Origin of the sequence: Nesterenkonia sp. NBAIMH1 (assembly GCF_007922635.1) — a bacterium.
GTDB lineage: Bacteria > Actinomycetota > Actinomycetes > Actinomycetales > Micrococcaceae > Nesterenkonia > Nesterenkonia pannonica.
This window is the reverse complement of the sequence record NZ_CP042335.1, coordinates 1,534,303-1,647,106: the sequence shown is the minus strand read 5'-3', so window position 1 is coordinate 1,647,106 and position 112,804 is coordinate 1,534,303. Positions and strand designations below refer to the sequence as shown.

At 67.1% G+C, this 112,804-nt stretch carries 110 protein-coding genes and 1 tRNA gene (2 of these 111 running past the window's edge); 31 read left to right on the top strand and 80 right to left on the bottom strand.

Features of this window, described 5'->3' with window-relative positions:
* A protein-coding gene (locus FS388_RS07790; RefSeq protein WP_146340906.1) for an o-succinylbenzoate synthase crosses the window boundary here: on the bottom strand, positions 1-964 show its 5' portion. It extends 83 nt beyond the left edge of the window; 964 of the gene's 1,047 nt are visible here — the first part of the coding sequence; its start codon is at positions 962-964; its stop codon lies beyond the left edge, outside the window.
* A 53-nt stretch (positions 965-1,017) separates the two neighbouring features.
* Between FS388_RS07790 and FS388_RS07785 the strand changes: the two genes are divergently transcribed.
* Together FS388_RS07785 and FS388_RS07780 are read left to right on the top strand one after the other, a co-directional pair.
* Positions 1,018-2,010, top strand: a complete 993-nt coding sequence (locus FS388_RS07785) for a phosphatase PAP2 family protein (protein ID WP_146340905.1) — start codon at positions 1,018-1,020, stop codon at positions 2,008-2,010.
* A 75-nt stretch (positions 2,011-2,085) separates the two neighbouring features.
* A complete protein-coding gene (locus FS388_RS07780) occupies positions 2,086-2,631 on the top strand; it encodes a YceI family protein (RefSeq protein WP_146340904.1) in 546 nt (181 codons plus the stop codon).
* A gap of 25 nt (positions 2,632-2,656) precedes the next feature.
* Here FS388_RS07780 and FS388_RS07775 read toward each other — a convergent pair whose 3' ends face one another.
* The gene (locus FS388_RS07775) at positions 2,657-3,808 is read right to left on the bottom strand and encodes an aromatic acid exporter family protein (protein ID WP_246836150.1); all 1,152 of its coding nucleotides are present in this window, start codon (positions 3,806-3,808) and stop codon (positions 2,657-2,659) included.
* Positions 3,809-3,818: 10 nt separating this feature from the next.
* Positions 3,819-5,201: a DNA repair protein RadA gene (gene radA, locus FS388_RS07770; RefSeq protein WP_146340903.1), complete on the bottom strand. Its 1,383-nt coding sequence runs from the start codon at positions 5,199-5,201 to the stop codon at positions 3,819-3,821.
* A gap of 74 nt (positions 5,202-5,275) precedes the next feature.
* On the opposite strand from radA, the gene FS388_RS07765 reads away from it, so the two are divergent.
* The gene (locus FS388_RS07765) at positions 5,276-6,574 is read left to right on the top strand and encodes a hypothetical protein (RefSeq protein ID WP_146340902.1); all 1,299 of its coding nucleotides are present in this window, start codon (positions 5,276-5,278) and stop codon (positions 6,572-6,574) included.
* A 10-nt stretch (positions 6,575-6,584) separates the two neighbouring features.
* Positions 6,585-7,565 (top strand): A/G-specific adenine glycosylase, encoded by a 981-nt coding sequence (locus FS388_RS07760; protein WP_146340901.1) that lies wholly within the window; start codon positions 6,585-6,587, stop codon positions 7,563-7,565.
* A gap of 12 nt (positions 7,566-7,577) precedes the next feature.
* On the opposite strand, the gene FS388_RS07755 is transcribed toward FS388_RS07760, so the two are convergent.
* The 20 genes from FS388_RS07755 to FS388_RS07665 form a co-directional block, all read right to left on the bottom strand.
* Positions 7,578-10,097, bottom strand: coding sequence for an ATP-dependent Clp protease ATP-binding subunit (locus FS388_RS07755; RefSeq protein WP_146340900.1), 2,520 nt, complete (start codon positions 10,095-10,097; stop codon positions 7,578-7,580).
* A 143-nt stretch (positions 10,098-10,240) separates the two neighbouring features.
* Positions 10,241-10,543, bottom strand: a complete 303-nt coding sequence (locus FS388_RS07750; protein WP_146340899.1) for an Lsr2 family protein — start codon at positions 10,541-10,543, stop codon at positions 10,241-10,243.
* Positions 10,544-10,745: 202 nt separating this feature from the next.
* Entirely contained in the window at positions 10,746-10,916 is a 171-nt protein-coding gene (locus tag FS388_RS13060; RefSeq protein WP_168198655.1) for a hypothetical protein, read from the bottom strand.
* Between the two features lie 9 nt (positions 10,917-10,925).
* On the bottom strand, positions 10,926-12,461 hold the full coding sequence (gene lysS, locus FS388_RS07745; RefSeq protein ID WP_146340898.1) for a lysine--tRNA ligase: 1,536 nt from the start codon (positions 12,459-12,461) through the stop codon (positions 10,926-10,928).
* A 10-nt stretch (positions 12,462-12,471) separates the two neighbouring features.
* Positions 12,472-14,454: a M13 family metallopeptidase gene (locus FS388_RS07740; RefSeq protein WP_146340897.1), complete on the bottom strand. Its 1,983-nt coding sequence runs from the start codon at positions 14,452-14,454 to the stop codon at positions 12,472-12,474.
* Positions 14,455-14,463: 9 nt separating this feature from the next.
* The gene (gene panC, locus FS388_RS07735; protein WP_146340896.1) at positions 14,464-15,378 is read right to left on the bottom strand and encodes a pantoate--beta-alanine ligase; all 915 of its coding nucleotides are present in this window, start codon (positions 15,376-15,378) and stop codon (positions 14,464-14,466) included.
* A 78-nt stretch (positions 15,379-15,456) separates the two neighbouring features.
* Positions 15,457-16,374: a Rossmann-like and DUF2520 domain-containing protein gene (locus FS388_RS07730; protein ID WP_246836149.1), complete on the bottom strand. Its 918-nt coding sequence runs from the start codon at positions 16,372-16,374 to the stop codon at positions 15,457-15,459.
* Positions 16,364-18,025: a PH domain-containing protein gene (locus tag FS388_RS07725; RefSeq protein WP_146340895.1), complete on the bottom strand. Its 1,662-nt coding sequence runs from the start codon at positions 18,023-18,025 to the stop codon at positions 16,364-16,366. The genes FS388_RS07730 and FS388_RS07725 overlap by 11 nt, the downstream gene beginning before the upstream one ends.
* Positions 18,025-18,534: a PH domain-containing protein gene (locus tag FS388_RS07720; protein ID WP_146340894.1), complete on the bottom strand. Its 510-nt coding sequence runs from the start codon at positions 18,532-18,534 to the stop codon at positions 18,025-18,027. Before FS388_RS07720 ends, FS388_RS07725 begins: the two co-directional genes overlap by 1 nt.
* Positions 18,524-19,078: a DUF3180 family protein gene (locus FS388_RS07715; protein ID WP_146340893.1), complete on the bottom strand. Its 555-nt coding sequence runs from the start codon at positions 19,076-19,078 to the stop codon at positions 18,524-18,526. The genes FS388_RS07720 and FS388_RS07715 overlap by 11 nt, the downstream gene beginning before the upstream one ends.
* Entirely contained in the window at positions 19,075-20,127 is a 1,053-nt protein-coding gene (gene folK, locus FS388_RS07710; protein WP_146340892.1) for a 2-amino-4-hydroxy-6-hydroxymethyldihydropteridine diphosphokinase, read from the bottom strand. Before folK ends, FS388_RS07715 begins: the two co-directional genes overlap by 4 nt.
* A gap of 37 nt (positions 20,128-20,164) precedes the next feature.
* Positions 20,165-20,998 carry a dihydropteroate synthase gene (folP, locus tag FS388_RS07705; protein WP_146341925.1) on the bottom strand — a complete coding sequence of 278 codons (834 nt, stop codon included), beginning with the start codon at positions 20,996-20,998 and terminating at the stop codon, positions 20,165-20,167.
* A gap of 2 nt (positions 20,999-21,000) precedes the next feature.
* The gene (gene folE, locus FS388_RS07700) at positions 21,001-21,597 is read right to left on the bottom strand and encodes a GTP cyclohydrolase I FolE (protein ID WP_246836148.1); all 597 of its coding nucleotides are present in this window, start codon (positions 21,595-21,597) and stop codon (positions 21,001-21,003) included.
* On the bottom strand, positions 21,590-23,554 hold the full coding sequence (gene ftsH, locus FS388_RS07695) for an ATP-dependent zinc metalloprotease FtsH (protein ID WP_146340891.1): 1,965 nt from the start codon (positions 23,552-23,554) through the stop codon (positions 21,590-21,592). The genes folE and ftsH overlap by 8 nt, the downstream gene beginning before the upstream one ends.
* A 104-nt stretch (positions 23,555-23,658) precedes the next feature.
* On the bottom strand, positions 23,659-24,879 hold the full coding sequence (locus tag FS388_RS07690) for an MFS transporter (protein ID WP_168198654.1): 1,221 nt from the start codon (positions 24,877-24,879) through the stop codon (positions 23,659-23,661).
* A 55-nt stretch (positions 24,880-24,934) separates the two neighbouring features.
* Entirely contained in the window at positions 24,935-26,353 is a 1,419-nt protein-coding gene (locus FS388_RS07685) for a 2-hydroxycarboxylate transporter family protein (RefSeq protein ID WP_168198653.1), read from the bottom strand.
* 87 nt (positions 26,354-26,440) lie between these two features.
* Complete coding sequence (locus FS388_RS07680; protein ID WP_146340888.1) at positions 26,441-27,085, bottom strand: GntR family transcriptional regulator; 645 nt, start codon at positions 27,083-27,085, stop codon at positions 26,441-26,443.
* A 58-nt stretch (positions 27,086-27,143) separates the two neighbouring features.
* Complete coding sequence (gene hpt, locus FS388_RS07675) at positions 27,144-27,695, bottom strand: hypoxanthine phosphoribosyltransferase (protein WP_146340887.1); 552 nt, start codon at positions 27,693-27,695, stop codon at positions 27,144-27,146.
* A 57-nt stretch (positions 27,696-27,752) separates the two neighbouring features.
* Positions 27,753-28,772, bottom strand: coding sequence for a tRNA lysidine(34) synthetase TilS (tilS, locus tag FS388_RS07670; protein ID WP_146340886.1), 1,020 nt, complete (start codon positions 28,770-28,772; stop codon positions 27,753-27,755).
* A 3-nt stretch (positions 28,773-28,775) separates the two neighbouring features.
* The gene (locus tag FS388_RS07665; protein WP_146340885.1) at positions 28,776-29,939 is read right to left on the bottom strand and encodes a zinc-dependent metalloprotease; all 1,164 of its coding nucleotides are present in this window, start codon (positions 29,937-29,939) and stop codon (positions 28,776-28,778) included.
* Positions 29,940-29,977: 38 nt separating this feature from the next.
* On the opposite strand from FS388_RS07665, the gene FS388_RS07660 reads away from it, so the two are divergent.
* Positions 29,978-30,931: a 1,4-dihydroxy-2-naphthoyl-CoA synthase gene (locus FS388_RS07660; RefSeq protein ID WP_146340884.1), complete on the top strand. Its 954-nt coding sequence runs from the start codon at positions 29,978-29,980 to the stop codon at positions 30,929-30,931.
* Between the two features lie 40 nt (positions 30,932-30,971).
* On the opposite strand, the gene FS388_RS07655 is transcribed toward FS388_RS07660, so the two are convergent.
* Complete coding sequence (locus FS388_RS07655; RefSeq protein ID WP_146340883.1) at positions 30,972-31,547, bottom strand: DNA-3-methyladenine glycosylase I; 576 nt, start codon at positions 31,545-31,547, stop codon at positions 30,972-30,974.
* A 191-nt stretch (positions 31,548-31,738) separates the two neighbouring features.
* On the opposite strand from FS388_RS07655, the gene FS388_RS07650 reads away from it, so the two are divergent.
* From FS388_RS07650 to FS388_RS07635, 4 genes are all read left to right on the top strand, one after another.
* Positions 31,739-32,560 (top strand): DUF4397 domain-containing protein, encoded by an 822-nt coding sequence (locus FS388_RS07650; protein ID WP_146340882.1) that lies wholly within the window; start codon positions 31,739-31,741, stop codon positions 32,558-32,560.
* A gap of 1 nt (position 32,561) precedes the next feature.
* Complete coding sequence (locus tag FS388_RS07645; protein WP_146340881.1) at positions 32,562-33,257, top strand: class F sortase; 696 nt, start codon at positions 32,562-32,564, stop codon at positions 33,255-33,257.
* A 116-nt stretch (positions 33,258-33,373) separates the two neighbouring features.
* Positions 33,374-33,856, top strand: a complete 483-nt coding sequence (locus tag FS388_RS07640) for an RNA polymerase sigma factor (protein ID WP_146340880.1) — start codon at positions 33,374-33,376, stop codon at positions 33,854-33,856.
* Positions 33,849-34,715, top strand: coding sequence for an anti-sigma factor domain-containing protein (locus tag FS388_RS07635; RefSeq protein WP_146340879.1), 867 nt, complete (start codon positions 33,849-33,851; stop codon positions 34,713-34,715). Before FS388_RS07640 ends, FS388_RS07635 begins: the two co-directional genes overlap by 8 nt.
* Positions 34,716-34,731: 16 nt before the next feature.
* Here FS388_RS07635 and FS388_RS07630 read toward each other — a convergent pair whose 3' ends face one another.
* The 3 genes from FS388_RS07630 to FS388_RS07620 all read right to left on the bottom strand — a co-directional run bounded on the left by FS388_RS07630 (position 34,732) and on the right by FS388_RS07620 (position 38,358).
* A complete protein-coding gene (locus FS388_RS07630) occupies positions 34,732-35,778 on the bottom strand; it encodes a Gfo/Idh/MocA family oxidoreductase (protein ID WP_146340878.1) in 1,047 nt (348 codons plus the stop codon).
* 166 nt (positions 35,779-35,944) lie between these two features.
* Positions 35,945-36,985, bottom strand: coding sequence for a CNNM domain-containing protein (locus FS388_RS07625; protein WP_146340877.1), 1,041 nt, complete (start codon positions 36,983-36,985; stop codon positions 35,945-35,947).
* Complete coding sequence (locus FS388_RS07620; protein ID WP_146340876.1) at positions 36,982-38,358, bottom strand: hemolysin family protein; 1,377 nt, start codon at positions 38,356-38,358, stop codon at positions 36,982-36,984. The genes FS388_RS07625 and FS388_RS07620 overlap by 4 nt, the downstream gene beginning before the upstream one ends.
* A gap of 195 nt (positions 38,359-38,553) precedes the next feature.
* Here FS388_RS07620 and FS388_RS07615 point away from each other — a divergent pair, with 195 nt between their 5' ends.
* The gene (locus FS388_RS07615; RefSeq protein WP_146340875.1) at positions 38,554-39,729 is read left to right on the top strand and encodes an AMP-binding protein; all 1,176 of its coding nucleotides are present in this window, start codon (positions 38,554-38,556) and stop codon (positions 39,727-39,729) included.
* A gap of 103 nt (positions 39,730-39,832) precedes the next feature.
* A complete protein-coding gene (locus FS388_RS07610; RefSeq protein WP_146340874.1) occupies positions 39,833-40,813 on the top strand; it encodes a 1,4-dihydroxy-2-naphthoate polyprenyltransferase in 981 nt (326 codons plus the stop codon).
* Between the two features lie 102 nt (positions 40,814-40,915).
* On the opposite strand, the gene FS388_RS07605 is transcribed toward FS388_RS07610, so the two are convergent.
* The 7 genes from FS388_RS07605 to FS388_RS07575 all read right to left on the bottom strand — a co-directional run bounded on the left by FS388_RS07605 (position 40,916) and on the right by FS388_RS07575 (position 46,307).
* The gene (locus FS388_RS07605; RefSeq protein WP_146340873.1) at positions 40,916-41,140 is read right to left on the bottom strand and encodes a hypothetical protein; all 225 of its coding nucleotides are present in this window, start codon (positions 41,138-41,140) and stop codon (positions 40,916-40,918) included.
* A 106-nt stretch (positions 41,141-41,246) separates the two neighbouring features.
* Positions 41,247-41,699: a PLD nuclease N-terminal domain-containing protein gene (locus FS388_RS07600; protein ID WP_146340872.1), complete on the bottom strand. Its 453-nt coding sequence runs from the start codon at positions 41,697-41,699 to the stop codon at positions 41,247-41,249.
* Between the two features lie 59 nt (positions 41,700-41,758).
* The gene (locus tag FS388_RS07595; protein ID WP_146340871.1) at positions 41,759-42,073 is read right to left on the bottom strand and encodes a DUF4229 domain-containing protein; all 315 of its coding nucleotides are present in this window, start codon (positions 42,071-42,073) and stop codon (positions 41,759-41,761) included.
* A gap of 4 nt (positions 42,074-42,077) precedes the next feature.
* Positions 42,078-43,181, bottom strand: a complete 1,104-nt coding sequence (gene ccsB / locus FS388_RS07590; RefSeq protein WP_146340870.1) for a c-type cytochrome biogenesis protein CcsB — start codon at positions 43,179-43,181, stop codon at positions 42,078-42,080.
* Positions 43,182-43,183: 2 nt separating this feature from the next.
* Positions 43,184-44,926, bottom strand: a complete 1,743-nt coding sequence (locus tag FS388_RS07585; RefSeq protein ID WP_146340869.1) for a cytochrome c biogenesis protein ResB — start codon at positions 44,924-44,926, stop codon at positions 43,184-43,186.
* Positions 44,926-45,705: a cytochrome c biogenesis CcdA family protein gene (locus FS388_RS07580; RefSeq protein ID WP_146340868.1), complete on the bottom strand. Its 780-nt coding sequence runs from the start codon at positions 45,703-45,705 to the stop codon at positions 44,926-44,928. The genes FS388_RS07585 and FS388_RS07580 overlap by 1 nt, the downstream gene beginning before the upstream one ends.
* Positions 45,702-46,307: a TlpA disulfide reductase family protein gene (locus FS388_RS07575; protein ID WP_146341923.1), complete on the bottom strand. Its 606-nt coding sequence runs from the start codon at positions 46,305-46,307 to the stop codon at positions 45,702-45,704. The genes FS388_RS07580 and FS388_RS07575 overlap by 4 nt, the downstream gene beginning before the upstream one ends.
* Before the next feature lie 257 nt (positions 46,308-46,564).
* Between FS388_RS07575 and FS388_RS07570 the strand changes: the two genes are divergently transcribed.
* Positions 46,565-47,902 carry an APC family permease gene (locus FS388_RS07570; protein ID WP_146340867.1) on the top strand — a complete coding sequence of 446 codons (1,338 nt, stop codon included), beginning with the start codon at positions 46,565-46,567 and terminating at the stop codon, positions 47,900-47,902.
* 40 nt (positions 47,903-47,942) lie between these two features.
* Positions 47,943-48,413: an Lrp/AsnC family transcriptional regulator gene (locus FS388_RS07565; protein ID WP_146340866.1), complete on the top strand. Its 471-nt coding sequence runs from the start codon at positions 47,943-47,945 to the stop codon at positions 48,411-48,413.
* Positions 48,414-48,428: 15 nt separating this feature from the next.
* On the opposite strand, the gene FS388_RS07560 is transcribed toward FS388_RS07565, so the two are convergent.
* From FS388_RS07560 to FS388_RS07550, 3 genes are read right to left on the bottom strand one after another with little or no spacing between them, the layout of a single operon-like run.
* On the bottom strand, positions 48,429-49,223 hold the full coding sequence (locus FS388_RS07560) for an amino acid ABC transporter ATP-binding protein (RefSeq protein ID WP_146340865.1): 795 nt from the start codon (positions 49,221-49,223) through the stop codon (positions 48,429-48,431).
* Positions 49,224-49,234: 11 nt separating this feature from the next.
* Positions 49,235-50,041, bottom strand: coding sequence for an amino acid ABC transporter permease (locus tag FS388_RS07555; protein WP_146340864.1), 807 nt, complete (start codon positions 50,039-50,041; stop codon positions 49,235-49,237).
* Positions 50,038-50,889 carry an ABC transporter substrate-binding protein gene (locus tag FS388_RS07550; protein WP_168198652.1) on the bottom strand — a complete coding sequence of 284 codons (852 nt, stop codon included), beginning with the start codon at positions 50,887-50,889 and terminating at the stop codon, positions 50,038-50,040. The genes FS388_RS07555 and FS388_RS07550 overlap by 4 nt, the downstream gene beginning before the upstream one ends.
* A 157-nt stretch (positions 50,890-51,046) precedes the next feature.
* Here FS388_RS07550 and FS388_RS07545 point away from each other — a divergent pair, with 157 nt between their 5' ends.
* Positions 51,047-52,597, top strand: a complete 1,551-nt coding sequence (locus FS388_RS07545; protein ID WP_146340862.1) for a gamma-glutamyltransferase family protein — start codon at positions 51,047-51,049, stop codon at positions 52,595-52,597.
* A 28-nt stretch (positions 52,598-52,625) separates the two neighbouring features.
* Here the strand turns inward: FS388_RS07545 and FS388_RS07540 are convergent, their stop codons facing one another.
* The 5 genes from FS388_RS07540 to FS388_RS07520 are packed head-to-tail and all read right to left on the bottom strand — an operon-like array spanning position 52,626 to position 59,834.
* Positions 52,626-54,002 (bottom strand): NAD-dependent succinate-semialdehyde dehydrogenase, encoded by a 1,377-nt coding sequence (locus tag FS388_RS07540; RefSeq protein WP_146340861.1) that lies wholly within the window; start codon positions 54,000-54,002, stop codon positions 52,626-52,628.
* Positions 53,999-55,630: an amidohydrolase gene (locus tag FS388_RS07535; protein WP_146340860.1), complete on the bottom strand. Its 1,632-nt coding sequence runs from the start codon at positions 55,628-55,630 to the stop codon at positions 53,999-54,001. Before FS388_RS07535 ends, FS388_RS07540 begins: the two co-directional genes overlap by 4 nt.
* Positions 55,623-57,374, bottom strand: coding sequence for an amidase (locus FS388_RS07530; protein WP_146340859.1), 1,752 nt, complete (start codon positions 57,372-57,374; stop codon positions 55,623-55,625). Before FS388_RS07530 ends, FS388_RS07535 begins: the two co-directional genes overlap by 8 nt.
* A gap of 10 nt (positions 57,375-57,384) precedes the next feature.
* Positions 57,385-58,440, bottom strand: a complete 1,056-nt coding sequence (locus FS388_RS07525; protein WP_371708104.1) for an agmatine/peptidylarginine deiminase — start codon at positions 58,438-58,440, stop codon at positions 57,385-57,387.
* Complete coding sequence (locus FS388_RS07520) at positions 58,437-59,834, bottom strand: NAD(P)/FAD-dependent oxidoreductase (protein WP_146341921.1); 1,398 nt, start codon at positions 59,832-59,834, stop codon at positions 58,437-58,439. The genes FS388_RS07525 and FS388_RS07520 overlap by 4 nt, the downstream gene beginning before the upstream one ends.
* A gap of 113 nt (positions 59,835-59,947) precedes the next feature.
* On the opposite strand from FS388_RS07520, the gene FS388_RS07515 reads away from it, so the two are divergent.
* Positions 59,948-60,646, top strand: coding sequence for a TetR/AcrR family transcriptional regulator (locus tag FS388_RS07515; protein WP_210410166.1), 699 nt, complete (start codon positions 59,948-59,950; stop codon positions 60,644-60,646).
* Here the strand turns inward: FS388_RS07515 and FS388_RS07510 are convergent.
* From FS388_RS07510 to FS388_RS07500, 3 genes are read right to left on the bottom strand one after another with little or no spacing between them, the layout of a single operon-like run.
* Positions 60,612-61,319 (bottom strand): histidine phosphatase family protein, encoded by a 708-nt coding sequence (locus FS388_RS07510; RefSeq protein ID WP_146340858.1) that lies wholly within the window; start codon positions 61,317-61,319, stop codon positions 60,612-60,614. The two genes, FS388_RS07515 and FS388_RS07510, sit on opposite strands and share 35 nt — an antisense overlap.
* A 32-nt stretch (positions 61,320-61,351) precedes the next feature.
* The gene (purN, locus tag FS388_RS07505; RefSeq protein ID WP_146340857.1) at positions 61,352-61,957 is read right to left on the bottom strand and encodes a phosphoribosylglycinamide formyltransferase; all 606 of its coding nucleotides are present in this window, start codon (positions 61,955-61,957) and stop codon (positions 61,352-61,354) included.
* Between the two features lie 39 nt (positions 61,958-61,996).
* A complete protein-coding gene (locus tag FS388_RS07500) occupies positions 61,997-62,899 on the bottom strand; it encodes a hypothetical protein (RefSeq protein WP_146340856.1) in 903 nt (300 codons plus the stop codon).
* Positions 62,900-62,983: 84 nt separating this feature from the next.
* On the opposite strand from FS388_RS07500, the gene FS388_RS07495 reads away from it, so the two are divergent.
* On the top strand, positions 62,984-63,454 hold the full coding sequence (locus FS388_RS07495) for a hypothetical protein (RefSeq protein WP_146340855.1): 471 nt from the start codon (positions 62,984-62,986) through the stop codon (positions 63,452-63,454).
* A 1-nt stretch (position 63,455) separates the two neighbouring features.
* Here FS388_RS07495 and FS388_RS07490 read toward each other — a convergent pair whose 3' ends face one another.
* Positions 63,456-64,781, bottom strand: a complete 1,326-nt coding sequence (locus FS388_RS07490) for a DUF6350 family protein (protein WP_146340854.1) — start codon at positions 64,779-64,781, stop codon at positions 63,456-63,458.
* Between the two features lie 70 nt (positions 64,782-64,851).
* Between FS388_RS07490 and FS388_RS07485 the strand changes: the two genes are divergently transcribed.
* A complete protein-coding gene (locus FS388_RS07485) occupies positions 64,852-66,033 on the top strand; it encodes an App1 family protein (protein WP_246836147.1) in 1,182 nt (393 codons plus the stop codon).
* A 36-nt stretch (positions 66,034-66,069) separates the two neighbouring features.
* Here the strand turns inward: FS388_RS07485 and FS388_RS07480 are convergent, their stop codons facing one another.
* On the bottom strand, positions 66,070-67,290 hold the full coding sequence (locus FS388_RS07480; protein WP_146340853.1) for a glycosyltransferase family 1 protein: 1,221 nt from the start codon (positions 67,288-67,290) through the stop codon (positions 66,070-66,072).
* Between the two features lie 118 nt (positions 67,291-67,408).
* Here FS388_RS07480 and FS388_RS07475 point away from each other — a divergent pair, with 118 nt between their 5' ends.
* Positions 67,409-68,269 carry an inositol monophosphatase gene (locus FS388_RS07475; RefSeq protein ID WP_168198650.1) on the top strand — a complete coding sequence of 287 codons (861 nt, stop codon included), beginning with the start codon at positions 67,409-67,411 and terminating at the stop codon, positions 68,267-68,269.
* A gap of 355 nt (positions 68,270-68,624) precedes the next feature.
* Positions 68,625-69,734, top strand: a complete 1,110-nt coding sequence (locus tag FS388_RS07470) for a VIT1/CCC1 transporter family protein (RefSeq protein ID WP_246836146.1) — start codon at positions 68,625-68,627, stop codon at positions 69,732-69,734.
* A 46-nt stretch (positions 69,735-69,780) separates the two neighbouring features.
* Here FS388_RS07470 and FS388_RS07465 read toward each other — a convergent pair whose 3' ends face one another.
* Positions 69,781-70,449, bottom strand: a complete 669-nt coding sequence (locus tag FS388_RS07465; protein ID WP_146340851.1) for a response regulator transcription factor — start codon at positions 70,447-70,449, stop codon at positions 69,781-69,783.
* Between the two features lie 261 nt (positions 70,450-70,710).
* On the opposite strand from FS388_RS07465, the gene FS388_RS07460 reads away from it, so the two are divergent.
* Positions 70,711-71,898, top strand: a complete 1,188-nt coding sequence (locus tag FS388_RS07460; protein WP_146340850.1) for a sensor histidine kinase — start codon at positions 70,711-70,713, stop codon at positions 71,896-71,898.
* On the opposite strand, the gene FS388_RS07455 is transcribed toward FS388_RS07460, so the two are convergent.
* The 4 genes from FS388_RS07455 to pcrA form a co-directional block, all read right to left on the bottom strand.
* Positions 71,867-74,563 carry an HAD-IC family P-type ATPase gene (locus FS388_RS07455; RefSeq protein ID WP_146340849.1) on the bottom strand — a complete coding sequence of 899 codons (2,697 nt, stop codon included), beginning with the start codon at positions 74,561-74,563 and terminating at the stop codon, positions 71,867-71,869. The genes FS388_RS07460 and FS388_RS07455 overlap by 32 nt on opposite strands.
* Positions 74,564-74,757: 194 nt before the next feature.
* Positions 74,758-75,672, bottom strand: coding sequence for a succinate--CoA ligase subunit alpha (sucD, locus tag FS388_RS07450; protein ID WP_146340848.1), 915 nt, complete (start codon positions 75,670-75,672; stop codon positions 74,758-74,760).
* Positions 75,673-75,688: 16 nt separating this feature from the next.
* Positions 75,689-76,852: an ADP-forming succinate--CoA ligase subunit beta gene (gene sucC / locus FS388_RS07445; protein WP_146340847.1), complete on the bottom strand. Its 1,164-nt coding sequence runs from the start codon at positions 76,850-76,852 to the stop codon at positions 75,689-75,691.
* 75 nt (positions 76,853-76,927) lie between these two features.
* A complete protein-coding gene (gene pcrA / locus FS388_RS07440) occupies positions 76,928-79,369 on the bottom strand; it encodes a DNA helicase PcrA (RefSeq protein WP_146340846.1) in 2,442 nt (813 codons plus the stop codon).
* Positions 79,370-79,499: 130 nt separating this feature from the next.
* Here pcrA and FS388_RS07435 point away from each other — a divergent pair, with 130 nt between their 5' ends.
* Positions 79,500-80,363: a DMT family transporter gene (locus FS388_RS07435; RefSeq protein WP_146340845.1), complete on the top strand. Its 864-nt coding sequence runs from the start codon at positions 79,500-79,502 to the stop codon at positions 80,361-80,363.
* A gap of 138 nt (positions 80,364-80,501) precedes the next feature.
* On the opposite strand, the gene FS388_RS07430 is transcribed toward FS388_RS07435, so the two are convergent.
* From FS388_RS07430 to FS388_RS07375, 12 genes are all read right to left on the bottom strand, one after another.
* Positions 80,502-81,581, bottom strand: a complete 1,080-nt coding sequence (locus FS388_RS07430) for an alkene reductase (RefSeq protein ID WP_146340844.1) — start codon at positions 81,579-81,581, stop codon at positions 80,502-80,504.
* A gap of 127 nt (positions 81,582-81,708) precedes the next feature.
* Positions 81,709-83,355, bottom strand: a complete 1,647-nt coding sequence (locus FS388_RS07425; protein WP_146340843.1) for a threonine/serine exporter ThrE family protein — start codon at positions 83,353-83,355, stop codon at positions 81,709-81,711.
* 199 nt (positions 83,356-83,554) lie between these two features.
* On the bottom strand, positions 83,555-84,355 hold the full coding sequence (locus tag FS388_RS07420; protein ID WP_146340842.1) for a GvpL/GvpF family gas vesicle protein: 801 nt from the start codon (positions 84,353-84,355) through the stop codon (positions 83,555-83,557).
* 2 nt (positions 84,356-84,357) lie between these two features.
* On the bottom strand, positions 84,358-84,681 hold the full coding sequence (locus tag FS388_RS07415) for a gas vesicle protein K (RefSeq protein WP_146340841.1): 324 nt from the start codon (positions 84,679-84,681) through the stop codon (positions 84,358-84,360).
* Positions 84,665-85,639, bottom strand: coding sequence for a gas vesicle protein (locus FS388_RS07410; RefSeq protein ID WP_210410165.1), 975 nt, complete (start codon positions 85,637-85,639; stop codon positions 84,665-84,667). Before FS388_RS07410 ends, FS388_RS07415 begins: the two co-directional genes overlap by 17 nt.
* An 8-nt stretch (positions 85,640-85,647) precedes the next feature.
* A complete protein-coding gene (gene gvpJ, locus FS388_RS13380) occupies positions 85,648-86,115 on the bottom strand; it encodes a gas vesicle protein GvpJ (protein ID WP_305778812.1) in 468 nt (155 codons plus the stop codon).
* Between the two features lie 55 nt (positions 86,116-86,170).
* Complete coding sequence (locus FS388_RS07400; RefSeq protein ID WP_146340840.1) at positions 86,171-86,707, bottom strand: gas vesicle protein; 537 nt, start codon at positions 86,705-86,707, stop codon at positions 86,171-86,173.
* A complete protein-coding gene (locus FS388_RS07395) occupies positions 86,700-86,960 on the bottom strand; it encodes a gas vesicle protein GvpG (RefSeq protein WP_146340839.1) in 261 nt (86 codons plus the stop codon). Before FS388_RS07395 ends, FS388_RS07400 begins: the two co-directional genes overlap by 8 nt.
* 2 nt (positions 86,961-86,962) lie before the next feature.
* Entirely contained in the window at positions 86,963-87,718 is a 756-nt protein-coding gene (locus FS388_RS07390; protein WP_146340838.1) for a GvpL/GvpF family gas vesicle protein, read from the bottom strand.
* Positions 87,715-88,107, bottom strand: coding sequence for a gas vesicle protein GvpJ (gene gvpJ / locus FS388_RS07385; protein WP_146340837.1), 393 nt, complete (start codon positions 88,105-88,107; stop codon positions 87,715-87,717). The genes FS388_RS07390 and gvpJ (FS388_RS07385) overlap by 4 nt, the downstream gene beginning before the upstream one ends.
* A gap of 64 nt (positions 88,108-88,171) precedes the next feature.
* Positions 88,172-89,320, bottom strand: coding sequence for an SRPBCC family protein (locus FS388_RS07380; protein ID WP_146340836.1), 1,149 nt, complete (start codon positions 89,318-89,320; stop codon positions 88,172-88,174).
* Between the two features lie 3 nt (positions 89,321-89,323).
* Positions 89,324-89,992, bottom strand: coding sequence for a hypothetical protein (locus tag FS388_RS07375; RefSeq protein ID WP_146340835.1), 669 nt, complete (start codon positions 89,990-89,992; stop codon positions 89,324-89,326).
* Positions 89,993-90,231: 239 nt separating this feature from the next.
* Between FS388_RS07375 and FS388_RS07370 the strand changes: the two genes are divergently transcribed.
* From FS388_RS07370 to FS388_RS07360, 3 genes are all read left to right on the top strand, one after another.
* The gene (locus FS388_RS07370; protein WP_146340834.1) at positions 90,232-90,813 is read left to right on the top strand and encodes a rhodanese-like domain-containing protein; all 582 of its coding nucleotides are present in this window, start codon (positions 90,232-90,234) and stop codon (positions 90,811-90,813) included.
* Positions 90,814-90,954: 141 nt separating this feature from the next.
* Positions 90,955-91,233, top strand: coding sequence for a metal-sensitive transcriptional regulator (locus tag FS388_RS07365; protein ID WP_146340833.1), 279 nt, complete (start codon positions 90,955-90,957; stop codon positions 91,231-91,233).
* A 183-nt stretch (positions 91,234-91,416) separates the two neighbouring features.
* The gene (locus FS388_RS07360) at positions 91,417-92,496 is read left to right on the top strand and encodes a DUF418 domain-containing protein (RefSeq protein ID WP_146340832.1); all 1,080 of its coding nucleotides are present in this window, start codon (positions 91,417-91,419) and stop codon (positions 92,494-92,496) included.
* Between the two features lie 704 nt (positions 92,497-93,200).
* Here the strand turns inward: FS388_RS07360 and FS388_RS07355 are convergent.
* Positions 93,201-93,617 carry a MerR family transcriptional regulator gene (locus FS388_RS07355; protein WP_210410164.1) on the bottom strand — a complete coding sequence of 139 codons (417 nt, stop codon included), beginning with the start codon at positions 93,615-93,617 and terminating at the stop codon, positions 93,201-93,203.
* Between FS388_RS07355 and FS388_RS07350 the strand changes: the two genes are divergently transcribed.
* Positions 93,598-94,530, top strand: a complete 933-nt coding sequence (locus tag FS388_RS07350) for an SDR family NAD(P)-dependent oxidoreductase (RefSeq protein WP_168198649.1) — start codon at positions 93,598-93,600, stop codon at positions 94,528-94,530. The genes FS388_RS07355 and FS388_RS07350 overlap by 20 nt on opposite strands.
* 386 nt (positions 94,531-94,916) lie before the next feature.
* Here FS388_RS07350 and FS388_RS07345 read toward each other — a convergent pair.
* Positions 94,917-94,992, bottom strand: a tRNA-Arg gene (locus FS388_RS07345).
* Positions 94,993-95,082: 90 nt separating this feature from the next.
* Between FS388_RS07345 and cobA the strand changes: the two genes are divergently transcribed.
* Entirely contained in the window at positions 95,083-95,895 is an 813-nt protein-coding gene (gene cobA, locus FS388_RS07340; protein WP_146340829.1) for a uroporphyrinogen-III C-methyltransferase, read from the top strand.
* A 111-nt stretch (positions 95,896-96,006) separates the two neighbouring features.
* Here the strand turns inward: cobA and FS388_RS07335 are convergent, their stop codons facing one another.
* The 5 genes from FS388_RS07335 to FS388_RS07315 all read right to left on the bottom strand — a co-directional run bounded on the left by FS388_RS07335 (position 96,007) and on the right by FS388_RS07315 (position 101,334).
* Complete coding sequence (locus FS388_RS07335; RefSeq protein WP_146340828.1) at positions 96,007-96,210, bottom strand: cold-shock protein; 204 nt, start codon at positions 96,208-96,210, stop codon at positions 96,007-96,009.
* Between the two features lie 199 nt (positions 96,211-96,409).
* Positions 96,410-98,791, bottom strand: coding sequence for an FdhF/YdeP family oxidoreductase (locus tag FS388_RS07330; protein WP_146340827.1), 2,382 nt, complete (start codon positions 98,789-98,791; stop codon positions 96,410-96,412).
* A 69-nt stretch (positions 98,792-98,860) separates the two neighbouring features.
* Positions 98,861-99,796: a formate dehydrogenase accessory sulfurtransferase FdhD gene (fdhD, locus tag FS388_RS07325; RefSeq protein WP_146340826.1), complete on the bottom strand. Its 936-nt coding sequence runs from the start codon at positions 99,794-99,796 to the stop codon at positions 98,861-98,863.
* Entirely contained in the window at positions 99,796-101,001 is a 1,206-nt protein-coding gene (locus FS388_RS07320) for a molybdopterin molybdotransferase MoeA (protein ID WP_146340825.1), read from the bottom strand. The genes fdhD and FS388_RS07320 overlap by 1 nt, the downstream gene beginning before the upstream one ends.
* 12 nt (positions 101,002-101,013) lie before the next feature.
* Entirely contained in the window at positions 101,014-101,334 is a 321-nt protein-coding gene (locus FS388_RS07315) for a DUF6457 domain-containing protein (RefSeq protein WP_146340824.1), read from the bottom strand.
* A 191-nt stretch (positions 101,335-101,525) separates the two neighbouring features.
* On the opposite strand from FS388_RS07315, the gene FS388_RS07310 reads away from it, so the two are divergent.
* Positions 101,526-103,259 (top strand): OFA family MFS transporter, encoded by a 1,734-nt coding sequence (locus FS388_RS07310; RefSeq protein WP_146340823.1) that lies wholly within the window; start codon positions 101,526-101,528, stop codon positions 103,257-103,259.
* A 57-nt stretch (positions 103,260-103,316) separates the two neighbouring features.
* On the opposite strand, the gene FS388_RS07305 is transcribed toward FS388_RS07310, so the two are convergent.
* From FS388_RS07305 to FS388_RS07285, 5 genes are all read right to left on the bottom strand, one after another.
* Entirely contained in the window at positions 103,317-103,931 is a 615-nt protein-coding gene (locus tag FS388_RS07305; protein ID WP_146340822.1) for a molybdenum cofactor guanylyltransferase, read from the bottom strand.
* 15 nt (positions 103,932-103,946) lie between these two features.
* On the bottom strand, positions 103,947-104,444 hold the full coding sequence (locus FS388_RS07300; RefSeq protein ID WP_146340821.1) for an HNH endonuclease: 498 nt from the start codon (positions 104,442-104,444) through the stop codon (positions 103,947-103,949).
* A 175-nt stretch (positions 104,445-104,619) separates the two neighbouring features.
* Complete coding sequence (locus FS388_RS07295; protein WP_146340820.1) at positions 104,620-105,513, bottom strand: C40 family peptidase; 894 nt, start codon at positions 105,511-105,513, stop codon at positions 104,620-104,622.
* 169 nt (positions 105,514-105,682) lie between these two features.
* Positions 105,683-106,714: a C40 family peptidase gene (locus FS388_RS07290; RefSeq protein WP_146340819.1), complete on the bottom strand. Its 1,032-nt coding sequence runs from the start codon at positions 106,712-106,714 to the stop codon at positions 105,683-105,685.
* A gap of 342 nt (positions 106,715-107,056) precedes the next feature.
* Positions 107,057-107,776, bottom strand: coding sequence for a metal-dependent transcriptional regulator (locus FS388_RS07285; RefSeq protein WP_146340818.1), 720 nt, complete (start codon positions 107,774-107,776; stop codon positions 107,057-107,059).
* Positions 107,777-107,847: 71 nt separating this feature from the next.
* Between FS388_RS07285 and serC the strand changes: the two genes are divergently transcribed.
* On the top strand, positions 107,848-108,966 hold the full coding sequence (serC, locus tag FS388_RS07280; protein ID WP_246836145.1) for a phosphoserine transaminase: 1,119 nt from the start codon (positions 107,848-107,850) through the stop codon (positions 108,964-108,966).
* 74 nt (positions 108,967-109,040) lie between these two features.
* Here serC and FS388_RS07275 read toward each other — a convergent pair whose 3' ends face one another.
* Positions 109,041-109,772, bottom strand: a complete 732-nt coding sequence (locus tag FS388_RS07275) for a response regulator transcription factor (protein WP_146340816.1) — start codon at positions 109,770-109,772, stop codon at positions 109,041-109,043.
* 89 nt (positions 109,773-109,861) lie between these two features.
* Positions 109,862-110,131, bottom strand: a complete 270-nt coding sequence (locus tag FS388_RS07270) for a hypothetical protein (RefSeq protein WP_146340815.1) — start codon at positions 110,129-110,131, stop codon at positions 109,862-109,864.
* Positions 110,132-110,188: 57 nt separating this feature from the next.
* Between FS388_RS07270 and FS388_RS07265 the strand changes: the two genes are divergently transcribed.
* Together FS388_RS07265 and FS388_RS07260 are read left to right on the top strand one after the other, a co-directional pair.
* Complete coding sequence (locus tag FS388_RS07265) at positions 110,189-110,569, top strand: cold-shock protein (RefSeq protein ID WP_146340814.1); 381 nt, start codon at positions 110,189-110,191, stop codon at positions 110,567-110,569.
* Between the two features lie 10 nt (positions 110,570-110,579).
* On the top strand, positions 110,580-110,903 hold the full coding sequence (locus FS388_RS07260) for a DUF3027 domain-containing protein (RefSeq protein ID WP_146340813.1): 324 nt from the start codon (positions 110,580-110,582) through the stop codon (positions 110,901-110,903).
* 4 nt (positions 110,904-110,907) lie between these two features.
* Here the strand turns inward: FS388_RS07260 and FS388_RS07255 are convergent, their stop codons facing one another.
* Together FS388_RS07255 and FS388_RS07250 are read right to left on the bottom strand one after the other, a co-directional pair.
* Positions 110,908-111,735, bottom strand: a complete 828-nt coding sequence (locus tag FS388_RS07255; RefSeq protein WP_168198648.1) for a serine hydrolase — start codon at positions 111,733-111,735, stop codon at positions 110,908-110,910.
* Positions 111,677-111,874 carry a hypothetical protein gene (locus FS388_RS07250; protein WP_146340811.1) on the bottom strand — a complete coding sequence of 66 codons (198 nt, stop codon included), beginning with the start codon at positions 111,872-111,874 and terminating at the stop codon, positions 111,677-111,679. Before FS388_RS07250 ends, FS388_RS07255 begins: the two co-directional genes overlap by 59 nt.
* A gap of 92 nt (positions 111,875-111,966) precedes the next feature.
* Here FS388_RS07250 and FS388_RS07245 point away from each other — a divergent pair, with 92 nt between their 5' ends.
* A protein-coding gene (locus FS388_RS07245; protein WP_146340810.1) for a cell wall metabolism sensor histidine kinase WalK crosses the window boundary here: on the top strand, positions 111,967-112,804 show its 5' portion. It continues 749 nt past the right edge of the window; the window shows 838 of its 1,587 coding nt (coding positions 1-838); it begins with the start codon at positions 111,967-111,969; the stop codon falls past the right edge of the window.

Genomic DNA, 112,804 nt, shown 5'->3' with positions numbered 1-112,804 from the left:
TCACCTGATCGATGAGCTCCGGGTCAGGGGCGGGGGCGGTGATGACTCCGTCGCGGACGGGAACGGCCAGTCGGCCCGCGGAGGGCAGCAGGGGCGCGCTGACCGCATCGCGGGCGAAGAGAGCAGCGGTCCCGAGGCCGCACGCGTAGGGAAGCCGCGGCAGGCGCGCCGCAAGCGCCAGCCCGGCGGCCAGGCCGACGCTGGTGTCCAGGGCGGAGGAGACCACAGCGTCCAGGCCCGCCTGCTCCACCAGGTCGAGAACCCGGCTGACTCCGCCCAGCGGGGGGACCTTCAGCACCAGAAGGTCAGCTGCGCCGAGGCGTGCCACCCGCAGCGGGTCCTCCTCCTTGCGCACAGCCTCGTCAGCGGCGAGCCGCACGGCGACGCCGTCTGCGCTGAGCAGCTCCCGCAGACGAGCGAGCCCCTCCACACCCGGGACGGGCTGCTCGGCGTATTCGAGCCTGCCCTGGGCGGCCTCCGCGATCCGCGGCAGAGCCGCCGCCGCCTCCGCCAGCGTCCAGCCCGCGTTGGCGTCGACCCTGACGGCCGCACGGGGAAGCTGCCTGACCACAGCCGAGACCCGCGCCACGTCGTCCTGGAGGCTCTGGCCCTGTTCGGCGACTTTGATCTTGACCGCAGTGATCCCGTCGCCGTAGCGGGCGAGCACCGCCGGGACATCCTCGTGCTCCACGGCCGGAAGCGTGGCGTTGACCGGCACGGACTCCCTCAGCGGCGCCCCCAGTCCGCGCCAGCCTGCCTCCACGGCCGCCCCGAGCCAGGCCGCAGACTCCTCCGGCTGGTACTCGGCGAAGGGCGCGAACTCTGCCCATCCCTTCGGGCCCCGGATCAGCAGCGCTTCCCGGACCGTCTGACCCCTGAAGCGGGTGCGCATAGGCAGTCCGACGGCGACGGCGTCGCGCAGAAGATCGGAGACGGGGGGCAGCTCGGCGACACGGTCCTGCATGGTCCTCACCCTATGTTGCTCCGTGGGGTCCGGAAGCTGGGATACTTCTGTGCATGTCAAGCACGCTGCGCCCGCCTGCCCGCCGAACAGGCCTGTGGATCGCCGGAGTACTGGTCTGCTGCGCACTGCTCATCGGCAGCTATGAGATTTTCGTGCGGACCACGCTCGGGCAGGTCATCGATACGGTGCCGCGGCTCGCGGCGGTGCACTTCGAGCACCCGCTGCCCTACCTGCCGCGCGAGGACGGCGAGAGCTTCTGGACGGCGCTGTGGATGGTCATCCCGCCTGCAGTCGTGTTCGGACTGCTGGTGCTGATGCGTCAGAAGCTCGTCACGGGCCTCATCGTTCTGGCGGGCGTCGTCGGCGCCAATGTCACCACCCAGATCATGAAGTACAGCTGGCTCGAGCGTGAGGTGGTCGAGGACGACCGCAGCGTGGGCCTCTTCCTCACCCAGGCCGACCTTCCCAACTCGCTGCCCAGCGGGCACACCACCCTGGCCGCGTCCGCCGCCGTCGCCGTGTTCCTGGCCGCGGGTCCGCGCCAGCGTCCCTTCATGGGATTCGTGGCCGCGCTCTGGGCAGGAGGCTGGGGCACCTACATCTTCATCGAGGACTGGCACAGAGCCTCGGACATGATCGCGGCCTACCTCGTCGTCGCCGTCTGGGGGCTGATCGCAGGATGGGCCATCATGCGGGCGGAGCCTCAGCACAATACGGTGCTGTTCGACAACCCTCCGAGCGCGGCTCCCGCAGCCGTCCTCTGCTGGATCATCGGGATCGTGTCCGTCGTCGCCGCCGGGCTCTGCTTCCTCTTCGGGGGCGGCTGGTCGGGACTCTTCGCCAGCGCGGAGGACCCGAGCCTGTGGCACTGGCTGGCGGGGGCGCTGCTCTCCGGGGGGCCTGCGTTCATGATCGGCGGCGCGGGGATCAGTCTCTTCGCCGCAGAGGCAGGACGCCGCCAGCGAGGCATCGCTGCCCCCAGCACCCAGGCCGAGCCGATCCGCTACCCGATCCCGGAGAACTTCGCGCACCTCTACCGAGTCTGAGGCGCCTCGAGGCGCTCCTGCCCGTGGCCTACGATGCTCCCGAACGGAACATTCAACAGGAACGGAGGAGCCCTCATGTCTGATGATCATCAGCTTGCAGGCACATGGACCATCGACCCCTCTCACTCACGGGTCGGGTTCTCCACCCGGCACGCAATGGTGACCCGAGTGACAGGTGCGTTCACCGACGTCGCCGGTGAGGCGGTCTTCGACCCGAAGGACTGGAGCGCCTCCACAGTGAACGTCGCCGTGCAGGTCTCCAGCGTCGACACCCGCAGCGCGGACCGTGACCAGCATCTGCTCTCCGAGGACTTCTTCGACGTGGTGAGCTACCCCGAGATCACGTTCGTCTCCACCGGGGTGGACGAGGTGGGCGAGAGCAGCTTCATCATCACCGGCGACCTGACCATCCGCGGCACCACGAAGAGTGTGGCGATCCCGCTGGAGCTGCTCGGCATCACCAGGGACCCCGCAGGGACGCTCCGGGCCGGTTTTGAGGGGTCACGCAGGATCGACCGCCGCGACTGGGACGTCCGGTGGAACACTCCCCTGGACTCCGGAGGCGTCCTGGTCAGCGACCGCATCACCCTGGAGTTCGAGCTCTCCCTCACCAGGAGCTGACTCTTCGACCTGCTGAGGCCGGCGCTCACCCGAGGACGGGAAGGTGGGCGTCGGCCTCGTCGTGCTCCATGCCGGTGGCCTCCAGGAGGTCTACGACCATGGTGCGGATCAGCAGGACGATCGTGTCGCCCTCGAGGTCATGGATGCCCATGCGCTTGGGGTGAAGCTGCGCAGCTACGGCTGTGAGCGACTTCTCGGCGGCCTGCATGCCGCGGTCGAACCCGGGGCCGGCCTCGGCGACCGCACGCGTGAGGAGGGCTGAGCTGTCAGCCAGCTCGTCGAGGACGCGCGCCAAGTTCTCCGCCCCGTCGGTGTCCAGAGCCGCGTGGTCGATGCTGCTGATGGATCGGCGTATGACCACGCGCAGGGACCGCACGGCGAGGTCCAGCTTGTCGGTGGCGCGGCTGATGCGCTGTATGTAGTGCCGGTGACGGCGGTGCGGGGGCGAGTAGCGGGTGAGCTCTTCGGCGGTCGTGATGGATTTGACGCACTCATCGATCTTCGGCTGGGTGCCGCGGGCACGGATCAGGGCGTGCCAGCCTTCGCGCGAATCGCCGTCCCGGACAGCCGCCGCGGTCTCCCGCAGCGACAGGGTGAGGTCACCGGTGACACCCTTGAGCTCACGCACGGGCTCGGAGCGGGGGTCGCGCGGGGTCAGCAGTGCGATGGTCATGGCGGTGATGCCGCCGACCATGGCGTCCGCGCTGCGGCTGAATACGCCGAGGGCAGTGTCCTCCGGTGCGGGAAGCATGACGACCAGCAGCGCCTGCAGGCCCATCTGCATGGCGAAGGTGGCGCCTGAGTCCAGGAACCTGGCCACCATGACGGCCAGGAAGACGACCACGACGGCCACCATCCACCCTTGGCCGAAGAAGTGGACGACGATGTCTGCGATGAGCACGCCCAGGGTGCAGCCGATGGCGACCTCCAGGACCTTCCGGCCTCTGGGCTCCTTGGTGAACCCCATGGCGACCAGGGCGGCCACGGCGGCGAAGATCGGCTGGTGGTGTCCGAGCAGCTGCTCGGCGATCAGGTAGGCGCCGACGCCTGCTGCCGTCATCTGAGCCGCCGGGATCAGCGAGTTCTTCGCCCGGGTGAAGCCCGCCCGGCTTCGGGTCAGGAGGAAGCGGCCGCCTCCGCGGCCCGCGTGCTTGAAGGAATCGGCGGCGCTGCTCACAGGGACGAGTCTATGACGAGGAGTCGAAGAGCAGATTCATCGCTTCCGGCAGGGATCCCACCTCACGGACGGTGAGGCTCTCGGGCGCGTTCTCGCCGCCTCCGCGCGGAACCAGTGCGTGGGTGAAGCCGAGGCGGGCCGCCTCCTGGAGCCGGCGCTGCAGCCCCGTCACGGGACGGACTTCGCCGGCCAGTCCCACTTCGCCCAGTGCCAGGAACCTGTTGGGCAGCGACCTCTCCAGGGCCGCCGACGCCACGGCCAGGGCGACGGCCAGGTCCGCAGCCGGCTCCGTGATCTTTGCTCCCCCCACTGTGGCCACGTACGTCTCGGACTTCATGAGAGCGGCGAGCTTGGCGCGGCGCTGCAGCACCGCCAGCAGCATGGACACTCGCGGTGAGTCGAGTCCGGACACGGCCCGGCGAGGCTGGGCGGCTTGGGATTCGGCGACGAGCGCCTGCACTTCTGCGGTGAGGGGCCGCCGCCCTTCCAGCGAGATGGTGATGCAGGTTCCGGGCACACGCTCCGCCATGGCGGAGACGAAGAGCCCGGAGGGGTCGGCGAGAGATTCGAGGCCGTTCTCGCCGAGGTCGAAGCAGCCGACGTCGTCGGTGGGGCCGTACCGGTTCTTCACCGCACGCAGAAGACGCAGCCTGGAGTGCCGGTCGCCCTCGAACTGACAGACGACGTCCACCAGATGCTCGAGCATCCGAGGGCCGGCGATGTTCCCGTCCTTGGTGACGTGGCCGACGAGGATGGTGGTCATGCCGCGACGTTTGGCCGCCTCGATCATCGCGGCGGTGACTTCGCGGATCTGGGTGACGCCGCCGGGCGAACCTTCGACCTCCGCGGAGGAGAGGGTCTGGACCGAGTCCATGATGGTCAGCTGCGGGTCGGCCTTCTCGATCTGCCCGAGCGCCTGGCCGAGGTCGGATTCGGCGGCAAGGTACAGGTGCTCCGAGAGCCCGTTGATGCGCTCGGCCCGCTTCTTCACCTGCGCGGCGGACTCCTCGCCGGTGAGGTAGAGCACCGGCTGCGAGCGGCCGTGGCGCTCCGCGACGGCGGCGGCGGCCTGCAGCAGCAGGGTGGATTTGCCGACGCCGGGCTCACCCGCCATGAGGATCACCGCACCGGGCACCAGCCCGCCTCCGAGGACCCGATCCAGCTCCCCCACCCCGGTGGGACGGAACTCGGCGAGCGAGGAGTCGACCTCACCGATCGTCGTCGCGGGTCTGGCCACAGTGGTCGCCGCCGCGGTGCGGACCGCCGCGGCCCCGTCCTTCTCATGGACGCTGCCCCAGGCCTGGCACTCCGGGCAGCGGCCCACCCATTTCACGGTCTGCCAGCCGCACTCAGCGCACTCAAACGTGGGAGCGGAGGACTTCTTCTTGGCCATAGCTCCCCACAGTATCGGCGAAGGCAGACATCGCGGACCGCATGCGGCAGCCGGACACGATTAGCATCGGAGCCATGGAGCAGCCGCGATACGAGGACATGCCGGCCGACTACCAAGAGGCATTCTTCAGGGATTACCACGATCACCCGGAGTTCGGGCGGACTCGACGCGAGCCGCTGCGCGCCGAGGATGTGCCCGACTTCCGGGCGGGCCGACTACGCATCGACGCACTATCATCACAGTGGGTGAATGAGGTGTGCATCCACCGTCAGCAGACCGGCGTGCGAAGCCAGCCGGATGACGCCGCAGCGGAGCATCCCCCGCGCACAGAACGCAGCGCGTTCCTGCTGGACGGCCGTGAATGGATCCGCACGCACCGTCGCTTCCCCGCCGCGGACGATCCGAACCGGCGCTGCCTCGATCAGCGCGGCCGGCCGACCACCACTGACGAATCTGTGGAGGTGACCGACACCGCCTTGCCCATCAACGGGAAGTGGGACCTCCGCCGCGGCCCCAACCCGGTGGAGGATGAGTCTGCGGATCAGCAGAGCCAGCGGGCCAGAGAGACTCTCCGGGAAGCCGACGCTCGACTGAGGCGTCGCACCGTGCTGTCGCGCTGGTCCCGGCGGCTGAGCGGTGCGGCGCTGGTGCTTGCCGGGCTCGCCCTGCTGCAGGGACCGGCCGGCTCCTCCGAGCTGGGTGCCGTCGGCCTCGTCATGACCGTGCTGCTGCTGCCGGCCTACGGAGGGCTGCGCTGGTTGAGCACTCTGCGCGTGCGCCGGGTGTGCGCGCAGATGCTGGCTGCCGGCAGCGAGGAGCACCGCGCAGCAGTTTTCCTGAACAAGGAGGCGGTCGAGCAGTGGAAGGCAGGCGGACCGCCCTACTGGCTGTTCGCACCGGCTCTTCCGCCAGCGGGGCTGCGAGCGTGGCGGCGGGATCCTCGCCGGGTGTTCATCGGCATAGGGGTGGCGGCGGCGCCGCTTCTGATCATTCTTCTTTCCGTGGCTGCGGTGCTCTGGTGGGAGACTCTCGCCGGCGAGGCCGCAGGCGACCCGCCCTGGGTCCTGACTGTCGCCGTGCTCGTCGTGGCGGCGATCGGCGTACTCGGCCTCAGGATGCGCTCCGCCTCCCAGCACGACCATTCCCAGCTGCGCGACGTGGTGGAGGGCCTTCGATTCGACTCCACGGCGGCGGGGCCGCGCCGGCCATCGCCGTGGTCGGCTCCGGCCCGCTATGAACCGGTGGAGGACCCTCATCAGCATGTGATGAGCTATTACCGGCACCCCGGCAGCCGGGGAGTCAGTGCGGGAACGCTCTATCTCCCCTGGGACCCACTGGCTCCGCGAGTCCCTGCGACCACCAGTCCTGACTAGGATGTGCCTGATGAGCAGCGTCCCGACTGTGGCCGCGGGCCGAGAGCCCGACGCCGTGCCCACTCTTCCCTCCGCACCTGAGCCGGAGCAGGTGCACGGCCCGGTGATCGACTGGTTCCATGACCAGAAGCGCGACCTGCCGTGGCGTCGCCCGGAGTGCACGCCGTGGGGAGTCTTCGTCTCTGAGGTGATGCTCCAGCAGACCCCTGTGAACCGAGTTGCTCCCCGCTGGGAGGAGTGGATGCAGCGGTGGCCGACCCCCGCCGCCTGCGCCGAGGCTCCCACCTCGGCGATCCTGACGGTCTGGGACCGGCTGGGCTATCCGCGCCGGGCCCTGCGTCTTCAGCAGGCTGCGGCCGCAATGGTGGAGAAGCACGGGGGCGAGGTCCCCGGGACACGGGATCAGCTGCGCGCCCTGCCGGGGGTGGGCGAGTACACGGCCGCGGCCGTGGCATGCTTCGCCTTCGAACAGCCCGAAGTGGTGGTGGACACGAACATTCGCCGAGTGCTCGTGAGGGTCTTCGATGCTCGGCCGCTGGCGGGCAAGACATACACGGCGGCTCAGCGACGGCTCGCCCATGACGCTTTCCCTGACCCCGATCTCGACGACGGTGGGGTGGCCTGCGCCTGGAACATCGCCTCCATGGAGCTGGGATCGCTGGTGTGCACCTCGAAGTCCCCGAAGTGCGGCATCTGCCCGGTTCGGGACATGTGCGCCTGGCGTGCTGCTGGGTCGCCCGCACCCACAGAGGAGCAGAAGACGCGCGGCCAGGCCTGGCACGGCACCGACCGGCAGGTCCGCGGAGCGCTGATGACCCTTCTCCGCGACGCATCGGCCTCGGGGGAGCATCTGAGCGAGGACGCACTCCTCGAGGCGCTCCCCCTCCCGGAGACATCCTCTGAGCAGCGGCGAAGGTGCCTGCAGTCCCTGCTGCAGGACGGACTGGCACAGAAAAGTGCCGGGAAGATCGCTCTTCCCGGCACTTTCTGACCCATGCGGTGATCAGCTTTCGATCGCTGCGGGCTCCTGTCCTGCTTCGAGCTCCTCCGACGGCATCCGCCAGTCGAAGGTCAGCTCGCGGCTGGCGCCCTCTCCCGACAGGCCGACGAGGATCTGTGCGCCGTGGGGAATCTCTCCGTAGAGGATCCTCTCGGACAGCTGGTCCTCGACCATGGACTGGATCGATCGACGCAGCGGCCGGGCACCCATCGTGGGGTCGTAGCCCTTCTCCGCCAGGAACTCCCGAGCCGGCTGAGCGACCTCGAGGGTCATCGCCTGCTCGGCGAGCCGGGAGCGGAGGCGGTTCACGAACAGGTCTACGATCTTCACGATTTCGGACTGCTCGAGCTGCGGGAACACGATGGTGTCATCCACACGGTTCAGGAATTCGGGACGGAAGTGCTGGCGAAGCTCCTGGTTGACCTTGCCCTTCATCCGCTCATAGTTCGTGGAAGTATCGGCGTTCGAGGTGAAGCCGGTCATCACGCCCTTGGAGATGTCCCCGGTGCCGAGGTTGGTGGTCATGATGATCACCGTGTTCTTGAAGTCCACCACGCGTCCCTGCGAGTCCGTCAGACGGCCATCCTCAAGGATCTGCAGCAACGAGTTGAACAGGTCGGCGTGAGCCTTCTCCACCTCGTCGAAGAGCACCACGGAGAACGGCTTGCGCCGGACCTTCTCGGTCAGCTGACCGCCCTCCTCGTAGCCGACGTAGCCCGGAGGGGCACCGAACAGGCGGGAGACGGTGTGCTTCTCGCTGAACTCCGACATGTCGAGGGTGATCAGCGAGTCCTCGTCGCCGAAGAGGAACTCAGCCAGAGCCTTGGCCAGCTCCGTCTTGCCGACGCCCGTGGGCCCGGCGAAGATGAACGAGCCCGAGGGCCGGTTCGGGTCTTTGAGGCCGGCACGGGTACGGCGGATAGCACGCGAGAGCGACTTCACGGCCTCGTCCTGACCGATGACCCGCTTGTGCAGCTCCTCCTCCATCCGCTTCAGGCGGTCGGACTCCTGCTCGGTGAGCTTGAAGACCGGGATTCCGGTGGAGAAGGCGAGGACCTCGGCGATCAGGTCGCCGTCGACTTCGGCAATCTCGTCCATCGAGCGTGACTTCCAGGCCTGCTCCTTGGCGTCCTTCTCCTCGATGAGCTTCTGCTCATCATCGCGGAGCTTTGCGGCGCCCTCGAAGTCCTGCGCGTCGATGGCGGCCTCCTTCTCACGCCGCACATCCTCGATCTTGGTCTCGAACTCCTTGAGCTCGGGAGGCGGAGTCATCTTCTGGATGCGCAGCCGAGCGCCCGCCTCATCGATGAGGTCGATCGCCTTGTCCGGGAGGAACCGGTCGTTGATGTAGCGGTGAGCCAGGTTTGCGGCGGCTTCCAGGGCCTCTTCGGTGATGGACACCTTGTGGTGGGCCTCGTAGCGGTCGCGCAGACCGCGAAGCACCTGAACGGTGACCTCGACGGTGGGCTCGTCCACCTGAATCGGCTGGAAGCGGCGCTCGAGGGCCGCGTCCTTCTCGATGTGCTTGCGGTACTCGTCCAGGGTGGTGGCGCCGATGGTCTGCAGCTCGCCGCGGGCCAGCATCGGCTTAAGGATGTTGGCCGCATCGATCGCGCCTTCGGCAGCGCCTGCACCGACGAGGGTGTGGATCTCGTCGATGAAGAGGATGATGTCGCCGCGGGTCTTGATCTCCTTGAGCACCTTCTTCAGCCGCTCTTCGAAGTCACCGCGGTAGCGGGAGCCCGCCACCAGAGAGCCGAGGTCAAGGGTGTACAGCTGCTTGTTCTGGAGGATCTCTGGGACGTCGCCGTTGACGATGTCCTGAGCAAGGCCTTCGACCACAGCGGTCTTGCCGACGCCCGGCTCACCGATGAGGACGGGGTTGTTCTTGGTGCGGCGGGCGAGGACCTGCATCACGCGCTCGCGCTCATAGTCGCGTCCGACGACCGGGTCCAGCTGGGCCTCACGGGCTGCTGTGGTCAGGTTGCGGCCGAACTGATCGAGCACGACAGAGCCTGCGGGCTGGCCTTCGCTGCCGCTGCCCACTCCTGCGCCGGCCTTCTCCTTGCCGCCCTGCTCACCCCCGGAGTACCCGGAGAGGAGCTGAATCACCTGCTGGCGAACCTTGTTGAGGTCGGCGTTGAGCTCCACGAGCACCTGCGCCGCAACGCCCTCGCCCTCTCGGATGAGGCCCAGCAGGATGTGCTCCGTGCCGATGTAGTTGTGGCCCAGCTGCAGCGCCTCGCGCAGGGACAGCTCCAGGACCTTCTTGGCGCGGGGGGTGAAGGGGATGTGCCCCGATGGCGCGCTCTGGCCCGGGCCGATCTTCTCCTGGACCTTCTCGCGCACCCCCTGGAGGGAGATGTCGAGGGACTCCAGCGCCTTCGCGGCCACGCCCTCGCCCTCGTGGATCAGCCCGAGCAGGATGTGCTCGGTGCCGATGTAATTGTGGTTGAGCATCCGGGCCTCTTCTTGGGCCAGGACGACGACGCGGCGGGCGCGGTCAGTAAATCTCTCAAACATGGCCAACAGACACTCCTTGCATTGTCGTTCCTGCACTCAACAGTAAGGGAGTGCGAGGGCGGATGCGCCCCTGTTCGCCACAGGGAAAAGCTGAGGGCCCGGAAGCGGCTGCCTCCGGGCCCTCAGCGCCTGCCGTGCGGCGACTACTTCTTCTTCGCGGCGCGGTAGGCCTCGACGATGTCGCGGTGGAGGCGGCCGCGCTTGGCCACGGTGTAGCCGTTCTCCACGGCCCACTCCCGGATCTGCTTCGCCTCGTTCTGCGGCGAGGGCGGCCCTATGGTGCGAGCCTTGCGCTTGTACTTGCGCAGCAGGTCGCGGAGCTCCTTGGCGTGCTCCTCGTTCAGGTCGATCTCATAGAACTGCGAGTCGACGCCGAAGTTGACGGTCTCCTTGGCGGGAGTTCCATCCAGATCATCGATGAGAACTTCTTCAACCTTCTTAGCCATGGGCTGAATTCCTTACTGGTCAGCGAAATGAAAGCCTGGTACCCACCCCTGGGTGCTTCATTCAGGCATACGAATTATAGATGTCGAACTACGAAGTTGCAGTGCGACTGTCTAATAAGTGTTTCAGGAAAATTACGCGCCAGTCAACCCGACCAGAAACCTAGTATTTTTTCGGCAAAAATTCAGGTTGACGTTTAGTTGATCAACTGTGACCGGCGTCATTCTGGTCCGGATGATCCTCACGAACCTCAGCCTCAGCCGCGCGCTCCTTGCGATCTGCACGGAAAATTGCCCGAATGGCCAACCAGAACAGCAGACCGACGCCCACTGAAGGTGCAAGTGCTGAGAAATAGTCCCAGAAATCTTCGCCCATGGTGATCTCCTAGGAGTCCTTAGCCTCAGGCTTGAGCAGCGGAAACAGGATAGTCTCACGGATTCCTGTTCCGGTGAAAAGCATCACCAGCCTGTCGATGCCCAGGCCGAGCCCGCCCATCGGCGGTGCCCCGTACTCCAGTGCGCGGAGGAAGTCCTCGTCGAGCTGCATCGCTTCCTCGTCACCGGCAGCCGCCTTGCGGGACTGCTCCACGAAGCGCTCACGCTGGACGACGGGATCGATGAGCTCCGAGAACGCGGTGCCGAGCTCGCTGCCGGCGATGATGAGGTCCCACGCCTCAATGACGCCGGGCTTGTCGCGGTGCTCACGTGCCAGCGGCTGAGCAGCGGGCGGGTAGTCGCAGACGAAGGTGGGCTGGAGCAGGGTCGGTTCGACGATCTCGCCGAAGAGCTCCATCACCAGCTTCTGGGCATCCCAATCGGCGGCGACGGACACGCCGCGCTCCTCGGCGACGGCCCGCAGAGTCTGCTCGTCGGTCTCAGGCGTGATCTCCTGGCCGAGCGCCTCCGAGAGGCCCGGGTAGACCGACATCCATGCCCATTCGCCGTCCAGATCCACGGTTCCGGCCTCGGTGGGAATCTGACGGCCGATCTCTGCCGCATCGGCTGCCGCCAGGATCATCTCCCGCATGCGCTCGGCCATGGTGTACATGTCCGCCCAGGACTCGTAGGACTCCAAGGTGGTGAACTCCGGCGAGTGGGTGGAGTCCACACCTTCGTTGCGGAAGACCCTGCCGATCTCAAAGACGCGGTCGATGCCGCCGACCACGGCCCGCTTCAGGTAGAGCTCAGTGGCGATCCGCAGGGTCATCGGCTGGTCGAAGGCATGCAGGTGCGTCTGGAAGGGGCGCGCCTGAGCTCCTCCGTGGAGCAGCTGCAGGATGGGCGTCTCCACCTCGACGTAGTCGCGCTGGTGAAGGGTGTCGCGGATCGCGCGGGTCACTGCTGACCGGGTGTGCACCATCTGGCGGGCCTCGTCGCGGACGATGAGGTCGGCATAGCGCTGCCTGACGCGGGTCTCCTCGTTCAGGTCTGCGTGGAGGACGGGAAGGGGACGCAGCGCCTTCGATGCGACCGCGAATGAGGAAGCCATCACGGAGAGTTCGCCTCGTCGGGATGCAATCACTTCGCCGCTGACCTGGATGTAGTCTCCGAGGTCCACCAGAGCCTTCCAGTCCGCGAGGGCGTCCTCGCCCACTTCGGCCATGGAGATCATGGCCTGCAGCCGCACTGCCTCACCCCGGGGGCCGCTCTCCTGCAGGGTCGCGAAGCAGAGTTTGCCGGTGTTGCGGATGAACATGACCCGGCCGGTGATCGAGACCGTCTCGCCGGTGGAGTCCCCTGCTTCGACCTGACCGTCGAACTGCTCGCGCACAGCTGCCAGAGAGGCGGTGCGCGGGACCGTCACGGGATAGGGGGCCACGCCCTTCTCCATCAGGCGGGTGCGCTTGTCCATGCGGACAGCGCGCTGGTCAGTGGTGTCCACGGCGTTCTCGGCGGCGGGGGCGTCAGGTGTCACGCGCATAGTGTAGTAGTCACCAGATGGTGACGCGTTCCTGCGGCGCGAGCCACATTCCGTCGCCTTCGACCGTGCCGAAGGCCTCGTGGAACGCGTCGACGTTCTTGACCGGCTGAGTGGCGCGGAACTCGGCCGGACTGTGCGGATCGATGCTCAGCAGCGTCAGGGCGCGCTCGGGCCTGATCACCTGCCGCCAGCCCGACGCCCATGCGCTGAAGAACCGCTGGTCACCGGTGAGTCCGTCGATCTCCTCGTCCTGGCGGCCGTCGAGCCAGAGCGTGTAGGCCTTGTGAGCGATCCCGATCCCGCCCAGGTCGCCGATGTTCTCCCCCAGGGTCAGCTCGCCGCTGACGGTGTGCTGATCGTCGAGCACGGATGGGGAGAGCTCGCCGAACTGGTGCACCAGCTTCCCGGTGCGCTGCTCGAACGCTTCCCGGTCTGCTTCGGTCCACCAGTCAGTCAGGGAGCCGTCCGCCGCATACCGGGAGCCCTGATCGTCGAAGCCGTGACCGATCTCATGCCCGATGACCGCTCCGATGCCTCCGAAGTTCTGCGCCATGTCCCGATCGGCGGAGAAGAAGGGCGGCTGAAGGATCGCTGCCGGAAAGCAGATGACGTTCTCCAGCGGGTGGTAGTAGGCGTTGACCGTCTGGGGGGTCATGTGCCATTCCTCGTCGTCCGGGCCCTCGTCGATCTTTGCGACGTCACGGTTCCAGGCGGCGATCGACGCCCGGGACGAGTTCTCTACGGCGTCGGGGCCGACGGGGACGTCCGAGTAGTCGATCCAGCGGTTGGGGAAGCCGATCTTGGGGGTGAAGGAGCCGAGCTTCTCGAGGGCGTGGACGCGGGTGTCCTCGCCCATCCAGTCAAGCTCCGAGATGGACTGCCGGTATGCCTGCAGCAGGGAGTCGATGAGCTCGTCCATCGCGGCGCGGGCTTCGGGCGGGTAGTGGCGGTCCACGTAGATCTGGCCGACATCCTCACCCAGGTGTGCGTTGGTCATGGCCACTCCGCGCTTCCACCTCTCCTTCAGCTGAGGAGTGCCGTTGAGCGTGCGGCCGTAGAAGTCGAAGTGCTCATCGACCATGGCCTGGTGCAGCAGGGGTGCTGCGCTGCGCAGGAGATTGACGCGCAGCCAGTGCTTCCACGTCTCCAGCGGCTCCTGCGTCAGCGCGCCCTGGAACCCTTCGAGCACGTCCGGCTGTCCGACGACGATCTCTGCCGCCTGCGCGTCGGTGAGCTGCCAGCCGTCGATGGCCGCGGCGAGCAGCGGCATCAGCGCCTCGGCCTCGGCCCGGGTCTTCAGGTTGTATCTCTTCTGCGCGTCGCGGAGGGTCACCCGGTCCCAGTGGTGCCCGGCGAGCCGCTTCTCTAGGGAGACGACATCGGCAGCCGCGGATGCTGCCTCCTCCTGCGCATAGCCGCCCAGCGCGAGCAGCCGCACCAGGTGCTCCTCGTACTGGCCGAGGGTCTCTGCGTGAGTCTCCTCGCGGTAGTAGGCCTCGTCGGGCAGACCCAGTCCGTCCTGCATGACATGCCAGAGCACGCGCTGCGGGTCACCGGCGTCGCGGACGGCGCCTGCACCGATCAGCCCGCTGACTCCCTCGCGCTGCCAGGCGCAGGACAGGCGGAGCAGCTCCCCGGGGCTGTCGGCTGCGTCGACGGCGATGAGCTTCTCGGCGATGGGAGCGAGCTTCAGCTCCTCCGCCCGCTCGGCGTCCATGAAGGCGGCGTAGAACGTTCCGGTGCGGTGCTGGATGCGGCTGAACTCGGGGTCCAGCGACTGAGCGGTGTCGGGGGAGTTCACCGCCTGCGCCGATTCCTCCAGGATGGCTCGCACGTCCTCCTCGGCTTTGTCCCGCAGGTGATGGAAGGCGCCGTAGGCGTCCTGGTCCTCGGGGATCTGCGCGGTGGCCAGCCACGCGCCATTGACGTGGCGGTTCAGGTCATCCTGCGGCCGTACGGACTCATCAGTGTGCGGAAACAGCGCGGAGGTCATGCCGCCAGCCTAAACCGTGGGTCCTATTCTCATGGTGTCGATGAGACGGACTGGTCCCACCCGTGCGGCGATGAGGGTCAGAGCCTCGTGCCGCAGGGGGGCGACCTCGCTGAGATCCAGCTCCTTGAGCGTGGCGGGGTCGACGACGACGAGGTAGTCCAGGTCTGCTCCCGCGGACCTCACGTGGGCGCTCTGGAGAGGGATGTTCAGCGGCCGCCCTCGGCGAGCATCCTCGGCGAGGGCCCTCAGCGCTCCGCTCAGGCTCAGAGCAGACTGGTAGTGCTCCGGTGTGAGCCGTTGGTTCCGTGAGGAGAGGGCGAGCCCGTTCTCGTCGCGGACGATCGGCACAGCACGGATCTCTGCGGGAAGGTTGAGGTCTGCGGCCAGCCGCCGGATGATGGCGAGCTGCTCGGCGTCCTTCTCCCCGAACCAGGCCTGCAGCACGGTCCGGCGGCCGAGAGGGGCGGCCACGATGCTCAGGAGCTTGGCCACTGCGGTGGCGACACCGTCGAAGTGCCCGGCGCGTGAGGCCCCCTCCCACATGCGTCCCATGTCTCCGACGCTGACGCGCACCTGCGGGTCCGGGGCGTCCGACCCCTCAACCTCGCCCGGGTACATCTCGTCGAGCGAGGGAGCGAAGACGAGGTCCACGCCGTGCTCCTCGAGCAGGACGGCGTCGGCTTCCAGCTGCCGGGGGTAGTGCAGGTAGTCCGAGGCATCGTCGAACTGCAGGGGGTTGACGAAGACGCTGGCCACGGCAATGTCCGCGCTTTCGCGTGCGGCCCTCAGCAGCTCTCCGTGGCCGGAGTGCAGGGCACCCATCGTGGGCACGAAGCCGACGGTGGGCGTCGAGGCTTCGGCGTGCTCGACGGCGGCGGCGAGCGCATCCTGGAGCTCGGGGATGGTCCGGAGAATCTGGGTCACGGCATCCCAGTCTAGGGCGGGGGCGGCAGCCTCGTTCCGCAAGCTCGCCGGGCACGTTCCCTCAGGCGGCGGGGCCGCTCAGGGGTGCTTGAGGGCGTCGAGAATCTCGGCGGCCTGCGTGTGTGTGATCCTCCCGCTCGCGAGTGCTCGCTGGGCTGTGGACGTGGCCAGCTGGGTGTAGGCGGCGAGGATGTCCGGGGGCATGCCCTCGGCGCTGAGCCGTGCGACGTGGAGCCGGACGGTCCCGACGTCGCCGCGGGCCACGGGGCCGGTCAGGGCTGATTCCCCGGAGGCCAGCGCGTTGTCCAGCGAGGCCTGCATCAGCGGGCCCAGAAGCCTCGAGGGCCTCTCCACGCCGACGCCCTCGAGGAGCTGCGCGGCCTGCGCGGTGATGGTGTTCAGATGATTCGACGCATGGGCCAGAGCCGCGTGATACGTCGCCCGGTGCTCGTCGGCGACGACGACCGGCTCCGCACCCATCTCCACCACGAGCGCCTGGGCGACCGGAAGCACATCCTCAGGCGCCGTCACGGCGCACGCCGCAGCGCTCAGGCGCTGCAGGTCCATAGGCGTTCCCGTGAAGGTCATGGCGGGGTGGATGGCCAAGCCGATCGCCCCCGCCTCCTGGGCAGGCATCAGCACCCCTGTGCCGAAGCGTCCCGAGGTGTGGACCACCAGATGCCCGGGCTGGAAGTGCCCGGCCTCGGCAGCGCCGGAGACGACTGACGGGAGCGCATCGTCGGGCACAGCGAGGAGGATCAGCTCGGCGCGGCGCAGAATCTCCGGAACATCCAGAATGGGAGCATCGGGGAGCATCCGCTCCGCCCGCTCTCGCGACGCCGCCGAGACGGCATGGACTCCGACGACGTGGTGCCCCGCAGCCTGCAGCGCGGACCCGGCCACAGCCCCGACCCTGCCCGCTGAGATCACACCGATGCCCAGGCGGCCCTGCCGGGAGGGACCAGGCAGATCTGCGGCGTAGGGATCAATCGACACGGGACTCCTCCTTCTCCGTCTCGATCTTCTCCACCATCCGCTCGAACTCCGCGAGCTCCTCGGACTGCATCCACTGGTTGCGGTCCGATATGCGGCGCGCCACCGCTGCCTGCGAAGCTTCGAACTCGTAGAGGTCCTGCGCGGAGGCCAGGTCCTGATTCTTCGCCAGGCCGAGCACCGGACCCGAGGGAAGGTGAACCCTGACGTCGGCGACGCGTCGTCGCCGGGCCAGGGGACCCTGGCTCAGCTCCAGCGACTGGACCCGCTCATGGGGGATCATGCGCAGCACGCGGGCGGCCCAGCCGTCACGGAGCATGAGCACGCTGGGGGTCGTCACAAAGCCTCGGCGCCGATGGACCAGGGGGTCGAAGATGCGGGCACGTCGGGGCACGGCGGTGAAGCCCAGCTCCTCCCCGGAGCCGGTGATCCCGTGCATGAACAGCTCCTCGGGGTTGTCGACCCGCAGATCCGGGAAGATCTCGGCCGCCACCGCCATCACATCGTCCTTGGTCCCGACGGGCAGCACCTGATTGCGCGCATCGAGGCCGTACCCGGCCACGGTCACATTCATCTGGAACCAGCCGGGCATGCGCCACAGCAGCGGCTGGCGGATGCTCAGACCCTGGACGCGTCCTGGGGGCACCGTCTGAGTGTTGGTGGTGGTCAGTCCGTAGCGCAGCCTCAGGCCGGCATCAGTCATGGTGGCGGTGAAGCCGTAGGCGCTGTTGACCTGGCTCCAGATGGTGAACGCGAAGCCGATGACGATCGGGATCAGGAACGGGAACGCCCCGATGCCTCCGGCGATCACCGCCCAGAGCCCGCCCGGGCTCCCGGTGTCGCCGAACAGGGTCGGGATGAGGGTGATGAACGCGGCAGCAAGGGACGCGAACACGGTGATGAAGACGACGATTCCGACCACCGGCCCCAGCAGGACCGAACCGATGAGGCGTCGGGTGGGCACCTTGGTGATGAACCGTTCCTCGGCTGCCCTGCTCGGCTGCGGCTGCGGCTGCGGCGCGTAGGGACCGTCGGCGTGCACGGCGTGATTCTGAGGCTCGGCCCCATAGGCATCCGGGTCAGGCTGATGTGCGGGCTCCGCCTCGCGTCCGGAGGCACGGTCCATGATCTCGCCGCGCAGCTGCTCCGCCTCCGCCCGTCGCAGGAACGAGAGCGTCACAGCTGTGCCGTCCCCCTCAGCCACCTCGAACTTCAGCTCAGCGAGTCGGGTGAAGCGGGCTAGCAGCGGCTGACGCAGGTCCACGGACTGAACCCGGTCGATCCGCGCCTGCCGGTGCTGCCTGACGAAGACCCCGGACTTCACCATCACATGCTCATCGGTGACCTTGTAGCGGGTGAACCACCAGCCCAGGAACGCACCCCCGAAGATGAGAAGGAAGAGTCCGACGAGCGCTGCCGCCCCGATCAGCGTCGCCGTGGGGTTCTCCTGAACCGTCTCCTGGAGCTCGCCTGAGCGGATCGCCTCCCAGAGTCCCTGCCAGGCCTGCCAGTTGTAGCCCAGAACCAGCACGGGCAGACCGATGAAGATCGCCCACCCCTGGACCACCGGGCTGAGCGGGTGGACCCTGGTCCAGGTCTCGTCGAACCAGGCCTCCCTGCCCTCTGCGGCGGCGGGTTCGGACTGCTCTGTCATCAGAGCCCTGCCAGCCGGGCCTGCCCGCGGGCTGAGAGCTCATCGCGCAGACGTGCTCCCTCTGCTCGGGTGGCCCCCGGTATGGACGCATCGGTGTCGGCGGATGCTGTCTTCAGCTGCACCGTGCAGATGGCGAATCTGCGCATGATCGGCCCGGCCTCAATGTCCACGTACTGGAGCCGGCCGTATGGGACCGCCACGACGCGCTGCCAGAGGATGCCGGTGCGGATCAGCAGGTCGTCCTGCCGCTCGCAGTATCCGATGGCTCGCACTCGACGGGGCACCAGAGCAAGGTCGATCACCGCCCAGATCAGCAGCACGGCGAGCACGAGCCCGAGAAGCCACGCCCAGATGTCCCAGATGCCCAGAAGGGTCAGCGTCAGGGCGGCCGCCGGAACCACCAGCCAGATCAGCCACCCGGCCACCCCGGTGATGAGGCGGACCGTGATGAGCTTCTCGTCCACCCGCGTCCATTCGACCCCTGCCGGGTCGATGGCTTCAGAGTGCATATCCCTCGTTTCCCTCCTCGGTGTTCCTCTCGTCTGCGAGCGTACCGCTCCGGCCCCCGCCTGCGTCAGGGGGGATCCGGCAGAGCCGCTCCACCACGAATCCGACGAGGACCCAGCCGGCGCCCGCCAGCCCGATGACCACCGCGGCGTTGACGTTGGGGGTCCCGAGACCGGCTGCGGGACCCAGGTCAAGGAGCACGCCGCCGTGCCAGCCGGCGACCAGCGCACCGGCGTAGGCGGCAGCCTGGCCGGCCACCGCCACCCGCATGGCCTGCAGCGGATGCAGCCAGCGTTCGGGATGCCGGGGCGCCTCGTTCTTCAGCCGGGCCTGCTCCGCCGCGCGCTCGATGCGACGCTGATCAGCGCGCACTACCAGACCAAGGCTGATGAGGAGCAGCCCGAGGCCCACAAAGGTGACCACGGAGATGATCGGAAGCACCGGCGAGGGCAGGCCCCACGCTGCGGTGAGGTGCAGAGCGAGGAACCCGGCGACCGCGGAGCCTCCGAGGGCCGCCAGCAGCCACAGGGCGCGCATCGGCCTCATGGGTGCGCGGGATCCATGTCTGCACCCGGCACCGACTCGGACTCCGAGGCGTCAGACAGGCGGATCACATCGTCGTGGTCGTGCGCCTCGGCGGCGAGCTCACGCACCGGCCGCCCTTCGAGCAGCGCAACCGGGTCCATCCAGGACCAGGGCAGCAGAACGAACGCCCGCTCCGCGGCGGACGGGTGCGGCACCTGCAGCCGCGGGGAGTCGATCACCGCCCCGGCGTAGGTGACGATGTCCACGTCCAGGGTCCGAGGGCCCCACCGCTGCTCACGGATTCGGTTGTGCTCATCCTCGATGGTCTGGGCCAGGTCCAGCAGGGCATGCGGTGAGAGACGCGTCTCGATCTCCACCACCTGGTTCAGGTAGTCGCGCTGCCGGGCGGGCCCGCCGACGGGCTTGGTCTGGGCCACCGGAGAGCGGCTGAGGACCGCCACGTCGTCGCTCCTCTCCAGGGAGGCGACGGCAGAGGCGAGCGTCAGCGGCGAGTCTCCGACGTTGGAGCCCAGGGCGATCACGCTGCGCACCGGGAAGGCGGCAGGCAGGTCGGGGTCGCGGAGGTGCCGCGTGCTGGCCTCCTCCGCGAGGTCGGCCAGTGATGTGCGCTCGTACGGGGACTCAGCCCTCGGCCCCTCCGCCGGGGAGCCGGCGGACTCAGCGCCCTGTGCCAGAGGAAGGTCTGCTCGGGTCCGAGAGATGGTGACGGAGACATCGTCGAAGTCCTGAGACATGGGGGCCTCAGGCTTGTGCACTGTGAGCGTGACGGCGGCGGCGCGAGGGTCCAGCAGCAGCACACGCTCGGCGCAGACCGCGGCGAGCCGCTCGATGAGCTGGTAGGACTGGCCGGTCACCACTCGCTCCAGATCTGCGGCGACGTCGGCGTAGGAGAGGCTGTCGCGCATGTCGTCGGTGCGTCCGGGGCGGGCCAGCGGAATCTGCACCTCGGCGTCGATGACGAAGAGCTGCGCCGTCTCCCGCTCCGCCTGAAAGACGCCGTGCCGCCCCCGGACCCTCAGGCCCGTCAGCCGAATGATGTCTGCGCCCATGCCACTACTCTCCCCCAGGGCTGAGGGTTGCGCTACCTCAACCCTCAAGTGCGGTGACGGCTTCGGCAGCTCTGACCGCGTCGGCGCTGGGGCCGACAGCGTGGACCCTCACCGCCCAGACCCCGGCGGCGGCCGCGAGGGCCGTGAGGGCAGCTGTGGCATGGTCGCGCTCGGAGGCGGGCCGAGGCTCGCCGTCCTCGTCCTTCAGCAGCTGTCCGAGGAACCCCTTGCGGGAGGCGCCGTAGAGCACCCGGTGCCCCAGCCCGGTCAGCCGGCTGAGGTCTCTGGTGAGGCGCCAGTTCTGCTCATGGGTCTTGGCGAACCCGATTCCCGGGTCCAGGATGATGCGCTCCGGCAGTGTCCCCGCCTCGAGGTAGCGCCGGCGCACCTGATGCAGCTCGTCGATCACGTCTGCGACCACATCGTCGTACTGGGTGCGCTCCTGCATCGTGACGGAGTCGCCCCGGTTGTGGGTGATGACGATCTCGCATCCGCTCTCGGCGACGGCTGCGGGCATGTCGGGGTGTGTGAGCAGGCCCGAGACGTCGTTGATGATCAGGCCGGATGCCTGTGATCCGGCGCACTCGAGGACGGCCCGGGCGGTCTCCGGGTGGCGGGTGTCCACGGACAGCTGTCGAGGGAAGCGCTCCAGCAGCCGCTCGAGCACGGGAAGGATGCGGCTCTGCTCCTCGGCCGGGTCAACGGGCGCAGCTCCGGGCCGGGTCGACTCCCCGCCGAGGTCGAGGATGTCCGCGCCCTGGCGGGTCATCCGCTCCGCCTGGGCCAGCGCCTCGCCGAGCGTGTCGTGCCGGCCGCCGTCGGAGAAGCTGTCGGGGGTGAGGTTGAGGATCCCCATCACCTGGGTGCGCATGCTCACCGGCCTGAGACGATCAGACTCATCGCTTCGCTTCGGGTTGCGGCGTCGCGCAGCTGGCCGCGGACTGCTGAGGTGATGGTCTTCGAGCCGGGCTTCGCCACCCCCCGCATGGACATGCACAGGTGCTCGCCTTCGACGACGACGATCGCGCCGGAGGGCTCCACATGGGTCATCAGGGCGTCGACGATCTGCGCGGAGAGCTGCTCCTGCAGCTGGGGGCGCTTGGCGAAGATCTCCACCAGCCGGCCCAGTTTGGACAGGCCGGTGACCTTGCCGTGCGCGGAGGGGATGTAGCCGATGTGCACCACGCCGTAGAAGGGAAGCAGGTGGTGCTCGCACATGGAGTAGAAGGTGATGTCCTTGACGAGGACGAGCTCCTCGTGGCCGATGTCGAAGCTGGTGGTCAGCAGCTCGGCCGGATCCTGCGTGAGGCCCTTGAACGTCTCGGCGTAGGCCGCGGCGACGCGGCGCGGGGTCTCCCGGAGGCCTTCACGGTCCGGGTCCTCCCCCACGGCCAGCAGGACCTCTCGGATGGCTCGCTCAATGCGAGGCAGGTCGATGCCTTCGGACATCTCGGCTGTGCTTTCAGACATCTCGGCTCTCCGTGGGACGGGCATCCGACTCGGTGCTCTGAGGGGTGCCGTTGACGGTCTCCCCGGCGACCACGATGGGCCGGTCGGGGCTGGACTCCCATATTCTGCGCCTGGGGCGCTTCTTCACATCGTGGAAGATCGCCGCGACCTCCTTGGCTCCCAGCGTTTCGACGCGCAGGAGCTCTTCGGCCAGGCGGTCGAGGACGTGCCGGTTCTCGGTCAGCGCCCAGTAGGCCTCGTCATGGGCTTCGTCGATGATGCCGCGCACCTCAGAGTCGACCGTGGCGGCGAGATTCTCGGAGTACTCCTTGCCGGTCGTCATCTCTTTGCCCAGGAAGGGGCTGCTGTCGCCCGAGCCCAGCTTGACCGAGCCGACCTTCGCGGACATTCCGAAGTCGGTGACCATCTTGCGCGCGGTGTCGGTGGCCTTCTCGATGTCATTGGCGGCGCCCGTGGAGGGGTCATGGAAGACGATCTCCTCGGCCACGCGGCCGCCCATGGCGTAGGCGATCTGATCCAGCAGCTCGTTGCGGGTGGTGGAGTACTTGTCGTCCTCCGGGATGACCATCGTGTAGCCGAGGGCGCGGCCGCGCGGCAGGATGGTGATCTTGGTGACGGGAGCTGAGTAGTTCAGCGCCGCGGCCACGAGGGCGTGTCCGCCTTCGTGGTAGGCGGTGACTCGCCGCTCGTGATCCTTCATGAGGCGGGTGCGCTTCTGCGGACCGGCCATCACACGGTCGATGGCCTCGTCCACGGCGCGGTCGTCGATGAGGTCCGCGTTGGAGCGGGCGGTGAGGAGAGCGGCCTCGTTCAGGACGTTGGCGAGGTCCGCACCGGTGAATCCCGGGGTCTTGCGGGCCACGGAGGCCAGGTCCAGGCCCTCCACCATGGGCTTGCCCTTGGAGTGGACTTCTAGGATGGCTCTGCGGCCGGAGAAGTCTGGGGCCTCGACGGGGATCTGCCGGTCGAAGCGTCCGGGCCTCAGCAGCGCGGGATCCAGTACGTCGGGCCTGTTGGTGGCTGCGATGACGATGATGTTGGTGCTGGCGTCGAACCCGTCCATCTCCACCAGCAGCTGGTTCAGGGTCTGTTCGCGCTCATCGTTGCCGCCGCCCACGCCGGCGCCGCGCTGGCGCCCCACGGCGTCGATCTCGTCGACGAAGATGATGGCGGGCGAATTCTCCTTGGCCTGCTTGAAGAGGTCGCGGACGCGGGAGGCGCCGACGCCGACGAACATCTCCACGAAGTCGGAGCCGGAGATCGAGTAGAAGGAGCCGCCGGCTTCCCCGGCGACGGCCTTGGCGAGCAGGGTCTTGCCGGTGCCGGGCGGGCCGTAGAGCAGCACGCCCTTGGGAATCTTGGCTCCGAGGCGCTGGAACTTCTCCGGCTCGGAGAGGAACTCCTTGATCTCGTGGAGCTCCTCGACGGCCTCTTCGGAGCCGGCCACGTCGGCGAAGGTCACCTGGGGCATGTCCTTGTCGAACATCTTGGCCTTGGACTTGCCGAACTGCATCATGCGTCCGCCGCCTGCGGACATCCGTGTGATGAGCCAGATGAACAGCAGGGCGATCAGAAGGAAGGGGATCATGAACCCGAGCATGCTCAGCAGCCAGTTCGACTGCTCAGGCTCGTCGGTGTAGCCCTCCAGTCCGGCATCCGCGACGGTCTCAGCCACTGTCTCGGCGCGCGCCTGGGAGAAGTGGAAGTGGACGGCGTCGCCGAGGTCCTCACCGTCGAGCTCGAAGGACTCCGACAGCGTCAGGTCGACCCGGGAGTCCCCGTCGTCGATCCGGGCCTCTTCGACCTCGTCCTCCTGGAGGAGCTCCATGCCGACGTTGGTGTCCACCTGCTCCCCGGAGCCGGAGGACCCGAAGAGCAGAGGCACGACGAGGAGCAGAAGGACCACCGCAGTCACGATCCAGAACAGCGGTCCGGTGAAGATCTTCTTGAAGTTCAATTGCACTCCGTCGTCGGGCCAGGTTCAGATTGACTCTACGGTACTAGCGTCCGCCCCCTGCCGCGGAATGGAGGGCGCTGTCCTCGCCGAGAGCGTAGCGGCCGTCAGCGAAGAGTCACGGCGCGGCCGGCCAGCATGCCCACCCCTGCCAGCAGCGCCGTGGCGACGAGCATGCCGACGATCACCGGCATCCATGATCCGGTGAGGTCGAAGGCGGCCCCTGCCAGCAGGGGTCCGGATCCCGCGCACAGGTAGCCCACGCCCTGAGCCATCCCGGAGAGCTGCCCTGCCTCATGGGTGGTGCTGGCGCGCAGGGTGATCATCGTGAGCGCGAGCAGCAGCATGGTGCCGGTGGAGAATCCGCCCAGCAGGGACCACAGCGGAACCAGCGCGGGCGCAGCAACCAGTCCGATGAGCGAGGCTGCCAGGCTCGTGCAGACGAGGGCGGCGACGAGCCGCTGGTCTCGGGAGCGCTGCAGGACCGGTCCCACCGTCAGGCTGGCCACGATGCCGATGCCCTGCCAGAGCGAGAGCATCCATCCGGCGTAGGCCTCCCCGATCCCCTGGTAGGCGAGCATGGAGGGATACCAGGTCAGCAGCAGGTAGAACAGAGTGGACTGGAGCGCGAAGTAGGCGGTGACCTGCCACGCGACGGCGGAGGTCCACACCGTGGACGAACGGGATGAGCCGCTGACGGGCGAGAGGGGCAGCGCCCCCGTGGCGAGGTCGGGCTCACGAAGACGGACGGCCCACACGCCGGCGGCGATGAGCGCGATGAGCGCACCGGCGCCGAGGGCGAGCTCCCAGCCGCCGAGCCTGGAGATGGGCACCGCTGTGCCGGAGGCGAGCGCGGCGAAGCCTGCCATCGTGGCGGTGTAGAGGCCGGTCATGAATGGCACCCGGGTGGGGAAGTCGCGTTTGACGACGGCTGGCACCAGGACGTTTCCGACGCCTATGGCCGCCGAGAGGATGACGGTGCCGCTGAGCAGCGAGAGCTGCGCGCTGGTGCTCTCATCTCCGGGCAGCGCCCCTGGCGGCAGGGACCTGAGGACGGTGCCGACGGCGAGGAGAAGCAGGGAGGCGAAGATGCTTCGTTCGAGTCCCCACCGGGCGGCGATGCCCGCAACGAAGGGGGAGATGACGCCGAAGCTCAGCACCGGGATGGCGCCGAGCAGGCCCAGCAGCGAGGGGCTGAGGCCGGTGTCCGTCCGTATCTGCTCCAGCAGGGGCCCGACCGCGCTGATGGCGGGGCGAAGGTTGGCGGCGACCACCAGCACGGTGGCCACCAGCAGAACCTGCGGCAGCCCAGACTTTTCTCGACTCACCACGCAGTTCTATCAGCTCCCTCGTCCCGCGGCCGACCGGAGCGGGGCGAGAGGCTCAGCCGATCACGGGAAGGAGCAGGCTGACGACCAGCAGGACGATGGCGCCGCCGATGCGGGAGGACACCTGCAGGAACGGCATCAGTTCGAGGCGGTTCGCTGCGGAGACTACGGCGACGTCTCCGGTGCCGCCCATGTCCGTCATGCCCATGCCGATGGCTATGGAGGTTTCGGCGTAGTACATCTTCACCAGCCAGCCCAGGGCGCCGGAGACGATCACTGCGGTCAGCACTGCCGCCAGGACCAGCACGGGGTAGCGCCAGTCGGAGAGCAGCGCGCCGAGCTCGTCGAACTCGAAGTAGGTGATCGAAATGCCCACCAGCAGCGCCGGGGTCAGGGTTCCTGAGACGAATCCGAACCAGGTGGACACGGCATCCTCGAACGCGGCGGGCATGAGGCCGAAGATCTTGATGGTGGCGGCCAGCAGGATCGTCCACGCGTAGGCGTGCAGGCCGGGGACGAATTCTGCGATGAGGGTGCCCGCCAGGAAGAGGGTCGCAGCGGTGGTGAGGCCGATGGCCAGGACGTTGAACGTTCCGCCGGTGGGCTTGGGCTTCGCCTTGAACTGGTCAGCGCTGCCCTCCACGCGGACAATCTGGCCGTTGCCGTTGAACCCGAGGAAGAACTGCTGCCCCTTGTAGGTCATGCCGTTGAAGACGCCCGCGCAGAAGATGGTCAGAATGTTGGCGATGATCACCGCCGGGATCAGCTGCGCGACGAACGAGCCGGCGTCGCCGCCCAGCTGGTCGGCGTAGATGCCGGACATGGGCACGATGCCCGCACCGACGCCTCCGCCCATGACGGGGGCGGCGACGAACAGCACCGCTTCGCGCATGCCGAAGCCCAGCACCGCGCCCAGAGTTCCGATGAGCACGAAGACCACTGCGATGGTTCCCAGCAGCGGCACGGCGATGCGGGCGCCGGCCTTCAGCAGCAGGGCACGGGGCATGCCGAGGATGGAGCCTGCGATGAGGCTGGCCACATAGAAGTCGATGAAGCCGATCTCACTGCCGTCGGTGAAGATCTCCATGTTCTCCGCAAATGACTCCGGGAACAGCCCGAAGTGCAGCAGGACGGCCGGCGTCAGGATCGCAAGGACGGTGGGAAGCCCGTAGTTGCGAAGCACCGGAACCCGTCCGCCGATCCAGTTCAGCAGCCCGCCCACCAGGATGACGACGGCGAAGCCGGCCAGCATGGTGTTCGGGAGCACGCCCAGCATCGCGCAGGCGGCGATCACGACGAAGAAGATCCCAAACCAGTGGAGCGGCAGGCCCATGATGCGGGTCCAGGACTCAGGCTTGTCGAACTCAGCTGAGGCTGCGGCCGCGGCGGCGTTGACGTCGACGCTCGTCCCTTGGGGGCTGTCGGAAGTGTGGTTGCCGGGCACCGTTGCCCGGTCATGCGATTCGACGCTCACCGTCGCTCCTTCAGGTCTGAATGCAGAGGGTGTTACCCAGGTCACGGTGTGTGACCGGCGATACATTAGCCTGGATTTTATAAAGTATCAAAGCTCGAAGCTGGACATGGCTGAGGCGAACCCATGGCCGATGTGCCGCTCGAGCTCCGCGGAGGCCGTCTCGGCATCACGGGCGGACACTGCATCCGCGATTCTCCGGTGCTCCCCCAGCGAGGCCCGCCCGCCGTCAGGGTCCCGGAAGATCAGCTGGGACGGATAGGGCATGCCCGCCCACAGCTGCTCGATGAATCCGACCAGCAGCTCGTCGCCGCTGAGCCGGTAGAGCCCGAAGTGAAACTGCTCATTCGTCTCAGCCCGCTGCTGGGGAGTGGCTGCCGCCTCAGCATGCCGGATCAGGTCCTCGAGGATGTGCTCCGTCTCATCGTCGGCCCGCTCGGCCGCCAGGCGCACTGCCATCGGCTCAAGCACGCGGCGCAGGCGGTAGATCTGCTCAACCCGTGCAGGGGTGAGGTCTGCGATCCGGGTGCCGACATGCTCGTCGTGGACCGCATACCCCTCGGACACCAGGCGCTTGAGCGCCTCGCGGATGGGCGTCAGGCTCATGCCCTCCATCTGGGCAAGCTTATTGAGGGTGACGCGCTCTCCGGGAGCGAGCTCGCCCGCCTGAATCTTCCTCCGAAGTGAGGCGTACGCTGCAGCCGCCTTGCTCAGCGGTAGGGGGGACTCTGCCACCAGGGCCTCCAGGGGGTCGTAGGCAGCTTCGAGCCTACAGCAGGCTTAGTGAGGCACGTCACTCATACACGTGGGGCGCAAGGATGCCGATGCAGCTGAGGTTGCGGTACTTCTCCGCGAAGTCAAGGCCGTAGCCGACGACGAACTTATTGGGGATGTCGACGCCTACATACTTCACATCGATGTCGACCTTGACCGCCTCAGGCTTGCGAAGCAGCGTGCAGATCTCCACGCTGGCGGGTCCGCGCGACTCCAGGTTGGCCTTCAGCCACGAGAGGGTGAGGCCGGAGTCGATGATGTCCTCGACGATGAGCACGTGCTTGTCCGTGAGGTCCGTGTCGAGGTCCTTGAGGATGCGGACCACCCCGGAGGACTTGGTGCCGGAGCCGTAGGAGCTCACGGCCATCCAGTCCATGGAGAGGTGGCAGGTCAGGGCACGTGCCAGATCGGCCACCACCATCACTGCGCCCTTGAGGACTCCCACCAGAAGCACGTCTTTGCCGGCATAGTCGGCGTCGACCGCCGCCGCCAGCTCTCTGATGCGTTCGTCGATCTGCTCCTTGGTGAGCAGAACCTCTTCAAGATCAGCTGACACGTCATGGCTGTCCATGCGTTGCATGCTCCTTCTCAGCGGAACGGGTGGGCCGGCGTGCACCTTCTGACTGCCTCATCCGGGCGACGGCGGAATGAGGATCAGTTTTCCATACTCCGAGGTTCCCCGTGCACCCCGGTACACCGCAAGCTCACCCTCCAGCTGGACGGGTCCCCGGGACCGCCCGCCGTCGACCAGCCGGTCCACAGCCTGGATCCGCTCGAAGCTGGGCGCCGGCGCACCCGCAGCGACAGCCGCAAGCGCCACGATTCTGCGTCGGATCGCCGGGGGCTGGGCACGCAGGCCGGTGAGGCGCAGCCGAAGCGCACCGGAGGGGTCGGGATCCTCCAGGAGTGTGGGAAAGATCTCCTTCGCCTGCTCCTCCAGATAGGCGGCATCCTCCGCGGCGATGGACGCGGTCCGGGCCAAGGCGTCCTTGATCGTAGGGCTCAGACGCTCCTGCAGGTGGGGCATGATCTCGGTCCGCAGCCGGGAGCGCAGGTAACGCGGGTCGCTGTTCGCAGGATCGGTCCACCAGCTCAGACCGTGGTGGAGGCATATTTCTTCCGTCTCTGCCCGCGAAAGGCCCAGAAGAGGCCGGCGGTAGGGCCCACGGACTGCCGGAATGCCGGCCAGGGATCGGGTGCCGGATCCTCGTGCCAGCCCGAGAAGAACCTGCTCCGCCTGGTCATCCTTGGTGTGGGCGGTGAGCAGCCGGACTGCGCCGAGCTCCTTCATCGCTGACCTGAACGCAGCGTACCGGCCGGTCCGGGCAGCGGCTTCGGGCCCCTGGGTGGACTGCTGGTCAACCGCTGCAGGCACAATGCGCACCGGCTCCAGACCGAGGGCCTTGAGCTGACGCACCGCCTGGCCGGAGATCTCCACACTGCGGGGGTGCAGGTGGTGGTCGACGACGACTGCGCCCACTCGGGTATTCCGGTGCGGGCCGGCGTCCTTGCGATGGTGCCATGCTGCGGCGGCCGCCAGAGCCAGAGAGTCAGCGCCTCCGGAGCACCCGACGAGGTTCAGCTCCCCTTCGGCCAGGGATTCGGCGACGGCCCGGCGAGCGGCATGGAGCGCAGCGGGAGCTGCCACCGCTCAGCCTCCGAACGTGATGGTGCCGGTGTCGGAGAGCTTGGGCAGCCGAAGGCGTTCGACCCATTCCTCGGGCCGGTGGATCTCCTCCTCGGTGGGCAGATGCTCGGGGCTCTGCCACACGGTGTTGAACTGGTCCATACCGACCAGCTCCACGACCCGGGAGACGAAGGACTGGCCGTCCTTGTACTGGGCTGCCTTCTTGTCCAGCTGCAGAAGCCGTCGGATGAGCTTCTGCAGGGCGCTGCGGTGCTTGCTGCGGTCGTTGAACCGCCGCCGGATGGTCTTCACGGAGGGCACGATCTCGGCGTCGACGGCGTCCATGACGACATTGGCATGGCCTTCCAAGAGGCTCATCACCGCGGTCAGCCGGCTGAGAATCTGCTGCTGCTCGGGCGTCTGGATGGCGCTGATCAGCTCATTGCGGCCCGGACGGCCCCCTCTGCGCAGCTCGGAGCGCAGCTGCTTGACCGTCTCGGCGAAGCGCTGGGGCAGGGAGTCGGCGTCCTCCATGGTGGACACGGAGAGTTCGGTGATCTGCCCGCGGAGGTAGTCGGCCATCCATGGGGCTGCTGCGAACTGCACGCGGTGGGTCTGCTCATGCAGACAGACCCATAGGCGGAAGTCGTCCCTGTCCACGTTGAGCTCGTGGGCGATGGCCGCCACGTTGGGAGCGGTGAGCAGCAGGCGCGACTGCTCGAACGGCTCGAACTGTCCCAGCACCTGCGCGGAGAGGTAGCCCAGAATGGCGCCGAGCTCAGCGCCTGCGGCGGAGGCTCCGAGGATCTGGCCGGTGGACGCCTGCCCGTTCAGCAGCTCCGGCTTGTTCCTCACCGCGGCGTGCAGCGCGGGTCCCAGCAGCTGACGGAAGGTTTCGGCGTTCGCGCGGGCCCACCCGGCCCTGTCTACGATCAGGACGTCGCTGAGGTCTTCGCCGAGGCCTTCGGCTGCGGCGATGCCGGTGATGCGGTGCACATGCGGCACAGCATCGGACGCGGCCTGCCGGAGGGCCTGCACCTCTGCCCGTGCGCGGGCGGGCTTCATTCTGGGGCCGGCCGGGATGAGCCGTGCGGCCGTCTTCTCGGCGATGTCCCAGTTGATGAGCAGGTCTGCGGCCTCGTCCTGGGTGATGTCCGGCTGCTGCCCGACGTCCGGCGTTGTCCTCATGGACCCACAGTACTGCGCGGTCAGTAGACTCGTCTGCTGTGACAGACTCTCAGCTTCCAGCCCAGGTCTCCGACGTCTTCGATCCGCACCGGTGGCGGACTGTGGAAGGCTTCGAGTTCACCGACATCACCTACCACCGGCAGGTCGAGCGGGATGCTGAGGGGGCCGTGGTCCGAGATCTCCCGGCGGTGCGGATCGCCTTCGACCGCCCCGAGGTCCGCAACGCCTTTCGGCCGCACACGGTGGACGAGCTGTTCCGGGCGCTGGACCACGCGCGCATGACCTCGGATGTGGGTGCGGTGCTGCTGACCGGCAACGGCCCGTCGGCGAAGGACGGCGGGCACTCGTTCTGCTCCGGCGGCGACCAGCGGATCCGCGGGCGCGACGGCTACCGGTACGCGGAGGGCGACACTGCGGAGACCGTGGATCCGGCGCGCGCCGGCCGCCTTCACATCCTGGAGGTTCAGCGGCTCATCCGCACCATGCCGAAGGTGGTGATCGCGGTGGTCAACGGCTGGGCGGCCGGAGGGGGCCACTCGCTGCATGTGGTGGCTGACCTGACCATTGCCTCCCGGGAGCATGGGAAGTTCAAGCAGACCGACGCGACCGTGGGCTCCTTCGACGCCGGCTACGGGTCCATGCTCCTGGCCCGGCAGGTGGGGCAGAAGAAGGCCCGCGAGATCTTCTTCCTCGCTCGGGAGCATTCTGCGCAGGAGATGGTCGAAGCCGGTGCGGTGAATGAGGCGGTGGATCATGAGCGTCTTGAGGAGACGGCCCTGTCCTATGCGCGTGACATAGCCAAACAGTCTCCGCAGGCTGTCCGGATGCTGAAGTTCGCATTCAACGCCGCCGACGACGGGCTGGCCGGCCAGCAGGTCTTCGCCGGTGAGGCGACCCGCATGGCGTACATGACCGATGAGGCAGTGGAAGGCCGTGACTCGTTCCTGCAGAAGCGCGACGCCGACTGGTCTGCCTTCCCGCACTACTACTAGGCGGCACGCTCGGACGCCAGTGGCCCGGCGGCGGCCCGGCTCAGGGCCGAACGAACTCTGCCCTGGCCCGGTCGACGGCGGGCCAGGTCGCGCAGGCGCGGAGATGATCGTTGAGCAGACCCATGGACTGCATGAACGCGAAGATCGTGGTGGGGCCGAGGAACGTCCATCCCCGGGCTTTGAGCTCCTTGGCCATGGCGACTGACGCGGGCGAGGTCGTCATGGCCTGCGCCTCGCCCAGCTCGTCCGAGCGGGGTTCGTACGACCAGATGAAGGCCGCGAGGCTCCCTTCGTCTTCGACGAGCTCCTCGCAGCGGCGTGCATTGTTGATGATCGCCTCGATCTTGGACCTGTTCCGGACGATGCCCGCATCAGCGAGGAGGCGCGCGACGTCGTCCTCCCCGAACCGCGCGACCGTCTCGACGTGAAAACCTGCGAAGGCTGCTCGAAAATTAACGCGCTTGCTGAGGATGGTTCGCCAGCTCAGGCCCGACTGGAAGCTCTCCAGGCAGAGCTTCTCGAAGAGTCTCCGGTCGTCTGCGACGGGGAAGCCCCATTCGGCGTCGTGGTACTCCCGCAGCTCAGGGGACTGCTCGGCCCAGGCGCAGCGGGTCATCGAGCAGATCGTCGCGGCTTGCGGGGACTCGGAGCCATAGCGACAGGGTACTCAAGGATCATGCCGATATGACCCTGCAGAAGTTTTTTCGGACGACGTGCAACCTTTCTCGTCCCGCGACGGTAGTCCTGATGTGAGCACAACAATGTGACCACAATCACTGCCACCAGGCACTAGCAAAGGACACGGTCATGCGTAAATCATTGCCCCTCGCCGCCACTGCCGCTCTCGGTCTGGCAATCGTCGGAACTGCCGCACCTGCCCACGCAGACGAGCATGAGGACTCTGCCGCACACCTCTCCGTTCTGCACGCCGTCCCCGACCTCCCGGTCGACGTCTATGTGGACGGTGACCTGACCCTCGACGACTTCATGCCCGGCGACCTCGCCGGCCCCCTGGAGCTTCCGGCCGGCGACTACGAAGTCGCCATCACTGCGGCCGACGCCGAGGACGATTCCGACCCCGTCCTGGGCCCGGTGAGCGTCTCCCTGGATGAGGGCATGAACTACACCGCCGCCGCACACCTGGACGCTGACGGCGAGCCGACCGTGACTCCCTTCGTCAACGACACCTCCGACATCGCAGCGGGCGAGGGCCGCCTGACGGTGCGCCACACAGCCGCCGCCCCCGAAGTGGACATCTGGGCCGACGGAGAGGTCGCCGTCGAGGCCCTCGCCAACCCCGATGAGGCGACCCTCGACCTTCCCGCAGGAAGCCTTGAGGCAGCCGTCTCACTCGCCGGTGAGAGCGACCCGGTCCTCGGTCCGCAGGCCCTGGACGTGGCGGAGGGCTCCAACACCATCGTCTACGCCTGGGGCTCAGCCGAGGACGGAACCCTCGATCTGGCCACCCAGGTCGTCGACGGCATGCACTCGGCTCCGGACGGCGTGCCGACCGGCAACGTGCAGGTGCCCGGCCAGCAGTCGCAGCTCGCACTGATCGCAGGTGTGGGACTGCTCGGACTCATGGGAGCCGGCGCCGCCGTGCTGGGCATCCGGCGGGCCCGCGCCTGATATGGGCGCTCGCCGATCCGCCGAGGCTCCGCGGGCAGCCGCAGCGCTCACCGCTGCGCTGCTGGGAGGCAGCCTGCTCGCGGGCTGCTCCGCCGGTGCGGCCGAAGCCGACGGCGAGCGCCTCCCCTCCTCCCCTGCCCCGAAGAGCTCGGTGCAGCCCACGAGCTCTCCGGGGCAGGGGCGAGAGGACCCTTCGGCAGAGGTGCCCGTGCAGTCGGCTTCCCTCGACGGCACGACGACCGCAGCTGCCGCACCTGTTCTGCTGGACTACCCGGACATCGATGCCGATATCCCGGTTCGCCCCTACGGCGTCTCCGCAGACGGGCAGATGGACGTCCCCGACGATGCGGCGGTGGCCGCCTGGTACCAGTTCGGCAAGACGCCGGCCGACGGCGTGGGCACCACCGTGATCGCCGCCCACGCAGGCTCCGAGGAGACCCCGATCGGCCCGCTCTACGCACTGACGGAGGCACGGCCCAGTGACGAGGTCACGGTCACCGACGAGGACGGCGAGGATCACCGCTATGAGGTGTCGGAGGTCCAGCAGCTCGGCAAGGACGGCCTGGACTTCGCGCCCTTCTTCGAACGCACCGGCGACCACCGATTGGTGATGATCACCTGCGGAGGCCAATGGATCGCTGAGGAGAGCAGTTATGCTGACAACGTCATAGTGATCGCCGAGCCCGTGCAGCGGTGACGCGCAGCGAGGTCAGCGCGCACCCCATCGCCGCACAGCTGCGGAAGGGCGACTGAGGAGGCACTCTGAACAGGGAAAGCCTGGGAGCCAGGTTCGCAGCCGGCGACGAGGACGCCATGCGTGAGCTCTTTGCTGCGCACGGGTCACTGATCTTCTCCCTGTGCCTGAGCGCCCTGCGTCACCGTCAGGACGCAGAGGACGCCGCGCAGCAGGTCTTCGTGCGCGCCTGGCGATTCCGGGAGTCCTACGATCCGGCCAAGCCGCCGGGAGCGTGGCTGACAGGGATTGCCCGACGAGTCATCACCGACACGTTCCACGCCCGCCAGCGGAACCAGCGATCAGCCGAAGCCGGCGGCGCCGCTTTTCTCCACGGGGCACCCGACCAGCCGATCGAGACCGTGGTGGACCAGGTGACGGTTCACCAGGCGATCAGTGAATTGGGACCGCCGCAGGATGAGATCCTCCGGATGGCCTACGGGCAGGACCTTCCGGTGCGGACCATCTCCGAGCGGCTGAGCATGCCGGTGGGGACCGTCAAATCGCACATGCACCGCGGGCTGGCCCGACTGCGCAGGACATTGGAGGTGACTCATGACTGACCATCAGCACAGCGAGGAGACCTTCGCCGCCGAGGGCCACCTCACCGACGCCGCGCTCGCCGCCGCAGCCTCCGGGTCCGCCGGCGCCTGGGACGGCCTGGACTACACCGCTGCCGAAGGTCATCTGCAGCGGTGCCCCCTGTGCGCTGGCCAGGTCACAGCCACGCACCGCGTCATCACGGCACTCGCGGTACCCAGCCCGCTGGAGTCTGCGCCCGAGGGCCTCTGGGACCGCATTGCCGAGGAGCTTCAGATCAGCCCCGCCGCTGGTGAGGACGTCGAGTCCGCCAGGGGCGCAGCTGCGGCAGGCGGGCCCCCCGCCGGAGAGTCCACGGCCTCCCGCCATGACCGCTTGGCGACCGTGCATCAGCTGCGGCCACGTCGTTCTGCGGGCGCGCGGTGGATGCCGGTTCTTGCAGCGGCCGCAGCGGGCCTCGTCGTCGGCGGGGCCGCAGTGACGCTGTGGGTCAATGCTGTCGAAGAGGAGGAGCAGCCGCCTGCGGCTGACGCGCCGGCCGTCGTCGGAGGTGCCTCACTGGAGCCTGTGGCGAGCGACGACCTCACCGGTGAGGCACAGATGGTCGACCGCGGAGACGGGGTGCTCGAACTGACGGTGGACCTCAGCGGGACCGCAGATCCAGCCGACGGCTACTTTGAGGTCTGGCTCCGCGACGAGGAGGCCAGCCAGCTGATCTCCCTGGGCGCTGCAACGGCAGAGTCCACCACGCTTCAGGTCCCGGCCGGCATCGACCTTTCGGAGTACCCGATCGTGGACGTCTCGCACGAGCACTTCGACGGCGATCCCAGCCACAGCGGGACAACCCTGGCGGCCGGTCCGATGGAGGGCGCCGACGAGTAGGGCCGGCGGCTGATCCTCAGCCTCCCTGCCGCTGCTGTGCGGAGTGGATGCGCTCGATGATCGCCATCACCTCAGCCGATTCCCTGGGATCGACGGGCAGGGGTCCACCCCGCAGGAGAGCATCGGCAAGAAGCGTGTAGAAGGCGGGGTACTGGCCCCGCAGAGGCTCGACGCGCTCGTCGGACTCACCCGCGCCGAGCGTTCCCCATGACTCTTGGGGCTCGAGGCCGTAGTCGGCGTCGGTGACCGCGCCGCCGGCTTTGAGGAAGCCCTCCTGGGAGTCGAGACCCCACTTCGTATAGGCGGCCTTCGAGCCGATGACGTGGAATCTCGGGCCCATTCGTGGGGCAAGCCCGTTCATCGACAGGTGGGACCTTGTCCCTGACGTGTGCTCGAGCGCTACGAAGACGTCGTCGTCGGCAGCCCCGCCGGGGCGGTGGGTCGTCACTTCAGCGGTGACTTCGGCGACCGGCCCGAAGAGCTGCAGCGCCTGGTCGATCAGGTGCGGCCCGAGGTCATAGAGGATCCCGCCGCCCTGTTCGACGGTGGACTCCGCCTTCCAGGACTTCGTCAGCTCCGGCTTCCACCATTCGAACCGCGACTCGAAGCGGCGGACGCTGCCGAGCCGGCCGTCGTCGATCAGTCGGCGCAGGGTGAGGAAGTCTGCATCCCACCGCCGGTTCTGGAAGACCGTGAGCGGCACTCCCAGGCGCTCGGCCTGGGCCACGAGTGCGGAGCCTTCCGCCGCGTCGAGGACGAAGGGTTTGTCCACCACCACTGCAATGCCGCGGTCCAGCGCCTCAGCGGCCAGTGGCGCGTGCGATGCCGGAGGGGTTCCGATGATGACGAGATCGAGCTCCATGGACCACAGCTGCGACGGGTCGGGGACCACTTTCGCCTCAGGGTGCTGCTGCCGGGCCAGCTGAGCCCGCTCCGGGTTCCCGGTGACGATCGCGTCGATGCGGTACTCGTCGTCGGCCGCAACCGGGGGCCCGTGGAACACCTGCCCTGCCAGGCCGAAGCCGATCAGTGCGGTGCGCAGCGGCGCAGTCCTCGTGGTCATGTGATGGTCCTCTCTGATCAGCGAGTCAGCCCTGGCTCGAGCCTACCCTCCTGATCCTCGCCGATGACCTGCGGCATGAGCGCGGGAGGATGTTTGTCACCGGCGTAGGGCAGTTCGGGGACGCTCTCTGCCGCAAGGAGCCGCTCGGGCGGAGCAGCCGAGGGCGTCAGTCGGTGCGTGGAGTGCCCGCAGCGTGCTGCTCAACTGCCGGCCAGACCTGCTTCAGCACGTCGGCCCAGGTGATGACCCCTGTGAATCGCTCATCGGTCCGGACGACGACGAGCTGCTCGCTGTTCTCACGCATTCTCCGGAACACCTCATACACCGAGGTTCCCGCCTCCACGGCGAGAGCGGGGCGCGCGAACCTCTCAGCCGGCTCGTCCCCTTCCGCTTGGAGCGTGTCCCTGACGTGGACGACCATGGGGGACGCGGATGCCTCCGGGCCGATGAGGATCCTGAGGTGGCCGCTCGTCTGCGCGGCACGCTGAACGTCCGCTGCCGTCGCTGCGGCCGGCACCTGGGTCGGAGCACCGCTGCGTGTGGCCAGCACATCGTCGACGGTGAGAGATTCCAGCCCGATGAAGCGTGCCATCTGAGAGCCTGCATCCACGTCCAGCACACCGGCCTGAGTGGAGTCCTCCACCAGCTGACGGATGGTCTCGGAGTCATAGCCTGCCGCCGCTGCGCGGTTGATCGGCTCCACTCCGGCTGCCGAGACGAGTCTGTTCGCCATGCTGTTGATCCAGGTCAGCAGCGGCCTGAACAGTCCGATGAAAGCCCGAGCCGGCAGCGCAATGACGCGAGCTGCACGCTCAGGATGCGCGATGGCCCACGACTTCGGCGTCATCTCACCCACCACAAGGTGGAGGAAGGTCACCAGAACGAGAGCCAGGCCGAACGCTGCGGCGTCAGCAATCCACGGCGAGAACCCCCATGCGTCGAACATGGGCGTCATGGCGTAGTGAACCGCCGGCTTCGTGACGGCGCCGAGGGCGAAGGTGCACGCCGTGATGCCCAGCTGCGCACCGGCAAGCATGATGGTGAGCTCGTTGAGGCTTCGCACGGCTGCCCGCGAGGACGCGCTCGAGGGGGCAGCGTCCTCCAGGCGGTGCCGCCGCGCCGCAAGCAGGGAGAATTCGATGATGACGAAGAAGGCAGAGAGGACGATCAGCCCCGCCGTGATCGCGATGACGCTCAGTGCGCTCATCGAGGGCCCTCCGACTCAGTGCTCTGCCCGGATCTGATCGACAGGGCCAGCCGGTGCGGGACATGCCGATCAATGCTCAGGACAGTGACACGCAGCTCGCGCGTCAAGACCTCATCCTCGTCGTAGTCGGAGGACGCCGGCGGCATCTCGAGCGTGACAGTCTCACCGACGTCCAGAAGGTCCCCGGCGCGGCTCAGCAGCAGTCCGGAGAGCGTCTCGTAGTCCCCCTGGGGCAGGTCGCATCCCAAGCGTCGCTCCACCTCGTCGAGGTGGACGTCGGCATGGGCCTGCCAGCTCCCGGCGGAGATTTCGATGAGATCCTCGGGCTCCTCATCGTCATGCTCGTCCGTGATCTCGCCGAAGATCTCCTCGGCCAGGTCCTCCACCGTCACGATTCCGGCGAATCCCCCGTACTCGTCAATGACGCAGGCCATGGCCGAGGTGCTGCTCTCCAGCTTCTTCACCGCTTCCGGCAGAGGCATGACGGTCGGGACGATCACCGGCTCACGCATCAGCTCTGTGACAGCAGAGCCGTCGGGCAGGGCCGAGGTGAGCAGGTCCAGGAGGTGGACGACGCCGATGGGCTGATCGTCTGCATCCACGACCGGGTACCGGGTATGCCCGTCGGCCATCAGTGTGCGCACCTCGCCGACGGTTGTCCGAGGCTGGACGCTGTCGGCCCGCGAGCGCGGGATCATGGCGTGCTCCACATCGTGCTGCGGGAAGTCCAGCACGCGATCCAGCGCCAGATACATCTCTTCGGGGAGCTCTCCGGCCACTCGGGAGGTCGCGACGATGTGCTCGAGGTCTTCGGCGGTGGCACGGGTGTCCATGTCATGCACAGGTTCGACGCGCATGAGTCTGAGGAGCGCGTTCGCGGCGACGTCGAAGACGCTGATGAGCCAGCCGAACACCAGAAGGTAGGCCCTGGTGGATCCGGCCATGCCCTTCGCCAAGGGTCCGGGGTTGGCAATGGCGTAGTTCTTCGGGAACAGCTCTCCAAAGATCATCTGCACGACCGTGGAGACCGCGAGAGCGAGCGTTGTTCCCACCCCGATGCTGACTGCCGCAGGAACGCCTGCACCGCCGAACAGCACCCCCAGCGAGCGGCCGATGAGGGGCTCGGCGACTGTTCCGACGAGCAGGCCGGTGACAGTGATCCCGAGCTGCGCCCCGGAGAGCATGAAGGACGTTCGTTGGGTGACGTTCAGGGCCCTTGCGGCTGAGCGGTCACCGGCTGCGGCCTGGGCGCGCAGCTTGTTCCGATCCACCGACATGTAGGCGAATTCCTGAGCGACGAAGTAACCATTCGCCGCAATGATGAACAACGTGAGAATGACTCCTGCGAGAAGAGTCAGCAGTGCAGTCAGCATGGATTATTCGCTGACGTGCGTTGATCAATTTCCACTGAAGTGGAAACACCTCCTGAGCGATGCGATCTGAACACTCCACATCATAAGCTCCCGTATGGGGCGCCGCCACACGCCTGCGAGTGGTGCGACTCTGATGAGCCGAGCAGCTCGCAGGCTCCGCACAGCGTCGCGCCGAGGTGCGGATACTCTGGTCGCATGAATGGTTGGGCAGATCGGCTCCTCCACGCCGTGGACGAGGCGCTGAACGATGACTCCCAGGCCCTCGAGCTCCTTCCGTCTCAGCCGGGGCAGCATCCGTCGTGGATGCCTCGCCGGGACGCCGCGGCTCACGGTGCCGCTGCCGTGGTCCGCACTTCAGGGTCCACCGGCACCCCCAAAGAGACCCTCCTTCCGGCCGATGCTCTCCGCGCCTCTGCCGCGATGACTGCCCAGGCCCTCGGCGGGCATGGACAGTGGCTGCTCACTCTGCAGCCCTCCTACGTGGCCGGACTGGCGGTCCTTACCCGCTCACTGGTCGCAGGCACGGCGCCGGTCCCGCTCCTGGAGCGCACCACCGATCCCAGCGCCTTCATCTCGGCCGCCGGACGGCTCACCGCGGAGCGCCGCTTCGTCTCCCTGGTTCCCACCCAGCTGCAGAGACTCATCGAGGAGGCAGGCCCCCAGCGGAGGATGACGAGCCAGCACGAGCACAGCCCTGAGGAGCTGCTGGAGGTGCTGCGCAGCTTCAGCGCAGTCCTCCTGGGAGGCGCCCCCACCTCCCCGGAGCTGTTCGAACGCGCTCAGGACCTCGGCATCAGCGTGGTGCGCACCTACGGGATGGCCGAGACATGCGGCGGGTGCGTCTACGACGGGACCCCCCTGCCGGGCGTCACCATGGAGACGGACGATCAGGGCCGAGTGCTGCTCTCCGGCCCACAGGTGGCCCTCGGGTACACCGACCCGGACCTCACCGCCGAGAAGTTCGACTCTCCCACCCCCGGTCCCCGCAGATTCCGCACCGACGACATCGGCGCCATCCGGCAGAACACCCTGAGCATCACGGGCCGGGTTGACGACGTCATCAACACGGGCGGGGTCAAAGTCTCAGCCGCCCAGGTCCAACAGGTCCTCCAGCGGCAGCCGCAGGTCACGGACGCGTTCGTCGCCGGCGTCGCCGACCCGGAGTGGGGCCAGAAGGTGTGCGCCGCCGTCGCCCTCTCCCACGTCAGCCGCACCCACCCGTCGATCGCTTCCCTCAACGATGCCGTCCGTGAAGAGCTCGGCGCCGCCGCGGTGCCCAAGCACTACGAACTGGTGAGCACCCTGCCCCAGCTTCCCAACGGAAAGCCCGACCGTCAGACGCTGATGACGCTCCTGCAGCCCGAGGGCTGAATCCCCTCCACTGCGCGTTCGGAGGCAATGCGCCATACTCTTGGGGTTCCCCCGGGCGGCACAGGCCGCCAGCATCGAGGCATCACAACGAGTTGGAGGCTCAGTGGCGACAGTGAAGCAGTGGGCGGCCGGGGCCCGGCCCCGGACTCTTCCGATGGCGGTGGCGCCTGTGCTCATCGGAGCAGCAGCAGGCCTCTCCGAGGAGCTCAGGGTCGGATGGTTCGCCGAGGCTCCGCTCTCAGGGGCAGACTATTCCCCTGAGAGCCCTGCTGCAGGAATCTATGCCGTCCAGTGGGCTGCTGCCCTTCTCGCCCTGGTCGTCTCGCTGGCCCTGCAGGTCGGCGTGAACTACGCCAACGACTACTCGGACGGAATCCGCGGCACCGACGACGCCCGGGTGGGCCCGCTGCGGCTCACCGGGTCCGGCGCGGCGCGGCCTGCCCGGGTGAAGCGGGCCGCCTTCCTGAGCTTCGGCGTCGCCGGGGCGGCAGGTCTGGGCATTGTTCTGCTCACCGGCCACTGGTGGCTCATCGCGGCCGGAGTGGTGTGCATCCTCGCCGCCTGGTGGTACACCGGCGGGAGCAGGCCCTACGGCTACATGGGGCTGGGCGAGATCATGGTGTTCATCTTCTTCGGCCTGGTCGCCACAGCCGGAACGGCATTCGCCGTCGTGGAAGCCGCCTCAGCCCAGGGGGCCGCAGTCAGCTTCCCGCACGAGGTGTGGATCGGAGCCGTCGGCCACGGCCTGATCGCCTCAGCCCTGCTGATGGCCAACAACATCCGCGACGTCCCTACAGACCGCGAGTCGGGGAAGCTGACGCTGGCGGTGCGCATCGGCGACAGGCGCGCACGCGGCGCCTACGTCGCCATGCTCGGACTCCCGTTCCTGCTTCCCCTCGCCCTTGTCCCGAGCAGTGCGGCGTTCCTGATTCCCGTCGCCCTTCTCATCAGCTGCCTGCCCGCCGGACGGCGCATTCTTGACCCCTCGGTGACGGGGCCCGCGCTGATACCCGTCCTGCAGCAGACCTCCCTCGTCGGACTGGCGTTCGCCGCCTCGTTCTCTGCGGCGCTCCTCCTGAGCTGAACGCCCAGTGCGCAGAGGAAGACCCCGGCGGGATCACGTCCCAGCCGGGGCCTTCCTCTCATACTGCTCATGCCCTGTGGGTCAGGGATGCTGGTCAGGCTGTCATGCCTTGTTCATCGCTGCGACGATGATAGCGATGATTCCGCCGATCACCGGGAAGATGAGGGCCAGAATCGTCAGCAGGACCTTCGGCACGGTGCCGAGCGCTGATTTCCACACCATCACAACAGCGATGATGAAGACGATCAGACCGATGATGCCGACGCCGCCCAGCAGGCCGCCATCGGCAGCGGCAAGAGTGGTTCCGGCGAGCAGTGCTTCAGCCATAGTGGGTGCAACTCCTTAGATGCGTTGTTCATGTGCTGAACGTGAGCATGGCATTCTGCCCTTAGTGCCAGTTGACCGAATGCTGAAGGATGCCTGAGCGCTGGGTCTACGTATTCGGGTGGGCGGGAGGCTCGTCGTCCGGGGCGGCCGTGCCCGAATCGGCCTCGCCCGCATCAGCCTCGCCTCCGGAGGCGTCCCCCTCGGCGTCGCGCTTCTTCTGGTCACGCTGCTTCTTCCTGCGCTCCTCTTCGCGTCGCCTGCGGTCCTCTTCCTCGCGACGCTGCGTCTGCCGCCTGCGAAACTCCACGCCCCGCAGGAACTCAGGGTCATCGTCGGGGCTGGAGGGACGCTGCTGCTGAGCCTCAGGGCCCTGCTTCCGCATCCTGCCGAAGAACAGCCACAGAAGCGGGCCGATCAGCGGGACGAGGATGATGACGGCGATCCAGGCGAACTTGGACATCACCCGCACCCGGTGGCGCGGGGTCTGTAGGGACTCAATCAGGGTGAAGATCGTCAGCGCGAGGGCGACAACACCGAGTCCGAGCAGCAGTCGAGGCATACCCTCAAGGGTAGATCACGGGGGCCTTCAGAGCCTCAGCGAGCGGTCGAATATTCCCCTCAGCGATCAGGCCCGGAGCCGGGGCTGTCCTGCTCCCGGTGGAACTGCTCCGCGAGCTCGTCCTCGGCGCTGTTGTCGTGGGCCTCTGTCCGGGACTCCGGCCGGTGCCCGTCCATGCGGCGCCCGAACTGCCGGCTCGCCGCCAGGCGCAGGCGGTTGAAGAACAGGAATCCCACTGCATAGGAGACGATCAGGCCCATCGCCATCGCAAGCAGCGCACCCGGCAGGGCCTCCAGCGGCAGGGCGTAGAACGCGGCGAAGAACACCACCAGGAAAACGCCCAGGCGGACGAGGGAGAACTTCACAATGGCCATGGGATCACTCCGGCAGGCCTGCGTAGGAGTGCAGGCCTGGGAAGTAGACGTTGACCACTGCGTAGTTGAAGACGATGCAGGCGAAGCCGATGATGCTCAGCCAGGCGGAGCGGGTGCCGGTCCATCCTCGGGTGGCGCGGGCATGCAGATAGCAGGCGTAGACCACCCAGATGACGAACGTCCAGATCTCTTTGGTGTCCCAGCCCCAGTACCTGCCCCATGACTGCTGGGCCCAGATCGCACCGGTGATCATGGGGCCGAGGGTCCAGAACACGAACGCCACAGCGTTGAGCCGGTAGGACCAGTTCTCGAGGGAGAACGCGTTGGGAACCAGCCGCAGGAACGAGGTGCCGGCAAGAGTGCGCTCGGCCCCGGTGGGGCCCGCCTCTGCCAGGGCCTTCTCGCGCTTGGCCTGGATCAGCTGGAGCACGTTCATCGCAAAGGTGATCACGAACAGTCCGATGGCCATCGACGCCAGGGACACGTGGATCGCAATCCAGGGGGACTGCAGGGCCGGCTGCACGTGGCCGATGGGGGTCGGGAAGACGATGGTGGCCACTATCATCATCGTGACGATCAGTCCGAGCACGAACGTGCCCAGGAAGCGCAGGTCGCGCCGAATGAGGGTCACCAGATACACCGCTGTGACCAGCACGGCTGTGGAGACCAGGAACTCGTACATGTTGCCCATCGGCCACCTGTTGGCCGCCAGGCCGCGGGCAGCCACGGCAAAGGCATGGGCGGCGAGCGCCACGGCGGTCAGTGCCACCGCAGCGTTGGCGAGCGGACGGCGCGCGCCGGTGTAGGCCATGTCGTTGTCGACCAGCTCGTCGTCCATCGCGGACTTGTCCGGCAGGTCCTGCGCCTCGGCCGGGGGCGTCGCTGCGCCTGCCGCGACGAGGCTGCCCTGCCGCTCTGCGGCCTGCTCCTCGGCGAGCTCGGCCTCCACCCGGCGGATGGTCGCGGAGGACCGGGCCGCATCGATGGTGAAGAGGATGAACGCAAGCGTATAGATGAACGCTGCGATGAGCATGAACAGCTCGGAGTATTCGGCCAGCTCCACATTGATGGTGGGCTGATCCGCCGGTGCCGTAGCGAGTGTGATCATTGTCAGCTGCCTCGTGTCTCTGTGGGGCTGTCTGCCGGATTGGGCCTGTCCTGCTGCTGAGCGTCAGGAGGCCGCACCGGCCAGTTCTCTTCCAGCTGCGTGCGCAGTGCGATGCTCTCCTCACGCAGTGTGAAGTCCTCGCCGCGGGAGAGCAGGCCGTAGCGAACCAGTGTACGCCCGGCGTCTGTGCGTTCGACCGTCACCCAGGCTCGCCGGCGGCGCAGGAAAAGGCTGCCCAGCAGGCCTCCGGTGGCCAGGAGCGCGAACGCCAGCACGCCCAGCTCTCCGGGGTTGTAGGTGATGTCTATGGCGATGTAGTCCTGCACGTCGTGGAACTCGATCTCGCCGAGCCCGTCCGGCAGCTCCTGGACCTCGCCCGGCGAGAGGACGACGCCGCCTGCGTCGACTTCGCGGGAGTTGAGGACGTCAAGGTCTTCGGTGTCCAGCACGTAGACGTTCTGGGGCAGGCCGTCATCGAGGCCGAGATCCCCGTAGTAGGAGTTCAGGTGAAGCTCAGGGTTGCCGAGCTCCGGGTCCACGCTGACAGCCATGCCGTCGCCGGCGTCCACGGCAGACGGAAGGAAGAGGCCCTGGAATCCCAGCTGCTCCGGGTTCGCATCCGGCGCTTTGACGACCATCATCGAGGTGTAGGTGCTGTCGTCCGGCCGGGTGATGACCGGGCCCGAGAAGGCGACCTCCCCCTCGCCGTCGCGGACGGTGACCACCGGGGCGTATCCGTTGCCGACCAGGTACAGGTTGGCGCCGCCCAGGGTCACGGGGTGGTTGACGCGCAGCGTGGTCTCCTCCGGCTCGGCGTCTGCGCCGTCCTGCACGGTGACATCTGCGGTGAAGTCGATGGCGCTGCCGAAGCCTTCGCTGGGCTCACCGTCAGCATCGAGCTGCCGGTCGAACGTCCTGTCGAAGCCGTTGAGCTGAATGCCGAAGGGGTCCAGCTGGCCCTCCTGGAACCATGCGCCCGGGTAGAAGTTGTCATAGGCGGCGAGCGCGTTGACGAAGCCCTCATCCTCGACGATGACCTTCTGGCCGCGGTAGCTGAAGAGCGAGCCCAGCGCCACGCAGATCAGCACGCCGACGAGGGAGACGTGGAAGATGATGTTGCCGACCTCTTTGAGGTACCCCTTCTCCGCGCCGACGGAGCCGGTCCCGTCCTCCTCCGCCCGGATGTCGGTGCGGTAGCCGCGCTTCCTGAGCACCCCTGCGGCATCACGCAGCGTCTGCTCGGGGGGCGGGGCGTCGTCCTCCAGCTCCAGGGCGCCGTATTCGGGCAGCCGCTGGAGCCGTTTGGGGGTCCGCGGCGGCGCACTCCTCATCTGCTGCCAGTGCTTGCGCGCCCGCGGGATGATGCAGCCGATGAGGCTGATGAACAGCAGCAGGTAGATCGCACTGAACCAGAAGCTGCTGTAGACGTCGAAGAACTGCAGGCTGTCGAGGATGGGGCCCCACGTGGGGTTGTCCTCGATCCAGGTCTGCACGGCGAAGTCGTCCTGGAGCCGCTGCGGGAACAGGGATCCGGGCACGGCGGCGACAGCGAGCAGGAGCAGCAGCATCAGGGCTGTGCGCATGCTGGTCAGCTGGGTCCAGGCCCAGCGCAGCAGACCCACGAAGCCCAGGGCCGGCGCGTCGCCCTGGCGGCGGGGCCGGGGCTCGCCGGATGCTTCGTTCATCGCGTCCTCACGGGCGTTGTCCCGGTGGGCGGAGGGCACGACGTCGTATCTTCTGCTCATCAGATGGGCATCACAATCTCGGTGGTGAACCAGTCTTGGAGGGCCCAGACCCAGGTGTTCCAGAGCCCGGTGACCATCAGCACTCCGATGGCGATGAGTATGCCGCCGCCGGTGCGCATCACGGCGGCTTTGTGCCGCTTGAAGAAGTCCAGGGCGCGCATGCCGCGCTGCAGGCCCAGGCTGATCAGGATGAATGGGACGCCGAGGCCCAGGCAGTAGATGAAGACGAGCAGGGCTCCCCGTGCGGGTTCGCTGCCGTAGGTGAGGGTGAGGACCGCAGCGAGGGTGGGCCCGATGCAGGGGGCCCACCCGATGCCGAAGGTGGCGCCCAGCAGAGGTGCGCCCAGCAGTCCGTCCGGCGGACGCCGGTGAATCTTGGCTTCCCGCTGGAAGAGGCTGAAGGCGCCCATGAAGATCAGTCCCATCAGGATCACCAGCGCGCCGAGGGCCTGGGTGACCCAGCCGCCCTCGACCCGCAGCCAAGTGGTGACATACGTGAAGACGGCGCCGATGAGCACGAATACGATGCTGAACCCCAGGACGAAGAGAGCGGACCCTGCCACCATGCGCGGCCGGGGCCGATCCGTCAGCGCCGTGCCGGAGAGTCCTGTGACGTAGCCGAGATACCCGGGGACCAGGGGCAGCACGCAGGGCGAGAGGAAGCTGACCAGTCCCGCGATGAGCGCCACGGGGGCTGCCACCAGAAAGCTGCCGTCGAAGATGATCTCGGCGAACCGGTTGTTGGAGACCGCGAGCGCAGGCAGGAGGCTCAGACTCATCCCTCGTCCAGGGCGGTGTCGATCAGGGCGCGCAGCGTTCCGGGGTCCACCAGGCCGATGATCCTGGCGGAGACGCGTCCCTCACGGTCGACCACAAGGGTTGTGGGGACAGCCGAGGGGGGCACATAGTCGGTCACGGCGAGCATCACGGAGCCGCCGCGGTCCTCGATGGAGGGGTAGGTGATGCCGAAGTTCCGCTCGAACGCCTCAGCGGTGGGCTGGGTGTCGCGCGTGTTCACTCCGAGGAACTGCACGCCGTCGTCGGCGAAGTCCTCGTTGATCTCCTGGAGGTCCGGGGCCTCCTTGCGGCACGGCGGGCAGTTCGCGTACCAGAAGTTCACGACGGAGACCTCGCCCTGGAAGGTGTCCTCGCTGATCTGGTCGCCGTCGAAGGTCTCCGCCTCGAAGGCGAGCGCCTCGCCGCGGCTCTCCGGAGCGTACTCCTCCACCGTGCCGTCCCCGGCCACGTAGTTGGTGCCGTCGTTGGAGGCCCGCTGTGCCAGATCATCGTTCTCGGAGCCGCAGGCGGTGACGACGAACGCAGCGCAGAGCGCGGCCGCGGTCAGGGCGCGTGAGGCGTGAGGGGCACGACGGCGAAACATCACCTGTGAATTCTACCGGCGGTAGAAAACATCCGCCATGCGGGCTTCGTCACCGCCCCGCCGGTACTGCGGGCAGCTGCTCGACTGCCTGAGCGGATCATGATTCCGAAGAATTGAGGTCATGCGAGAAACGATTTGATGGTGAAACGCGCGATTCACAACTCGTATCGAAGCCAATATGCGCATAGGCTCTCGGTTCAGTGACATCGATCACGCTGAGCACACACTCGCAGTCCCGCGACAGAGGAGAGACACCGATGCCCCAGAGCACCACCACCCTGAAACGCACCCTGGGCCTGCCGTCGGCGGTGTTCTTCGGCCTGGCCTACATGGTGCCGCTGACCGTGTTCACCACCTACGGCATCGTCACCGAGATCACAGCCGGGCACCTTCCCCTGGCCTATGTCTTCACGCTGGCCGCCATGATCGTGACCGCGCTGGCCTACGCCAACATGGTGAAGGCGTTTCCGATCGCCGGCTCCGCCTACACCTACACCCAGCAGTCCTTCGGCTCCGGCATCGGCTTCATGGCCGGGTGGGCCCTGCTGCTCGACTACCTCTTCCTTCCGATGATCAATTTCATGGTCATTGGGCTCTACCTCAACGCCGCGCTTCCGCAGCTGCCTGTGTGGCTGATCATCATCGTGACCATCGTGCTGGTCACCGCGATGAACGTGCTGGGCATCAAGGTTGCCGCCGGGCTCAACAGTGCCCTGGTCGGCATTCAGGCTGTCTTCATCGTCGTGTTCGCTGTGATGAGCTTCGCAGCCGTCTCCGGCTACGCCGAGCCGATCAGCCCCCTTGAGCCGTTCCGCAACGCCGACTTCGAATTCACCGCGATCGCTGCCGGTGCGGCCATCCTGTGCCTGTCGTTCCTGGGATTCGACGCCGTCTCCACTCTCTCCGAGGAGACGCGCAACCCCACCAAGACGATCCCTCGCGCCATCGTGATCTGCACCCTGTCCGCCGGGGCGATCTTCGTGTTCATCTCGTGGCTGGGCCACATGGTCTTCCCCGACTACGGCTCGTTCACCGACGCCGATACGGCTGCCGTCGACGTGATGACGCAGGCCGGCGGACCATTCCTCGCCGCCTTCTTCACCGCGGCCTACGTGGCCGGGGCGATCGCCTCCGCCACGGCATCGCAGGTATCGGTCTCTCGCATCCTCTTCACCATGGGAAGGGACGGGGTCCTTCCGCGCGGGGTCTTCGCCGTGCTGCACCAGCGCTTCCGCACACCGTATGCGGCCGCGCTCATCGTCGGCGGCGTCTCCCTGCTGGCACTGATCTTCCCGCTGGAGCTGGCCTCCTCCATGATCAGCTTCGGCGCCCTGATCGCCTTCAGCTTCGTGAATCTCAGCGTGCTGAAGCACTACGCCATCAATCAGCGCCGGTACAGGGGCTACGACGCAGTGAAGTACGTCGCGCTGCCTGTCATCGGCGTGGGCCTCTGCCTCTGGCTGTGGACCTCACTGACCGCCGAAACGTTTGCGGTCGGGCTCGGATGGGTGACGATCGGCTTCGTGTGGCTGCTGTTCCTCACGCGCGGTCTGCGTCGCCCCACACCGACCCTCGATCTGACAGAGTCCGCCTGACCCGCCGCCGGTGCGGCTCCAGCGTGAAAGACTCTCAGCCATGGCTAAGCAGAAGGCGACTGCGGTCGAACTGGATGAGACCTCAAAGAGGATCATCGAGCACCTCCAGCAGGACGGCAGGCGCTCCTACTCGTCCATAGGCAAGGACGTCGGCCTCTCCGAAGCTGCCGTGCGGCAGCGAGTCCAGAGACTCACCGACCAGGGCATCATCCAGATCGTCGCTGTCACGAACCCCCTGGAACTGGGCTTCCCCCGTCAGGCCATGATCGGCATCAAGGTCGCGGGGCCGCTGGAGCCGGTGGCCGAGGTGCTCGAGGCATATGACGAGGTGGACTACGTCGTGATCACAGCCGGAACCTTCGACCTGCTCGTCGAGGTCGTCTGCGAAGACGATGAGCACCTCCTCGACATCATTTCCCGCCGCATACGCACCATCGACGGAGTCATCGCCACGGAGACGTTCATGTACCTGGGTCTGCGCAAGCAGACCTACACATGGGGGGTGCGCTGAGGCTGAGCGGGACGCTCAGAGAACCTTGGAGAGGAACTGCTTGGTCCTCTCATGCTGAGGGTCCGTGAAGATCTGTGCCGGCGGGCCGTCCTCAATGATGCGCCCCCCGTCCAGCACCACCACCCGGTCAGCCACCTCTTGGGCGAAGCCCATCTCGTGGCTGACGACGATCATCGTCATCCCTTCCCGGGCGAGGTCCTTCATCACGGCGAGGACCTCGCCGACCATCTCCGGATCCAGCGCGCTCGTCGGCTCGTCGAAGAGCATGAGCGCCGGCCGCATAGCCAGGGAGCGCGCGATGGCCACCCGCTGCTGCTGGCCTCCGGAGAGGGAGCGCGGACGGGCATCGGCCCATTCCCCGAGACCGACCCGGTCGAGCAGCTCCCGCGCGTGGGCGACAGCCTTCTCCTTGGGCTCGTTCTTCACATGCACCGGCGAATGCCAGATGTTCTCCAGAACCGTCATGTGGGGAAAGAGGTTGAAGTGCTGGAAGACAAACCCGATGTTCGCCCTCTGCCGGGCGAGGTCCTTCGCCGAGCGCTCCACCACCTTGCCCGCTGGAGTCACCCGCTGCCCGATGCGCTCCCCGCCGATGAGGATCTCACCGTCGTCGATGGGCTCGAGCATATTCAGCGTGCGCAGGAACGTGGTCTTGCCCGCACCGGAGGCTCCCACCAGCACGACGACCTCCCCGCGATGGACCTCCAGGGAGATGCCTCCAAGGATGGCCTTCTGGCCGAATGCCTTGTACACCTCGTGGGTCTCGACGATCGGGACAGATGCGTTCCCGGACTGCGATTCGTTGATCATGAGTTGCTCCCTCAGCCCTTCGCCGCTGTCAGCTGCTGCTGCATCTCTAGCTTCGTCATGCGCTTCGGACGCACCCCGAAGAGCCTCTTGTAGATGGGCTCTGCCTTCGGCAGTCCCGCTCGAGCATTCAGCACGTTCTCGATCTTCGCCTGGATGATGGTCCAGATGGTGGTCAGCAGCAGGTAGTAGATCGCCACCACGATGTAGATCTCGAAGACCCGGAAGGAGGCCGAGCTGATGATGGTTCCCACCTGGAACATCTCAGAGACCCCGATGATCGACAGGATCGAGGTCTGCTTCATCAGCTGATTGAAGGAGTTCCCCAGTGGGGGCACCATGATCCGGATGGCCTGAGGCACAATCACTCGCCGCATAGCCCCGCCGGGCGTCATGCCCAGCGAGAGCGCAGCCTCATGCTGCCCGCGCTCGACCGATTCGAGCCCTGAGCGCACGATCTCGGCCACATAGGCGCTTTCGTTCAGCGCAAGCCCGATGATCGCCGCCTGCACAGCACCCTGGATCACGATTCCGGCAAAGTCAGCATCCTCGAATCGATACAGTCCAGCGGCCGCGAGGCCCGTATAGATGATGACCAGCTGCACCAGCAGCGGCGTCCCGCGGACCACCCAGATATACAGGCTGGCGAGAATCGTGAACGGCAGGAAGCTGCTCCTGCCCATGAGTGCGACCACCAGGCCCAGCACGAAGGCGCACACCATGGCCACCGCTGAGATCACAATCGTGAGCGTGAGCCCATCCAGAAACCGATCGCTGGGGGTGAAAAGCGCGCCCCAGAAGAAGCCCCAGTCGAAATTCATGCGTTCCGGATGTCCTGGCGCTCGAAGCCCCACTCGCTGAGGATGTCCTCATACGTGCCGTCTTCGACGATCTCGTCGAACGCGGCCTGCATGGCCTCGTGAAGCTCCTCGTTCTCGCGCAGGGTGGCTGCCCCGATCTCGATCTCTCCGAAGGGCTCACCGATCATCTGGAAGTCACCGTCGCTCTCGTTCTCGTAGTAGGAGACGATTTCTGAGGTGTCCACGAAGGCGTCCTGCTGCTCTGCCATGATCGACTGCAGAGCGTCCGCAGAACGGTCGGTGAGAGTGATCGCGATCGGCTCCTCGCCGTCCGCCTCACACTCTTCGGACTGCTCCTCCAGCAGGGAGGCGCCTGTAGCGCCAGTGATGGCGATGGCACGAGTGCCGCAGAGGCTCTCGTCATAGCCGCTCACATCCGCAGGATTGCTCTCCGGCACAGCGACGGCTGAACCGGAGAGCAGGTACGGCACGAACTCGGCGATCTCCTCCCGCTCCTCGGTGATGTAGAGCGACGACATAATCGCATCGCACTGCTGGCCCTGGAGGGAAGTGACGAGCCCAGAGAAGTCATACTCTCTGAAGCCCAGTTCCAAATCCATATTCGTAGCTACTGCCTCTGCGATATCAACTTCTGCACCAATCTCTTCACCCTCCTCGTTCTGGAAAATGTTCGGAGGAATCGTAAATGTGGCGCACACGGTGAGCTGGCCGTCCTGCACGAGGTCAAGACCGCCGGACGCCTCTTCGGTGCTCTCGGCACCTCCTCCGCAGGCGGACAGCAGAGCCGCTCCGGCGACGAGAGCCGTGGTGGCAGAGAGCTTGCGGTAGCGCATTGAACGATGAAGCATGGTTTTCCCCTTCAGCATGCCGAGTGACTATATGAATGCTTTTCATTTACTTGTATAGTCGGTCCGTACGCATGAGAGCAAGCCAGAATCTGCGCGTTACAAAGATTTAACATGTTGAGAATATAAAGTTCTTATACCGGTAACTTCAGGGAGAGAAATGACGACGCACCCCCAGGACGACGTGAGCGGATCCATCGCGACATCCCACCACCTGGCCACCGAGGCAGGCGCGCGAGCACTCAGGGAGGGCGGCAGCGCAGTGGACGCCGCCATCGCTGCCGCCGCGGCGCTCTGCGTGGTCTACCCGAACAACGTCGCCCTCGGAGGAGACCTCGTCGCGCTCGTGCGCTCGCCGGAGGGAAAGGTCACCTTCATCAACGCGACAGGACCGGCCGCTCGGGCCGCATCGCTGGAGTCCATGCGCGCGGCCCATGGGGATGCCCTGCCTCTGCGCGGCATCGACACCATCACCGTGCCGGGCGGGCCCAGGGGGTGGGCGGCCCTCGCCGACACCGGAGGGAATCTCACCTGGAGCCGGCGCCTGGAATCGGCCGTCTCCTACGCGCGGGAGGGCGTCCCCACGGCCCTGTCGGTCTCCCGGGCCATCCGCGAGCACCAGCAGGTTCTGGCGCAGGACGAGGGCGCAGCGGAGATCTTCCTGCCGGAGGGTGCCCCGCTTCAGGAGGGCGAGCCCCTCCGGCAGCCCGCGCTCGCACAGACGCTGAGCCGACTCGCCGAGCACGGACCGGAGGAGTTCTACACCGGCGAGACTGCTCGGCGCTGGGTCCAGGGGCTGCAGCGGCTCGGCAGCGGGATCGCCCCGGAGGACCTCGCCTCCTACGCCCCGACATCAGGGCCTTCCATGAGCGCCGAGGTCATGGGCCTGAGAGTCCACACCGGGGGTCCGAACACTCAGGGCTTTGCGCTGCTCAGAACCCTCCTGCACCTTGAGGCTCAAGAGCCTGCGGATCCCTTGGGGGCCGAGGCTTGCTCGATCGCGAAGCAGTTCTACGACGCCAATTCCCTGCGCGCCGAATATCTCAGCGACCCCGCGACGCTTCCCGTCGCACCAGAGGAGCTCCTCACCATGCCGGCGCCGGATGCCCCTGATGGCGGTTCCTCACCGGCCGCTGGGGACACGGTCGGCCTGAGCGCCGCCAGTTCGGACGGCTGGGCCGTGTCACTGGTGCAGTCGGTGTACCACGCGTTCGGCTCCGCGGTGCTGGAGCCCACCACCGGAATCCTCTTCCAGAACCGAGGCACTGCCTTCTCCCTCGATCCGGACCACCCTGCAGCCCTGACACCAGGAGCCCGCCCTCCGCACACGCTGATGCCCGTGCTGGCTGAGGAGCACGGCGAGCTGAAATGGGTGTGCGCCACCATGGGGGGTCAGGCTCAGCCCCAGATCCACACTCACCTGCTGCTGAACCTTCTTCGCGGGGCATCCCCCTTGGAGGCGGTCAGCCTGCCGCGCTGGGTCATCGGCGCCCAGAGCGACGGTGACACCCTCCGCACAGCGACGGCAGAAGCCGATGTGCCCGAAGCGGCGAGCAGGGCCTTGGGCGCCTCATTCGATCTGAGGACCGTGGCGCCTCGGCACGAATCGCTGGGGCACTCCAACGTCATCGAAGTCACCCGGCACAGCGATCGGCCCGCCTTCCGAGCCGCGAGCGATCCCCGAGCAGACGGATCTGCCCTGATCGTGTGACTCCGAAGGCGGGCCGGGGCCGGACGCCTCAGTCGGCGATGTAGAAGAGCCTCTTGTTCACGAACTCCTCCATGCCCAGAGGGCCGAGCTCACGGCCGTAGCCGGAGCGCTTCACTCCCCCGAACGGAAGCTCCGCGCCTTCGGCGGCGGGGATGTTCACGTTGGCCATTCCCACCTCCAGCTGCGAGGCGACCGCAGAGGCACGCGCCTCGTCGGCGGAGAAGACCGACCCGCCGAGTCCGTAGGGAGAGTCATTGGCCAGACGAACAGCCTCAGCGTCGTCGCCCACCGAGTAGACCACGGCCACCGGGCCGAAGAGCTCCTCGTGATAGGCGCGCATCTCCGGGGTGATTCCGGTGAGGACGGCGGGGGCGAAATAGGATCCCGGCTCCTCGAGCAGCTCTCCGCCGGTGTGCAGCGTCGCACCCTTGCTGACGGCGTCCTGCACCTGTTCGGCCAGCTGCTCGCCTGCGGCACGGGATGAGAGAGGCGTGTAGGTGCCCGGCTCGCCCTTCATCGGGTCGCCCGGCTGCAGGGCGGAGACGCGTGCCACCAGCTCATGGACGAAAGGCTCGTAGATGTCCTCGTGGACGATCATCCGCTTGTTGGAGTTGCAGGCCTGGCCGGTGTTCTCCAGACGCCATGCCCAGGCGGTCTCCGCGGCCTCGGCAACATTCTCAGCGTCGAGGATGATGTACGGGTCGGACCCGCCGAGCTCCAGGACTGCCTTCTTGAGGTGACGGCCGGCCAGCTCGCCCACCGCCGCGCCGGCGCGCTCCGAACCGGTCAGCGAGACTCCCTGGATCCGCGGGTCTGCGATGATCCGGCTCGACTGCTCATGGGTGACGAACAGGTTCGCATAGACGCCCTCCGGCACACCGGCGTCCTGGAGGATGGAGGCGATGGCCAAGGCCGAGCGCGGGCAGCTCTCTGCATGCTTCAGCAGGACGGTGTTGCCCAGCATCAGGTTCGGGGCGACGAATCGAGCCACCTGGTAGTAGGGGAAGTTCCAGGGCATGATGCCCAGCAGCGGGCCGATGGGCAGCCGCTGAATGACTGCGCGCCCGCCGGAGAATGTCTTGATCTCCTGGTCGGCGCTGAGCTGCGGGCCCTCCTGGGCGAAGTATCCGAAGATCTCCCCGGAGAACTCAGCCTCCGCCTTCGACTCCGCAACGGGCTTGCCCATCTCTGTGGTCGCGATCTCGGCCAGCTCATCGGCGCGCTCGGCGAAGAGCTGGCCGATGCGGGCCACGATCTCGCCGCGCCGCTCGATGGTCTCGCTGCTCCATGAACGGTACGCATCGGCGGCGGCCGCCACAGCCGCCTCCACCTCAGCGTCCGTCGCCGCAGGGTACGTTTCGAGGATCTCTCCGGTGGCCGGGTTCTTCGACTGGTAGGACGTCATCGTGCAGCACCTTTCACAAGTGGGTCGTTGTGGACAATCTTGCCGTCAATCGTGGTCATCAGCACGGAGATCTGTGTCAGCTCGTCCGCGTCGGCGGTGACCGGGTCCTCCGCCCAGAGCGTCAGGTCAGCCGTCGCTCCGGGCCGAATGACGCCTCGATGGCCATCCCCCAGCGCCTCGGCGGCCCAGCGGGTATAGCCCAGCAGAGCCTCCTCGCCCGTCAGCCGCTGCTCGGACTCGAACACCGGAGCGGAAGGGTTCCCGGGCTCCCGCCGCAGACGGGCCCATGCCATGCCGAGACGAGCGTCGAGACTGGCGACCGGCCAGTCGGAGCCCAGGGCGAGGCGCCCGCCGGCCTGGAGGATGTCACGTGTGCGCCAGCTGTTCGACGCTCGCTCATCGCCCAGCCGCGCGCCCCAGGAATCGACGTTGCCCGGTTCCCTCCACTGCATATGGAGGGGCTGCATGGAGGCGACGGTCCCGGTCCTGGACAGCAGAGCGACGTCGTCGTCGGTGAGCGTCTCCAGGTGCTCGATCCGCGCAGGGCCGGCGACGAAGTCCGAGAGGCCCTCGTAGACCCGGGCTGCGTGGGCGACCCCGGCATCGCCGCAGGAATGCGTGGTGAGCTGGAACCCGGCGTCGTGATAGCTGCGGCAGACCTCCGCGAATCGGTCCAGGGACTTCCAGAACGGACCCGTGGAGTCCCCCTGAGCGTCGGGCTGGTGCAGCCATGCGGTGCCCGCGTCGATGACCCCGTCGAGGAACATTTTGATCATCCGGACTCTCCACCGGTCACCGCCGACGCCGAGCATCCCTACCCGATGGGCCACCAGGTCGTCCCCGTCGCCGGGCTCATGCCACATCGCGACGTCCAGCCGGACGGGCAGTCCGCCGGGCAGGGCCTCGGCGGCCCGGATCACGTCCACCGTCCAGTCTCGGCCGTCGAGCACCGTGGTTCCGGTGACCCCGGCGGCGGCAGCCTCACTGAGGATTCGCTGCACCTCATGAGCTGCTTCAGCAGGGTGCAGGCCGGGCGCCCCCCTGAGCACGCGATGGAACGCCGGCATCTCCTGCAGCTTGCCGGTGGGACGGCCATACTCGTCCACGACGATCTCGCTGGCATCGTCGAAGGTCTCGGACCCGTCGACGCCCGCCGCCTCGAGAGCCGCCTCGTTCGCCACGGAGGTGTGCACGTCGAAGAGCAGCAGCAGGAGCGGGCGTCCCTGGGCCGCGTCCTCGAAGAGGTCCCCGCGGATCTCCCCGCCTTCGAATGCTTTGTAGTCCAGGTTCCATCCGCGGAGCCAGTCCCCGGCCTCAAGGGTCCGGGCGTGCTCGGCCAGGGCCGACCGCACCTGGGCCAGCGTGACGAGGCCCCCAAGATCCGCGCCCTGGGTCATTTCGATGCCGCCGACAGGGTGCATGTGCGAATCGATGAGCCCAGGGGTCAGCGTGGCGCCCTGCGCGTCGATGACGTGGGTGCGGGGGCCGGTCCAGGCCGCGGCGTCCTCGTCGGTGCCGAGCCAGGCGATCCGACCGTCGACGACTGCTGCGGCCGTCGGGCGTGTGTGCGCGTCGGCGTCGTGGGCCATTGTTCGGATGTGCGCGCTGCGGATGATCAGGTCACTCATGGTCTGCTCTCTCGGGGTGGTCGGAGGAGGTGGTCAGGCGCGGGGTCCGGGCCGGTTCGGTGCGCCGCGGACGCAGCCGTTCGAAGGCGGCGGCGATGCGCAGCAGGGTCTGGTCGTCGTACGCCCGGGACGCGAACGTAAGCCCGACGGGCATGCCGGTGTCATCCGTCGTGCCCATAGGCACGGTGACGGTGGGGATCCCCAGGTGACGGGGCACGAGGTTGCCGTTCGCCACCCACACGCCGTTCCTCCACGCGGCATCGGCTGCGGCGGGCTCCGTGTCGGCATCCGCGGGTCCCACGTCTGCCGCGGCGGGGAAGGCCACCACGTCGAACCCGTTCCGGTCCATCCAGTCCTCAAGGTCGACGCGGCGCGTCTCCTCCAGCCCCCGCAGTCCGTGCTCGACTCCGGGCAGGGACTCGAGCGTCGGAGCGCCTGTCCTTTGAATGAGATCCGGGTATGTGCTGATGTCGTCGTCGAAGCCGTCGTACCTGTCGGGCAGTGCGCCGTCCGGGTGCGGGAAGATGTCTTCGCCTCGAACCTGTGTGAGGCTGCTCAGCGCGGGGTCGCCGTTGGCCTGAAGGAAGTCCTCCCACGCCCATGCGGCCAGTTCGTTGACCTCGAGCTTCAGGTAGTCGGGGTCGACGAGTCCTCGGCTGAAGACTGTCGGAGCACCCGCGCGGTCCCCTTCGTAGCGGCTCACGGCGGGAAAGTCGGTGACCTCCACACGTGCTCCGGCGCCCACGAGATCCGCCTCGGCCTCCCGCCACAGCTGCAGGATGCTGTCCCGCACGCGGATCGGCTGGCCGGTGGGCCCTCCGATGCCGGGGCTTTCGCCGCTGCCCGCCTCATGGTCCTCACCGATGTACATTCCAGGCGCCGCGATGCGCAGACCGCTGAGGGTTCCGTGGGCGCGCTCTTCGGAAGGGCAGTCCAACTCACGATGGCTGCGGGGCCTGACGTCCGAAGCCTTGGGCAGTGCGATCCAGGGCTGGGTGCGCCAGAAGTCTCCGCGGGTGTCGTGGTCGTCGGCGACGATGACGTCGAGCACCTCAAGCATGTCGGTCATCGTCCGCGTGTGCGGGACTACCACGTCCATAGTGGGGACCAGCGGCCAGTTGCCCCGCACGGAGATCACTCCGCGTGAGGGCGTGTAGGCGCAGAGCCCGCTGTTGGAGGCGGGCGCCCTGCCCGAGGACCATGTCTCCTCCCCCAGCCCGAACGCTGCGAAGCTCGCCGCCGTGGCCGTTCCCGACCCGTTTGAGGAACCGGACGCGAAGGCGGCGGCGAGATAGTCGGCGCTGTAGGGACTCTCGGCTCGGCCGTAGAGGCCCCTCTGCATCCCTCCGTTCGCCATGGGAGGCATGTTCGTCAGGCCCAGGAGGACCGCTCCGGCCCCGCGAAGCCGCTCGATGGTGAAGGCGTCCTGCTGAGCGACCAGGTCTTTGAACGCCGGGGACCCCGCCGCGACGGTCATGCCTCGGACCTTGTAGCTGTCCTTCGCGGTGTACGGGATTCCTTCCAGCGGCCCGAGAGGGCCCCCTTCGGCGCGGCGCCGGTCGGAGGCTCGGGCTTCGGCCAGCGCCTCCGTGTTTCGGACCACCACAGCGTTCAGGCAGGGTCCCTGCTGGTCGTAGGCATCGATGCGGCGCAGGTAGGCGCCCACAAGCTCTTCGGAGGTCGTGCTCCCGTCCTCCAGGGCGGCGCGCAGCTGGGGGATGGTGGCTTCGACGACGTCGATCATCGGCTTCCTCTCAGGGTGCGGGCACTGCGCCCGGCGCGGTCGGGGACGATGGCTGCTGCTGGGTGATGCAGTGCACTCCGCCGCCGAACGCGAAGATGTCACGGGCGTCGACGCGTTCGACGGTGCGTCCCGGGTAGTGCTCCTCGAGGATCTGCTGGGCCTTCTCGTCGCTGGGGTCCTGGAAGGCGCCCATGATGACGGCTCCGTTCGCGACGTAGTGGTTGATGTAGGACCAGTCGGACCAGCCGCTCTCGTCCTGGAGCTGCTTCGGGGCGGGGAGCTCGGTGATGCTGATGGGGTCTCCGCCGGCGACTGTCGCGCTCTCCAGCACCTCGCGCAGCTCGCGGCTCACCTGATGGTCAGGGTGGCTGCGGTCCCGCTGGGTGTGCAGCAGGACCGAACCTGCCGGGGTGAAGCAGGCGACGATGTCGACATGCCCGCGAGTCCCGAACTCGTCATAGTCGCGGGTGAGGCCCCGGGGAAGCCACACTGCGTGGTGGGTGCCGAGGCGCTGGTGGATCTCCGCCTCGATCTGCTGCTGGGACCACCCTGGGTTGCGGCCAGGATCCTGCTGGACGGTCCGTGTCAGCAGGACGGTTCCGCGACCGTCCACGTGGAGCCCGCCTCCTTCGTTGACCAGGGTGCTGGCGATGCGAGGGACCCCGGCCAGGCCGGCGATCTGCTCCCCGACCCGTTGGTCCGCCTCCCAGGCGGCCCAGGATTGGGCTCCCCAGCCGTTGAACACCCAGTCCACGGCTGCCACCGCGCCGCTCTCGTCCCGCACGAAGGTGGGGCCGGAGTCCCGCACCCAGGCGTCGTCGAGGGGAACGGCGTGGAGCTCGACGGCCTCAGGGAGAAGCGTCCTCGCCTCCGCGATGTCCTCTGGCCTGACCATCATTCTGACCGGCTCGTAGCCGCAGACGGCGGCGGCCACGTTCGCCCACGCCTGTCGGGCACGCTGCAGCGACGCAGAGCCGTGAGCGCCGAACGTCTCGTTGGCCGGCGGGAAGGCCATCCACGTGCACTCGTGCGGCTCCCATTCGGACGGCATGCGCCACGAGGTCACGACCGGGCCTCCAGGATCTCTTCGGCCGCGAGCCGGCCCTGGCGCAGCGCACCGTCGACGTGCTGGTACCCCTCTGCGGCGAGATCGGAGCAGGCCCAGCGGATCGGCCCCACGGGGTCGCGCTGGTGGGCGCCGTACCGGTGCAGTCCGCCCAGGTCGTAGCTGGTGGCGTAGGCGCCCCTGGTCCACTCCTCGGAGGCGAAGTCTGATTCGTAGTACACCTCTGGGGTCAGCGCCTCCTCCCCGAGGTAGTTCGCGAAGGAGCGAAGGATCCTGCTTCGGCGCTCCTCGTCGGGCAGGGCGAACAGCGCGTCGGCCACCTCGTCGGTGGCGAATCCGACCAGGGTGCCGCGGGCGTCGCCGTAGTTGGTGTTGTCATAGACCTCCTGGCACACCTCATCGGCCCCGAAGCCGGTGCCGGAGAGGCCCTTCTCACGCCAGAACGGACGGTCGTAGACGGCGTGCACCTTGATCACCAGACCCATGGCCTGGTGCTGGTGCATCTGGTGCTGCAGCCGCGGCAGAGGCGGCTCGAAGGAGATGCGGCTGTAGAGGTTGGGCGGGACGGCGACGATCACATCGTCAGCCTGAACGGTGACGCGGTCGGACCACAGGGTCGCTCCGCCTGTCTCGTTCCAGCGAATCGTGCGCACGGGGGTTCCCAGGTGCACGGCCTCGCCCAGCTCTTCGGCCAGGGCGACGGATACGGACTGCATGCCGCCCACCACCCGGCGGTCGAGGATGAAGCCTTCGTCGACGAGATTGCTGAAGGAGCCCGCGGAGGCCGCCATCAGAACGGCCTGGAGCGCCGAGAAGGCGTGCGCGGGCTTGGTGAGCATGCCTCCTGCGACGAAGATGCCGATGTTCCGGCAGGCCTCCTCATCCGATGACTGCGTCCTCAGCCAGTCGTGGAAGGAGATGGTGTCGAGCTCGCGCGCCTTGGGGTGCGCCCACGGCTCGTGCGGCCCGATCTCAGCGGCCAGCTGGTCGAGGACCCCGGTCAGCCGCTCGATCTCTTCGGCCGTCTCCGAGGCGACGGGGAATGTGTCGCCGGTGTAGACGTGCCGGACTCCGTCGGAGCCGATGAAGACGTTCGAGCCCTCCCGGTAGCGCTGGTAGGTCTCCTTGCCCAGATCCTCCAGCAGACCGAGCAGCTCGGTCTGGTCGGGCGAGACCCACTGGCCCCCGATTTCGAGGAAGGCACCGTCGACGGTGTCGGACCATGTGCGTCCGCCGACGCGGTCACGGGCCTCGAGCACGACCACCCGCAGGCCCCTGCGCGCTGCGGTGCGGGCAGCCATCAGGCCGGCAGGCCCAGCCCCTACGATGGCCAGGTCGCACGTCACGACGTTTTCGCTGCCTATGTGCCGGATGTTCTCCACAGCACCTCCCATATGTCTGCGCATCAGATTAATGAACAGCATTCATATTACAGCTTCTGTGTTGCTGGCGTGTTACTTCCATCACTAGACTTGCAAAGTCCCCAGCCCTGCCGATAGGAGCCCCTGTGCCGACCGATCAGCCGCGTCGCGGCAGGGGACGTCCCCGCCAGCCCATCCTCTCCGGACAGGCGATCACCGATGCGGCGCTGAAGATCGCCGCCGATCGGGGCCATCATCAGCTGACGGTGGCGAGCCTGGCCCGCGAGCTGGGCGTCTCTGCGTCGGCGCTGTACAACCATGTGAGGTCCAAGGACGAGCTGATGCTCTGGGTCCAGGATCGGCTGAATGAGGAGATCGACGCGTCGGTCTTCGACCGCCTGCCCTGGCATGAGGCGCTGATCGCCTGGGCACGCTCCTACCGGACCTGCTTTGCCCGGAATACGGCCATGATCCCCATCATGGCTGTGCTCCCGATCGCTGACGCGCCTCGCACCCTGGACATGTACGAGCGGGTGATCCGGGGCCTCACCGATGCCGGGATCGATCCGCAGGATGCCCTGGAGATCATCGTCGCGGTGGAGGCGTACGCCTTCGGCGCCGCATATGACGCCACAGCGCCGGCGAACATCTTCGAACCGGGCGACCCGGAGCGGGCCCCCACCTTCGCCGCCGCGGCAGCGGCCCGCGCCAAGGAGCCCTCAGAGGCTGCCGATCGCGCCTTCGAGCGAGGCCTGTCGGCGATGGTGCGCGGCTTCAGAGCCGACGTCGACAGCGTCGACGCCTCGGGCGCTACGCGCCGGGCAGGGCCAGGGCCTGCTTGCTGAGCTCTCGGTTGGGCTCCTCGTAGCTGACGGCCTCGACCCCGCGAGGACCGATGTGCAGGCTGGTGATGCTGGTCAGTGTGCACTCGCGGGAGCGTGGGTCGTGGAAGAGCGGCCGCTGCTCGGCCCATAGACGGGTCACGTAGATGGGGAGCTGGTGGGAGACGAGCACCGCCTCGGACCCGTCGCCGTGCTCGGCGATCGCTTCGTCGGCCAGGTCCTTCACCGCGGCCAGCACTCGGTTCACCTGTGCTTTGTAGGGCTCCCCCCATGAGGGGCGGATCGGGTTGATGAGCAGTGGCCAATGCTTGGGCCGTCGCAGCTGACGACGCACCGAAGACATGCCCTCGAACTTGTTCTCCGCCTCCAGAACCCGCCCTTCGATCCGTACCGGCAGGTTCAGGGCGGAGGCGACGGGGGCAATCGTCTCTTGGGCGCGCTGAAGCGGGGAGGACGCAAGAATCACTGGGCCCTGGCCACGCTCAGCTCGTGCCGCAAAGTGATCGGCCAGCCCCTGCGCCATCTCTTTGCCGAGCTCGGAGAGGCCGAAGCCCGGCAGTCTTCCATAGAGCACACGGTCAGGGTTGTGCACCTCGCCATGACGGACCAGGTGCACCGTGGCGTAGCCGGTGGTCGGGACGGGCTCAGCAGAGTGGGCGGCGGCGGAAGAGGTCATGCGGTCCAGTCTTGCAGAATCGGGCCTGACTCTCAGCGCAGGCCGTGCTCATTGCGGGCGATCTGGGCGAGCACCTGGTTCAGCAGAGTTCGCTCGGCAGTTTTGATGCGCTCGTGGAGGGTGGCCTCATCATCCTCAGCCCTCACCTCAACGGGGGTTTGGGCGAGGATCGGGCCGGTGTCGACCCCGGAGTCCACCTGGTGCACGGTGCAGCCGGTCACCTTCACCCCATGAGCAAGCGCATCGCGCACCGCATGGGCGCCCGGGAAGCTGGGCAGCAGGGCCGGGTGCGTGTTGATCATCGGCACTGCGCGGCCATCCGCACGCCTCAGGGTGTCGAGGAACTCTGCCGAGACGATCCTCATGAACCCGCTGGAGACCAACACCTCTGGGTCGTAGGAAAGCACAGCATCGCGCAGCCTGCTGTTCCAGTCGGCCCGCTGCTCCGCGTCTGCCCCGCGCTCGAGGGGGACGCTGAACGTCTCGATCCCTGCGGTCCCGGCTCTCACCAGCCCGTAGGCATCGGGGTTGTCCGAGCCGACCGCGGCGATCTCCACGGGCAGGTCGCCTGCCTGGGATGCGTCGATGACCGACTGAAGATTGGACCCCGAGCCGGAGACCAGCACCACGATTCGCATAGGGCTCAGCCTACGTCCGCGCTCGTCTTATCCCTGCGGTCAGCGAGGCGCCTGGGCGCGCCGAGCGATCTTCCACTGGCGCCGCTGCCGGAAGAACTCGTTGGAGCTCGGGAGGAACATCATCACGATCGCGAGGATCGACAGCGCCACCACCGCGCCCACGAGCGCGAAGGCGGCCGGGGTGAAGCCGAGGAAGAGCATGAAGACGCTGAGTCCGCACCAGATGGTCGCAATGATGCGGCACGCGTTGTTGACCATCGTTCCGAGGAATCCCCAGAGGATGTACATGCAGAGCACGAAGATGCCCCACACCAGTGCCATGCCGCCTAGCATCGTCACGCCGAGATCCATGAGCTCCTCGGGCGCGAACTCGTCGAGCTCCGGATTGGCCTCAGCCTGCCGCTCCATCTCATTCAGGAACATGTCGTACTCCTGGGGAGACATCAGCTCCTGAATGCTGGCAGTGCTCGCCACCACGACTCCGTAGATGCCCCACGCCAGGGCTGCAGCACCGGCACCGAGCATCGCCAGGAGCGCCACCAGCAGCGAGGTCGGCCGCTTGGGCTTGTCCACGGGTGCGGGTGCGTAGCCGTGCTCACCCTGGGAGGGCGAGCCGTGGCCATAGGGCACCGGCTGGTATCCGGTGTGGTGCTCACCGCCGGCGGGAGGCTGGCCGTAGGGGTTCTGACCATAGGGACTATGGCCGTACTGTCCCCCATCCTGCGCAGAAGGCGCGGCGGGCGCGCTTCCGCCGGGCTGCCCCCACACCGGCTGCTGGCTGGAGGGTCCGGGCTGCTCCGCATCCTGCGGGGCGTATGCCCCGTACTGCGGACGTGGGCGCTCCTGCTCCCCCTGCGGCTCGCCGGGGCCTGCGGGGTCGCGCTCCGATGGGCGCTGACCGGACGTATTCTCTGGGGCGCTGTCACCATTCGGCGTCGTCATACCCTCAAGCCTACGCTTCCGCTCGGCGGACGCATCATCCCTGAGGAGGACTGCTCGGCCCGGTCGTTGGATACCATCACGGTGATGACCGCGACACCGCCATCCGGCCAGCGGCCGGGCAAAGAGGAACAGTCTTCCCGCTCAGACGACCCTGGACGGAAGCGCAGCCGACCATCCGAGAGTCTGGCCGCCGATGCCAGATGGCTCGGCTGGGGACTGCTGGCCATCGTGCTGACCTGGGGCGGCTTCCAGCTGCAGCTTCCCCTGAAGCTGCTGGCAGTGCCTGCGGGGCTGGCCGGGGTCGCCGTCGGCACCTTCATGGTGATCCGCGCCGTCCGCACCAAAGCGGGCGCCATGCTGCTTCTGTCCGGTGTGTTCACTGCGCTCAGCTGCGGGCTCTTCGGCGTCAGCGCGGGGGCTCAGGCTCTCTTCTGGGAGGCGACGTCCGAGTTCGAGGCGTGCACCGACCGCGCCGTCACGGACCGTGCCCTGAATCAGTGTCAGCAGGAGTATGAGGATGCCATTCTCCGGCCCTTTCCGGGGACCGGAGGCTGATTCATTCCGCTGAGCTGCGCGTGAAGAGCCGGCCGGCGGGGGCGACCAGGTAGCCGGCTGCGCACCCAACGGCGGCCCATGCCCCCAGGAGCCCGGCGGCGACGAGCGCATCAGGACCAACGTCGACGAAGCGTCCCACTCCCAGCGACAGGTGCGAGAGCCACAGCGGGCCCACGAGCAGCAGGCCCGCCATCAGGCCTGTCAGCGCCCCCAGCACCGCAGTGGACACCAGCAGGGAGACGGGACGGAAGCGGATGGTGCGGGCGCACCAGTCGTCGAAGTGGTTCTCGCCCTCTCGAGCCAGCCAGATGCCGGCGCAGAGCCCAGCCATGACCGGCAGAGCCAAGACCAGCCACGCGTGCGCCAGGCCCTCCTGCGGCACTGCTGCCAGCAGCGGGAGATGCTCAGCCGCGGAGGCGCCCGCAGCGCCGGGCTGCACAGTGGCGCCGGCTCCTACGCTGAAGCCGGCACCGGTGGTGTAGGCAAGCGTCCACATCACCATGTTGGGCACCAGAGCAAGCTGGAGAACCGTCAGGCCCACGGCGCCGGCCCACCCTGCCTCGGCCTGCTGGTAGGCGTTGGCGATGTCGATCCACTGCACGAGCACCACGACGGCGAAGAGAGCTCCGGCCATCGCGAAGGAGGCCGCTGCGGCGACCGCGCCCGCTCGGGTGACAGCCCACACGTACGAGCCGGCCCATTTGATCCGGGCCGACCAGCGATCGATGCGCTCATCCATGTCCATCCCGAACATGCGTGTGACGCTGCGCGCCTCCCAGACGCAGCCTCCCGCGGAGGCGAGTACAGCGATTCCCCCGGCGGCCGCCGCAGCCCACACCGGTGAGGTGGCGCCGAACGGTGTGTCCACCCAGGTCGCCAGCTGCACCGCGGCGAGCACGAAGATCAGCACAAACATAAGCAGCCCCAGCCACAGCTGCGTGGGATAGGCCCCCATCGCCAGCCGGCGCCCGGAGCGCCAGCAGAGCATCGCCGGAATGAGCGTCAGGCCCAGGGGCACAGCATGGAACGCTGCCTCGCGGCCCACCTCGTCGCCTCCCAGATCGAGGGGTGCCGCGTACATGATGAGCCACAGCTGCCCGGCCAGCTGGGCCGCACCTATGACATCCCACGCGGCGGGCTCGGCCAAGAACGTGAGCAGCCCCACCGGGATCGCCACCAGGAGAGCTGTGAGCAGAACGACCTGAACCCCTTCGAGCAGTCCGAAGAGCCACAGCGGCGCCGCCGGCAGGCGCAGCCAGCGCCGACGGCCGCCGGCAGAGGCGGCGTCGTCAGGAGCGGATACACGGTCCTCGGACATCATCACCATGGTGCCAGCGCGCAGCCGAGTCCACGTGGTGAAACCCCGGGAGGCCGGACGGTGATTATGATGTGCCGTGATGATGTCCTCTGACGATCGCCGCACGCAGGACCATCCGGCCACGCCCTCGTGGGCCAATCAGGATCTTGCCGCGCTGCGCCGCCACTACACCGACGCAGGCCGCAACAAGGCGATGAAGATCGAAGATCGCTGGCATCAGCTGCGGCTGGGACTCGCCCGTCGGCGCGGCCAGCAGGTGACAGTCCTCTCGCTCGCCGGGTATGGGTCCCCCCGCTGGGTCCGGGTTCTCTCACGTGTGGTCATGGCCCCCGACCAGGACTTCGAGAACGGTCGACGCGTCGCCAAGGTCATTGCCGACGGGGTGCGCGGCTGGCGGAACTTCGTGTCTGCGCCGGTGCCCTTTGCTCAGCTGAAGGTCACCATCGCCGGCCGGGAGTACGACATCGCAGCGGACCGGGGCGGCATCGTCGACGAGGTAGTTGAGCTGACGGGCGAGCCGCTGGAGTCGGGCTGGACACGCATCACCCTTCAGGCTCCCGGGGAGCAGCCCACCAGCGCCGGGGTTCGGATCATCGGTCAGGACACCGCTGCCGGCATCATCTGCGACATCGATGACACCGTCGTGGTGACCAAGCTTCCGCGGCCCTTCCTCGCCGCGTGGAACTCGTTCGTCCTCGATGAGCACGCCCGAACCCCCACCCCGGGCATGGCGGTGACGATGGAGAGGCTGCGGTCCTCTATGCCCCGATCCCCGGTGCTGTACCTCTCCACGGGGGCCTGGAACGTCGCGCAGACCCTGACCCGCTTCCTCAGCGCCAACCTGTACCCGTACGGGCCGCTGCTGCTGACCGACTGGGGGCCGACGGAGGAGCGCTGGTTCCGGTCCGGACGCCTGCACAAGGTGCAGCAGCTGGAGCGGCTCGCAGAGGAGTTCCCGCACGTGAAATGGGTGCTCATCGGCGACGACGGGCAGCACGACCCGGCGATCTACGCCGAGTTCGCCCGTGCGCACCCCCAGAACGTTCAGGCGGTCATCATTCGGGAGCTCACCTACACCGAGGCGGTGCTGGCAGGTGGTCGCGCCGAGGCTCCTGAGGGCCAGGAGCTGCTGCATGCTGGGGAGCCCGGCGAGGACACGCACGGCTACCAGCACGTGGGCGAATACCGGCTTCCGTGGATCTACGGGCCGGACGGCAAGGCCATCAGCGAGCAGCTCACGGAGCTTGGACTGCTCCGCTAGGCGGCAGGGCCGACGCAGCGAGCCCGGCTCGCCGCATCATCCGGGAAGCAGGTTGGTGAACATCCGGCTCTGCGCCCGGAGGTACGTCTTGGCGCGCATCGTGCGGATTCTGCGGTTGACCTCGACGGCGCGGGCGTAGTGCCCCACGAGCTGGTTGCAGATGGCTTCCCATGTGCGGCCCTGCACCTCAATATGCGCTGCCTCTGCGAAGTGCCTGCGCGCCGCGTGGTCGCTGACCAGGTGCTCCACTCGGCGTCGCATGCCTTGGAGGTCGCCGGGGCCGTAGAGCCACCCCGTACGGCCCTCATCCACCAGGTCGAGAGGCCCGCCCCGTCCTACCGCCACTACCGGCAGCCCTGCGGCCTGGGCCTCCTGGATGGTCTGGCAGAACGTCTCCGCCTCACCGGGGTGGACGAAGATGTCGAGGCTGGCGACGTGAGCGCCGAGGCCTGCTCCGGACTGAAAGCCGGCGAAGTGCGCTCGTGGAAGCTTCTTCGTCAGTGAGCTCTCCATCGGGCCGGAGCCGATGATGACCAGGCGGGTGCCGGGGATGCTGTCGAGCACCGCCAGGTCCTCCACCTGCTTCTCCGCGGCCAGGCGACCCACGAAGCCGATCAGGAGCTCGCCGTTCGGGGCGATGCGTGCCCTCAGGTCGGCTGATCGATGACTGGGGCTGAACAGTTCTGTGTCCACCCCTCTGCGCCAGGTGCGGAGCCTTCCGATGCCGCGCTCGCGCAGCTGCTGCTTCGCGAAGGTGGAGGGCACCAGGGTGTATGTGCAGGCCTTGTGCATCTTCTCGACGTGCTGCCAGAGCAGGTCCTCGGCCCATGGCACTCTGTAGCGGGCGGCGTAGGCAGGAACCTCTGTCTGATAGATCGACACCGTCGGCAGTCCCAGCGCCTCAGCAGCCTGGATGGCCCGCCATCCCAGCACGAAGGGTGAGGCGATGTGCACGACGTCCGGGCGGAGCTCCTCCAGAAGGTTGCGGATGCGCAGCACCGAGCCGGCTGCGACCCGCACCTTGGGATAGTCCGGAAGCGGCAGGGAGGGCACCCGGATCACCGGGTACCCGTGGCAGCGCTCTGCGGAGCTGCTGATCTGATCGGTCAGCGGATGGGCGTCGAACACCGAGTCTGCCGGAGCGATCACCGTGACGTCGTCGCCGCGGCGACGCAGGTGAGCAAGCACCTGCAGAACGGAGTTGGTGACCCCGTTCATGTGAGGGAGGAAGCTTTCGGCAACAACCGCAACTTTCATCGCTCCCAGGCTACGACGCCTTGGGTGACCCCAGGGAGGACCCCAGGTTGAATGATGATGAACTCTGCATGAACAGAAACGCAGGGTCAGGAGACGCTAGGGCGGTAGCCTGTGGCGGGTGAACTCCATACCCTCCTCCGCGTCCCTGAGAACCATTGCCGTCTCCGCCGCGCACTCGGTGGGACAGTCGCTCCGGGAGGCCTTCCGGGCCTCCATGGAGGTCCAGATGAAGACGTCCAACAGTGATCTCGTCACCATCTACGATCAGCAGACGGAGGAGACCCTGATCCGGCTGCTCTCCGAGGCGGTGCCGGATTCGCGGTTCACCGGCGAGGAAGGTGGGGCGCACGGCGGGGGCCGGCTGGAGTGGATCATTGACCCCATCGACGGCACGTCGAACTTCGCCCACGGCTTCGACCACTTCAGCGTCAGCATCGGGGCGGCGATCGACGACGTCGTGGTGGCCGGGGTTGTCTATGACCCCATCAATGAGCTCACCTTCTCCGCCGATGATGACGCCGCATACCTGTCCGCCCGGGACGCGTCCGAGACGGTGCTGGCACCGACTCCGAAGACTGGCACCGCCGAACCTCACCTGAACCTGCTCACCAACTTCCCCGGCCCACGGATCGTTGAGGAGTACGGGACCGAGGCGCTGGAGGTGTTCGGCCAGCTGGTGGGCACCTACGCCACGGTGCGCCGCATCGTCTCCGGGGCCCTGGAGCTCTGCTACGCCGCGGCGGGCTGGGCCGATGTGGTCATCAACTGCCGCACCAGCCCGTGGGACATCGCACCCGCCCAGCTCATCCTCTGCCGCGCCGGCGGCACGTTCCTGCCCTACGGCACCCGCGGCGAATGGACCTTCGACGGCACCTCGTCCCCACACGCCCACCTGGCTCCGGGATACGTGGGGCTGGGCCCCGGCGTGGACTCCCCCAGCGCCCTCGCCCCGGTCGAACGGTTCGTACTGAACCAATAGCTGCGCGTTTCAGCTGAGGCAGACGCTCAGCAGTGGACACTAATCGCGCGAGCTCAGGCCTGGCTCCCACTCCTGGGGGAAGGTCTGCTGCGCCACATGCCCCACGTGCAGAGGACGTAGACCGCGCCCGTCAGGAGGGCAAGCAGCAGCCAGCGCAGGCTGTAGGAGTGGAACATAGTGACCACCAGAAGCATGAGACAGGCGGTCGTCAGTCCACCAAAGGGGACAAGCCGTGGGAGCTTCTGACGTTCAGCACCCGCAGATGGAGGTGGTCCGAAGGCTTAGGGGTGCTGAAGCTTCGTCATACAGTGAGTCGGGCCCACGCCCGGCCGTGGAGTGTGCGCACCATAGTGCCGTGAGCGATACACCTGAGACGGTACGGCCGGAGGGCGAACCCACCCCGAAGCAGGTCCGCCGGTGGCGCAGATACCTGGCCGATGAGGAGGCCGAGGCAAAGCTCTACTGGAAGCTCGCGCAGAAGCGCACAGGTGAGGAGAAGCAGATCCTGCTTGGGCTCTCCGAAGCCGAGAAGCGCCACCAGGAGCACTGGAGGCAGCTGCTCGGCCCCCACTCGTACAACCTCCCCCGCCCCAGCACGCACCGGGTGCTGCTGGGATGGATGGCGCGCGTCTTCGGCTCCGTGTTCGTGCTCGCCCTGGCTCAGCGCGCCGAAGGCGACTCTCCCTACGCCCGCGACGACGACGCCACCCCCAGTATGGCCGCAGACGAAGAGGTCCACGAGGAGGTCATTCGCGCTCTGGCCGCCCGCGGGCGGGAGAAGCTCTCGGGAGGCTTCAGAGCCGCCGTATTCGGAGCCAATGACGGGCTGGTCTCAAACTTCGCGCTGATCATGGGGATGGGCGGCACCGGGGTCGGCCCCACCGTGATGCTGCTGACCGGCATTGCTGGGCTGCTGTCCGGGGCGCTCTCCATGGCCGCCGGGGAGTTCATCTCAGTGCGCAGTCAGCGGGAGCTTCTGGATGCCACACGGCCCACCCAGGCGACCCTTCGTGCCGCGCCTGACCTCGATCTTGATCACAACGAGCTGATCCTGGTCTACCGGGCTCGCGGCCTGAGCGAGGCCGACGCTGAGCACCGGGCCCTGGAGCGGCTCAACGTCTTCGACTGCAACTGCCGCCCCGAGCTGTCGCACGACCCGGACGAGCTTCATGACGAGCACCGCGCCGTAGGTTCTGCGTGGACGGCTGCCGGCTCGAGCTTCTGCTTCTTCGGCGTCGGCGCGATCATCCCGGTGCTGCCCTATCTCTTCGGCGCTGAGGGTTTGCTCGCCGTGGGACTCTCCACCGGCCTGGTGGGCCTGGCGCTCCTGTGCACCGGCGGCGTCGTGGGGCTGCTCTCCGGCACGAACCCCCTCACCCGCGGGCTGCGCCAGCTGGCGATCGGCCTGGGCGCCGCCGCGGTGACCTACGCGTTGGGCTCCGCCCTCGGCGTCACCGTCGGCTGACCGCAGCTCCCTCATCTCGCAGATCCCAGAGGTCGACTGAGAATCCCTAGCCCAGGCGCGGCTCGACGAAGCCCAGCTCTGCGGCACGCACCAGCAGCTGCGTCCGATCATGTGTGCCGAACCGCTCGTTCAGCCGTTTGCTGTACGTCTTCACCGTCTCCCGGCTGAAGTGCAGCTCCCGAGCGATCTCCGTGTTCGTCCACCCCCGCGCGATGCCCCTCAGCACCTTCAGCTCCCCAGGCGGAACGTGGGGCATACCAGTCTGATGGGCAACCGCCTCGGCGATATCCGTAGGGGCCGTGTCATGAGTCTTCTGGGCCGCACGGGCGCTGGGCGCGGTGAACGGGTGCTCCCCCGCGGCCACTGAACGGATCGCGTCCAGCACTGTGCTCGCGTGAGCATCCTTGGTCACATAGCCACGGGCACCAGCACGCAGGGCGCGCACCACATGATGATCGGTGGTGAACGTCGTCACCACGAGCACCCCGATGTCCGGGCTCTCCTTCAGGATCTCCCGTGTGGCAGCCACACCGTTCTGCCCGGGAAGGTCTACGTCCATCACGACCACGTCCGGGGCCGACTCGCTCACCATCTCAACAGCGTCCACACCGTCGGCGGCCTCTCCTGCGAGCACCAGGTCATCAGTGGAGTCCAGGTAGAGGCGCAGAGCCTCCCGCATCATGGGCTGATCCTCGACCAGAAATACTCGAACCATCGGAACCTCCTCTGCAGAAGCCTAGATCGAAGACCAGCAACATCACGAGGGTCAGCGAAAACTGTCCACCACAGGGGACTCTCCGAAGCCGAACGCGAGAAATAGTCTGCTCAGATGAACAGGATGCTGAACTTTGCCGTCGTCGTCGCTGCCTGCGTGCTGCTGCACACGGCGGGGCCGATGTTCAGCGTGACTCCTGGCTCGGGGAGCAGTGGTGCGAGCTCTTCCCGAACCATTCGGCCTGTGATTGACTGACGCCCGATGGGGTTCGAAGCAGCTGCGGGGTGGCGTGCTGAGAAGCCTGACCGGAAGCTCCTGAATGCGCTGACCGGCGTATCGGCTGCCTGGATTCTCCTTGACCTGAGCCTCTTCGGAGCGTTCAGCACAGGACCCGTCTCTGTCGGCGCCCTCCTGTCGCTGCTGCTGTGGACGCTCTGCCTCTGCCTCCTATGGGTAGGCGTCATCCCTGGGGCGGCAGCTGCCCAGGCGGCATTGGCGGCTATCCTCGTCGTGGGCTACATCCCCCTGTACCAGGCCGTTTTCCTCGTGCTGATGAGCGCGGTCGTTGCGATGTACGCACCTGTCTGGCCTCGACGGCTCTACGTCGTCACCTCGGTGCTCTGGACGGGCGCTGTGGGAGCACAGTTCGGCGACTGGGAGACCGCAGCCGGCGCCGCTGCATTCCTCAGCCTGCTGGTGCTGATCGCGTACGCGATCGGCCGAGGCATCCGACGAGTCGCAGCCCGTGCGCGGGAGGAGCGCACGCAGCGACTCCGCGCGGAGCAGGCCAGGGCGCACGCACTGCAGCACGAGCGGCGCCGCTTTGCCCAGGAGCTCCACGACAATATCGGCCGTGATCTGACCGTTCTGGCCATGCGGGCTGATGCCATGAGCCTCCACCCACGCGCACCCGCACCGGAGGCGGTGCAGGTGTTGGGAGATACGGCACGCTCAGCGCTGGACGACCTTCGAGAGATGGTCATTCTCCTGAAGGGACAGGGCGTCCTGCCCCAAGCCGTCGACGGCAGAACATTTCCTGAGGACCTTGAGACGCTCCGCAGCGGGCTACGGCCTGAACGAGGCGTCTTCGAGGCGGATGTGCGCGGAGACTGGTCACGAGTGGCCCAATGGGTGCGCACACAGCTGTTCGCCATTGTGGGCGAGGGACTCCTCAACGCACAGAAGCACGGCGCAGCGCCCGACGGCGGGATCGCGGGCATCAGGCTGGATGCTGAAGCCGCTGCCGACGCGTGGTCAGTGACGATCGAGAACGACGCGGCGCCGGTGCCCGACGGGCAGGAGAGCTTCCCCTACGGCTCCTCGAGCGTAGGCCTGGAGGGCATGCACGTCCGCGCGCAGTCGATCGGCGCCCGTCTGGAGGCCGGGCCCTCAGAATCCGACCGTTGGGTGCTGAGAGTCAGTTCCTCCGCCAGTGCAGCACCAGCTTGATCAGTTCTGTCAGCAGGAAGATGACGAGCCCCGCGCCGGTCACCACGGCCAGATGCTCCGGATTCAGCGGCTGAGACTCAAACAGGGCCTGCAGCGGTGCCGCGTAGATGAACAGCAGCTGCAGGACTGTCAGCCCGGCGACGCATGCCCACGCGACCCAGCTGCTGCCCAGCACGGTGGGCCGCAGGCTTGAGGACTCCAGGGCCTTGACGTTGAACAGGTAGAAGGCCTGGCACACCACCAGCACTGTGGTGGCCAGCGTCCGCGCGGACTCCAGATCGTCCCCCACTGCGATCCGCCACTGGAACACGGAGATCGTCGCTGCAGCGATCAGCAGTGACACCAGTGCGATCTGCACCATGTGCCGCAGCTCGACGAGTCCTTTGGCGGGGTCACGCGGCCTGCGCCTCATCACACCGGGCTCGGCGGGCTCGAAGGCGAACGCGAACGCCAGGGTCACCGCCGTGATCATGTTGGCCCACAGGACCTGCAGCGGGGTCAGCGGCAGAGTCCATCCAAGGGCGACGGCGAAGAGCACCACCGCGGACTGGGCTCCGTTGGTCGGCAGGAGGAAGACGATCGCCTTGCGGAGGTTGTCGTAGATCCGCCGCCCCTCCTCCACCGCAGCTTCGATGGTGGTGAAGTCGTCGTCGGCCAGCACGATCTCGGCCGACTCCTTGGTGACCTCCGTGCCCTTCACACCCATGGCGACGCCCACATCGGCGCGGCGCAGGGCGGGGGCGTCGTTGACGCCGTCGCCGGTCATCGCCACCACCTCACCCTCGGCCTGCAGAGCCTTGACCAGCCGGAGCTTGTGCTCCGGGCTGGTGCGGGCGAATACATTGTGCGACGCAGCGAGGCGGCGCAGCTCGTCATCGTCCGCCTCTTCGAGCTCAGGTCCGCTGATCGCACCCGCTCCGTCGTCGATGCCCATCTGTTCGGCGATGGCACGCGCGGTGCCGACATGGTCCCCGGTGATCATCTTCACGCTGATGCCTGCGTGGTGGCAGGTCTCGATGGCTGCGATCGCAGCCTCACGGGGCGGGTCCACGATGCCCACGACGCCGAGGAAGGTCAGATCCTCCAAAGCGTCGAGGCTGAGACGCTCCGCATCGTTCTGACCGGCCGGACGCTCAGCGGCGGCCAGGACGCGCAGGCCCTGAGCGGAGAGCAGTCCGATCTGCTCCTCCCAATACGCGCGGTCCAGCGGCTTCTCCTCGGTCCCGCGGAGCTGGGTCGCGGACCTGTCGAGCAGCCGGTCCGGCGCACCCTTCACCAGGATTCGAGCTGTCCCGTGAGTCTCTGCGACGGTGGCCATCAGCTTGTTCTCCGAGCTGAACGGCAGGGTGGAGGTGCGCTTCGCGTCGGTCGGGTCGAACCCCAGCTTCCCGGCGAGCGCCTGCAGAGCACCCTCCGTGGGCTCCCCGCTGATCCCCCAGCGGCCCTCCTTCTGCGTCAGCTGGGTGTCGTTGGCGATGCTCATCGCTTCGATGAGGCGCCGGAGCTCCTCATGCTCCATGCCTGCCGGAGCACCGTCCGCCAGAACCTCCCCCTCGGGAGCGTAGCCAGTGCCGGTGACGCTGACCTGGGCGCTCGGCAGGGCGGCGGCGGTCACCGTCATCTCGTTCTTGGTGAGGGTGCCTGTCTTGTCCGAGCAGATCACTGTCACGCTGCCGAGTGTCTGCACCGCCGGCAGCCTGCGAGTGATCGCGTTCCGGCGGGCCATCGCCTGCACCCCCAGGGCGAGGGTGATGGTGATCAGGGCGGGCAGCCCCTCCGGGATGGCGGCGACGGCGAAGCTGGCGGCAGCCTGCAGCAGCTCACCGGTATCGGTGTCATGGGCGAGGGTGCCCACCAGGACCAGCGCCAGCGTCATCAGCACCACGGCGAGGGCCAGCCAGCGGCCGAAGGCGGCGATCTGGCGCGTCAGCGGTGTCTCCAGCGCTTCAACGTCGCTCATCATGGTGCTGATCCGGCCGATCTCTGCCTGGGACCCTGTGCCGACGACGACGCCCTGGCCGGCCCCGGAGGTCACCATCGTTCCGGAGTAGGCGAGGCAGACACGATCGCCCAGGGGAGCTTCGGGACTGACCTCGACGGTGCTCTTCTGAGCTGGGACTGACTCCCCCGTCAGCGCCGACTCCTCGACCGTGAGCTCGTGGGCTTCGATGAGCCGCATATCGGCGGGGACTCGGTCGCCGGCACGCAGCCGGACAATGTCACCGGGGACGAGGTCCTCCGCGGCCACGGTCTGCCACTGGTCTTCGCGACGTGCAGCCGCGGAGGGTGACAGCATGTCGCGAATGCCTTCGAGGGCCCGTTCGGCGCGCCCTTCCTGCAGGAACCCGACGACAGCGTTGATGAGCACCACAGCGAGAATGACGATGGTATCGACCCAGTGCTGCAGCGCGGCAGTCAGAGCGGCCGCGCCCAGCAGCACGTAGATGAGCACGTCGTTGAGGTGACGCAGGAAGCGAACCGCCGCACTGTCCCTCTCTGCGGCGGGGAGGGCGTTCGGCCCGTGCTCGGCGAGGCGGGCCTGGACCTGCGTCTCGGTCAGCCCTACGCTCGGGTCCGCCTCGAAGCGGCTCAGTGCCTGCTCGGCGGTGAGCGCATGCGCCGGTCTTGTCAGCTCGCTGTTCGTTCCGGTGGTGACCTCAGGCATGCGTCTACCTTCTCACTGACGCGGGGCCTCCGATGCTGGGGTTCGGCTCCGTCAGAGGGTCAGCTGGCATCGGAGCCGGCGGCGGTGCTGGTTTCGGGTGCTGGGCCGCGTCGGAAGCGGCGCACACAGAAGCGCCGTCGCCCCCGCGCAGAGCGGAGGGCGACGGCGTCAGGCTGCAGATGAGCTGAGGTGCGTCAGCCTTTGAAGATCTCGCGCAGCAGCTCGGCGGTTTCGGAGGGCGTCTTGCCGACCTTCACGCCTGCCGCCTCGAGTGCTTCCTTCTTGGCCTCGGCCGTGCCCGAGGAGCCGGAGACGATCGCGCCGGCGTGGCCCATCGTCTTGCCCTCGGGAGCGGTGAAGCCTGCGACGTAGCCGACGACCGGCTTGGTGACGTGGGCCTTGATGTACTCCGCGGCGCGCTCTTCGGCGTCTCCGCCGATCTCGCCGATCATGACGATCGCCTTGGTGTCCGGGTCGTTCTCGAACGCTTCGAGCGCATCGATGTGGGTGGTGCCGATGACCGGGTCGCCGCCGATTCCGATGCTGGTGGAGAACCCGATGTCACGGAGTTCGTACATCATCTGGTACGTCAGAGTGCCGGACTTGGACACCAGTCCGATAGGACCGGACTCCGTGATGTTTGCCGGGGTGATGCCGGCCAGCGCCTCGCCGGGGGTGATGATGCCGGGGCAGTTCGGGCCGATGACGCGGGTGATCGGGTTCCCGTCGTCGTCGGTGGTGGTCGCAGCCAGGTTGTAGAACTCGGCAGTGTCCTGCACCGGGATGCCCTCGGTGATCACGACCAGCAGGCCGATGCCTGCCTGGATGGCCTCGATCGCCGCATCTTTGGCGAACTTCGGAGGAACGAAGGCCACGGAGACGTCCGCGCCGGTCTTCTCCATGGCTTCGGAGACGGAGCCGAAGACCGGGAGCTCTGTTTCGTAGCCGTCCTTGTGGATGTGGGTGACGTGCGAGCCGGCTTTGCGGGCGTTGACGCCGCCCACGATGTTGGTGCCGGCCTTGAGCATCAGGGCGGTGTGCTTGGTGCCCTCGCCGCCGGTGATGCCCTGGACGATGACCTTGGAGTCTTTGTTGAGGTAGATCGACATATGTGTCTCCGTCCCTTTACTTGTTCGCCAGCTCGGCGGCCTGGTCGGCCCCTGCGTCCATGGTGTCGGCCGTGGTGACCAGCGGGTGGTTGGCGTCGGCGAGGATCTTCCGGCCTGCCTCCACGTTGTTGCCGTCCAGTCGCACGACCAGCGGCTTGCTGGCGGTGTCGCCCAGAATGTCCAGAGCCTTGACGATTCCGTTGGCGACGGCGTCGCAGCTGGTGATGCCGCCGAAGACGTTCACGAACACCGACTTCACCTGGTCGTCCGACAGGATCACGTCGAGGCCGTGCGCCATGATCTCCGCAGAGGCGCCGCCTCCGATGTCGAGGAAGTTCGCGGGCTTGACCCCACCGTGAGCCTCCCCGGCGTACGCGACCACGTCGAGGGTGGACATCACGAGACCGGCGCCGTTGCCGATGATGCCGACCTGACCGTCGAGCTTCACGTAGTTCAGCTCGTGCTCTGCCGCCTTGGCCTCGAGCGGGTCCACAGCGGACTCGTCGATCAGGTCGGCGTGCGCGGGCTGACGGAAGGCCGCGTTCTCGTCGAGAGTGATCTTGCCGTCCAGCGCGATGATGCTGCCGTCAGCAGTCCTCACCAGCGGGTTGACCTCCACCAGCGACGCGTCCTCTTCCTTGAAGACTCTCCAGAGCTGCTTGAAGACCTTGGACAGGGCCGGGGCATCGGCTGCGTCGAAGCCGGCCTTGGCGGCGATGTAGCCGCCCATGGAGCCGGTGATGCCCACGTTCGGGTCGAAGTTGACCCTGGCCAGCTTCTCCGGGGACTCCACGGCGAGCTGCTCGATCTCCACGCCGCCCTCCTTGGAGCTCATGGCGAGGTACTGGCGCTCTGCGCGGTCCAGGAGGATGGAGAAGTAGTACTCCTCCACGATCTCGGCGCCCTGGGCGATCATGACCCGGTGCACCGTGTGGCCCTTGATGTCCATGCCGAGGATGGCCTCAGCGTGCTCATAGGCCTCCTGCGGTGACTTGGCCAGCTTCACGCCGCCGGCCTTGCCGCGGCCGCCGACCTTCACCTGGGCCTTGATGACCACTGTTCCGCCGATCTGCTCAGCGGCGTTCTTTGCTTCTTCGGGCGTAGTGGCGACGATGCCGGCGAGCACGGGGACACCGTGCGCCTCGAACAGATCGCGCGCCTGGTACTCGTAAAGGTCCACAGGTGTGTCCTTCTGCGTTGATGACAAAGCGAGTGAGGAGATGCTCGCTGGGCCGCACCGCAGGACGGCGTCGGCTCAGCTGAGTTTCTCCAGGGGAGCATATCGCAGGAGAAGGCGCTTCTCGGCACCGCTGAACGCGACCTTGGCCACTGTCTTGTCCCCCGAGCCTTCGACGGACAGGACCTCGCCGATGCCGAACTTGCCGTGCTTCACCTGCTCCCCGGGGCTGAGCGAGGGGATTTCCCGGTCGGGGTTCACGTTCTTCGGCGGCGCCGACGCAGGCGCTCCCCCATGCGAACCCCTGGTCAGGGCCTCGTCGCCGCCCCAGCCTGTTCGGCCGAAGCTTGAGCCTGACCCGAAGCCCGACAGTGCCGAACCGCGAGAGCCCGCGGTGCGGCTGGTGACCGAGTCCGGGCTCGAGTGCAGCAGGTGGTCCGGAATCTCAGCGAGGAACTGGCTGGGTGGGTTGTAGGAGACCTGGCCCCAGAGGCTCCTGGACTCAGCCCGCGTCAGGAAGAGACGGTGCTCGGCTCGCGTGAGCCCCACGTAGGCGAGGCGACGCTCCTCGGAGAGCTGATCCGTGTCGCCCATGGCCCGCTGGTGGGGGAAGACGCCGTGCTCCATGCCGGTGAGGAATACCACCGGGAACTCCAGCCCCTTCGCTGTGTGAAGCGTCATCAGAGTGACCTGGCCCTGCTCGGCGGCCAGCCGGGCCGACTCGTCATCGGGGGCGTTGGGTATGGCGTCTGCGTCAGCGATGAGGCTGACCTGCTCCAGGAAGCCCTCCAGGGAGGCCCCCTCGGTGTTGGCCTCGTACTCCTTCATCACCGCGACCAGCTCGCCGAGGTTGTCCGCGCGGGACTCGTCCTGCAGGTCCTTCGACTCTCGCAGCGCCGCCATCATGCCGGACTGCTCCAGCACCGCCTCCAGCACCACGGAGGGGTTCTCGTCAGCTGCGAGGCTGGTGACATCGTCGATCATGCGCACGAAGGACGCGATCTGCTTCACCGCACGGGTCGAGGCGCTCGTCTCCTCGGCCCGGCGCAGCGCCTCGAGGAACGTGATTCGGTCCCGACCCGCCAGCTGGGCCACCGCAGTCTCTGCCTTCTCACCGATGCCCCGCTTCGGCTCGTTGAGCACCCGCCGAAGGTTCACATCGTCATCGGGGTTGTTCACCACGTGCAGGTAGGCCAGGGCATCCTTGATCTCTTTGCGATCGTAGAACCGCGTGCCGCCGATGACCCGGTAGGGGATGCCGCGGTGGATGAGGCGCTCCTCCAAGGACCTGGACTGGGCGTTGGTCCGGTAGAACACCGCCACGTCCGAGGGCTTCACGCCCTCATCGTCGCCGAGACGGTCGATGGTCCGAGCGATCCACGCCGCCTCGTCCGACTCCGAGTGGGCCACGTGGAGGGTCACATCCGGCCCAGCGCCGGACTCCGTCCAGAGGCTCTTCTCCTGACGGGCCGAGTTCTGGGAGATGACCGCGTTTGCGGCGTCAAGGATGTTCTGGGTGGAGCGGTAGTTCTGCTCCAGCTTGATGACCCGCGCCTGGGGGTAGTCCCGCTCAAACTCGGTGATGTTGCGGATGTCCGCGCCGCGGAAGGCGTAGATCGACTGGTCCGAGTCGCCGACCACCGTCAGCTCCGCCGGACTGGTCTCCACCTCGTCATCCGGTGCTGTCAGCTGCCTGATCAGCCGGTACTGGGCGTGGTTGGTGTCCTGATACTCATCGACGAGCACGTGCCGGAATCTGCGGCGGTAGCTGTCGCGCACCGCGGGGAAGGCCTCCAGCATGTAGACGGTCTCCGTGAGGAGGTCGTCGAAGTCGTAGGCATTCGCAGCTCGCAGCCGCTCGGAGTATTCGCCGAACACGGTGGAGACCGCCTCGGAGAACGGCTCGCTGGGAGCCGTGGCGCGGAACCCCTCCGCATCGACCAGCTCATTCTTCAGCGCACTGATCCTGTTGCGCAGGGCCCGCGGGGCGAACCGCTTCGGGTCCAGCTGGTGCTCCTTGGCGATCTGGGTGACCAGGCGCAGGGAGTCTGAGGCGTCGTAGATGGTGAATGTGGACTTGCGGCCGATGGTCGGCGCCTCGGCGCGGAGGATCCGCACGCAGGAGGAGTGGAACGTGGATATCCACATGCGCTGGGCGGCCGGCCCGATCAGCCGTTCGATGCGCTCCTTCATCTCCCGGGCAGCCTTGTTGGTGAAGGTGATCGCCAGGATCTCGTGCGGCCGGGCCGCGCCGGTGTGGATCAGGTGGGCGATCCGCCGGGTGAGCACCGCCGTCTTGCCCGAGCCGGCACCGGCGACGATCAGCAGCGGGGAGCCGCCGTGGAGGACGGCCTCCCTCTGCTGCGGGTTCAGCCCCTCGACGGCTGCCCCCGAAGGCTCTGGCGGCTCCTGCAGAACGGCCGGTCCGGCGTCGTCGTGGACGCCGTCCCGCTCGTCGTTCCGGGCTGATCGAGACCCCTCGCCGGCGCGCTGCGAAGGCGGAGTGAAGAGAAAATCCATGGCGCCACCAGTGTAAGGGTGCCGCCTGACACGGCGTCCGCAGCAGGTGCTGGGGGCGCACCCTTGCTGCAGCGACGGCGCGTAGGGTGATGAGCATGCTGTGCTCGGCGGCGGCCATACGTGCGGCCGCATGAGCGGCGTCGCCCTGGCGATGGTGCTGGCCGCCGCGGTCTTCCACGCAGTGTGGAATCTGGCGGCCAAAGCCGCCCGCGGGGACACCACCGTGCTCATCTGGATGTACTACTCGATGGGCTGCCTCATCACCCTCCCCGTCGGCATCATCCGCGCCATCGTCACGGAGGCTGACCACGGCTGGGAGCTTCCCCTGGCCGCCCTGGTCACCGCGGTGCTGCACATCGCCTACGCCCAACTGCTGCAGACCGGCTACCGGAAGGCCGAGCTGGGCGTGGTGTATCCGGTGGCGCGCGGCGTCGGACCGGTGCTGACGATCGTGGTGGCCGTCGCCGTTCTGGGCGAACGGCCGGAGAGCCTGGCCCTCCTCGGCGGGCTGGTGGTGATCAGCGGCATCCTGCTCGTGACAGGACGGAAGCTGTTCCGCCGCTCCTCCGGGCTGGGAGCGGGACTCATGTACGGCTCGGCCACGGGCGCGGCCATCGCGGCGTACACGCTGTGGGACAACTATGCGGTGAACGGCCTGAGCATCGACCCGATCCTGTACTTCGGGCTCAGCGGCGTGCTCCAGTCCGCTGTGATGCTGCCGTGGGTGGTGCGGAAGCGGGAGCTCATCGCCCCCACCTGGCGCAGCGACCGCCGAGCCGTCGTCACCATTGCGGTCCTGTCCCCGCTGGCGTACATCCTGGTGCTCTACGCCATGACGACGACGTCGGTCGCCCTGGTCGCCCCCGTGCGGGAGTCCTCCATCATCATCGGTTCTCTGCTGGCCTGGTGGCTGTTCAAGGAGAGGGATCCTCTCCGCCGGCTGGCAGGGGCCGCAGTGGTCGCCGCGGGGATCGCGCTGATTGCCATCAGCTGATCAGCCGCGGGGTCAGCGCCGAAGGCATTGCGCCCGACGACGGGAGCTTCCTCGTGGAGGTGGAGGATGTGCCCGAAGACGGCGCGTGGGCCTTCAGCGCAGGCGCCGTCCTCGAGTGATTCTGATGCGGCTGCGCGCTCAGCCGACGTAGAAGGGGTAGTCGGTGTAGCCGCGCTCCCCGCCGACGTAGAACGTCTCCGGCTGCGGTTCGTTCTCCTCAAGCTCCTCCCGCCACCGGCGCACCAGATCCGGGTTGGCGATGACCGCCCGTCCCACGCTCACAGCCTCAGCCAGGTCATGGTCCACGAGCTGCTCGGCGGTCAGCCGATCCGTAGGAACGCCGAAGCCGGTATTGGCCACCAGCGGGGCACCCGACACGCTGCGGATGACCTGAACCATCTCCGACGCAGGGTCAGCACTGAGCACATCGATGTGCGCCATGCCGAGGGGTGCAAGCCCTTCGGCCAGCGCCCGGTACGTGGCCAGGGCGTCGGCGTCGTCCTCCTCGAGAGCGCCCTGAATGTTGTGCTGAGGCGACAGGCGTATGCCGGTCTTGTCGCCGCCGATGGCCTGGGCGGTCGCGGCGGCGATATCGATCGCGAACCTGGCGCGGTTCTGCGGAGAGCCGCCGTACTGGTCAGTGCGATGGTTGGTGGTGGCGGCGATGAACTCGTGGATGAGGTAGCCGTTGGCTCCGTGGATCTGCACACCGTCCATGCCGGCCGCCACGGCGTTCTCTGCGGCGCGGGCGAACTGCTGCACGGTCTGCTGCACCTCGTCGGTGGTCAGGGCGTGCGGCACCGGGTGGGGCTGCTTGCCCTCAGGGGTGCGGATCTCGCCGGGAGCGGCGATCGATGATGGTGCGGTGACCCGGCCCGTGGCGGAGATGGAGGGATGGCCGATCCTGCCTCCGTGCATGATCTGCATGATGATGCGTCCGCCCTCGGCGTGCACGGCCTCAGTGACCCGGCGCCACCCCTCGATGTGCTGCTGCGTCTCGATGCCCGGCTGGCCGATCCAGGTCCGGCCCTCGCCCACCGGCCACGTGCCCTCGGTGGTGATCAGCCCCATGCTGGACCGCTGCCGGTAGTACTCCACCACCGCATCGTTGGGGGTGCCGTCCTGATCGGAGCGGATGCGGGTCAGCGGCGCCATCACCAAGCGATTGGCAAGGTTCATGCTGCCGAGCGTCACGGGCGTGTAGAGAGCGGAGGTCATCGGAGTCCTTGATCGAGAAGCAGGGGTACGGTGAGGGCCAACCCGCCCATACCGCTCCGCATTCCGCACCGTGTCAGAACCCACATCCCGTCGGTCCGACAGCGGGCCGGCGGTGCGGGCGGCAGGCTCAGCTGCTGCCGGCAGCGGCGGAGGCGAGCTCCTCCATCTGGTCCCGGCGGTCGACGACGTATCTGGTCTGCCGCATCCGCGACGTCACCGGCCGCATGAGCACGTCTCCCAGCGCGATCCCGCCGGCGATCGCCAGAATGATGATCAGCGCGGTGAAGAGCTGGTGAAGCCCAGCATTCATCATCTCGGATGAGGAGCCGAGGGCGATCTGGTACATCCCGCGGAAGATGATGAGGCCCGGAAGCATGAACATCATGGCAGGCACTGCGATGACGAGGATGGGCGCCTGCATGCGCAGCGCGATGATGCGGGCGAGCGCCCCGATGACCACAGCCCCCACGATGGGTGAGAACCAGATCCCCAGCCCGAGAGTGTCGGCCGCGTAGTACGCCGAGAATCCCAGACAGGCCACTGCGCCGGTGGGCAGCAGCAGACGCCAGGGGGCCTGTTCGACGATGGCTGCCGTCACACCGGTGGCCAGGACGAGGACCGCGAGCGCGGACGGGTGGTAGAGGTGCGTGATGCCCTGGACGATCTCCACCTCAGGGGCGCCCAGGACGTCGGCGACGATGACCGCCGTCATGATCCCCGCCGTCATTCCGGCGAAGGACACCAGCGTGGAGACCAGGCGGCCGGCGGCGGTGATGGGGAAGGAGTGGATGACGTCCTGCATGGCGTTGACGATGCGCACACTGGGAAGAAGGATCATGAGGCCTCCGGCGACCACCATGGAGGGGGTGATGTCGGCCCCGAGCCAGAGGGCGGAGAGCGCGACCGAAGTGGCTGCGAATCCGCCGGCTGCGAGGGTGAAGATCTCCGGGACCCTCCACGCATGCAGCTGGCGCGTGATGCCCAGCACCAGGAGTGTGGCGGCGAAGCCGAGGAACGCATCCAAAGGTGGAGCGCCGGTGTAGCTGGCGAACAGGCCCGCGAACAGTGCGCCCGAAACCGTCACGACCCAGCGGGCGTAGGGCTTGGGCTGGCGTCGGATGTCCCGCAGGCGCTTCTTCGCCTGCGCACGCGTGACGCGGCCGGTGATGATGTCTGTGACCATCTGGTGCAGCTCGCAGAGCGCACGGAAGTTGCCGGACCAGGATCGGACCACGCGGACCCGCGAGTAGGGGAACCTCCCCTCGGGCGCCCAGTTGAAGATGATCGACTGGTTGGTGATGTCCACGTCGGTGTGGTCCATGCCGTAGGCGGCAGTGACCGCGATGATGCTGGTCTCTACGTCGAAGGCTCCCGCCCCGTAGCGGAAGAGGGTCTCGCCGAGGTCGAGGACGAAGTTGATGGTCTCCAGCTCGTCGGCCTCGTGGGTCTGCTCGGCGAGGATGGGGTTGGCGTAGGGCGTGCCGGTGAGCCGGTCGACCAGCGGCAGGACAGCGGTGGCCGTCTGCACAGGCTCGATGACGCGCCGGAAGATGTGGCGCGTGTCGGCCCTCTGCTCGAAGGCGGAGGGGTCGAAGGCCTGCTGCTTCTTCGGTGCGCGGCCGCGCCGCGGCTCTCGAGGCCTGCGGCGCGGATCCTTCTTAGGCCTATCGGCCTCCCCGTCGGCAGCCGGTTTGACCACAGGCATCAGCTGAGAGGTGGTGTCAGGCTTGGAGACGGTCGGGTCGATGGGGACTGGTGGGCGGCGAGGCGGCATAGGCCCTCCAAGGCATCTGTGAGGGTTGCAGGGGATGAACAATCGGATCGAGGCGGCGTGAGGCTCGGGACTGCACTTTGACGGCGTCGTCAGAGTGCCAGAAAAGTCCCGTGAGAGATGTTGAATACCCTTCGAAGCTCCGGTCCTCGACAATGCTCCCACGCCCGGGAGGCACGGCACAACGCCTCGGGCGGGGCGCTCAGCCGCGGCTCTCAGCGCGCTCGCCGCCCATGGGCACCTCGAGGGCCGAGAAGGAGTAGGGAGGCCACGGACCGAGGAATCGAATGCGGGTCCCCGGGGCCTCGTCCTGGATGGCGGAGAGCTCGGCGCCCAGGTCCTCGATGCGGTCCGCGCGAAGCAGACAGGCTGCCGAGAGCACGCGCACGAGCCCCTTTGCGTGCTGAGCGCTGGTGTACTCCTGAAGCTCCGAGCTGTGCTGGGCGATTCGCTGCCGATAGTCGGGGTAGAGACGGTCGGCGGCCTGGTCCGTCAGCTGCTTCTGCAGCTTCTCCAGGCGCTTCTCCAGCAGCCGACGCACGCCTGCGGGCCTGGACTCCATCTCCTCACGGAGCTGAGCGACCGACGGGTCGTCCTGAGCGAACTCGTCCGGGTCGAGGCTGATCTCGACGCGGAGCTCCGAGGAGCCCTCCAGCTCATCGAGCCGAGTGCGCAGCTCGTCCCCAGCGCTGTTCAGCCAGGCCTGAAGCTGGTCGTCGGCCGTGGCGCCGCCGTCCTCGTCCGGTCGGACGATGACGTTGAAGGAGACTGGCAGCACACTGGCCGCGCTGCTCCAGCACGCCTCCACGACGTCGCTGTGCTGGAGCACCCACCGCTTCACGTCGTCATCCGGACCTTCGTACGGGGCCGCGTCGTGGGTGTGCACCACCGCCGCGACTCCCGAGGGTGCGCTCACGATGTGGAGGTCAGCACCGTCGATCCCTGCTCCTTCGGGGGGTGGGCTGCCGGCCGGGACCAGGGCGTAGATGTACAGGGTCCTCATAGTCAGCCGGATCCTCTCTCGGTCTCGTCGGCCCACCGCTGCGGGTTGATGAGCTTTCCCACGACCTCATCGACGACTTCGTCCAGACCGCGGTGCAGGTCCGAGACGGAGCCGGTGATGCCGTGATCGGCTTTGATCTGATCCATCGCCTCATCGAGCTCCAGCAGTGCTTCGCCGAGGCGGTTCTGCTCCTCCTCCGTGAGGTCACCGCCTTCCATGCGGCGCAGCGCCTGAGTCTCCAGCGCCTCCTGAATGACCTCGACGAGGGTGACGACGAGCGTGAGCACGCCGTGCTTCAGGCTTTCTTCGTCAACCTGCAGCGCCATCGCCGGCCTCCTTCGCCTCGGTGCTCCACTCGGTGAGGTGCTCCCTCCAGCGCTCCGGATGAGACGATGCCAGGCGGAGCACGGAGTGGGATGTCTCCACCACCAGGATCTCACTCTCATCGGTCGGGTTGGACCGGCGCTCGAGCGCGACGGACAGCACATCCGCCGGATCGAGACGTACAGAGGCCCGGGAATCCATCGGCGATCTCCAGGTGAGCTCCGTCATTCCGGACGCCGAATCCGCGCCCAGCGTCGCACGTCCCCCGCGCCAGGTGGTGCTGTTCGCCAGTGTCTCCAGGTACCAGACGTGCCCGCTCATCCGGGGAGCGGCTGCCTGATCCGGCGGCAGGCTCGTCGAGCTCCGAGGCGCACCGATGCTCTCCTGCACGAGGCTGGCGAGCCGTTGCGGATCGGCGGCTGAGAGGGTGGCCTCGCTGCCTCCCTCAGTCCGCACGAGCAGCCGCGTCCGGGCTTCGCCCCCGATCGACGCGTCCTCGAACGGCTCGATGCTCTCGATCGCAGTGAGGGGCGCCTCCCAGAGCGTCTCCGCGGGATCGCGGCGATGGATGAGGAGCCGCTCGGTCGTCACATACGCCCTGCCGGGGCGCCAGGTTCGGTGGAAGCCGGCCTGGTAGTGGCTGGCGGCCATGGCTGCGATGACCTCTTCGTCCGGGCCCATGGCCAGGTGCTTCGCCAACGACTTCTGCACCCACGCGCGCGTCTGGTCGTCCCACTGCCGCATCATGCCGTACTCGAGCATCGTCTCAATGCCGGCGATGGTCGCCCGCAGGTTGACGCCGATCAGCGGGATGTCGGCCACGGAGATGATGAGGTCCAGATTGAGGTGGACCCCCTTGTTCAGGAGGACCTCGAGGAGGTCGGGCAGGGTGGCATTGGGATCGCGGGTGGGCTCCATGGCCGACCGGTCCGCGTCAGCCGTCGAATGTGGCTGCTTCACAGCGCTGCCTACTCGGCGCTGCGGGCTGAGAGCGACTCCTCTTCGGCGTCCTCACCCGTCGTCTCGGGAAGCGGCTCGCCCTCGTCGCTCTCGAGCTCTTCGGCGCCGCTCTGCTCCAGGCTGCGCGCGTAGGCGCTCTGCCACCCGCACCATGGGCAGAAGGTGTCCATCAGCTGCTTCAGCGACGCACGCTTCCCGCACTCGGGACAGGTGTCCTTCTCCTCCATGGCTTCCTGCCATGCGGCCGTTTCACGGTCCGTTCCCGCGGGAAAGTCCAGACCGAACTTCGCTGCGGTTTCGAAGGAGGCGAGGGCCGCACGGATGCGGATTCCGAGAAGCTCCACCCCGGCGACTGAAACCATGATGTCTGCGTTGAGGACCAGGCCTTTGTCCAGGAGGGTCTCCACGACCTGCATCAGCGTTCCTTCGCGGTCCCGCTGCGGTTCCATCGCCTTGCCGGGCTGTCTCGTCGCCATACTGCTCTCCTCAGGGGTAGGTGAGTGCCGCCGGAGCGGGCACTGGGTCGAATCCTCAGCTGGGGCGGCCGCGGACGTAGCGGCTGGTCCTGCTGTAGCCGAGGAGCTCCGCGTCGGGGCTCAGACTCACCTCATACTCTGCCAGGAGGTCGGCGGTGTCAGGCACGCGCCTGGACTCCACCACTTCCATGCTCACTGTCCACCCCTCGCTGGTCTTCTGGACTCCGATGATGGACTCCGGGGTTCGGCCCACGAGGCTCTCGAACTGCTCGCGGGCTTTGCGACTGGCAGCCACCGCCGTCACCTTGGACGACCGCTCGCTGCCTGATGCCTTCTGAGCCTCGGCGGACTTCTGACCCTCCGAGGACTTCTGCCGCTCGGGCGACCTCTGACTCTCAGTCCGCTCCGACTGGCTGCGGGTGCGGGCAGTGCCTTTGGCGGCGGTGCCGCTGCTTGAGCTGCTCTTGGTGCTTGAGGACGCAGTGCGCTTCGAGGCGTCGCCCCCGCTCTGCTTGGAGCTCTGCGAGGAGCTGCTCCGCTTGGCGGGGGTCCGCTGGCTGCTTGTGCTCTTCTCTGCTTCGTCTTCACTCATGGGTCCTCCTTGTAGGGTTTCGGCGCTGACTGGCCTCCATAAGTCGCGCGATGAGCTCTCGCTCCAGCGCTGCGGCCTCGTCCTCGCTCAGCTCTCCAGCATTCCGGGCGTTCTCCACCTCGAGGAGCTGACGCCGGATGGTGTGCGGATCGTAGTGCTGCTGCTCAGCCTCCTGGGCGATCTGCTCCGCAAGCCACACAGTGCCGCGCAGGGGTGCCAGCGGCAGGCCCAGCAGCGATGTGAACAGCCCCACGGCTACACCTCCGGTACGAAGTCATAGGGAGCCTGCGGCCCCACCAGTCGGAACCTGAGCCGGGGGTGATGCTCCCGGGCGAGATCCTCCACAGCCTGCTCGAAGTCCTCGAGCTGACCGTACTCTACGAGGACCGCCGCTTCGACCACATCATCGGGCTGGCGACGGTCATGGATCATCAGATCGCTCGTGACCTCCTCCAGCCGGTCGATCACCGGCTCGGCCGCCTCAGGCTGACGCTCCTCGAGCGCCCGCACCATCAGCTCGCCGAGCTGGATCCGCTGAGGACGCGTCTCATCCTCCGTCGTGCCCGCTATGGCGGCCTGGAGCTCCGCCGCAGCGGGAACCTCCTCGACGATGGCTCGGAGCTCGTCGTCCCGGCTGAAGGTCACCGTGACGGTGAACTGCGTCCGCCCGGCGACCGACTCAAGCCCAGCGGCATACGCCTCCTCATTGGGCTCCAGGACCTCGGCCTCCACGGCATCGGCTCCGGGAATGATGGTGCCGAAGGCCAGCGGAAGGACAGGCTCGGCGGCTGCGAGCGCGTCAAGAAGCTGCGTGTGGGCCAGCAGGTCCGCCGGGGTCCCCAGCACCTCATCAGGATCCGTCTCGCTGATCACCGCAGCCACTCGCCCATGAGCCACGAGGCGCACGGCACCTCCCTGCACACCCTCGGATGAGGGCGGCAGCTCGGCATCTGCGGGGACCACGGCGTAGAGATACGTGTCCTGGGGGGAATCCCCGGAGGCGTCACTCATTCAGATCGGCTGCCTGCTCGGGAGCGGGTGCCCTCTTCCTCTTCGTCGTCGTCGCCGGTGACGGCTTCCTTGAGACCTTCGACGGCACCCTGCGTCTTGCCTTTGGCTCCGCCCTCGGCCATGCCGCTCATGAGGTCGGGCAGATCACGTCCGCCCTGGTTGCTGAGGTCCAGCCGGTTGGTGGCCTCTGCGAAGCGCAGGTAAGTGTCGACGCTGGCGATCACGATGCGCGCGTCGATGGTGAGCACCTCGATGCCCACCAGAGAGACCCGGACATATGCGTCGATGACCAGACCTTTGTCGAGGATGATCTCGACGACGTCCGCCAGCGAGCTGGAGGAGGGGCGGTCAACGTAGCTCCCTTGGGAGCGCGATGTTCCTACACTCATTTCGATTACCTACTTTCACAGTTCGGCTCAGGGGTCCCTGAGCACATTGGGTTTCGGCCGCTTCTCAGTCTTCTTCCTCCGCTGGAGCCTCTTCCTCGGCGGGCTCTACGTCCTCTTCGTCCTCGGCAGGAGCGTCATCCTCCTCAGCGGCGGGCTCCTCCTCGACGTCCTCAGGAGCCGCCTCCTCCTCGGGCTCGGCCTCATCCTCAGGTGCCGGTTCCTCCTCGACGTCCTCAGGCTCGGCCTCATCCTCGGGAGCGGGCTCCTCGTCGACGTCCTCGGGCTCCTCCTCGGCGTACTGCTCCTCAGACTCCTCGGCGGGGACGTCCTCCTCGCCGCCTTCATCCTCCGGGGCGGTGTCCTGCTCGGATTCGGCGCTCTCGTCCTCGGCCGCCTCAGACGCTGCCTCCTGCTCCTGCTCCACTGCTTCCTCGTGGGACTGCACGAGCTCTCCGTCGCGGATCTCCCCGCGCCATCCCTCGACAGAGTCGGGGTCCTGGATGACTTCGGTCATCACGTGATGGACGAAGAACTTCAGCTCGAGCCTGAAACGGCGGCCGACTGCTCGCCAGAGATTTCCGGTGCGCTCCACGAACCCCTGCGGGTGGTACTCGCCGATGGTGAGCATGCGGGTGAGCGTGGGCGTCACTTCGTGGAAGGACACGCTGCCGCTGATGCTGCCCTTCTCCCCCGTGGATGACCACACGATGTGCGAGTCAGCCACCTGTTCGGTGATGGTCGCCTCCCAGGTCCTGTGGGAGAGGAAGACCTGGCCCTTGAAGCTGATCTTGGTGTCGTCCACACGCTCGACGTTCTCAACCTTCCTCATGAAGGTGGGCCAGTCCTCAAACTGGGTGAACGCGTTGTACGCGACGTGGAGAGGGACTCCGATGTCGGTCCACTCCACGATGTTGATGAACTTCTTTCCGGAGGAGGAGCTCGAGGACCCGGACCCCCCGGGCAGCGCGTCCTTCACCTTCGCCTGGGCTCCCGACGCCACGCCTGATGCTGCGGCGGAGACCGGCGACTTCCCTTCGGCCATCTTCTCCGCGCCTGCCTTGACGCCTTCTCCTGCGGCACCTCCGCCGCTTTCGATCCGCTCGGCGAAGTCGTCGACGCGGTCGCTCACGGAATTGATGGCTTTGCGTCCGAGGGCCTGTGCGTAGTCACCCAGCTGGGACTTCAGCCCTCCCAGCATGTCCTGATCGCTCATTTCTTAGCCCCCTGGCTCTTGGATGCGGTCGTTTTCCCGGCGTTGGACGACTTGCGCGTCGTGCTGCCGGTGCCGCTCTTGGCACGCGAGTTCGAACGGCTTCCGGAGCTGCCCGAGCGCGCCCTGCTCTGTGAGCTGCTGGAAGACTTCCTGCTCGAGGAGGCGGACCCCGTGCCGGACTTCGCCGTGGAGCGGCTGCGCTGCGAGGAGGACTTCTTCGCCGCGGGCTTCTCCTCCTCCCTCGGATGAGGAGTCGTCAGCCTGGGGCTCCTCGGCCTCCTGCTGCTCCGGCTCGCTCGATTCGCTCTCCGCCGGCTCCTCGGAACCCTCTGGTTCAGCCTCTGCAGGCTCCTCAGCCGCGGATTCTTCCTCGCCGGAGTCAGAGCTCTTCTGCTTCAGCGAGGAATTGATACTCTCGGTCTGCTGCTCAAGTCGGGAGCCGACCTGGCTCAGACCGGCTGATGCGACTCCCTGCACCGAACTGGCCAGACGGCCAAGTTCGGGTGAGCCCTCTCCGAGGGAGCCCAACGCTTTGCTGATCTCTTCGCGCTGGCTGTACAGCTTCGAGCCGCCGACCGTCGCTGCGACGGTCAGAGCAAGTTTGAGCTTCTTGCCTCGGCCCAGCATGTAGCCGCCGAGCAGAAGTCCTGCAACTTTCGCTTTGTTGCCCATAGATTTCCCTCCGTCATGCGCTGCCCAGCGCTAGGAACCTGCGTGAAGTGTTCTGGATTACATCTTTCCGACACGCTAGGGGCGTCAGCTGGAACAAAACATGAGGTTTTCTGATCGCCACGTGGATGCGCCGCGGCCAGTATCCTGGGCTCTGCACAGGAAGAATCATGGCCTGAAGAACACCCGGACCCCATGATGAGGCACATGACCCCGTTCTCGAGCGGAGGAGGAGCAGCACCATGAGCGGCATCTACCCCCAAGACCTGCTCCAGGTGCAGGACGCTGCGGAGCAGACCGTGCTGATCGACGTCCGATCGGCCGCAGAGTTCGAGAGTGTGCGCATTCCCGGCTCGCACAGCCTTCCTCTGGACCTCCTGCAGCAGAAGCCTGACGCGGTGGCAGCGAACCTTCCCGCCGGAAGTGTGCTGCTCTGCCAATCCGGCGTGCGCAGCCAGCAGGCGCTGACTGCGGTCTCGGCAGCGGGAGGGGGCGACGCGCAGGTGCTCGTCGGAGGCATCAATGCGTATGAGGATGCCGGAGGGAAGCTCCTCCACGGTCGCAGCACCTGGTCCATGGAGCGCCAAGTGCGGATGGCCGCGGGCGGCCTGGTCGCGGCCGGCGTGCTGGGAGGTCGCCTCATCCATCCGAAGCTCACATGGCTTTCGTTCGGGGTGGGCTCCGGCCTCATCTTCGCCGCCGCATCGAACACCTGCGGCATGGCATACGCGCTCAGCCGCATGCCGTGGAACAGAGCCGAGAAGGTGCCCACCCTCGACTCCGCCCTCGCGAGCATCGCCGAGACGCCGCCCTCGACTCCCTGAACCGATCGGCGCTCACGGCCGCGCACCGGGAACGCCGCCGGGACGGCATCGAAGAGGACACGCGTGGCAGGATGCTGCCGCGCGAGGCTCGTGGGATCATTGCTCCCCCACGGCCGTTTTACAATCTCCGGAGGATCATCGGTGCGCAGCGCAGACGCAGAGACCCAGCGCAAGATCGTCAACAGGCTTAAGCGCGCCCGAGGTCAGCTCGACTCGGTGATCAGCGCGGTGGAGGGCGGCGGCTCCTGCCGCGATGTGGTCACCCAGCTCGCTGCGGTATCCACCGCCCTGGACCGGGCCGGCTTTCTGGTGGTCTCGGGCGCGATGCAGTACTGCATCGCTGAGCCTGGTAAGGCAGCTGAGGACGAGGACGGGCTGACCGTCGAGGAGTTGGAGAAGCTGTTCCTCACCCTGTCTTGAGCTCCCGTCATCGAAGCAGGGCAGCCGCACGCCCGGTTGCGCCCAGACTGCCTCGACAGGGTGCGAACACAATGCGCATCGAGCTCCCGCGGCGAGCTTGCGGAGGACGCTAGACTCAGTTGCGACGCATGAGCCTGGCGCCCTTTCGTGCCTCAGACCCGGGGGAGACTGGATGTTCGAGCTGTGAGGAGAGCCCCTTCAGCTGCGACCGATGGCGAGTCCGGGTCCCGCATTCAGGCTCTGGACGCCGCCCGAGGGCTGGCCATAGTCGGCATGATCGCAGTCAACGTGGGGCCCCTCGACGGCACATCGTTCTGGGACTCGCTCTACCGTCTCCCCCACGGACGGGCGTCCCTCCTCTTCATCGTCCTGGGCGGCATCGGCTTCACACTCATCACCCGCCGGGCGAGGTCCGGTCACCTCAGGATCCCCTGGGGAACGTTCCTGTATCGCAGCGGCCTCCTGCTGCTCCTCGGCCTGCTGCTCCAAGAGCTGGACCACGGTGTCCGGGTCATCCTGACCAGCTATGCCGCTCTCTTTCTTCTGGGACTGCCGCTGGTAAGAGCCGGCAGCAGGGTGCTTATAGCGCTGGCCGGCACCAGCGTGGCCCTCGGCCCGTTGGCGTGGATCGTCATTCACGATGACCATCCGACCGGCTTCAAGCGCGAACCGATCACCGCAGACCAGCCCGCCCTTGAGATAGTGGCCGACATCCTGGTGACCGGACCCTACCCCGTGGCGGTATGGGCCGCACCCTTTCTGCTGGGCATGTGGCTGGGCCGACTGAACCTGCGGGATACCCGCGTCAGCCTGCGCCTTATTGTCTGGGGCGGACTGACAGCCGTGTCCGCCCGCGCTGCATCTGCGCTGCTCATTCGGGCCCTCGGCGAACCCTCCAGCCACAATGACTGGCAGAGGCTGGTCAGCGATGTCGCCCACTCCGAAATGCCTCTATGGGTGATCGGCGGCACAGGCTCCGCCGTCTTCGTTCTCGGCCTCTGTCTCAGAGTTCCGACGTGGAATCGGCCCTGGCTGTCTCCCCTCACCTCACTGGGGCGTCTCGCGCTGACCGCCTACGCAGCGCACCTGGTGGTGCTGGCCCTGCTCGTGAGACCAGGCCCTGAGGGACTTGCGGCTGGGGCCGCCGCGACTGCGCTGCTGTGCGGCGCGCTCATGCTCTTTGCCGTGATCTGGCTGCGCGTGATGCAGAGGGGGCCTCTCGAAGCGCTGCTCAGGCTCCCCAGACAGGCCAAGGCCCCATAGCACCCCGCGCGGCAGGACTCGAAGAAACAGGCTGCGGAGGCCGCACGGACGGCCGGAAAGAAGCATCCTGCCGAGCCCAGCCCTCGTCAGGCGACCTAGACACACCGACCGGCTCACCAAGACCGGTGCGGCAGACAGCGCATGCGCACCGACGAAGGCTTCGCTTGTGCCCCTTCGTGGATGCTTCTCAAGCCCCCCGCAGGCCGGTGGAGACCCTGATTCGCAGTGTTCTCAGGAGCTCGGCGGGGCGTCGGACACGTCTCCAGGCTACTCGGCACCACGATGAGCGTGGTCCGGTGCCGAAATATTCGCGTGGTCCTCAAACCCGTTTGAGCGCCCCGAATCGGGCTGCGCTAGCCGAGGAGTACGCCAAGGGGTATCGGTCGATGAGCTGGAGGGGTGGTTCGGGAGACATCGTGCTACGGTGCGCCGGATTGCTGCTAAGGCGGGTCTTTTTGGAGCGCCAGCGCGGTCCCGATGAGCCAGGCAGACCGGAGGTGGTTCGGCTGTACGAGTAGGGCATGACGTTGGAATAGGTCGCGGCCGAGTTGGGGGCCGGCGATGAGACGGGGCATTTACCGGTCGCTGCATGTGGTGGGATCGTCCGCTCACGCGGTCGAGAGCGTGTCTCGGGCTCGGTTTCGGTGGGTGGTTCTTGTCCGTCGCGTAGGCCCGCACGGGTGCCCGAAGACTGTCGGAGGCGCCTAGGCGTTGGCGCTCAGGTACGAAGTCAGTGATGCCTCGATCGTCTTAAAGCGTTCTGCTCGGGACCCCACGTCGTCACGAAGAACGGCGATCTGTTCGAGGAGCTCCGGGCACGCTGCGTCGTCCTTCTCTCCCACGGTGCATGGCAGCACCTGCTGCACCAACGTGGTCGGCAGACCTATGTCGAGCAGTGACCGGATCGTCTCGACTATGGCCACCGCATTGTCCCCATATTCCCGGTAGCCGTTCGGCTGGCGCTGCGACGTCAATAAGCCTTGCTGCTCGTAGTAGCGCAACGATCTAGGGCTAGCCCCGGTTCGAGCGCTCAGTTCACCGATGCGCATCGCATATCCCTTCTTGACCTTGACACTGATGTCAAACTTTACGCTTCCTGGCATGACGAATTCGACACGCATACGACTCACCGATCCCCTCGCCACTGCACCGGACCTCACCGGACGCCACGCAATCGTGACCGGCGGTACAAGTGGCCTCGGGCTGGCCACCACGCGTCTCCTCGCGCTCCGGGGTTCCACTGTCCTGATCGGTGCCCGCGACGTGGAGCGAGCTGAGGCTGTCCGCGTTCGCCTCATTGAGGAGAATCGTCTACCCGCCGAGAGGATCACCGTTGCCGCCTTGGACCTCATCGACCCCGATTCGATTCACCAATTCGCCCTCGGGGCGGCAGATCGCCCCGTGGACCTCCTTGTGCTCAACGCGGGGATCAGCAGCGTTCCTCTCCGGCATGATCACGCGGGAACAGAGAGTCAGTTCGCCACCAACCACCTGGGCCACTTCGCTCTTACCGGCCTCCTCCTTCCCGCCCTCACGCAGGGAACAGGCGCCCGAGTCGTGGCGGTATCGTCTGCCCTCTATAAAGGGGCCACCCTGAATCTTGACGACCTGGCCAGCACTCACCGCTACTCACCCGGTCGGGCCTACAGCCGGTCCAAACTGGCCAACACAATTTTTGCGATCGAACTCAACCGCCGCCTCGCTGCATCCGGAAGCCCCATTCGCAGCTTCGCCGCTCATCCCGGTATGGCACGCACACCCCTGCATGCGACCTACCCTTCAGCCGCCACCCGAATCCTGACCGGCGCCATTGCTCGCGCCATTGGCCGTGAGCCCGACCCCGCCAATATCGGCGTCCTGACCGCAGCCCTCAACTCGAAGGCTGACCCTCATCTGTTCTGGGGACCGGCCGGATCCAAGACGGCGCCCGATGCACTCGGTGAACCGTTCAGGCCCATCGCTACCGACCTATCGACTGCGACGGCCCTCTGGAACACGTCCGAGCGGCTGACCGGCATCCGCTTCCTCAGTTGAGTTGACACGGACGCGCACTCTCCATGTCGGGTCATTCACTGTTCTCTACCGCAGCAAGGGTCCTAACGGCGTTGACGATGCTGCTGCGGCGAGAAGTCGACTCAATGCCCGGCCCGAGCGCGGGGGTGGCTGAAGCGCCGGCCAGAGACGCTGCTTCGGAACTTCGGGGATCGGACCGGACTGGTGCGCAGCGTGCTGAGGGCGCGCACCGATGGCATCGCCAGCGCAGTCCAGTCGGAACCGCCGCCACTCGGTCCCGGGTCGAACCCCGACGCTCGTGTGCGCACTGACGCTGAAGGGGATCGTGCGATTGAAGCTCGACAACCTCTAACTGGTGCGAGCGATTGAGGAGACACGAGCGGACGGGTGTTCGAACATGAAGCGTTTGGTGCCCCAGACAGGATTCGAACCTGTGACACCCGCTTTAGGAGAGCGGTGCTCTATCCCCTGAGCTACTGAGGCGGGGCGCGACCATCCTACCTCTCATCGACGTGTGACCCCACGTGAAGGGGCTGTAACACTGCCATTACACATCACCCCTACTCTTGAAGAATGATTGAACAATCTTCGTCGCACGGGGGGCGTGTGACCCTGGTGGGCGCAGGGCCGGGCGCGGCCGACCTGATGACGGTCCGGGCGGTGCGAGCCCTGCAGTCGGCCGATGTGGTCTTCTATGACCGGCTTGCCCCTACCGACGCGCTGCGCGAATGGGCTCCGCAGGCACAGCTGTTCGACGTGGGGAAGCGTCCGGGGCATCACCGGGTGACGCAGGAGAATATTCACAGCATGATGCTCTCCTCGGCCAGCACGGGCCAGCATGTGGTCCGCCTCAAGGGCGGAGATCCGTTCGTCTTCGGCAGAGGGTGCGAGGAGGTCGCGGCCTGCAGGGACGCCGGCGTTCCGGTGACCGTCGTTCCGGGGGTGACCTCGGCGATCTCCGTGCCGGCAGCCGCCGGGATACCGGTGACCGCACGCAACGTCACCCGCACTTTCACCGTCATCTCGGGACACGATCCGCTCAGCGACGACGAGCTCTCCGGGCTGGTCTCCCTCGGCGGCACTGCCGTCATTCTGATGGGCGTGGGAACGCTCGGGAACACGCTCACCGGACTCCACCGTATGGGGATGAGCCCCACGACGCCGGTCGCCGTGGTGGAGCGCGGCTTCAGCGACGAGCAGCGTGTGCTCATCGACGGCTCAGCGAACATGATCGCGACCGCTGCCGCAGCGAAGATCCGACCGCCCGCCGTGCTCGTCGTGGGCGAAGTGGTCAGCCTCGCAGCAGCCAGCGACGACGAAGGACGTGCCGTGCTGAACCCTGACAACGCCCTCTCAGAGCTTCGCGCTATGGCGAACCAGAGCTGATGCGGACCGCCGGAAAAATCTTCCGGACATAGCTGTGGCCCCTGATCCGTGAAGATCAGGGGCCACAGCATGCGTCAGGCGGCTAGCGCCTGATCATCGCTGCTCTGCGGATCAGAGCGGGCTGACGTTCTCAGCCTGCAGACCCTTGGGTCCGCGGGCGGTCTCGAACTCAACCTGCTGGTTCTCCTCGAGCGAGCGGAAGCCTGAGCTGTTGATCGCGCTGAAGTGCACGAACACGTCGTCGGAACCGTCCTGGGGGGCGATGAAGCCGTAGCCCTTTTCGGCGTTGAACCATTTAACTGTGCCAGTGGCCATGGTGTTTCCTTACTGCTGTTTCTCTTGCACCGATGAGTTCACGGCGCATTTCTCCCGCAGGCCTGGCCGGCTCGCAGGAGAGGTGCTTCGGCCACTAACAGGTTCTGCAAATGACGTACTGCATGAGAGTCTACGCGAGAACGGGGCCCGAAGATAGCCCGGACCCCGTTCTGACGCTCCCACTGGCCGCAATCGGCCCCTAAGCGGCTACGCCAACCTCGATCTGATGGTTGATTGTGGTGCGCTCCGAGCCGGTCGACGGAACGAAGCGGACCATCATGGCCTTGAACCCAGGAGTGTTGGACTCTCGAGCCTTGAGGTCTCGGTGGACCAGAGCGTTCGCCTCCGGGTAGTACGCCGCCACGCAGCCGCGGGCCGTCGGGTACTCCACCAGGGTGAACTGGTTGGCGCGGCGCTCCTCACCGTCGAACACGGAGATGACATCGACGACTTCGCGGTGCTGGTAGCCGGCCGCCTTCAGATCCTCCGGGTGGATGAGGATGACGCGGCGCCCGCCCTTGATCCCGCGGTAACGGTCGTCCAGGCCGTAGAAGGTGGTGTTGTACTGGTCGTGGGACCGCATGGTCTGCAGCACCAGGTGGCCCTCCGGGGGCTTGAGGTACTCCATCTCCCGCACGGTGAACGACGCCCGCCCATCCTCTGTGGCGAACTGCCGGTGATCCCGCGGGGGGTTCGGCAGCACGAAGCCGTACTTCTGCCGGATTCGCTTGTTGAAGTCCTGCGTACCGGGGATCACACGCGAGGCGTGGTCACGGATGACGTCGTAGTCGTCTGCCATGGCCTGCCAGTCGATCTCATGGTCGGCGTCATCCTTGAAGATGGCCTGGGCCATCCCCGCAAGGATCGCCGGCTCGGAGAGCAGGTGGTCCGAGACGGGCTCGAGCCGGCCCTGGGTGGAGGAGACCACGGACATCGAGTTCTCCACCGAGAGGAACTGCCTCCCGCCGGGGTGCTTGTCATCCCGGTCGGAGCGCCCAAGGGTGGGGAGAATGATGCTCGTCCTGCCGTGGGTCACATGCGAGCGGTTCGGCTTGGTCGAGATGTGCACCGTGAGACCGGTGTTCTTCAGGCCGTCCTCCATGATCGCGGTGTCCGAGTTGGCCATGGCAAGGTTACCGCCGAGGGAGACGAAGACGTCGACATTGCCCTCTGCCATTGCGTACATCGTGTGTGTGGAGTCATGCCCCTCTTCGCGGGGAGAGACGATCCCGAACTCTGCGTCGAGCGCCTGCAGGAAGTCCTCCTTGGGCTTCTCCCAGATGCCGAAGGTCCGGTCCCCCTGCACGTTGGAGTGGCCTCGGACGGGGCACGCCCCGGCGCCCGGCTTGCCGAAGTTGCCCTGCATCAGCAGCAGGTTCACGATCTCCTTGATGGTGTCCACCGAGTGGGGCTGCTGGGTGATGCCCAGCGCCCAGCAGAAGATCGTGGCCTTGGACTTGGCGAGCAGATCGCCGATCTTCTCGATCTCCGCCCGCTCGAGGCCTGTTGCCTCCTCGACCTCAGCCCAGTCGAGCTCAGCGCGCGCGGCCTTGTAGTCCTCCCAGCCCTTGGTGGACTGCTCGAGGAAGTCGCGGTCCAGGACCGACCCGGGGTTCTCCTCCTCCTTCTTCAGGAGAAGGTGGCCCAGAGCCTGGAGCAGAGCCTGGTCGCCGCCGACCTTGATCTGCAGGTACTCGTCGGAGATCTTGTCGCCGGTCAGAACTTTGTGGGACTGAAGCGGGTGCTCCATGGGCGCCTGAGGGTCCTTGAACTTCATCAGGCCGGCCTCGGGCAGCGGGTTCACCGAGACCACCTTGCCGCCGCGGTGACGAGCCTTGGCCAGCGAGCCCAGCATGCGGGGATGATTGGTCCCGGGGTTCTGACCGATGACGAAGATCAGCTCGGAGTTCTCGATGTCCTCCAGGGAGACAGTGCCCTTGCCGATGCCGATGGTGGGGTTCATCGCTGTGCCGGAGGACTCGTGGCACATGTTCGAGCAGTCAGGGAGGTTGTTGGTGCCCAGGGAGCGCGCCATCAGCTGGAACATGAACGCCGTCTCGTTCGGAGTGCGGCCCGAGGTGTAGAACACCGACCGCTCCGGAGTTGTCGCCCGGATGTGCTCACCGATGGTCTCGAAGGCCTCATCCCAGGAGATGGGCTTGTAGTGGGTCTCCCCCTCGCGAATGATCATCGGGTGGGTGATGCGCCCCGACTGGCCCAGCCAGTACTCCGTCTTCTTGTCCAGGTCGGAGATGGAGTGCTGCGCCCACCATTCCGGCGGGCAGATCCTCTTGGTGTGCTCCTCGGCGAGAGCCTTCGCGCCGTTCTCGCAGAACTCGACCTGCTTGCGGTCGCCTGTGATGGATTCGGGCCACGCGCAGCCGGGGCAGTCCACACCCTTGTCCTGGTTGACGCGGTAGAAGTTGCCGACCGTGCGGCGCACACCGCCGTGGAAGAGGCTTCGCTTGAAGGACACCTGCACCGCCTTCAGCCCAGCGGCAGAATCCTTCTTGGGTGAGATCTTGAGATTGTTCTCGTCAATGTCTTTGAAATTGGCTATGCGGCCGCGAACGTCGTTCATAGGGTGCGCTCATCCTTCACAGTGGGCTGAGATGTTCGTGGTTGATCGGAGTTCATCGTATCGAGCGCCTCATACGGGAGCATTCACGCGGCGTTCAGGGTCCCTGGCAGCCGCGGCAGACCCCTGCCCCACCGGAGGCTGCGCCTCATCCTCAGCATCGAGGTCCATGATCCGCTCCGGATGGGTGTAGACGTTGATGGTCTTCCCTCGGGAGAAGCCTGCAAGCGTGATCCCGGCGCGGTCGGCCAGGTCCACCGCGAGAGAGGACGGCGCCCCCACTGCGGACAGCAGCTCGACGCCGGCCAGTGCGGCCTTCTGCACAAGCTCGAAGCTGGCACGCCCGGAGACCTGAAGAGCCGTCCCTCGCAGCGGAAGCCTGTCCTCCATGAGCCCCCAGCCGACCACTTTGTCGACTGCGTTGTGGCGCCCGACGTCCTCCCGCAGGCACAGCAGCTCCCCGGCGGCGCTGAAGAGCCCCGCAGCATGCACGCCGCCCGTCTTGGAGAAGAGCGCCTGCGAATCGCGGAGGGCGTCCGGAAGATCGAGCAGCTGCTCCGCCGATATGCGAAGCTCGCTGGAGGCGCCGGCGGCGGGAAGGGTCTTCTCGACCGCGTCGATGCTCGTCGTCCCGCAGATGCCGCAGGCTGAGGTGGTGGTGACGTTGCGCTTGCCGGACAGGGCCGCCTTCGCCGCGAGAGGGTCGAGCCCGACATCGATGACGTTGTACGTCTGATTCCCGAACTCATCCTCTCCTGAGCAGTAGCGCAGCCCTCGCAGCTGCTCAGCGGCAGCAACCAGTCCTTCAGAGACCATGAAGCCGGCGGCGAGCTCAAAATCGTTGCCGGGGGTGCGCATCGTGACCGAGAACGACTCGCCCCCCACGCGCAGCTCAAGCGGCTCCTCGACGGCGAGGGAGTCGAGCTTGGTGCGGTGGCTGGCGGTGTCCTCGCCCTCGGGGGCGCGGATGACGCGGGTTACGCGTTTGCGCTGGATCAGTCGGCCCATCACTGCTCCTCAGGAATATGGCGTAGAGGGATGAACGCCCCGGGGACCTGCAAACATTCCGCCGACCTTCCTGGATCCACTCCCTCAGGCGGAACGAGCGCGAACAGCTCGGCCTCAGCCAGGCCGCGCATCATGTGGGATTTGCTGTGCCCGGCGGCGCGGATGCCGTCGGGGGTCCTGCGCACCGGCAGGACCCTCAGCCCGCGGCGCGCGCCGATGAGCTGCTCCGCCGCAGTGAGCTCGATGCTGGGCTCCGCCCGTCCGGCCAGTGCGGCCAGCAGCGGGGCGCCCAGTGCGGCGAGGGCGGCGAAGCCGGCCAGGGGATTGCCGGGCAGCCCGAGAATCCAACGCTCCCCCAATCTGGCAAGAAGGGCAGGATGGCCGGGTCGCATGTCGACGGAATCGACGACGATGCGGGCTCCCAGCTGCTCCAGCGCCGGCCGAAGAGTGTCGGCACGCGAATGCGCGGTCCCGCCGGTGGTGATGAGCACGTCCTCCGATCCGCTGCCGAGCTCTGCTCTCATAGCGTCAACGTCGTCCCTCAGCCGCACGGAGTCGACCTGCTGGATCCCGAGGCCGGCGAGCATGCCGGGCAGCGCTACCCCGAACACGTCCCGGACCTGCCCCGGCTGGGGCATGCCGGAGGTGATCACCTCGGAACCCGTGAGGATGAGACGAACAGAAGGATTCGGATGGGCGAGCAGCTCGTCGTGGCCGGCGACTGCCGCCGCCGCGGCGCGAGCGGGCGTGATGCGCGAACCGGCCGAGAGCAGCCGGTCCCCCTCCGCGGCCTCCACACCGCGGGGCCGGATGTTGCGGCCAGCATCGAGATCCGGGGTGTGCGCCTCCGCGGTGAGGATGCCGGCGCCTTCGTCGTAGGCGCTGTGCTCCTCACGCAGCACGGAGAGAGCTCCCTCCGGCATAGGAGAGCCGGTCACGACTCCTGCCGCCTCACCGGGTCTCAGCGGGGGAAGCATGTCTGCGGGCCCTTCCGCGCTCTGCGGAATCACCGACCAGCCCACCGCAGCCTTCGGCACGCTGACCGCCCAGCCGTCCATGGCTGAGGTCGAGACGTGCGGGATATCCAGCCGGGCAAAGACGTCTTGGGCGCAGATCAGACCCACGGCCTCCGCAAGCGGCACGCGTCGTGGCGCGATGGGCTCGGCCTCAGCCGCCAGGCGTCGTGCCTCGTGAAGGCTCAGCATGATGCGCGCAGATCAGCCCTCGGCGTGGCCGCGCTGCTCCAGGAGCCCTTCAGCGACGCGCGAGGCAGCGTTGAACGCCTGCTCGTAGGTAGCCTGTCCTGAAGCCTCCGCCAGACCGACCACATAGCCGATGACGTATGTGCTCACCGGAGCGGCAGGACGAACCACCGTGTGAGCAGCCACTCCGGCGAGCTTGAGAAGCCGGTTGATGTCGATGTCAGTCTCTGGAATCTCCAAATGCTCCTTGAGCTCATCGATCCAGAGCTCAATCGATTCTTTGGTGATTTGGGACTCAGACTTCTCGGCGTTTTTGGAGTTTTCGTTCACAGACATTTCAGGTTCCTTGGAGCTTGAGACGTTCGAATGCGTGGACAGTTGCTCTAAAGGGTCTCACAGGCCTGGCTGCCGCAGCAGACGCTGGTGCTCTCTTTTCTACTGACAGTAGAACAATGGGCTGAATACCCGGTGATAGCGTTCAATGACTGTTCTTCCCGCACGTAACTAATATGAGGAGAGTTGCACCCATGGCTCCAAGCGCCGACACGCGCGCAGACTCCTACCGCAAAATCACTGCGGGTCCGGGGTTCAATCGCTGGCTGATTCCGCCGGCCGCCCTCGCCATCCATATGTGCATCGGCCAGGTCTACGGCACCTCGGTGTACCAGTCCCGCCTTGCAGAGCACTTCGCCGATGACCCGCTGGTCAGCATCTTCGGCCAGGTCCTGGGCCCCATCTTCGGAGGCGAGGACGCAGCGCAGACAGCAGTGGCGTTCTTCGCCTTCTCACTGTCGATCGTTCTGCTGGGACTTTCCGCGGCCCTGTTCGGCAAATGGGTCGACTCTCGCGGCCCGCGGATGGCGATGCTCGCCTCGGCCGCCTGCTGGGTCTCCGGCTTCATCGTCGGCTCCGTCGGCGTGTTCACCCAGCAGCTGTGGCTCGTCGGACTCGGGTACGGAGTGCTCGGCGGCATCGGCCTGGGCATCGGCTATATTGCGCCGGTCTCCACGCTGATGAAGTGGTTCCCGGACCGTCCCGGATTGGGCACCGGCATGGCCATCATGGGCTTCGGCGTCGGCGCGATGATCGCCGCACCCTTCTCCAACATCATGATGGGCCTCTTCGACGACCTGGGAGCCGACCCAGGCGACTCGGTGGGCTTCCTCTACCTGACCATGGCCGTCGCGTACGGCCTGATGATGCTCTTCGCCGCCTGGATCGTGCGAGTGCCGGCTGACGACTGGAAGCCGGAGGGCTTCGACCCGGAGAAGAAGAAGTCTTCGAAGATGGTCTCTGCGGGGAACGTGACGGCGAACAACGCCATCAAGACTCCCCAGTTCTGGCTGCTCTGGGTGCTGCTGTTCGTCAACATCACCGCATCCATCGGACTGCTTCCGCAGGCCGCGAACTTTGTGCAGGACTTCTTCCGCGAGGAGACCGGCGGCGAGACCTTCGCTCAGCCTGAGGTCGCAGCCGTGGCCGCGGCCGGCTTCGTCGGCTACCTCTCGCTGACCAACACTCTGGGACGGTTCATCTGGGCCTCAACCTCGGACAAGGTGGGCCGCAAGCCGATCTACATGCTGTATCTGGGCCTCGGCGCCGCCCTGTACGTGGCCCTGGGCATCTTCGGCGACACAAGCATGGCAGCCTTCGTGATCCTGACCGGACTTGTCCTGTCCTTCTACGGCGGCGGGTTCGCCACCATCCCCGCCTACCTCAGGGACATGTTCGGCACACTGCAGGTGGGAGCCATCCACGGTCGCCTGCTGACCTGCTGGTCGGCCGCCGGAATCGTGGGCCCGGCGATCGTCAACATCACTCTGGACGCCGCTGAGGGCGCACCGGGCGAGGATCTCACGGCGGCGGACTACCGTCCGGCCCTGTTCATCATGGCTGGCCTGCTCGCGGTGGGCTTCATCGCCAACCTGCTCGTACGGCCTGTCGATGAGAAGTGGCACGAGAAGTCTGAGCCCTCCGATGAGGAGAACGGGAACGACTCCAATGCCGACAGTGCGGCAGAGGAGAAGAGCTCCGACGTCAAGCAGGCGGGGAACCCGATCGTTCCGGTTCCGGTCGCCTGGATCATCGTCTCCATTCCGATGCTCTTCGGCTTGGTGTACACGTTCATCAACGCCGCGCAGCTGTTCATCCAGCCCGACGCTGATGAGGTGGACGGTGACGAGGCTGAGGCAAGCGCGGCTTTGACCGCAGTGCGCCTGGCCGTCATCGCACTGAGGGGAACGCACTCCCTCATCAGCTGAGCCCGAACGCTCTGAGTGCCCCGGTCCGCCCTCTCGGCGACCGGGGCACAGCTGTGCTCAGGGACGTTGGACTCCTAGACGGGCTGCGTCGTCTGGGCTGTCCACGTCGTGGCCGAGGTGCTCAGGCATGTGCGGCTGGCTTCGAGGGATCTCCTTGAGCAGCTGGCTCACGCGGCCACCGTTCACGTCCTCCGCGCTGGGGGGAAGCAGCTGGGCCCGCAGGGCCGGGACCGCGACCGCGCAGCTCAAGGGCTGTTCCCGGCCGTTCACATCGATCGGCACCACAGCATCGGCCGGGCTGGAGCGGGCTTCCTCAATGAGCCAGCGCAGCAGCGGAGCGGGATCGACGACGTCGACGGCGAGCAGCAGCACGCGCCCCTGCATGGCCTCCAGGGCTTTCATCCCGGCGTACACGGCGGCGGCAGGCCCTCCGAAGGGAGGGTTCTCCCTCACGAGTTTGGTGTCACCTTCGGCATCGCATAGCGGCCGCAGCTCGTCGGGGCCCACCACGACAATTTCCAGGATTCCTTCGCTGCGGAGCGCGGTCAGCCAGTGCTGCAGGAGAGTACGTCCGCGAAGCAGGAGGGAGGCCTTGTCCTCACCTCCCAGACGTCTGCCCCGTCCGCCGGCAAGAAGGACTGCGGCGATGGGTGCACGGTTGGGTTCAGACATGAAGTAGGGCCTCGTCTAAGCGGCAGTGGTGTTCAGGAACGGCATCCATGCCCGATGGGGTGCGTCGAGCTCCTGAGGGAGCCAGACCTGGTGAGCGGGCTGCCGAGGCGTCACCCTGAGTCTCCAGCCGAGCTGCTCGAGGGTCCTGTCGCCTTTTCGGATGTTGCAGGGACCGCAGCAGGCGACCAGGTTCTCCCATGAGGAGCTGCCTCCACGTGCACGGGGGATCACATGGTCGACGGTGGCTGCGGCGCTGCCGCAGTAGGCGCACGTGCGGTGATCGCGTCGGAGAACCCCTCGGCGTGAGGGGTACGAGGATCCTCGCCTCACGACGCGCACGTAGCGGGTGAGGAGAATGACGGTGGGCCGGGGAATGAGCGCGGACGGGGAGCTGATGGGGGTGGAGTCCTCGGCAAGGACATTCGCTTTTCCTCGCATCACCAGAAGGGCGGCGCGATGGCACGAGACCACACTCAGCGGTTCGTAGCCCGCATTGAGCACCAGCGTGCGCATCCGATCAGCCTCCCGTGCGTACGTTCCGCGCGAGGGAATCGCGTACGCTGCGAATCTGTCCGATATTTACTATATGCCATCCGATGCCGGTGCCCGCATGGCGGCAGGGAGACGCGTAAGGGGTGCAGCCCCGAAGGACTGCACCCCTTACGATCACGCTGAGTATTGGCTCAGATCAGCCGCCCGGACGCAGGTAAGCGACAACGCCGGAGTAGCCGGTGCTGTGCTGGTGCACGCCGCCGCCGTTTGTGGTGGCGGAGATGGACTGGCCGTTGCCGATGTAGATCTCGGCGTGGCCGCCGCCGTTGGAGATCACGATGTCTCCCGGCTGGGGGCTTGAGACCCGAGGAAGGGAGGCGAGCATGCCGCCGGTGGTGCGGGGGAGGCTGGGGCCGCCGGCACGGGCATATGCCCAGTTGACGAACCCGGAGCAGTCCATGCCGGAAAGGCTGGAGCCGGCCCACACGTAGGGGGTGCCGATCGCTGCGTATGCGGCGGAGACGATGCCGCCGCCGCTTGCGGCGGGCTGAGCGGGTGCAGCGGGCTGAGTCGATGCTGCCATCGACTCGCCGGTGGCCTGCTGCTGACCAGCGCCCGTGCCCTGGTCTGCGGTGCCCTGCTCGTAGGACTGGGTCCCACCGGTCTGCGCGGATTCACCGGTCTGCGCGGACTCTGCAGGGGCCTGCTGAGCCTCTGCATCTGCCGGCTCAGGCTCAGCTGCCGGTTCGACTGGAGCAGCGCGCTCGGCGGTCACAGCTGCCCGCTCGAAGGCGAGCTCTGCAGTCGCTTCCGCAGACACTGTTGCGGTTTCTGGGGACTCCACCTGGGAGGCGCGCTCGGCACCTTCGAGAGTCAGGCCGATCTCCTGGGAGGCCCTGTTGCTGTCTGACGCCTCGGCGGCGTCTGCGACTGCGGGGGCTGCGGCCAGGAGGCCGGGGGCGGTGAGTGCCAGTGCGGCAACTCCACCGGTACGGGCAGTGAGCTTCGCGGCGCGGGCCTGTGCGGCCTGCTTGCCGGCGGCTTCGCGGCGCTCGCGGCGGCTCTTCGGAGTGGTCTCTGTGATCAGCACGGGAGAAACTTTATAACAGAAAGGTCTCGATGTCACATTTTCATCACGAACTGCGCTGACCAGGCCTTATGCAGCCTGAATACAGCCTGGAAGGCGCGGAGGTGCAGGGACGCAGAAAGGGGTGCAGCCCCGTAGGACTGCACCCCTTTGGGAGTGCGCTGAGACGTGGTCAGCCGACCCGCAGGTAGGCGGTCGGGTTGTGCCATCCGGAGTGGAGGGCGTGAACGCTCACGCCGTTGGACACAGTGGCCGAGATGACCTGCCCGTTGCCGATGTAGATCCCGCCGTGGGACTGGCCGTTGGCGATCACGATGTCGCCGGGCTGCGGGCTTGAGACCTGGTTCAGGGACGCCATCATGCCGTGGGTGGTGCGCGGAACGCCGCTGACGCCGGCCTGCGAGTAGGCCCAGTTGATGAATCCCGAGCAGTCCATGCCCGAGGTTGTCGTACCTCCCCAGCTGTAGGGGGTGCCGAGCGCTGCGTGCGCAGCACTGACGATGGAGCTTGAGCCCCCGCCGGAGGATGGCGCCTCTGAGCTCGAGGATCCGCCGGATGAGCTGTCGCCGCTGGAAGCAGGCTGAGGGCTGGACGAAGCCTGCCCCTGATTCGCCTGCCCGCCGCCGGAGTCAGCCGAGCCCTGACCTGAGGAGCTCTGGCCCGGCTGTCCCTGGGTCTCCGGTGCCGACTCAGGCTGCGGTGCCGGCTCGGGAGCTGGCTCAGGCTCCGGTGCCGGCTCGGGCTCCGGTGCTGGCTCAGGCTCCGGTGCCGGCTCGGGAGCTGGCTCCGGCTCAGGCTGCGGCTCGGGCTCTGGTGCCGGCTCGGGAGCTGGCTCCGGCTCAGGCTCCGGCTCGGGAGCTGGCTCGGGCTCTGGTGCAGGCTCGGGCTCAGCGGCTGGCTCAGAGGTGACGGAGGGACGCTCGAATGCCAGCTCGGCACCCTGCGATGCACTGACGCTCACAGGCGCTGATGTCGATGCGCGCTCGACGTTCAGGTCAGTGGTGGAGATCTCGACGGTAGTAGCCTCACGGCCCTCGTCAGTCTTCGACTCGGACGCGTTCGCGGCGATGCCGGAGCTGATGATCAGACCGGATGCGGCGAGCGTTGCTGCTGCCGAACGTCCAGCGTGGGCAGAGACGGCACCGGCCAGACCACGGGTCTGGCGACGAGTGCGGCGTGAAGCCAGTTCAGTTTTGTCAGTCACGGTAGAAACCTCTTCCCGGAATGCTATGGATGCGTGCGCCCGGTCCAGCTCAAGCGTTCAGCTGCTCCCGGCCGACTCAGGCAGTTTGGACATTCGCCCAAGCTCGGTGACGACTTTATAACAGTTTGATCTCGATGTCACGCTAAGGTCACGAAATGGCTTCATTTGTGAGCGAATCAGCCCCGCAGGCATGTTCGACACCTGAATACAGGGGGTGGAAGGTCGCGACAGCGCAACGAACGCTCGACAGTTTGTCACAGAATGGTCACGGGGTGAAGGGCCCGCTGCCCGCCCAGGTCAGACGCGACACATCGCCGTCACTCGTCGAAAGCGGCGAAGTGCCTAGACAGAGCGTTCGTTGACGAAGATGTGCTGAGCCACTTCAAGGGGAAGCTCCACGTCGAACTCACCTTCGACCTCGTCCAGCACCGCAAGGAGGACATAGGCATCGTTGATGCCCGTGACGGTGACATCGACGCCGGGTCGAAGGCCGACATCCAGCAGCTGCTCGAGGACCTCAGGCTCCACCTGGATGGACTCAGCAAGGCGCTGAACCCTCCAATGACTCCCCTGGCCGGTCACCACTTCGGCAGCTCGGCGCAGCGTCGTACGTGCCAGCGACGCAGGGTGCGCGGCTCGATCCACTCCAAGCTTCTCCAGACCTGGAATCGGGTTGCCGTAGGGAGACTCCACAGGGTCTTCGAGAATCTCGACGAGCCGGCGCTCCACACGCTCGCTCATGACGTGCTCCCAGCGGCAGGCCTCTTCGTGGATGTAGGGCCAGTCCAATCCGATGACGTCGGACAGCAGCCGCTCGGCCAGCCTGTGCTTGCGCATGACCTGCACGGCGAGATCTCTGCCCTTGTCCGTCAGCTCAAGCTGGCGCGCCTCCGTGAGCTGCAGCAGACCATCCCGCTCCATGCGGGCGACGGTCTGCGACACCGTCGGGCCCGAATGCTCGAGGCGCTCAGCGATGCGGGCGCGCAGAGGCACGATGCCCTCCTCCTCAAGATCGAGGATGGTGCGGAGGTACATCTCTGTGGTGTCGATCAGATCGGTCAACCGGTGCTCCCATGACAACTAGGCTGGGCAAGGCATCGTACACATCATCTCACCTGCAAGGAGTCACGCCAGTGGTAGCTGAGCACATCACCATCCCCCCTGAGCTTCTTCCCGCCGATGGACGCTTCGGGGCGGGCCCTTCGAAGGTCCGGGCCCAGCAGATCGACACACTGGCCGAAGCAGGCCCGCGGCTCCTGGGCACCTCCCACCGCCAGTCGCCGGTGAAGTCGCTCGTCGGCAGTGTGCGGGAGGGTCTGGGGAACCTCTTCAGTCTGCCCTCAGGCTACGAAGTGGTCCTCGGCGTCGGCGGGTCGACCGCATTCTGGGACGTTGCCAGCTTCTGCCTCGTGTCATCCAAGGCCCAGCACCTGTCATTCGGCGAATTCGGCTCCAAGTTCGCAAAGGCCACGGACAGCGCACCGTTCCTCGAAGACTCCAGCATCATCACCTCCGATGCGGGGACGCGCCCAGCACCCCGCGCCGAACAGGGCGTCGACGTCTATGCATGGCCGCAGAACGAGACGTCCACCGGCGTGGCCGCCCCAGTAAGCCGCGTATCGGGCTCCGACGACGATGCGCTGGTGATCATCGACGCGACCTCCGCAGCAGGAGGCCTGGCAGTCGACATCAGCGAAACGGACGTCTACTACTTCGCCCCGCAGAAGAACTTCGCCTCGGACGGCGGCCTCTGGCTGGCGATCATGTCCCCACGGGCTCTGGAGCGCGCCGAGCGCCTCACCGGAGAGCGCTGGGTCCCCGAGTTCCTGAATCTGCAGACTGCCGTCGAGAACTCGCGCAAGAATCAGACGTACAACACTCCGGCGCTCGCCACACTGGTCACACTGGACGCCCAGATCGAGTGGATGAATGCCTCCGGCGGACTTGACTTCGCCTCGGCCCGCACGGCCGACTCCGCCGGACGCGTGTACGAATGGGCGGACAGGCACCAGCTGGCCTCACCGTTCGTCACCCGCCCGGAGGACCGGTCGAATGTCATCTGCACCGTCGACTTCGACGAGTCCGTGGATGCGGGAGCACTGGCGAAGACTCTCCGGTCGCACGGAGTGGTCGACGTCGAGCCGTACCGGAAGCTGGGCAGGAATCAGCTCCGCATCGCGACGTTCACCGCCATCGATCCCGAGGATGTGAGCCAGCTGCTCCGGGCCGTGGACTACCTCCTGGAGCACTGAAACGGGCATCGGCATGAGTGAGGGGCGGGGGCCCGACGGCCCCGCCCCTCACTCATGCCTGCGGCAGGGCCGTACTAGCTGATGCCCTGCGTCTTCTGCCGACGCTCCCAGGTCTGCAGCACGTAGCCCACCCCGCGCTTGGTCTGGATGGCCGGGGCGCCGTCCGCCCCGGAGTCGATCTTGCGACGCAGATAGGAGATGTAGGACTCGACGATCGATGCGTCGCCGTTGAAGTTGTACTCCCACACGTGGTCCAGGATCTGCTGCTTGGAGAGCACCCTGTTGGGGTTCATCATCAGGTAGCGCAGAAGCTTGAACTCCGTAGGAGACAGCTCGATGATCTCCCCTTCGCGCCGCACCTCGTGCGCGTCGTCGTCGAGCTCCAGGTTGTCGATCGCAAGAATCGCGTCCTCGCCGTCATCGGGGGCCGTCCTGCGCAGCACAGCCTTGATCCTCGCGACCACTTCGTCCAGCGAGAACGGTTTGGTCACGTAGTCGTCCCCGCCGACGGTCAGCCCGGTGATCTTGTCATCGGTGTCGTCCCGGGCGGTCAGGAACACGACAGGGAAGAGCTTGCCGGCAGATCGCAGCCGACGAGTCACGGTGAATCCGTCCATATCCGGCAGCATCACGTCCAGGACAGCGAGGTCCGGGGAGAACTCCTCCACCGTGTCCAGCGCCTCACGCCCGTTGGCGGCGGCAGCGACCTCAAAGCCCGCGAACCGCAGCGAGGTGGCGAGCAGCTCACGAATGTTCGGCTCGTCGTCCACGACGAGCAGCTTGCCTTCGCTCTTTTTCTCAGTCACGGCGCCAGTGAACACCCGATTTCTGAAAGTCTGCTGAACGTCTCCTGGCCGGGCAGTGAGCACTGCCTCACTCGGGTCAGCGGCTCAGCTCAGCGACGATCGCCCGGCACGCGCAGCCGTCGCGCATGCTGGCGGCGCCGCAGGGCAAGGAGCACGTAGCTGAGCATCAGCACGAATCCGATGGGCAGCCCCCACAGGGAGAGCCAGTACAGGGAGGCATGAGGGACGGTGTCGGCGAAGTAGAGCACCAGCACCAGGAGCAGAGCGACGAATGAGACAGCGGTGACTGCGACGCCGAGAATCAGTACGCCCCGGGAGAGAGGGCCCGGCGCGGGCAGGGCTGCGGGGACGTCAGGCATGAACCTCATTGTATCGGCGTTACTCTTGTAGCTTCTGTCAGAAGGAGGTTATCCGCAGTGCCTACTGGAAAAGTAAAGTGGTTCGACGCTGAGAAGGGCTTCGGCTTCGTCACCGACGAGCACGGTGAAGAGGCGTACCTGCACTCTTCAGCCCTGCCCGACGGCGCCGCGGTCAAGTCCGGCACTCGTCTGGAGTACGGCGTCGCCGACGGCCGAAGGGGCAAGCAGGCCCTCTCGGTACGCCTGCTCAGCGAAGCTCCCTCCGTGGCGAAGGCTTCGCGCAAGCCCGCTGAGGAGATGGGCGAGCTGGTGCAGGACCTCGTGACGATGCTGGACAACACCACGGGTCAGCTTCGCAAGGGGCACTACCCCAAGCCCGAGCGCTCGCGGCAGATAGCTGCTCTGCTGCGCCGCGTTGCCGACGATTTCGACGTCTGAGGAGATCCCCATGGCTACCCCTGATCAGCCGCTGGCGGCCGCCGTCGCCGCAGCACGCGACGCTGTGGAAGAGATCGCAGAGTCCGGCGAAGTCGGAGAGCACCTCTCCGCCGCTGCGGACGACCTGCGCCTGGTGACCCACCGGTTCGCCGCCAGCCGCCCCGGCTACGGAGGCTGGGAGTGGTTCGCGACGCTCGCGCGCGCCCCCCGCTCCCGCAAGGTGACCGTCTGCGAGGTCGGCATGCTGCCCGGGAAGGACGCCCTGCTGGCGCCGGAGTGGGTTCCCTGGGAAGAGCGCCTCGACGAGGGCGAGAAGGACCCCGTCGAGGCCTGACCGCTCAGCGGTCCAGGGCCGCTTCGACCTCCCCGGAGATCTCAGCGATCTCATCCCAGCTCGACCCCTCGGTGAGGATCGTGAGGACCCAGGCGCCCGCATCGTCGTGGACGATGGCCGCATCGTGGAGATAGGGGCCGCGGAATCCCACCTTGTCGCTGACGTCCCCGGAGACGCCCGCTGGGATCCCATCCCGGTGGATGTTCTCCGCCATGGCGCCCATGAGGGCATCCCCGTCCTGCTGCTGCACCGGCAGCTCGCCCGCCTCCCACCGGGCGAGCATGCCGGTGAGGTCTGAGGCGGTGGTGCGGACATCGCCGATCTCGAAGCTGGTGCTGAGAGCGCCGACCTCTGGGAGATCCTCGACGATCTGCTCCCGCCCGACGACGTCGTTGAGGAGCGCCTCAGCGCACGCGTTGTCCGAGACGGCCAGCATGTCGTAGAAGCACTGGTCGAGATCTCGTCCGTCCACGATGCTCTGCTCCCACTGCAGCTCATCCTCTTCCACCTGCTTCAGAGCGCTGTACGCGACATAGAGCTTGTAGGTGCTCGCAGGATCCACCGGATCCTCTGCGCTGTGCTCTGCGCGACGTCCCTCGCCCGACAGCTCGGCGACGCTGACGCTGTAGCGGCCCGGACGCCCCTCAACGGCTTCGGCCAGCGCCTGATCCAGCTCCGCGTCTGATGCCGCAGAGAGCACCTCGGACGCTCTGGCGGCACTCGCCGCCGGGCCCTCCGCATCCTCAGCTCCTCCTGCACCCTGATCCTCGTCCTCAGCGCGCGCTCCGCGTGGGGGCAGGGTCAGTGGGACTATCAGGCGCGGCCTGCGCATAGGGCTCATCCGACTCGCCAGCGGAGTCCCTCTGCTGGAGCTGATCCATCAGCAGCGCGCTGCCGCCGATGACGATCGCCGGAACCAGCACCACCACTGCTGCGACGAACGCAGCCCAGCCCACTATGGTGCCTCTCATTCAAAAAGCCTCTCCTCCGACATCGTGTGCGCGCACAGCACCCTAACGCACGCTGAGGGACTCCGAACTGCCGCCGGGGATACACTGAATCCATGCCCCGCCGTGCCGCCCAGAAGCTCTCGAGCACGTGGCGCAGCTCCTCGCTGCGCACACAGCTGGTCACCATCACTACGGCGCTTCTGCTGCTCACCCTGGTGGTCACGACGTTCGTCTCAGCGTCCCTGTTCCGCCAGGAACTGCTGCGCAATATGGATGAGGACCTGACCGCCAACGCCGAACTGGTCTCCGGGTACCTGCATCAGCAGGTGGACCCCGGCCAGCCGGAGGTGGACCACGGCAGCATCGTCCGGTTCCACGGCTGGATCGTCGACACCGAGGGCGACCCGGTCCTGCGCACACACTGGCCGTCCGAGAACCAGGATCACCCGGCCCTGCCCCGCCCCACCATTGACGAGGCCGAAGACCTCATGGGCGAGTCCTTCGACGTGCCGGGCACGCTGGAGACCAGCCGCGGGTGGAGGGTTCAGATCCACCCGCTGAGCAGCGGAGAAGGCTCTCTGGTGATCGCCCTGCCGCTGCGCTCGGTGGAGACGTCGGTGGAGCGCGCCACCTTCCTTGTGGCCACCATCGGGCTGCTCGCCACCCTCGGCGCCTCAATCATCGCCTACTCGCTCGTCACCCGAGCCTTCCGGCCTCTGCTGCGGGTGGAGCGGACCGCAGGGGCGATCGCCGCGGGAGACTTCTCACAGCGTGTGCAGACCACTGCTCCGCGGGAGACTGAGGTAGGGCGGCTGGCTGCATCGCTGAACGTGATGCTGGAGCACATCGAGCAGGCCTTCGACGCTCGCGTGGCGTCCGAGGAGAAGATGCGGCGCTTCATCCAAGACGCCTCACACGAGCTGCGGACCCCGTTGGTCACCATCCGAGGGT

Coding starts and splice junctions, on each gene's coding strand:
- sucD (WP_146340848.1), bottom strand. CDS start 75,672: ATGTCGATCTACCTCAACAAAGACTCCAAGGTCATCGTCCAGGGCATC.
- FS388_RS07420 (WP_146340842.1), bottom strand. CDS start 84,355: ATGAGGACCCTGTACATCTACGCCCTGGTCCCGGCCGGCAGCCCACCC.
- FS388_RS07595 (WP_146340871.1), bottom strand. CDS start 42,073: ATGGCCATTGTGAAGTTCTCCCTCGTCCGCCTGGGCGTTTTCCTGGTG.
- hpt (WP_146340887.1), bottom strand. CDS start 27,695: ATGGACAGCCATGACGTGTCAGCTGATCTTGAAGAGGTTCTGCTCACC.
- lysS (WP_146340898.1), bottom strand. CDS start 12,461: ATGCGCGTGACACCTGACGCCCCCGCCGCCGAGAACGCCGTGGACACC.
- FS388_RS07645 (WP_146340881.1), top strand. CDS start 32,562: ATGGGCGCTCGCCGATCCGCCGAGGCTCCGCGGGCAGCCGCAGCGCTC.
- FS388_RS07635 (WP_146340879.1), top strand. CDS start 33,849: ATGACTGACCATCAGCACAGCGAGGAGACCTTCGCCGCCGAGGGCCAC.
- FS388_RS07255 (WP_168198648.1), bottom strand. CDS start 111,735: ATGCGCAGGCCGCGCCTGATAGTCCCACTGACCCTGCCCCCACGCGGA.
- FS388_RS07370 (WP_146340834.1), top strand. CDS start 90,232: ATGAGCGGCATCTACCCCCAAGACCTGCTCCAGGTGCAGGACGCTGCG.
- FS388_RS07550 (WP_168198652.1), bottom strand. CDS start 50,889: ATGCTTCATCGTTCAATGCGCTACCGCAAGCTCTCTGCCACCACGGCT.
- FS388_RS07600 (WP_146340872.1), bottom strand. CDS start 41,699: ATGCCTCGACTGCTGCTCGGACTCGGTGTTGTCGCCCTCGCGCTGACG.
- FS388_RS07330 (WP_146340827.1), bottom strand. CDS start 98,791: ATGAACGACGTTCGCGGCCGCATAGCCAATTTCAAAGACATTGACGAG.
- FS388_RS07725 (WP_146340895.1), bottom strand. CDS start 18,025: ATGACAGAGCAGTCCGAACCCGCCGCCGCAGAGGGCAGGGAGGCCTGG.
- FS388_RS07400 (WP_146340840.1), bottom strand. CDS start 86,707: ATGAGTGAAGACGAAGCAGAGAAGAGCACAAGCAGCCAGCGGACCCCC.
- FS388_RS07760 (WP_146340901.1), top strand. CDS start 6,585: ATGAGCAGCGTCCCGACTGTGGCCGCGGGCCGAGAGCCCGACGCCGTG.
- radA (WP_146340903.1), bottom strand. CDS start 5,201: ATGGCCAAGAAGAAGTCCTCCGCTCCCACGTTTGAGTGCGCTGAGTGC.
- FS388_RS07310 (WP_146340823.1), top strand. CDS start 101,526: ATGGCTCCAAGCGCCGACACGCGCGCAGACTCCTACCGCAAAATCACT.
- FS388_RS07580 (WP_146340868.1), bottom strand. CDS start 45,705: ATGAGTCTGAGCCTCCTGCCTGCGCTCGCGGTCTCCAACAACCGGTTC.
- FS388_RS07460 (WP_146340850.1), top strand. CDS start 70,711: ATGGGGTTCGAAGCAGCTGCGGGGTGGCGTGCTGAGAAGCCTGACCGG.
- FS388_RS07250 (WP_146340811.1), bottom strand. CDS start 111,874: ATGAGAGGCACCATAGTGGGCTGGGCTGCGTTCGTCGCAGCAGTGGTG.
- FS388_RS07390 (WP_146340838.1), bottom strand. CDS start 87,718: ATGAGTGACGCCTCCGGGGATTCCCCCCAGGACACGTATCTCTACGCC.
- FS388_RS07630 (WP_146340878.1), bottom strand. CDS start 35,778: ATGACCACGAGGACTGCGCCGCTGCGCACCGCACTGATCGGCTTCGGC.
- FS388_RS07625 (WP_146340877.1), bottom strand. CDS start 36,985: ATGAGCGCACTGAGCGTCATCGCGATCACGGCGGGGCTGATCGTCCTC.
- fdhD (WP_146340826.1), bottom strand. CDS start 99,796: ATGGGCCGACTGATCCAGCGCAAACGCGTAACCCGCGTCATCCGCGCC.
- FS388_RS07480 (WP_146340853.1), bottom strand. CDS start 67,290: ATGAAAGTTGCGGTTGTTGCCGAAAGCTTCCTCCCTCACATGAACGGG.
- FS388_RS07560 (WP_146340865.1), bottom strand. CDS start 49,223: ATGATCAACGAATCGCAGTCCGGGAACGCATCTGTCCCGATCGTCGAG.
- FS388_RS07640 (WP_146340880.1), top strand. CDS start 33,374: ATGCGTGAGCTCTTTGCTGCGCACGGGTCACTGATCTTCTCCCTGTGC.
- FS388_RS07575 (WP_146341923.1), bottom strand. CDS start 46,307: ATGTTTCGCCGTCGTGCCCCTCACGCCTCACGCGCCCTGACCGCGGCC.
- FS388_RS07545 (WP_146340862.1), top strand. CDS start 51,047: ATGACGACGCACCCCCAGGACGACGTGAGCGGATCCATCGCGACATCC.
- FS388_RS07570 (WP_146340867.1), top strand. CDS start 46,565: ATGCCCCAGAGCACCACCACCCTGAAACGCACCCTGGGCCTGCCGTCG.
- FS388_RS07490 (WP_146340854.1), bottom strand. CDS start 64,781: ATGGTGATGATGTCCGAGGACCGTGTATCCGCTCCTGACGACGCCGCC.
- FS388_RS07315 (WP_146340824.1), bottom strand. CDS start 101,334: ATGTCTGTGAACGAAAACTCCAAAAACGCCGAGAAGTCTGAGTCCCAA.
- FS388_RS07655 (WP_146340883.1), bottom strand. CDS start 31,547: ATGACCCGCTGCGCCTGGGCCGAGCAGTCCCCTGAGCTGCGGGAGTAC.
- FS388_RS07755 (WP_146340900.1), bottom strand. CDS start 10,097: ATGTTTGAGAGATTTACTGACCGCGCCCGCCGCGTCGTCGTCCTGGCC.
- FS388_RS07520 (WP_146341921.1), bottom strand. CDS start 59,834: ATGGGAGGTGCTGTGGAGAACATCCGGCACATAGGCAGCGAAAACGTC.
- gvpJ (WP_305778812.1), bottom strand. CDS start 86,115: ATGGCGACGAGACAGCCCGGCAAGGCGATGGAACCGCAGCGGGACCGC.
- FS388_RS13060 (WP_168198655.1), bottom strand. CDS start 10,916: ATGGGCGAAGATTTCTGGGACTATTTCTCAGCACTTGCACCTTCAGTG.
- FS388_RS07260 (WP_146340813.1), top strand. CDS start 110,580: ATGGCTACCCCTGATCAGCCGCTGGCGGCCGCCGTCGCCGCAGCACGC.
- FS388_RS07535 (WP_146340860.1), bottom strand. CDS start 55,630: ATGAGTGACCTGATCATCCGCAGCGCGCACATCCGAACAATGGCCCAC.
- FS388_RS07415 (WP_146340841.1), bottom strand. CDS start 84,681: ATGGCGCTGCAGGTTGACGAAGAAAGCCTGAAGCACGGCGTGCTCACG.
- FS388_RS07615 (WP_146340875.1), top strand. CDS start 38,554: ATGAATGGTTGGGCAGATCGGCTCCTCCACGCCGTGGACGAGGCGCTG.
- FS388_RS07720 (WP_146340894.1), bottom strand. CDS start 18,534: ATGCACTCTGAAGCCATCGACCCGGCAGGGGTCGAATGGACGCGGGTG.
- gvpJ (WP_146340837.1), bottom strand. CDS start 88,107: ATGAGTGTAGGAACATCGCGCTCCCAAGGGAGCTACGTTGACCGCCCC.
- FS388_RS07510 (WP_146340858.1), bottom strand. CDS start 61,319: ATGACCTCTTCCGCCGCCGCCCACTCTGCTGAGCCCGTCCCGACCACC.
- folE (WP_246836148.1), bottom strand. CDS start 21,597: ATGTCTGAAAGCACAGCCGAGATGTCCGAAGGCATCGACCTGCCTCGC.
- FS388_RS07300 (WP_146340821.1), bottom strand. CDS start 104,444: ATGCGCACGCTGGTGCTCAATGCGGGCTACGAACCGCTGAGTGTGGTC.
- FS388_RS07780 (WP_146340904.1), top strand. CDS start 2,086: ATGTCTGATGATCATCAGCTTGCAGGCACATGGACCATCGACCCCTCT.
- FS388_RS07430 (WP_146340844.1), bottom strand. CDS start 81,581: ATGACCTCCGCTCTCTACACGCCCGTGACGCTCGGCAGCATGAACCTT.
- FS388_RS07740 (WP_146340897.1), bottom strand. CDS start 14,454: ATGACCTCCGCGCTGTTTCCGCACACTGATGAGTCCGTACGGCCGCAG.
- FS388_RS07620 (WP_146340876.1), bottom strand. CDS start 38,358: ATGCTGACTGCACTGCTGACTCTTCTCGCAGGAGTCATTCTCACGTTG.
- FS388_RS07350 (WP_168198649.1), top strand. CDS start 93,598: ATGACGAATTCGACACGCATACGACTCACCGATCCCCTCGCCACTGCA.
- FS388_RS07650 (WP_146340882.1), top strand. CDS start 31,739: ATGCGTAAATCATTGCCCCTCGCCGCCACTGCCGCTCTCGGTCTGGCA.
- purN (WP_146340857.1), bottom strand. CDS start 61,957: ATGCGAATCGTGGTGCTGGTCTCCGGCTCGGGGTCCAATCTTCAGTCG.
- FS388_RS07500 (WP_146340856.1), bottom strand. CDS start 62,899: ATGACGACGCCGAATGGTGACAGCGCCCCAGAGAATACGTCCGGTCAG.
- FS388_RS07435 (WP_146340845.1), top strand. CDS start 79,500: ATGAGCGGCGTCGCCCTGGCGATGGTGCTGGCCGCCGCGGTCTTCCAC.
- FS388_RS07425 (WP_146340843.1), bottom strand. CDS start 83,355: ATGCCGCCTCGCCGCCCACCAGTCCCCATCGACCCGACCGTCTCCAAG.
- FS388_RS07750 (WP_146340899.1), bottom strand. CDS start 10,543: ATGGCTAAGAAGGTTGAAGAAGTTCTCATCGATGATCTGGATGGAACT.
- FS388_RS07605 (WP_146340873.1), bottom strand. CDS start 41,140: ATGGCTGAAGCACTGCTCGCCGGAACCACTCTTGCCGCTGCCGATGGC.
- FS388_RS07305 (WP_146340822.1), bottom strand. CDS start 103,931: ATGTCTGAACCCAACCGTGCACCCATCGCCGCAGTCCTTCTTGCCGGC.
- FS388_RS07540 (WP_146340861.1), bottom strand. CDS start 54,002: ATGACGTCCTACCAGTCGAAGAACCCGGCCACCGGAGAGATCCTCGAA.
- folK (WP_146340892.1), bottom strand. CDS start 20,127: ATGGGCGCAGACATCATTCGGCTGACGGGCCTGAGGGTCCGGGGGCGG.
- FS388_RS07555 (WP_146340864.1), bottom strand. CDS start 50,041: ATGAATTTCGACTGGGGCTTCTTCTGGGGCGCGCTTTTCACCCCCAGC.
- FS388_RS07495 (WP_146340855.1), top strand. CDS start 62,984: ATGACCGCGACACCGCCATCCGGCCAGCGGCCGGGCAAAGAGGAACAG.
- FS388_RS07270 (WP_146340815.1), bottom strand. CDS start 110,131: ATGCCTGACGTCCCCGCAGCCCTGCCCGCGCCGGGCCCTCTCTCCCGG.
- FS388_RS07565 (WP_146340866.1), top strand. CDS start 47,943: ATGGCTAAGCAGAAGGCGACTGCGGTCGAACTGGATGAGACCTCAAAG.
- FS388_RS07320 (WP_146340825.1), bottom strand. CDS start 101,001: ATGCTGAGCCTTCACGAGGCACGACGCCTGGCGGCTGAGGCCGAGCCC.
- FS388_RS07375 (WP_146340835.1), bottom strand. CDS start 89,992: ATGGGCAACAAAGCGAAAGTTGCAGGACTTCTGCTCGGCGGCTACATG.
- FS388_RS07785 (WP_146340905.1), top strand. CDS start 1,018: ATGTCAAGCACGCTGCGCCCGCCTGCCCGCCGAACAGGCCTGTGGATC.
- folP (WP_146341925.1), bottom strand. CDS start 20,998: ATGCGCACCCAGGTGATGGGGATCCTCAACCTCACCCCCGACAGCTTC.
- FS388_RS07455 (WP_146340849.1), bottom strand. CDS start 74,563: ATGCCTGAGGTCACCACCGGAACGAACAGCGAGCTGACAAGACCGGCG.
- cobA (WP_146340829.1), top strand. CDS start 95,083: ATGATTGAACAATCTTCGTCGCACGGGGGGCGTGTGACCCTGGTGGGC.
- FS388_RS07765 (WP_146340902.1), top strand. CDS start 5,276: ATGGAGCAGCCGCGATACGAGGACATGCCGGCCGACTACCAAGAGGCA.
- FS388_RS07715 (WP_146340893.1), bottom strand. CDS start 19,078: ATGAGGCCGATGCGCGCCCTGTGGCTGCTGGCGGCCCTCGGAGGCTCC.
- FS388_RS07465 (WP_146340851.1), bottom strand. CDS start 70,449: ATGGTTCGAGTATTTCTGGTCGAGGATCAGCCCATGATGCGGGAGGCT.
- ccsB (WP_146340870.1), bottom strand. CDS start 43,181: ATGATCACACTCGCTACGGCACCGGCGGATCAGCCCACCATCAATGTG.
- FS388_RS07335 (WP_146340828.1), bottom strand. CDS start 96,210: ATGGCCACTGGCACAGTTAAATGGTTCAACGCCGAAAAGGGCTACGGC.
- pcrA (WP_146340846.1), bottom strand. CDS start 79,369: ATGGATTTTCTCTTCACTCCGCCTTCGCAGCGCGCCGGCGAGGGGTCT.
- FS388_RS07530 (WP_146340859.1), bottom strand. CDS start 57,374: ATGATCGACGTCGTCGAAGCCACCATCCCCCAGCTGCGCGCCGCCCTG.
- FS388_RS07355 (WP_210410164.1), bottom strand. CDS start 93,617: ATGCGTGTCGAATTCGTCATGCCAGGAAGCGTAAAGTTTGACATCAGT.
- FS388_RS07380 (WP_146340836.1), bottom strand. CDS start 89,320: ATGAGCGATCAGGACATGCTGGGAGGGCTGAAGTCCCAGCTGGGTGAC.
- FS388_RS07665 (WP_146340885.1), bottom strand. CDS start 29,939: ATGAGGACAACGCCGGACGTCGGGCAGCAGCCGGACATCACCCAGGAC.
- FS388_RS07585 (WP_146340869.1), bottom strand. CDS start 44,926: ATGAGCAGAAGATACGACGTCGTGCCCTCCGCCCACCGGGACAACGCC.
- FS388_RS07485 (WP_246836147.1), top strand. CDS start 64,852: ATGATGTCCTCTGACGATCGCCGCACGCAGGACCATCCGGCCACGCCC.